The organism is Burkholderia cepacia (genome assembly GCF_001718835.1).
In the GTDB taxonomy this organism is placed as follows: domain Bacteria; phylum Pseudomonadota; class Gammaproteobacteria; order Burkholderiales; family Burkholderiaceae; genus Burkholderia; species Burkholderia cepacia_F.
This window is the reverse complement of sequence record NZ_CP013444.1, coordinates 1324461-1439384: the sequence shown is the minus strand read 5'-3', so window position 1 is coordinate 1439384 and position 114924 is coordinate 1324461. Positions and strand designations below refer to the sequence as shown.

At 66.7% G+C, this 114924-nt stretch carries 100 protein-coding genes, 1 tRNA gene and 3 pseudogenes (2 of these 104 running past the window's edge); 59 read left to right on the top strand and 45 right to left on the bottom strand.

What is annotated here, in order from left to right; translation table 11 throughout:
* Positions 1–244, bottom strand: the 5' portion of a protein-coding gene (locus tag WT26_RS26650) for a methyl-accepting chemotaxis protein (protein WP_069274316.1). 1619 nt of this gene lie to the left of the window's left edge; 244 of the gene's 1863 nt are visible here — the first part of the coding sequence; it begins with the start codon at positions 242–244; its stop codon lies off the left edge, out of view.
* Between the two features lie 191 nt (positions 245–435).
* On the opposite strand from WT26_RS26650, the gene WT26_RS26645 reads away from it, so the two are divergent.
* Entirely contained in the window at positions 436–1086 is a 651-nt protein-coding gene (locus WT26_RS26645) for a DUF2625 domain-containing protein (RefSeq protein WP_069274315.1), read from the top strand.
* A gap of 107 nt (positions 1087–1193) precedes the next feature.
* Here WT26_RS26645 and WT26_RS26640 read toward each other — a convergent pair whose 3' ends face one another.
* On the bottom strand, positions 1194–2864 hold the full coding sequence (locus tag WT26_RS26640) for a hypothetical protein (protein ID WP_069271179.1): 1671 nt from the start codon (positions 2862–2864) through the stop codon (positions 1194–1196).
* Between the two features lie 386 nt (positions 2865–3250).
* Positions 3251–4159 (bottom strand): glutamate/aspartate ABC transporter substrate-binding protein, encoded by a 909-nt coding sequence (locus WT26_RS26635; RefSeq protein WP_069274314.1) that lies wholly within the window; start codon positions 4157–4159, stop codon positions 3251–3253.
* 506 nt (positions 4160–4665) lie between these two features.
* Between WT26_RS26635 and WT26_RS26630 the strand changes: the two genes are divergently transcribed.
* The 4 genes from WT26_RS26630 to WT26_RS26615 all read left to right on the top strand — a co-directional run bounded on the left by WT26_RS26630 (position 4666) and on the right by WT26_RS26615 (position 11076).
* A complete protein-coding gene (locus WT26_RS26630) occupies positions 4666–6303 on the top strand; it encodes a S8 family peptidase (RefSeq protein ID WP_069274313.1) in 1638 nt (545 codons plus the stop codon).
* Positions 6304–6460: 157 nt separating this feature from the next.
* On the top strand, positions 6461–6877 hold the full coding sequence (locus WT26_RS26625; protein WP_042588025.1) for a cupin domain-containing protein: 417 nt from the start codon (positions 6461–6463) through the stop codon (positions 6875–6877).
* A 613-nt stretch (positions 6878–7490) separates the two neighbouring features.
* Positions 7491–10256 carry a magnesium-translocating P-type ATPase gene (gene mgtA, locus WT26_RS26620; protein WP_081062267.1) on the top strand — a complete coding sequence of 922 codons (2766 nt, stop codon included), beginning with the start codon at positions 7491–7493 and terminating at the stop codon, positions 10254–10256.
* Positions 10257–10332: 76 nt separating this feature from the next.
* Complete coding sequence (locus WT26_RS26615; protein ID WP_069274312.1) at positions 10333–11076, top strand: transporter; 744 nt, start codon at positions 10333–10335, stop codon at positions 11074–11076.
* A gap of 54 nt (positions 11077–11130) precedes the next feature.
* On the opposite strand, the gene WT26_RS26610 is transcribed toward WT26_RS26615, so the two are convergent.
* A complete protein-coding gene (locus tag WT26_RS26610; RefSeq protein ID WP_069274311.1) occupies positions 11131–11406 on the bottom strand; it encodes a transcriptional regulator in 276 nt (91 codons plus the stop codon).
* Between the two features lie 166 nt (positions 11407–11572).
* Entirely contained in the window at positions 11573–11836 is a 264-nt protein-coding gene (locus WT26_RS26605) for a hypothetical protein (protein ID WP_045565080.1), read from the bottom strand.
* A gap of 69 nt (positions 11837–11905) precedes the next feature.
* Here WT26_RS26605 and WT26_RS26600 point away from each other — a divergent pair, with 69 nt between their 5' ends.
* The 5 genes from WT26_RS26600 to WT26_RS37635 all read left to right on the top strand — a co-directional run bounded on the left by WT26_RS26600 (position 11906) and on the right by WT26_RS37635 (position 15343).
* On the top strand, positions 11906–12781 hold the full coding sequence (locus WT26_RS26600) for a LysR family transcriptional regulator (protein WP_069274310.1): 876 nt from the start codon (positions 11906–11908) through the stop codon (positions 12779–12781).
* A 129-nt stretch (positions 12782–12910) separates the two neighbouring features.
* A complete protein-coding gene (locus WT26_RS26595; protein ID WP_069274309.1) occupies positions 12911–13981 on the top strand; it encodes a serine hydrolase in 1071 nt (356 codons plus the stop codon).
* A 106-nt stretch (positions 13982–14087) separates the two neighbouring features.
* Complete coding sequence (locus WT26_RS26590; protein ID WP_081333767.1) at positions 14088–14543, top strand: MarR family transcriptional regulator; 456 nt, start codon at positions 14088–14090, stop codon at positions 14541–14543.
* 70 nt (positions 14544–14613) lie between these two features.
* The gene (locus WT26_RS26585) at positions 14614–15177 is read left to right on the top strand and encodes an isochorismatase family protein (RefSeq protein WP_069274308.1); all 564 of its coding nucleotides are present in this window, start codon (positions 14614–14616) and stop codon (positions 15175–15177) included.
* Positions 15170–15343, top strand: a complete 174-nt coding sequence (locus tag WT26_RS37635; protein WP_196222203.1) for a hypothetical protein — start codon at positions 15170–15172, stop codon at positions 15341–15343. Before WT26_RS26585 ends, WT26_RS37635 begins: the two co-directional genes overlap by 8 nt.
* A gap of 45 nt (positions 15344–15388) precedes the next feature.
* On the opposite strand, the gene WT26_RS26580 is transcribed toward WT26_RS37635, so the two are convergent.
* Together WT26_RS26580 and WT26_RS26575 are read right to left on the bottom strand one after the other, a co-directional pair.
* Positions 15389–15694 carry a panthothenate synthetase gene (locus WT26_RS26580; RefSeq protein ID WP_069274307.1) on the bottom strand — a complete coding sequence of 102 codons (306 nt, stop codon included), beginning with the start codon at positions 15692–15694 and terminating at the stop codon, positions 15389–15391.
* A gap of 81 nt (positions 15695–15775) precedes the next feature.
* Positions 15776–17146 carry an MFS transporter gene (locus tag WT26_RS26575; RefSeq protein WP_069271176.1) on the bottom strand — a complete coding sequence of 457 codons (1371 nt, stop codon included), beginning with the start codon at positions 17144–17146 and terminating at the stop codon, positions 15776–15778.
* 640 nt (positions 17147–17786) lie between these two features.
* On the opposite strand from WT26_RS26575, the gene WT26_RS26565 reads away from it, so the two are divergent.
* Positions 17787–18110 carry a hypothetical protein gene (locus WT26_RS26565; protein WP_059610380.1) on the top strand — a complete coding sequence of 108 codons (324 nt, stop codon included), beginning with the start codon at positions 17787–17789 and terminating at the stop codon, positions 18108–18110.
* A gap of 15 nt (positions 18111–18125) precedes the next feature.
* On the opposite strand, the gene WT26_RS26560 is transcribed toward WT26_RS26565, so the two are convergent.
* Complete coding sequence (locus tag WT26_RS26560) at positions 18126–19844, bottom strand: SulP family inorganic anion transporter (protein ID WP_069274306.1); 1719 nt, start codon at positions 19842–19844, stop codon at positions 18126–18128.
* Positions 19845–20046: 202 nt separating this feature from the next.
* Between WT26_RS26560 and WT26_RS26555 the strand changes: the two genes are divergently transcribed.
* A complete protein-coding gene (locus WT26_RS26555) occupies positions 20047–21306 on the top strand; it encodes a mechanosensitive ion channel family protein (RefSeq protein WP_069274305.1) in 1260 nt (419 codons plus the stop codon).
* A 38-nt stretch (positions 21307–21344) separates the two neighbouring features.
* On the opposite strand, the gene WT26_RS26550 is transcribed toward WT26_RS26555, so the two are convergent.
* Positions 21345–22766 carry a PLP-dependent aminotransferase family protein gene (locus WT26_RS26550; protein WP_069274304.1) on the bottom strand — a complete coding sequence of 474 codons (1422 nt, stop codon included), beginning with the start codon at positions 22764–22766 and terminating at the stop codon, positions 21345–21347.
* Positions 22767–22924: 158 nt separating this feature from the next.
* On the opposite strand from WT26_RS26550, the gene WT26_RS26545 reads away from it, so the two are divergent.
* The 5 genes from WT26_RS26545 (at position 22925) to WT26_RS26525 (ending at position 28906) form a co-directional block, all read left to right on the top strand.
* Entirely contained in the window at positions 22925–25249 is a 2325-nt protein-coding gene (locus WT26_RS26545; RefSeq protein WP_069274303.1) for an FdhF/YdeP family oxidoreductase, read from the top strand.
* Positions 25250–25262: 13 nt separating this feature from the next.
* Complete coding sequence (locus tag WT26_RS26540) at positions 25263–26180, top strand: bestrophin family protein (RefSeq protein WP_069274302.1); 918 nt, start codon at positions 25263–25265, stop codon at positions 26178–26180.
* Positions 26181–26297: 117 nt separating this feature from the next.
* Positions 26298–26627: a hypothetical protein gene (locus WT26_RS26535; protein ID WP_069274301.1), complete on the top strand. Its 330-nt coding sequence runs from the start codon at positions 26298–26300 to the stop codon at positions 26625–26627.
* A 235-nt stretch (positions 26628–26862) separates the two neighbouring features.
* On the top strand, positions 26863–27198 hold the full coding sequence (locus tag WT26_RS26530) for a sugar ABC transporter ATPase (protein WP_069274300.1): 336 nt from the start codon (positions 26863–26865) through the stop codon (positions 27196–27198).
* Between the two features lie 109 nt (positions 27199–27307).
* Positions 27308–28906 carry an ABC transporter substrate-binding protein gene (locus WT26_RS26525; protein WP_069274299.1) on the top strand — a complete coding sequence of 533 codons (1599 nt, stop codon included), beginning with the start codon at positions 27308–27310 and terminating at the stop codon, positions 28904–28906.
* Between the two features lie 42 nt (positions 28907–28948).
* On the opposite strand, the gene WT26_RS26520 is transcribed toward WT26_RS26525, so the two are convergent.
* The 3 genes from WT26_RS26520 to WT26_RS37630 all read right to left on the bottom strand — a co-directional run bounded on the left by WT26_RS26520 (position 28949) and on the right by WT26_RS37630 (position 31963).
* Positions 28949–30256: an Nramp family divalent metal transporter gene (locus WT26_RS26520; protein WP_069274298.1), complete on the bottom strand. Its 1308-nt coding sequence runs from the start codon at positions 30254–30256 to the stop codon at positions 28949–28951.
* 75 nt (positions 30257–30331) lie between these two features.
* Positions 30332–31588 carry an oxalate decarboxylase family bicupin gene (locus WT26_RS26515; RefSeq protein ID WP_069274297.1) on the bottom strand — a complete coding sequence of 419 codons (1257 nt, stop codon included), beginning with the start codon at positions 31586–31588 and terminating at the stop codon, positions 30332–30334.
* Positions 31589–31816: 228 nt separating this feature from the next.
* The gene (locus WT26_RS37630) at positions 31817–31963 is read right to left on the bottom strand and encodes a hypothetical protein (RefSeq protein ID WP_155123222.1); all 147 of its coding nucleotides are present in this window, start codon (positions 31961–31963) and stop codon (positions 31817–31819) included.
* A 27-nt stretch (positions 31964–31990) separates the two neighbouring features.
* Between WT26_RS37630 and WT26_RS26510 the strand changes: the two genes are divergently transcribed.
* The 11 genes from WT26_RS26510 to WT26_RS26460 all read left to right on the top strand — a co-directional run bounded on the left by WT26_RS26510 (position 31991) and on the right by WT26_RS26460 (position 44476).
* Positions 31991–33601: an ABC transporter substrate-binding protein gene (locus tag WT26_RS26510; protein WP_069274296.1), complete on the top strand. Its 1611-nt coding sequence runs from the start codon at positions 31991–31993 to the stop codon at positions 33599–33601.
* 10 nt (positions 33602–33611) lie between these two features.
* The gene (locus tag WT26_RS26505) at positions 33612–34682 is read left to right on the top strand and encodes an ABC transporter permease (protein ID WP_059522502.1); all 1071 of its coding nucleotides are present in this window, start codon (positions 33612–33614) and stop codon (positions 34680–34682) included.
* Between the two features lie 66 nt (positions 34683–34748).
* Positions 34749–35663 (top strand): nickel transporter permease, encoded by a 915-nt coding sequence (nikC, locus tag WT26_RS26500; RefSeq protein WP_059729888.1) that lies wholly within the window; start codon positions 34749–34751, stop codon positions 35661–35663.
* Between the two features lies 1 nt (position 35664).
* Positions 35665–36543, top strand: a complete 879-nt coding sequence (locus tag WT26_RS26495) for an ABC transporter ATP-binding protein (protein ID WP_069274295.1) — start codon at positions 35665–35667, stop codon at positions 36541–36543.
* The gene (locus tag WT26_RS26490; protein ID WP_069274294.1) at positions 36540–37316 is read left to right on the top strand and encodes an ABC transporter ATP-binding protein; all 777 of its coding nucleotides are present in this window, start codon (positions 36540–36542) and stop codon (positions 37314–37316) included. Before WT26_RS26495 ends, WT26_RS26490 begins: the two co-directional genes overlap by 4 nt.
* 86 nt (positions 37317–37402) lie before the next feature.
* Positions 37403–37657, top strand: coding sequence for a GlsB/YeaQ/YmgE family stress response membrane protein (locus WT26_RS26485; protein WP_069274293.1), 255 nt, complete (start codon positions 37403–37405; stop codon positions 37655–37657).
* Between the two features lie 471 nt (positions 37658–38128).
* Entirely contained in the window at positions 38129–38671 is a 543-nt protein-coding gene (locus WT26_RS26480) for a fimbrial protein (protein ID WP_059532964.1), read from the top strand.
* 134 nt (positions 38672–38805) lie between these two features.
* Entirely contained in the window at positions 38806–39561 is a 756-nt protein-coding gene (locus WT26_RS26475; RefSeq protein ID WP_069274292.1) for a molecular chaperone, read from the top strand.
* 217 nt (positions 39562–39778) lie between these two features.
* Entirely contained in the window at positions 39779–42421 is a 2643-nt protein-coding gene (locus WT26_RS26470) for a fimbria/pilus outer membrane usher protein (RefSeq protein ID WP_069274291.1), read from the top strand.
* Between the two features lie 292 nt (positions 42422–42713).
* Positions 42714–43607, top strand: a complete 894-nt coding sequence (locus tag WT26_RS26465) for a fimbrial protein (protein ID WP_230461745.1) — start codon at positions 42714–42716, stop codon at positions 43605–43607.
* A 533-nt stretch (positions 43608–44140) separates the two neighbouring features.
* On the top strand, positions 44141–44476 hold the full coding sequence (locus WT26_RS26460) for a hypothetical protein (protein WP_069274290.1): 336 nt from the start codon (positions 44141–44143) through the stop codon (positions 44474–44476).
* A gap of 63 nt (positions 44477–44539) precedes the next feature.
* Here the strand turns inward: WT26_RS26460 and WT26_RS26455 are convergent, their stop codons facing one another.
* The 3 genes from WT26_RS26455 to WT26_RS26445 all read right to left on the bottom strand — a co-directional run bounded on the left by WT26_RS26455 (position 44540) and on the right by WT26_RS26445 (position 47434).
* Positions 44540–45412, bottom strand: coding sequence for a LysR substrate-binding domain-containing protein (locus WT26_RS26455; RefSeq protein WP_069274289.1), 873 nt, complete (start codon positions 45410–45412; stop codon positions 44540–44542).
* A 133-nt stretch (positions 45413–45545) separates the two neighbouring features.
* Positions 45546–46442, bottom strand: coding sequence for a class A beta-lactamase (gene bla / locus WT26_RS26450; protein WP_069274288.1), 897 nt, complete (start codon positions 46440–46442; stop codon positions 45546–45548).
* A gap of 146 nt (positions 46443–46588) precedes the next feature.
* Entirely contained in the window at positions 46589–47434 is an 846-nt protein-coding gene (locus tag WT26_RS26445) for a peptidoglycan DD-metalloendopeptidase family protein (RefSeq protein ID WP_069275148.1), read from the bottom strand.
* A gap of 454 nt (positions 47435–47888) precedes the next feature.
* Between WT26_RS26445 and WT26_RS26440 the strand changes: the two genes are divergently transcribed.
* Positions 47889–48782, top strand: coding sequence for a LysR substrate-binding domain-containing protein (locus tag WT26_RS26440; protein WP_069274287.1), 894 nt, complete (start codon positions 47889–47891; stop codon positions 48780–48782).
* 114 nt (positions 48783–48896) lie between these two features.
* Here WT26_RS26440 and WT26_RS26435 read toward each other — a convergent pair whose 3' ends face one another.
* Complete coding sequence (locus WT26_RS26435) at positions 48897–49637, bottom strand: sulfite exporter TauE/SafE family protein (RefSeq protein WP_069274286.1); 741 nt, start codon at positions 49635–49637, stop codon at positions 48897–48899.
* Between the two features lie 127 nt (positions 49638–49764).
* Complete coding sequence (locus WT26_RS26430) at positions 49765–50781, bottom strand: aldo/keto reductase (RefSeq protein WP_069274285.1); 1017 nt, start codon at positions 50779–50781, stop codon at positions 49765–49767.
* A gap of 138 nt (positions 50782–50919) precedes the next feature.
* Here WT26_RS26430 and WT26_RS26425 point away from each other — a divergent pair, with 138 nt between their 5' ends.
* Positions 50920–51831 carry a LysR family transcriptional regulator gene (locus WT26_RS26425; RefSeq protein WP_059666014.1) on the top strand — a complete coding sequence of 304 codons (912 nt, stop codon included), beginning with the start codon at positions 50920–50922 and terminating at the stop codon, positions 51829–51831.
* A gap of 38 nt (positions 51832–51869) precedes the next feature.
* Here the strand turns inward: WT26_RS26425 and WT26_RS26420 are convergent, their stop codons facing one another.
* Positions 51870–53042, bottom strand: coding sequence for a porin (locus WT26_RS26420; protein WP_069274284.1), 1173 nt, complete (start codon positions 53040–53042; stop codon positions 51870–51872).
* Positions 53043–53422: 380 nt separating this feature from the next.
* Here WT26_RS26420 and WT26_RS26415 point away from each other — a divergent pair, with 380 nt between their 5' ends.
* Both WT26_RS26415 and WT26_RS26410 read left to right on the top strand, forming a co-directional pair.
* Complete coding sequence (locus WT26_RS26415) at positions 53423–54520, top strand: OpgC domain-containing protein (protein WP_069275147.1); 1098 nt, start codon at positions 53423–53425, stop codon at positions 54518–54520.
* Positions 54521–54579: 59 nt separating this feature from the next.
* Positions 54580–55461 carry an alpha/beta hydrolase gene (locus WT26_RS26410; RefSeq protein ID WP_069274283.1) on the top strand — a complete coding sequence of 294 codons (882 nt, stop codon included), beginning with the start codon at positions 54580–54582 and terminating at the stop codon, positions 55459–55461.
* A gap of 117 nt (positions 55462–55578) precedes the next feature.
* Here the strand turns inward: WT26_RS26410 and WT26_RS26405 are convergent, their stop codons facing one another.
* Together WT26_RS26405 and WT26_RS26400 are read right to left on the bottom strand one after the other, a co-directional pair.
* Positions 55579–56112 carry a gamma carbonic anhydrase family protein gene (locus WT26_RS26405; protein ID WP_059948669.1) on the bottom strand — a complete coding sequence of 178 codons (534 nt, stop codon included), beginning with the start codon at positions 56110–56112 and terminating at the stop codon, positions 55579–55581.
* A 15-nt stretch (positions 56113–56127) separates the two neighbouring features.
* Positions 56128–58029, bottom strand: coding sequence for a 3-keto-5-aminohexanoate cleavage protein (locus WT26_RS26400; protein ID WP_231130523.1), 1902 nt, complete (start codon positions 58027–58029; stop codon positions 56128–56130).
* A 124-nt stretch (positions 58030–58153) separates the two neighbouring features.
* Between WT26_RS26400 and WT26_RS26395 the strand changes: the two genes are divergently transcribed.
* Together WT26_RS26395 and rpoD are read left to right on the top strand one after the other, a co-directional pair.
* Positions 58154–59632: an aminotransferase class V-fold PLP-dependent enzyme gene (locus WT26_RS26395; protein ID WP_069274282.1), complete on the top strand. Its 1479-nt coding sequence runs from the start codon at positions 58154–58156 to the stop codon at positions 59630–59632.
* Positions 59633–59962: 330 nt separating this feature from the next.
* The gene (gene rpoD / locus WT26_RS26390) at positions 59963–61951 is read left to right on the top strand and encodes an RNA polymerase sigma factor RpoD (protein ID WP_196222202.1); all 1989 of its coding nucleotides are present in this window, start codon (positions 59963–59965) and stop codon (positions 61949–61951) included.
* A gap of 105 nt (positions 61952–62056) precedes the next feature.
* Here the strand turns inward: rpoD and WT26_RS26385 are convergent, their stop codons facing one another.
* From WT26_RS26385 to WT26_RS26375, 3 genes and pseudogenes are all read right to left on the bottom strand, one after another.
* Positions 62057–62260 carry a cold-shock protein gene (locus WT26_RS26385; RefSeq protein WP_042588119.1) on the bottom strand — a complete coding sequence of 68 codons (204 nt, stop codon included), beginning with the start codon at positions 62258–62260 and terminating at the stop codon, positions 62057–62059.
* Positions 62261–62431: 171 nt separating this feature from the next.
* Complete coding sequence (locus WT26_RS26380; RefSeq protein ID WP_069274281.1) at positions 62432–63526, bottom strand: potassium channel family protein; 1095 nt, start codon at positions 63524–63526, stop codon at positions 62432–62434.
* Positions 63527–63608: 82 nt separating this feature from the next.
* Positions 63609–64941 (bottom strand): annotated as a pseudogene (locus tag WT26_RS26375) (NAD(P)/FAD-dependent oxidoreductase).
* 104 nt (positions 64942–65045) lie between these two features.
* Between WT26_RS26375 and WT26_RS37625 the strand changes: the two are divergent.
* Positions 65046–65807 (top strand): hypothetical protein, encoded by a 762-nt coding sequence (locus WT26_RS37625; RefSeq protein WP_155123216.1) that lies wholly within the window; start codon positions 65046–65048, stop codon positions 65805–65807.
* A gap of 72 nt (positions 65808–65879) precedes the next feature.
* Here WT26_RS37625 and WT26_RS38615 read toward each other — a convergent pair whose 3' ends face one another.
* Positions 65880–66386: a hypothetical protein gene (locus WT26_RS38615; RefSeq protein ID WP_230461743.1), complete on the bottom strand. Its 507-nt coding sequence runs from the start codon at positions 66384–66386 to the stop codon at positions 65880–65882.
* A gap of 241 nt (positions 66387–66627) precedes the next feature.
* Between WT26_RS38615 and WT26_RS26360 the strand changes: the two genes are divergently transcribed.
* The gene (locus tag WT26_RS26360; RefSeq protein ID WP_069274279.1) at positions 66628–67482 is read left to right on the top strand and encodes a helix-turn-helix domain-containing protein; all 855 of its coding nucleotides are present in this window, start codon (positions 66628–66630) and stop codon (positions 67480–67482) included.
* 123 nt (positions 67483–67605) lie between these two features.
* Entirely contained in the window at positions 67606–69273 is a 1668-nt protein-coding gene (locus WT26_RS26355) for an ATP-binding domain-containing protein (RefSeq protein WP_069274278.1), read from the top strand.
* Between the two features lie 40 nt (positions 69274–69313).
* Here the strand turns inward: WT26_RS26355 and WT26_RS26350 are convergent, their stop codons facing one another.
* Positions 69314–70873, bottom strand: coding sequence for a methyl-accepting chemotaxis protein (locus WT26_RS26350; RefSeq protein WP_069274277.1), 1560 nt, complete (start codon positions 70871–70873; stop codon positions 69314–69316).
* A gap of 219 nt (positions 70874–71092) precedes the next feature.
* On the opposite strand from WT26_RS26350, the pseudogene WT26_RS26345 reads away from it, so the two are divergent.
* Positions 71093–72624: pseudogene (locus WT26_RS26345) on the top strand (MDR family MFS transporter).
* A gap of 36 nt (positions 72625–72660) precedes the next feature.
* Here the strand turns inward: WT26_RS26345 and WT26_RS26340 are convergent.
* On the bottom strand, positions 72661–73662 hold the full coding sequence (locus WT26_RS26340) for a quinone oxidoreductase family protein (RefSeq protein WP_069274276.1): 1002 nt from the start codon (positions 73660–73662) through the stop codon (positions 72661–72663).
* A gap of 125 nt (positions 73663–73787) precedes the next feature.
* Between WT26_RS26340 and WT26_RS26335 the strand changes: the two genes are divergently transcribed.
* The 4 genes from WT26_RS26335 to WT26_RS26320 all read left to right on the top strand — a co-directional run bounded on the left by WT26_RS26335 (position 73788) and on the right by WT26_RS26320 (position 77293).
* Positions 73788–74669, top strand: a complete 882-nt coding sequence (locus WT26_RS26335) for a LysR family transcriptional regulator (RefSeq protein WP_069274275.1) — start codon at positions 73788–73790, stop codon at positions 74667–74669.
* Positions 74670–74739: 70 nt separating this feature from the next.
* Entirely contained in the window at positions 74740–75294 is a 555-nt protein-coding gene (locus WT26_RS26330; protein WP_069274274.1) for a GNAT family N-acetyltransferase, read from the top strand.
* A 58-nt stretch (positions 75295–75352) separates the two neighbouring features.
* The gene (locus WT26_RS26325; protein ID WP_059522460.1) at positions 75353–76189 is read left to right on the top strand and encodes a MerR family transcriptional regulator; all 837 of its coding nucleotides are present in this window, start codon (positions 75353–75355) and stop codon (positions 76187–76189) included.
* Positions 76190–76312: 123 nt separating this feature from the next.
* Positions 76313–77293 carry a sulfonate ABC transporter substrate-binding protein gene (locus WT26_RS26320; RefSeq protein ID WP_069274273.1) on the top strand — a complete coding sequence of 327 codons (981 nt, stop codon included), beginning with the start codon at positions 76313–76315 and terminating at the stop codon, positions 77291–77293.
* A gap of 209 nt (positions 77294–77502) precedes the next feature.
* Here WT26_RS26320 and WT26_RS26315 read toward each other — a convergent pair whose 3' ends face one another.
* Positions 77503–78348: a GNAT family N-acetyltransferase gene (locus WT26_RS26315; RefSeq protein ID WP_069274272.1), complete on the bottom strand. Its 846-nt coding sequence runs from the start codon at positions 78346–78348 to the stop codon at positions 77503–77505.
* 283 nt (positions 78349–78631) lie between these two features.
* Here WT26_RS26315 and WT26_RS26310 point away from each other — a divergent pair, with 283 nt between their 5' ends.
* The 5 genes from WT26_RS26310 (at position 78632) to WT26_RS26290 (ending at position 83883) form a co-directional block, all read left to right on the top strand.
* On the top strand, positions 78632–79303 hold the full coding sequence (locus tag WT26_RS26310; protein ID WP_069274271.1) for a lysoplasmalogenase: 672 nt from the start codon (positions 78632–78634) through the stop codon (positions 79301–79303).
* Positions 79304–79549: 246 nt separating this feature from the next.
* Positions 79550–81127 (top strand): flavin-containing monooxygenase, encoded by a 1578-nt coding sequence (locus WT26_RS26305; protein ID WP_069274270.1) that lies wholly within the window; start codon positions 79550–79552, stop codon positions 81125–81127.
* A gap of 23 nt (positions 81128–81150) precedes the next feature.
* Positions 81151–82077, top strand: a complete 927-nt coding sequence (locus WT26_RS26300) for an SDR family NAD(P)-dependent oxidoreductase (RefSeq protein ID WP_069274269.1) — start codon at positions 81151–81153, stop codon at positions 82075–82077.
* A complete protein-coding gene (locus WT26_RS26295; protein WP_069274268.1) occupies positions 82074–82979 on the top strand; it encodes a metal-dependent hydrolase in 906 nt (301 codons plus the stop codon). Before WT26_RS26300 ends, WT26_RS26295 begins: the two co-directional genes overlap by 4 nt.
* Before the next feature lie 4 nt (positions 82980–82983).
* Positions 82984–83883: an alpha/beta fold hydrolase gene (locus tag WT26_RS26290; protein ID WP_069274267.1), complete on the top strand. Its 900-nt coding sequence runs from the start codon at positions 82984–82986 to the stop codon at positions 83881–83883.
* Here WT26_RS26290 and WT26_RS26285 read toward each other — a convergent pair.
* Positions 83844–84398, bottom strand: coding sequence for a putative glycolipid-binding domain-containing protein (locus WT26_RS26285; protein ID WP_069274266.1), 555 nt, complete (start codon positions 84396–84398; stop codon positions 83844–83846). The genes WT26_RS26290 and WT26_RS26285 overlap by 40 nt on opposite strands.
* 127 nt (positions 84399–84525) lie before the next feature.
* Here WT26_RS26285 and WT26_RS26280 point away from each other — a divergent pair, with 127 nt between their 5' ends.
* The 5 genes from WT26_RS26280 to WT26_RS26260 all read left to right on the top strand — a co-directional run bounded on the left by WT26_RS26280 (position 84526) and on the right by WT26_RS26260 (position 92920).
* On the top strand, positions 84526–85419 hold the full coding sequence (locus WT26_RS26280; RefSeq protein ID WP_069274265.1) for an urea transporter: 894 nt from the start codon (positions 84526–84528) through the stop codon (positions 85417–85419).
* On the top strand, positions 85394–86170 hold the full coding sequence (locus WT26_RS26275) for a class II aldolase/adducin family protein (RefSeq protein WP_059903598.1): 777 nt from the start codon (positions 85394–85396) through the stop codon (positions 86168–86170). The genes WT26_RS26280 and WT26_RS26275 overlap by 26 nt, the downstream gene beginning before the upstream one ends.
* Before the next feature lie 46 nt (positions 86171–86216).
* Positions 86217–86405 (top strand): 4-oxalocrotonate tautomerase, encoded by a 189-nt coding sequence (locus WT26_RS26270; RefSeq protein ID WP_059522448.1) that lies wholly within the window; start codon positions 86217–86219, stop codon positions 86403–86405.
* 180 nt (positions 86406–86585) lie between these two features.
* On the top strand, positions 86586–91427 hold the full coding sequence (locus WT26_RS26265) for an NAD-glutamate dehydrogenase (RefSeq protein ID WP_069274264.1): 4842 nt from the start codon (positions 86586–86588) through the stop codon (positions 91425–91427).
* 230 nt (positions 91428–91657) lie between these two features.
* On the top strand, positions 91658–92920 hold the full coding sequence (locus WT26_RS26260) for a multidrug effflux MFS transporter (protein ID WP_069274263.1): 1263 nt from the start codon (positions 91658–91660) through the stop codon (positions 92918–92920).
* Between the two features lie 93 nt (positions 92921–93013).
* Here the strand turns inward: WT26_RS26260 and WT26_RS26255 are convergent, their stop codons facing one another.
* From WT26_RS26255 to WT26_RS26215, 9 genes are all read right to left on the bottom strand, one after another.
* On the bottom strand, positions 93014–94060 hold the full coding sequence (locus WT26_RS26255) for a GlxA family transcriptional regulator (protein ID WP_069271148.1): 1047 nt from the start codon (positions 94058–94060) through the stop codon (positions 93014–93016).
* A 37-nt stretch (positions 94061–94097) separates the two neighbouring features.
* Positions 94098–95111 (bottom strand): LysR substrate-binding domain-containing protein, encoded by a 1014-nt coding sequence (locus WT26_RS26250; RefSeq protein WP_060106780.1) that lies wholly within the window; start codon positions 95109–95111, stop codon positions 94098–94100.
* Positions 95112–95239: 128 nt separating this feature from the next.
* Positions 95240–96733 carry an aldehyde dehydrogenase gene (locus WT26_RS26245; protein ID WP_069274262.1) on the bottom strand — a complete coding sequence of 498 codons (1494 nt, stop codon included), beginning with the start codon at positions 96731–96733 and terminating at the stop codon, positions 95240–95242.
* A gap of 16 nt (positions 96734–96749) precedes the next feature.
* Positions 96750–98081, bottom strand: a complete 1332-nt coding sequence (locus WT26_RS26240) for an NAD(P)/FAD-dependent oxidoreductase (RefSeq protein WP_060167545.1) — start codon at positions 98079–98081, stop codon at positions 96750–96752.
* 14 nt (positions 98082–98095) lie between these two features.
* Complete coding sequence (locus WT26_RS26235; RefSeq protein ID WP_059865441.1) at positions 98096–98983, bottom strand: dihydrodipicolinate synthase family protein; 888 nt, start codon at positions 98981–98983, stop codon at positions 98096–98098.
* A gap of 135 nt (positions 98984–99118) precedes the next feature.
* Positions 99119–100414, bottom strand: a complete 1296-nt coding sequence (glyA, locus tag WT26_RS26230; RefSeq protein WP_069271146.1) for a serine hydroxymethyltransferase — start codon at positions 100412–100414, stop codon at positions 99119–99121.
* A 62-nt stretch (positions 100415–100476) separates the two neighbouring features.
* The gene (locus tag WT26_RS26225; RefSeq protein WP_060146698.1) at positions 100477–101358 is read right to left on the bottom strand and encodes a glycine betaine ABC transporter substrate-binding protein; all 882 of its coding nucleotides are present in this window, start codon (positions 101356–101358) and stop codon (positions 100477–100479) included.
* 63 nt (positions 101359–101421) lie between these two features.
* Positions 101422–102303, bottom strand: a complete 882-nt coding sequence (locus tag WT26_RS26220; RefSeq protein ID WP_069271145.1) for an ABC transporter permease — start codon at positions 102301–102303, stop codon at positions 101422–101424.
* Positions 102300–103589, bottom strand: a complete 1290-nt coding sequence (locus WT26_RS26215) for a quaternary amine ABC transporter ATP-binding protein (RefSeq protein WP_069271144.1) — start codon at positions 103587–103589, stop codon at positions 102300–102302. The genes WT26_RS26220 and WT26_RS26215 overlap by 4 nt, the downstream gene beginning before the upstream one ends.
* A 65-nt stretch (positions 103590–103654) precedes the next feature.
* On the opposite strand from WT26_RS26215, the gene WT26_RS37620 reads away from it, so the two are divergent.
* Both WT26_RS37620 and glyA (WT26_RS26210) read left to right on the top strand, forming a co-directional pair.
* Positions 103655–103972 (top strand): hypothetical protein, encoded by a 318-nt coding sequence (locus WT26_RS37620; RefSeq protein ID WP_155123215.1) that lies wholly within the window; start codon positions 103655–103657, stop codon positions 103970–103972.
* 172 nt (positions 103973–104144) lie between these two features.
* Positions 104145–105383, top strand: coding sequence for a serine hydroxymethyltransferase (gene glyA / locus WT26_RS26210; RefSeq protein ID WP_069275146.1), 1239 nt, complete (start codon positions 104145–104147; stop codon positions 105381–105383).
* Positions 105384–105395: 12 nt separating this feature from the next.
* Here the strand turns inward: glyA (WT26_RS26210) and WT26_RS26205 are convergent, their stop codons facing one another.
* Complete coding sequence (locus tag WT26_RS26205; RefSeq protein ID WP_069274261.1) at positions 105396–106277, bottom strand: arylamine N-acetyltransferase family protein; 882 nt, start codon at positions 106275–106277, stop codon at positions 105396–105398.
* A 106-nt stretch (positions 106278–106383) separates the two neighbouring features.
* Positions 106384–107070 carry a hypothetical protein gene (locus WT26_RS26200; protein WP_069274260.1) on the bottom strand — a complete coding sequence of 229 codons (687 nt, stop codon included), beginning with the start codon at positions 107068–107070 and terminating at the stop codon, positions 106384–106386.
* A gap of 21 nt (positions 107071–107091) precedes the next feature.
* Between WT26_RS26200 and WT26_RS26195 the strand changes: the two genes are divergently transcribed.
* A complete protein-coding gene (locus tag WT26_RS26195; RefSeq protein WP_069274259.1) occupies positions 107092–107349 on the top strand; it encodes a hypothetical protein in 258 nt (85 codons plus the stop codon).
* On the opposite strand, the gene WT26_RS26190 is transcribed toward WT26_RS26195, so the two are convergent.
* A complete protein-coding gene (locus WT26_RS26190; protein ID WP_069274258.1) occupies positions 107292–108776 on the bottom strand; it encodes an amidase in 1485 nt (494 codons plus the stop codon). The two genes, WT26_RS26195 and WT26_RS26190, sit on opposite strands and share 58 nt — an antisense overlap.
* A gap of 360 nt (positions 108777–109136) precedes the next feature.
* On the opposite strand from WT26_RS26190, the gene WT26_RS26185 reads away from it, so the two are divergent.
* Complete coding sequence (locus tag WT26_RS26185; RefSeq protein WP_069274257.1) at positions 109137–109571, top strand: universal stress protein; 435 nt, start codon at positions 109137–109139, stop codon at positions 109569–109571.
* Positions 109572–109588: 17 nt separating this feature from the next.
* Here the strand turns inward: WT26_RS26185 and WT26_RS26180 are convergent, their stop codons facing one another.
* Positions 109589–109891, bottom strand: a complete 303-nt coding sequence (locus WT26_RS26180; protein WP_010089635.1) for an acylphosphatase — start codon at positions 109889–109891, stop codon at positions 109589–109591.
* Between the two features lie 119 nt (positions 109892–110010).
* On the opposite strand from WT26_RS26180, the gene WT26_RS36470 reads away from it, so the two are divergent.
* The 3 genes from WT26_RS36470 to WT26_RS26170 all read left to right on the top strand — a co-directional run bounded on the left by WT26_RS36470 (position 110011) and on the right by WT26_RS26170 (position 110713).
* Positions 110011–110175, top strand: a complete 165-nt coding sequence (locus tag WT26_RS36470) for an FmdB family zinc ribbon protein (protein WP_042588151.1) — start codon at positions 110011–110013, stop codon at positions 110173–110175.
* A gap of 66 nt (positions 110176–110241) precedes the next feature.
* On the top strand, positions 110242–110529 hold the full coding sequence (locus tag WT26_RS26175) for a hypothetical protein (RefSeq protein WP_059590513.1): 288 nt from the start codon (positions 110242–110244) through the stop codon (positions 110527–110529).
* A gap of 99 nt (positions 110530–110628) precedes the next feature.
* Positions 110629–110713 (top strand) — tRNA-Leu (locus WT26_RS26170).
* Between the two features lie 87 nt (positions 110714–110800).
* On the opposite strand, the gene WT26_RS26165 is transcribed toward WT26_RS26170, so the two are convergent.
* The 4 genes and pseudogenes from WT26_RS26165 to WT26_RS26155 form a co-directional block, all read right to left on the bottom strand.
* On the bottom strand, positions 110801–111226 hold the full coding sequence (locus WT26_RS26165; RefSeq protein WP_069274256.1) for a lysozyme inhibitor LprI family protein: 426 nt from the start codon (positions 111224–111226) through the stop codon (positions 110801–110803).
* Positions 111223–111372 (bottom strand): annotated as a pseudogene (locus WT26_RS38950) (lysozyme); the annotation flags it as partial. The gene WT26_RS26165 and the pseudogene WT26_RS38950, both read right to left, overlap by 4 nt.
* A gap of 197 nt (positions 111373–111569) precedes the next feature.
* Positions 111570–113195, bottom strand: coding sequence for a tannase/feruloyl esterase family alpha/beta hydrolase (locus WT26_RS26160; protein WP_230461742.1), 1626 nt, complete (start codon positions 113193–113195; stop codon positions 111570–111572).
* Positions 113196–113571: 376 nt separating this feature from the next.
* Positions 113572–114924 carry the 3' portion of a carbamoyltransferase gene (locus WT26_RS26155; protein WP_069271138.1) on the bottom strand. It continues 468 nt past the right edge of the window, so only the last 1353 of its 1821 coding nucleotides appear in the window; the start codon falls outside the window, past its right edge — the gene reads right to left on this strand; its stop codon occupies positions 113572–113574.

The following is a 114924-nucleotide window of genomic DNA, read 5'->3' as shown; positions in this document are numbered from 1 at the left end:
GCAGCAGGAACGCGTCGCCGGCCAGCAGCCGCGATGCCGCGACCGGTCCGGCGAGTTGGCGCTGCACGTCGGCGCGGATGCCGTTCACGGCCGTCGGCAACTCGTCGTGCACGACGCGATCGCGCACCGCGTTGCCGATCAGGCGAACGCTCAGCACGCTCGAGATCGCGACGAACACGAGCAGGCAACTCGTCATGCTGAGAATCAGCTTGTTCTGAATGGAAAGCTTGCGCCAGAAATGCATGGGGGAATTCATCGATATTTGCCCGTTTGTTGCCAGCACGGGTTATCGGCACGGCGGAGCGGAACATCATGGCTGGCGGCAAATAGCCGGTATCAGGGATTGAAGATGCTGCGGAGGGTGCCGGCCGGCACTTGCCGAACTGCTATAGTCCGGCTCGATGCGAACTTTGAACAACGCAGAAGGAGGCGGATGTGCGGCCGCTAAACGAACTGGTGAACGAACGGGAGTCGGCTCTTCCGTCAATCATGGAATGGGCGGCAGCCGCGACGCATCCTTGCGAAATCTTGCCGCCAGCCAATCGGAGCAGCGAAGTGCTTTTGGCGCTGCAGATAACCACACGATCCCCGTTGGGCGCCATTGCTTATTCGACCGGCGGCCTGCTCGTGGACGGCGGCTACCTTCGCCTGCTCGGCTCCGGACATCCGAGGCTCACCAGGAACATCGTCGACTGGAACGAAGGGCGATCCGCCGGATTCCTATTGGTCGCGGATGACGTGGTTGGCGGATTCTTCGCTTTGAACGGGGGAGCGCTCGGAGAAGACGTCGGCTCGATGTATTACTTTGCGCCTGACAACCTGCAGTGGGAGCCGCTCGAGATCGGATACGGCGACTTTCTGCGATGGTCCTTCACCGACAGGCTGCATGATTTCTATTCGACTATGCGTTGGCCCGGCTGGCAATCCGATGTTCAGAACCTGGGACCGGACGAATGCTTCAATTTCTATCCGTTCCTGTGGACGAAAGAAGGATCGGTCGAACGCAGCAGCCGTAAAGCGGTGAATGTTTCCGAGCTGTACTCCCTCCATATCGATTCCGAATCCGTGCGTTCAAGGCGGGCGTGATCGGGCGCTTACGGAAAGCCTGCCGGGCACGGACTGGAAAATGTCGAACCGGCACAATCCGCACGCGAATCCATGCCGCCGAAATTGCGGATCAGCACAGCACTTGCCTACAGATGTTGGGCCGTCCTGTACTTGGCGAGAGCGTCTTCGTTGAATTTGAATGAAGGACGTTCAAACGTTAGGGAGCCGATCGTCCTCTCAGTCGGTTTCCAATGACCTTCGGCGCTGATGACGATCTCGTCGATCAGCACATGGGTATCGTTCACCAGCCGATCAAGTTCGCGGGTCAAATCTCGGCGCACCAGTTCCGCCAGCAACGCGATGTTCAGGGGCGCGATATCCGTGAACTGCTCCCACACCTCCTCGGTGCCGAAACTTGCCCAGGCCAACACGGCTTTCACGCAACGAACATCGCGCACCTGACGCCCGAGTGCACGACCCAAGATTCCGTCGCGCTCATCCGGGCTCAACGCATCGAACTTTCGAAGCTGATTGATCCCATCCTTGATACGGGACTGCACGTGATAGACCATGCGCGCGCCGTCTGGAGCGACAGCGCCTTTCGCCTCCACCACGAGTGCCACGTTCTCCGATTTCCGATAAACCAGGATGTCGATCTCACCCTGTTCCCATTGCACGTTGCGGCGAATCTCCACGTCACGCAACCGGCACAGGTGATTGACCGCCTGCTCGACGAGTTGAGGTTCGAGATGCGCGGATATCACGTCGTCGAAGCGTTCCTTATTGTCCTTGGCGAGGCTGTACAGGACATTGCGCGATGACAGCATGTGCCGGATCGTCAGAGGGCTAAACGTACATGTATTACCGCTTTGGACGAATGGAGGGAAAAAGCCTTCACCACGCTTCTCCTGGCTTCCGCCCGAGGTGCTGTACACCTGCATCAATCTATCGACGTCGGCACGCTCCAGGCGCGCCAGCCAAGCGATCTGATTTCGTACGAATTCGCCGGCGTAGCAAGGAGATATCCATTCGAGCTGCTCGGCAAAAGCTTCTTCGCTTGCACCGTAAGCGGGATCTTGATCGATACGCCTGGAAATCGCGTCTGCCATCGACATGTGGTACTGCCCAAGCGCCATGCACGCGGCCGCAAACTTGCGGAATGTGCGAGAGCCTACTTCAACCGACGCTCGCATGGCGGCGTCCGACAATGGGCTCACTTCGTAGGTATGGTCGATAAACCATTCCGTCAATTTTTGTTGAATGACGTAGTTTCCGGCCAAATCAACTGTTGGCAGCCGAGGAGCTTGCACGTCGAACCAGTCACGAGCGAAATCACCATCATGCACGGTGATTGGCTGGAAAAGCGTGCTCATCAGGATGTCTTTTACTTCGGCATCGGCGAAGCTGGCGGAGCGAAAGGCAAACTTCATCGTATCGCTGTCACCCTCGACCCGATACGCCCCCCGGTGAGCGAAAGGCGCCACTTGGCAAAACTCCGCATAGCCGTAAAGCAGGTTTAATGCGCGGATCTGCTCATCTTTTTCGCCGAAGGCAAAAAGCGAATCGAACGACGACGCCCCCTTGAATTCCGTGTCTGCGTATTTCACGAGGGGAAGCAGATAACCCAGGCGCTCGACGCCCCCTCCCCCCCGAACGCGTTCAGCCGGTTCAATCACATCACCCCAGCACTGGCTAAGCGCATAGCTTCCCAAGTGCAACAGCGTCATTACGCTGCGCAGCGGCTTGCCCTGCACAAGCTCGCGCGCCGCCGCGTCCGCCGCCTGCTCGAATTTGATAAACGTGTCAACAGGTCCCATCCGCTTCCCTCGTCTTATGTCTTGATTCCAGCGGCGGCCGCCGGCACACGACTCTACCGTTGGAGGTCGATTGCAGGGGGTCCTCTGCAATGTCTCGAATCCACGCCATCTCCGGATCGCGGCTCGCGCAAGAACTCGGTCCCGGTCCAACCGCGCCGGGCTTTGCGACGGCCCGCAGCCTCAACCAGTTTGTCACATACCACGCGTACACGATGGCGGACGCGTTCCTCACGCAGCTGCTGCTGATCGTGGCCGGCAACACAGCGGGCAGCAAGCAGATGACCGACGACCTGCACTGGCGCGCGACAAGCAAGGACAAGCGCTTGCACGACTTCCAGCGCCCACTCCAGGTTGCGCACACAACTATCCAGCCCGCCCCGCTCAGGTCAATACTGCGCCTGGTCCGTCGGATTCCTGAACAGCTGCTTCATCTCCGGCGACAGCGGATAGTTGAGGCTCACGCCCTTCGGCGGGATCGGCTGCGTGAACCACTGGTCGTAGAGCTTCTCGGCCGCGCCCGACGTCTGCATCTTCGCGATCACGCCGTCGACCACGCGCTTGAACGCCGGATCGTCCCTGCGCATCATGCACGCGTAATTCTCGTGAACCAGCGGCGTGCCCGTCACCGTGTACGCGCCCGGGTTGCGGTCCTTCGCGATCTCGCCGTACAGCAGCGGCTCGTCCATCACGAACGCCACCGCGCGCCCGGTCGTGACGTTCATGAACGCTTCGGCGTGATCCTTGGCGCTGATGATCGTCATGTTCATCGCCTTCTCTTCGTTGAGCTTGCGCAGCAGCCGCTCGTCCGACGTGCCGGCCGTCGTCGCGACCGTCTTGCCGGCCAGGTCCGCGAAATCCTTCACGCCCGAATCCTTGCGCGTGCTGAAACGGATGCCGTAGAGAAAGATGCTGTTCGAGAACGCGGCCTGCTTCTGCCGCTCGAGCGTGTTCGTCGTCGATCCGCATTCGAAATCGATCGTCCCGTTCTGCAGCAGCGGAATCCGGTTCTGCGACGTGATCGGGATCTCCTTCACCGAGAGGTTGGGCAGGTTCAGTTCCGCCTTCAGCTGGTCGACGATGCGCGATGCGATGTCGCGCGAATAGCCGATGTTCTTCTGCTGGTTGTCCGAATACGAGAACGGCACCGACGATTCGCGAATGCCGAGCGACACGACGCCCGTGTCCTTGATCTTCTTCAGCGTGCCGGTGAGGGCCTGCGCGTGCGCGGTACCCGCCAGCGCACAGGTCAGCGCGAACGACAGCGCGACAGCCAACCAGCGATAGCGACGGTCCATGCCTATTCTCCTGACGAAACGTTGATCGAATCGCGATCCTACGCCCGACAAAATTCGCGTCGTATCAGGGAAAGCGTAAGGTGGCCGGCCATCGCGCACACCGCCGCCCGGCCCTCTTTCCGGATCGCCGCTGCGGTCGTGCCCCCGGCTTGCTGCGGCGCCGCACCACCGCGCCGGCATGCCGGGTGCCGACCCCGCTGCGCGCAGCCTGACGCCGCCGCCGGCCGCCGCGCACGATCACCCGTTCCAAACGCCCGTTCGTGCGGGTGCGCAGCAACGCTATCGTTTGCGCGACCGCCATGTTTTCTTTTGAAACCGCTCAAGAAGCCGCCGCGCCGGCCGTTACCCAGTGCATGGCGCGTCGCAGCAACCCTCGCTGGCCGCCCGAGAACAACGAGAAAGGCCGGCTGTTTGCCGAGCGCCGCCGCGAAAACGCGGCGGCGACCGGGCAACCACCGGCCGACCGCCACTGTCGGCACACCGGCTACCAAAGAGGAACAACCAACATGAGAGCCAAACGTTTCACTCCCGCCGTGGCCCGATTCACGCACGCGCGCGCCTTCGCCGGCATGCTGTCCGCCGCCGCCCTCCTGCCCCTCGCCGGTTGCGGCGGCGGCGGCGACAGCAGCCCGGCGCCTTCCGCGGCCGCGCCGGCGCCCGCGCCTTCGCCCGCCCCGGCGCCCGCGCCCTCGACGCCCAACAACACCGCATGCGCGTCGCAGCAGGCAGCCACGCAGATGGTGCAACAGGCAATCGCGGCAAACGCGCCGCCGATCGATCACCTGATCGTCAAGCTGAAGACGCTGACCGCCACGCGTGCGATGGCGGCCACCAACACTGCGTCGCGCTTCGACGCCGTGATCCAGCGGGCGATGACCCAATGGGTCGCGCCGACCGGCAGCGCACGCGCCTATGCGAGCACGACGGGCCGCTCGCAGCTCAACGTGCAGGTCGAACGGACGATCTCGAACGGCGCGGCCGTGCTGTCGCTCGGCCAGTCCGTCAGCGCCGCCGACGCCGCCGCGCTCGCGCAGGCATTCGCGGCCGATTCGGACGTCGACTACGCGGAACCGGACAGCCGGATGGGCGTGCGCGATATTCCGACCGATCCGCTCTACAGCCAGCAGTGGTATGCCACCGATCCGACGGCCGGCATCAACCTGCCCGCCGCGTGGACCCGCACCAAGGGCGCGCCGACCGTCGTCACGGCCGTGCTCGACACGGGCTACCGGCCGCACCCCGATCTCCTCCCCAACCTGCTGCAGTCGCAGGGTTACAGCTTCATCAGCAACGCCAACACCAGCAACAACGGCCTGACGCGCGGCCCGGACGCAACCGATCCGGGCGACTGGGTGACTCAGCAGGAGCTCGACGACGCAAGCGGCCCGTTCTATCAGTGCGCGAGCCAGCCGAGCGACAGCAGCTGGCACGGCACGCGCGTGATGGGCGTGATCGGCGCGACCGCCAACAACGGCACCGGCATCGCCGGCGTGTCGTGGCTCGGCCAGATCCTGCCGGTGCGCGTGCTCGGCAAGTGCGGCGGCGTGACGAGCGACATCGCCGACGGGATGCGCTGGGCAGCCGGCATCCCGGTGAACGGCGTGCCGACGAACCCGCGCCCCGCGAAGGTCATCAACCTGAGCCTCGGCGGTGTCGGCGCGTGCAGCACGACGTTCCAGCAAGCCATCGACGACGTGACCGCGAAGGGCGTGACCGTCGTCGTCGCGGCCGGCAACGACGGCCTGTCGACCGGGCTCGACCAGCCTGCGAACTGCCGCGGCGTGATCAGCGTCGGCGCCACCGACGCGACCGGCCGCCGTGCGTCGTTCAGCAACTTCGGCGCCGATGTCGCGCTGAGCGCGCCGGGCGTCAATATCCTGTCGACGTCGAATACCGGCACCACGACGCCGGGCTCGGACGCCTACGGCCTCGCGAACGGCACGAGCCTCGCTACGCCGCAGGTGTCGGGCATCGCCGCGCTGATGCTGTCGGTGAACGGCAACCTCACGCCCGCGCAGATCCAGCAGAAGCTGCAAGGCGGCGCGCGCACGACCAAGCTCGCGGCCGGCACGTCGTGCACCGCGATGCCGGCCGGTTCGGGCATCCTCGATGCGGGCGCCGCGGTAACGGCGGCGGCGCAGTAACGTTTCGTCGGTGACGCGGCTGTGAACGGGCCTTCGGCGGCATGCCGAAGGCCCGTTTCGCTTCCGGCGCGCGCCGCGTGACCTAGAATCGATCTGACGCGCCGTGCGTCGCAATTTCGTCGCAGGCGAAGCGTTCGGGCCATTCGAAGGAGCGCCCATGTCCCCAGCCAGCCATCACGCGGATGCGCCGCTCGTCGCGGTCCGCCCCGACCGGAAGATCGACACGGCCCAGCGCCTGCCCTATTTCGTCGGCATTTCCGCGCAAACCGCGGGCGCGACCGGGCTGTCGATGCACATCGTCGTGATCCCGCCCGGCGGACATGCGACCGCGCATGTTCACGTCGGCTTCGAGACCGCCGTCTACGTCCTCGAAGGACGCGTCGAAACGCGCTATGGCCCGGGGTTGCGCAAGTCGATCGCCACCGCGGCCGGCGAGTTCCTGTTCATTCCGCCCGGCGTCCCGCATCAGGCGTTCAACCTGAGCGACACGACCGCCGTGCGCGCGGTCATCGCGCGCAACGCGCCCGGCGAGCAGGAAACGGTGCAGCCTTACGATCCGGCCGACGACGCATGACAAGCGGCCGACGCAGGCGGAAAAAAAGTCCGACGAAAGGGTTGACGCTTCGCACAGCGACCCATTACCATCGCTCCCGTCTAATTACATGGAGTGTTCTGTGAACACCGATGCGAGTTGTAGTTGGTGCTTGACCAACTTGACTGCTGCCTGAGGAAAACGCGCAGAGCCTCGTCTTCTGCCGCATCCCGGGAAGCAGGATGCGGCGCCCTTCCGGCCTGACCGGCCAGATCTCCCGCCGAATTTTTTCGAACGATACGTGACCGCTCGCGTGGTCGCGCACGCTCGTCCCGCGCGCAGCGCTGCTGCGTGCGCCTTCCGTTCGCGTGCCGTCCGGCGTGCGTGCCGTCTCGCACGCACCGCCATCGACCGCCCGCGCCGCCGACCGCCAACCAGCAGGAGTGCAGATGAACCCGGACGACAGTAGTCGATTACCGCTCGCCGGCGCGGCCATGTGCGCGGCACGTCCGATCGCGCATCGCGCGCCGGCGAGCGTTCCCGCCCTCACCGATCCACAGCCGATCGCGCCTGACGCGACGCGGCGGGGAGCGCTCGTGCGTCGATAACGTGACGGTCGCTCCCCGCCCGCCGCCTCGTGCGCAAGGAGCGACTCATGACAACACGACACAACACCTCGCACAAGAAACAACGCGGCTTCATCAAGGCCGGCGCCGGCCCGCAGAACGAACCGCGCATCATGCGCGCCGCGCAGGAAGCAGCGCGTCCGCTCGAAGACACGCTGAAGTCGCTGAACACCAGCACGCGCGGCCTCACCTACGACCAGGCCGCCGGCCGCCTGCAGCACGACGGCCCGAACGAAATCGCGCACGACAAGCCGCCGCACTGGACCCGCCAGCTGCTGCTCTCGTTCCACAACCCGTTCGTCTACGTGCTGCTGGTGCTGGCCGCCATCAGCTTCTTCACCGACGTCTGGTTCGCCGCACCCGACGATCGCGACTACGTCGGCATGACGATCCTGCTGACGATGGTCACGATCAGCGCGCTGCTGCGCTTCGTGCAGGAATTCCGCTCGCTGCGCGCGGCCGAGAAGCTGAAGGCGATGGTCCGCACGACCGCGACCGTGCAGCGCGCGGTGACCGACACGTCCGAGCCGTCCCGCCGCGAGGTGCCGATGCGCGAAGTCGTGGCCGGCGACATCGTGCACCTGTCGGCCGGCGACATGATTCCGGCGGACGTGCGCCTGCTCGCGTCGCGCGACCTGTTCATCAGCCAGGCCGTGCTGACCGGCGAAGCGCTGCCGGTCGAGAAGTACGACACGCTCGGCGCGGTGGCCGGCAAATCCGCGAGCTCGCCCGCAGACGGTACGGCGAACGATGCATCCGCATCGCTGCTCGATCTCGAGAATGTCTGCTTCATGGGCACCAACGTGGTCAGCGGCACGGCGACGGCCGTCGTCGTCGCGACCGGCGAGGACACCTACTTCGGCTCGCTCGCGCGCAACGTCGTGAGCCACAAGCGCATCGAGACGAGCTTCGACCGCGGCGTCGCGAGCGTGAGCTGGCTGCTGATCAAGTTCATGTTCGTGATGGTGCCGATCGTGTTCATGATCAACGGGCTGACCAAGGGCGACTGGCTGAGCGCGCTCACGTTCGCGCTCGCGGTGGCCGTGGGCCTCACGCCCGAGATGCTGCCGATGATCGTCAGCGCGAACCTCGCGCGCGGCGCGGTCGCGATGGCGCGCCGCAAGGTCGTCGTGAAACGCCTGAACTCGGTACAGAACTTCGGCGCGATGGACGTGCTGTGCACCGACAAGACCGGCACGCTCACGCAGGACAAGATCATCCTCGAGCATCATCTCGACCTGTCGGGCCACAAGAACGAGGAGATCCTGCGGCTCGGCTGGCTGAACAGCTTCCACCAGAGCGGCCAGAAGAACCTGATCGACATCGCGGTGGTCGCACGTGCCGACGAGATCGGCGAGCGCGTGAAGCCGCAGGGCTACAAGAAGATCGACGAACTGCCGTTCGACTTCGTACGGCGCCGCCTGTCGGTCGTCGTCGAGGATACGCGCGGCGCGCACCTGCTGGTCTGCAAGGGCGCGGTCGAGGAGATGCTGGCCGTCTCCACGCACGTGCAGGATGAAGACGGCGTGCGTCCGCTCGACTTCGTCGCGCGCAAGCGGCTGCTCGAACAGGCCAGCGCGTACAACGAAGACGGCTTCCGCGTGCTCGTGCTCGCGACGCGCACGATCCCGCGCGGCGACGAGCGCCAGCAGTACCGCACCGCCGACGAACACGACCTCGTCGTGCGCGGCTTCCTGACCTTCCTCGACCCGCCGAAGGAATCGGCCGCGCCGGCGCTCGCCGCGCTGCGCGAAAACGGTGTCGCGGTGAAGGTGCTGACAGGCGACAACCCGATCGTCACGATGAAGGTGTGCCGCCAGGTCGGGCTCGAACCCGGCAAGCCGATCCTCGGCACGGAGATCGAAGCGCTCGACGACGCGACGCTCGCGCAGGTCGTCGAACGCACGACCGTGTTCGCGAAGCTGACGCCGCTGCAGAAGGCACGCATCGTCAAGGCGCTGCAGGCGAACGGCCACACGGTCGGCTTCCTCGGCGACGGCATCAACGACGCCCCCGCGCTGCGCGACGCCGACGTCGGCATCTCGGTCGACAGCGGCGCCGACATCGCGAAGGAAACCGCCGACATCATCCTGCTCGAAAAGAGCCTGATGGTGCTCGAGGAAGGCGTGATCAAGGGCCGCGAGACGTTCGGCAACATCCTGAAGTACCTGAACATGACCGCGAGCTCGAACTTCGGCAACGTGTTCTCGGTGCTCGTCGCCAGCGCGTTCCTGCCGTGGGAGCCGATGCTCGCGACGCAGCTGCTCGTGCTGAACCTGATCTACGACACGTCGCAGATGCTGCTGCCGTGGGACAGGATGGATCCCGAGTTCCTGAAGAAGCCGCGCAAGTGGGAAGCCGGCAACATCAGCCGCTTCATGCTGTGGGTCGGGCCGACGTCGTCGGTGTTCGACATCACGACGTACATCCTGATGTGGACGGTATTCGGCGCGGGGGCGATGTATCACCTGAACGGCGGTGCGGGCGGCCAGATCGTGATGAACTCGGGCTGGTTCATCGAGAGCCTCGTGTCGCAGACGCTCGTCGTGCACCTGCTGCGCACGCAGAAGATCCCGTTCCTGCAGAGCACGGCCGCGCTGCCGGTGCTGCTGTCGACGTTCACCGCGATCGCGATCGGCTGCTGGCTGCCGTTCTCGCCGTTCGCGGAGTCGCTCGGCTTCATGCACCTGCCGGGCACCTTCTGGCCGTGGCTCGCCGCGACGATGGTCGGCTACATCCTGCTCGCGCAGATCGTCAAGACGATCTACGTGCGCCGCTACAAGCAGTGGTTCTGATTCCTTGCGCCTGAACATCGGCGGACCCGCACGCAATGCGCGGGTCCGCCGCGCGCAACGCTTTTCGGGAGATGTGATGAAACGAATGCTACCGCTCGCCGTCGCCGGCGCCCTCTTCGCGCCGTCGGGCACATACGCGGCCCATCCGCTCGTCAGCGACGACACGGGCACGCAGGGCAATGCGAACTGGCAACTGGAACTGAACGCCGAGGAAACCTCGAAACAGGCAGAGACCGGGCGGCACGGATTGTGGAACGCGACGCTCACGCGCGGATTCGGCGAACGCGTCGATCTCTACGTGAACGTGCCTTACACGCATCTGCAGACGCGGTCGGACGAGAACGGGGCGGGGTTCGGCGATGTCGAGGTCGGCATGAAATGGCGGTTCGTCGAGCACGGGCCGTTCAGTGTCGCGCTCAAGCCCAGGGTGACGACGCCGACCGGCAACGACCGGCGCGGGCTCGGCACCGGCCGCGCGGGTGCCGGCGCAACGCTGCTCGCACAGCTCGACGTCGCGCGGTTTTCGTTCCTCGCGAATGCGGGCATCACGTACCAGCCGAATCGCCAGGGCGACCTGACGTCGATCTGGCAGGTTTCCGGCGCGGCGATCTATCGCGCGACGGACAAGCTGCAGCTGGTCGTCGACGTCGGGATGTCACGGAATGCCGAGCCCGGCGCCGGCGCGAATCCAGCATTCGCGATCGCGGGTGCGATCTATTCGCCGAAGCCGTGGCTCGATCTCGACATCGGCTATCGGCGCGGGCTGAACGACCAGACCTACGATCATTCGGTGATGGGCGGCGTCACGGTGCGGTGGTAAGACGCCGCGGACTCGCGACAATCGAAGGTGGGCTGCTTCGGCGGCCCGCCTTTTTTACGTCGCATCGAAGAGCTGCGCGCACACGGCGCGCCCTTCGTCGGTCAGCGCGGCGCTGCCGGTGCCGTCTTCACGCAAGGTGGTCATGGTCAGGCCACCGGCATCGAGCTGCGTCAGCACGCGGCGCAGCGTGCTCATCGGCAGTTGCGTGCGTTTCGCGATCTTCGGCAACGACCAGGTCTTGCCGGCCGGATCGCTCGCGGCGTCGTTCAGCGTTGCGAGCGTCGCGACGAGTGCGGGATCGAGGTCGTCTTCGTGTGATGCGGTGGTCATCGGTTTCGTGCGGCAGAGTTCATGAACTAAGCGTGCGTCAGGAGCACAGTGCCGCCTCCTGCCGGCCATCACAATGCGCTTGCCACCGGGCAAGCGCATTGTGATGGCCGGCACACTATACCGCTTCCGTCACGACAGGATGCGACGGGAAACGACGCGCCGGCGCTCAGCGGGGCCAATGCTTGCGCGACACGACGGCGAAGCTGATCGCGATCGCGCCTGTCGCTGCGCGTGCGGGCGCGTCGGGTATCGCGTCGCCGAAGCGGACGCGGCGGCCACGCCCGCCGCGCGGATCGGGACCGCGAACCGGCGACGCGTCGCGCTCGTCGCCGGCGGCGCAGGCGTTCACGGCGGCGGGCTCACCGGCCTCGGCAATCGGGTGCTGCATCGAAGGGCCAACAGACATGGAGGACGATTTCGGAAAAGACATGTGCGTATTGAACGCGCTGCCGATCGATCAGTAAAATGAATGTTTTGACCGATACGATTCTTTTCCGGAATGGAACTGAAACTCCTCAGGACGTTCCTGACCGTCACCGAGCTGTGCCATTTCAGCCGCGCGGCCGATGCGCTGCACATGAGCCAGCCGGCACTGAGCAAGCAGATCGGCGCGCTGGAGACAAGCCTCGGCGGCAGGCTGTTCGAGCGCGGGCGGCACGGCGCGGAGCTGACGCCGTTCGGTGAGCGTTTCCTGCCCGATGCGCAGGCGCTCGTGCGCGATGCCGACGAGATCCTCGCGCGCGCACGGGAGGCGACCAGCGGGCAGCGCGGGCATCTGCGGCTCGGCATCTGCCTGTCGGTGCTGACGATCGTGCCGAAGCGGGTCGCGGAGTTTCGTCGCCGCCATCCGGGCATTGCGGTCACGCTGAGCGACCTGTCGTCCGCCGAGCAGGCGCGCCGCATACTGGCCGGCAAGCTGGATGCGGGCTTCATGCGCCTGCCGCCCGGGGACGAGCTGTCGTCGTTCAAGGTGATCGATGAAGGGCTCGCGCTGGCGGTGCCGCCGCAGCTTCGCCATACGCGCGTGCCGGCCGATCTCGACGTGCTCAACGAGATCGGCTTCATCGCGCTGCAGCGTGCGCGGGGCCCGGGGCTCGCCGCGCAGATCGACCGTTGGTGCGTCGAGCGCCGTTTCGTGCCGCACGTGACGCAGCAGGCCGAGGACGTGCAGTCGGTGCTGACGTCGGTCGCGGCCGGTGTCGGCGTCGCGTTCATTCCGTCGCGCGCGCAGTACCTGCTGCGCGATGCGACAGTGCTGCCGCTGCCCGGCAAGCACGCGAAGTGGCGCGTCGGGCTGGCGTGGCCGTCGGATCGCGACGATCCCGTGACGGCGCGCTTTGTCTCGTTCATGCGTGCCGCGATCAAGGGCGCGTGACGCGTTGCATACGCCGCCAAGGCGGGTTCCCGGCTCGTCGCGCGCCGTGATCGCCCTTATAATCTCCCGCACCTCTTCGCCGCTCGCGCATTGCGCCTGCCCATCCCGCGTGAAAAAGGAGATTGCCGCTTGACTGGCATCATCGTGCGCGTCCCCCGCGCCCGGACCTTTCTGTTGATCATCGCGTCGCTTCTGTTGTGCGCGTTCATGTCAAACGCGTCCGCCCATCGCGCGACGCACCGTCCCGCGCAGGGGCATGCGACACCCGCCAAGCTCAAGAAACCGCCAACGCACCGCAAGCTTGGCCGACACCACCGCCCCCGCGCGCGACATCACGCGGTCAAGCACCACGCCGCGCCGGCCCCGCAACACCGTCGCGCGAAACGCGCCGCCTCGGCGCGCCCTCGCCCCACGACCAAACCCCGCCTGCTGGCGAGCTGCGGCTACACCCCTCGCGCGGTCAATGCCCTGCATTCCCGTGCGGCCTACGTGCTCGACGTCGACTCCGGCACGCCGCTGCTGGCGCGCAACGCACGCACGGTGCGGCCGATCGCGTCGATCTCGAAGCTGATGACGGCCGTCGTCGCGCGCGACGCCGACCGGCCGCTGAACGGCGTGCTGCGCGTGAGCTCGCACGATCGCGACGCGATCAAGTTCACGCATTCGCGGCTGTCGGTCGGCTCGACGCTGTCGCGCCGCGACATGTATCGCATCGCGCTGATGTCGTCGGAAAATCGCGCGGCCGCCGCGCTGAGCCGCGACTATCCGGGCGGGCGCGCCGCGTTCGTCAACGCGATGAATCGCGAAGCGCGCCGGCTCGGCATGCGCCATACGCACTTCCGCGAGCCGACCGGCCTGTCGCCGCACAACGTGTCGACGGCCGAGGATCTCGCGAAGCTCGTCGACGCGGCGGCGCAGGACCCGCTGATCCGCCGCTTCTCGACCGCGAAGTCGGCCACCGTCCATCCCGGCGACGGCAAGCTGCTCTACGTGAATTCCGATCCGCTGGTGCGCCACGGCCAGTGGCCGATCCGGCTGCAGAAAACCGGCTTCATCAACGAGTCGGGGCACGGCGTCGTGATGCGCGCGCTCGTGCGTGACCGGCCGCAAACCATCGTGCTGCTCGGTTCGCCGACGCGCGACGGCGTGACGAGCGACGCGCTGAAAATCCGCCGCTGGCTGGCCTGCTCGTTGATGTGATCGCACCGCGCTTTCCCGGCCGGCGCGGGCTCACGCCGCCGCTCACTCCGGCATTTCGCCCGATTCAATTCGACAGTTAAACTTGCAAGTTTAACTGTCGTGTTCTATGATCCGCCCCATGACAAGCTCACGCAAACCCGGCGCCGCCGCCGAAACCGTCGTCGCCGACCTGACGCTGGCCGTCGGCCAGCTCATCCGCCGGCTGCGCTCGGAAGTCGATTCGAGCGGGCTCAACCTGTCGCAGATCAGCGCGCTCGCGCGGCTCGATCAGAACGGGCCGATGACGACCGCCGATCTCGCGCGCGCCGAAGCGATGAAGCCGCAATCGATGAAGGCCGTCCTCGCGGGCCTCGAAGAAGAAGGGCTCGTGTCGCGCAAGCCGCATCCGACCGACGGCCGCCAGATCCTGTTCCGGCTGACCCGCGCCGGCCTCGATACGCGACGGCAGCGCGCCGTCGCCAAACGCGCGTGGCTCCAGGCCGCGCTCGCGAAACTCGATCCTGAAGAAATGCAGACGCTCGTCGACGCGATCCCGCTCATCAGGCGGCTCGGCGACGCTTGAATCCGGCATCCGGCACGCCCGTCGCCTGCGCGCGTTCCGCGATGCTTCCTTCGAACCAATGGGAGTCCTCATGAGCGCCACCGTCCTCGATCCGAAATCCGCATTGATCGTCATCGACCTGCAGAAAGGCATCGTCGCCCTCCCCACCGCGCATCCGAGCGCCGACGTGATCCGGCGCGCCGCCGAACTGGCCGACGCGTTTCGCCGGCGCGGCCTGCCGGTCGTGCTCGTCAACGTCGCCGGCGGTGCGCCGGGCCGCACCGCGCAGCCCGGCCCCAAGGGGCCGCTGCCGCCGGACTGGACCGAGCTCGTGCCCGAGCTGCAACCGCAGCCGCACGATCACGTCGTGACGAAGCGGACCTGGGGCGCGTTTACCGGCACCGGCCTCGACGCGCACCTGAAGGCGGCCGGCGTCACGCAGATCGTGCTGGCCGGCGTCGCGACGAGCATCGGCGTCGAGTCGACCGCCCGGCAGGCGCACGAACTCGGCTACAACGTCACGCTCGCCATCGACGCGATGACCGACCTCAACGCGGACGCGCATGCGAACAGCATCACGCGGATTTTTCCGCGGCTCGGCGAGACGGCGTCCACGCAGGAAGTCATCGCACTGCTCGGCGCGCTCGATGCGTGAGCGCGGTACGGGGATGAACGACGCCGGCGCGCTTGCGTATGCATTGGCGTTCGCGCTGTTGTGCGCGCTGCACGCGCTGACCTTCGTGATGTCGCTCCGATTGCCGCTATGGTCCGACGCTGCCGGCCGGCAAGCGGCCGGAAGCGCGCCGGCCGAATCGCGCTGAACGTTCGGCCGCGATCGTGCGGGCCGGCGCGACCCGCACCGTTCGTTACTTCCACTTCGAGCCGAGGCTCGCGAGCCCTGCCCTGTCGAGATCGTCCGGCAACATCACCACGCGGAACTCGCAGTCCGCATTCAACATCAGGAACCACGGCTCCGCGAGTGCCGGAATCCGTGACGGGTCGTCGAGATCGACGATCAGCACGGCGCCGCGCGTGCCGTCCTGTTCGGTGAAGTAAACCGCCTCCGGTTTGCTCTCCTCGAGTATTCGCGCAATCACTTCGCCGACGCTGCCGTTTCGTACCAGACCATTGAACGGCTCGTGAGGGATTCGTATGTTGAGAAGCATGCGCATGGTCACCTCCGTGATTGAAACCCCGCATGGGGTGTTCAAAGCATAGGAGCTTTCCTGCGGCGCGCCGGGCGACAAGCAGCGTCACGTCACCGGCGGCGCATGCCCATGGTCGCCGATGCCGCCCGCGTCGTCATATTCCCGCGAGATGTCCTTGTTCGTGTAATCCCCGAGCCGCGACGCCGCGATCAAGCTGATCACCGCGCACGCCAACACATACGCCGCGATCGCATAGCCCGAGTGGTAGTACGCGAACAGCGCGGTCGCGATCAAGGGCGCCGGCCCGCCGGCAATGACCGACGCGAGCTGGTAGCCCATCGACGCGCCGCTGTAGCGCAGCCGCCCGGTAAACGATTCGGCGATCAGCGCGGCCTGCGGACCGTACATCATCGAATGCGGCACCAGCGACAGCACGATGGCCGCGAAGATCAGCACGGGATTCTTCGTGTCGACCATCGCGAAGTAGACGAAGCCGAACACGCCGGCGGCGGCGGCTCCGATCATGTACATCCTGCGCCGGCCGATCAGGTCGGACACGTGCCCGAACAGCGGGATCGTGACGAACTCCAGCACGGACGCCGCCAGCACCGCGATCAGCAGCAGGTCGCGCGACGCGCCGAGCGTCGACACGCCATACGTGAACACGAACGCCGTGAAGATGTAGAACGGCGCCTGTTCGGCCATGCGGGCGAACGCCGACAGCAGGATGTCCTTCGGCTGGCGGCGCAGCACCTCGAGCATCGGCGCCTTCTCGATGCGGTTCTCGGACAGGAGCCGCGCGAAGATCGGCGTCTCGAGAATGTTCAGGCGGATGTAGAGACCGATCGCGACCAGCACGATGCTGAGGAGGAACGGCACGCGCCAGCCCCACGTGAGGAACGCGCTGCCGGAAATCCAGCTCATCGCCAGCACCGCGAGATTCGCGAGGAACAACCCCGCCGGCACGCCGAACTGCGGCCACGCGGCGACGAAGCCGCGATGCGCGTTGGTGCGCGCCCATTCCATCGACATCAGCACCGAGCCGCCCCACTCGCCGCCGACGCCCACGCCTTGAATGAAACGCAGCACCGTGAGCGCGATGGCGCCCCAGATGCCGATCGCCGCATAGGTCGGCACGAAGGCCACGGCGAAGGTGGCGAGCCCCATCAGCAGCAGCGTGACGATCAGCGTGGCCTTGCGCCCGATGCGATCGCCGTAGTGGCCGAAGATCGCCGCGCCGACCGGCCGTGCGACGAAGCCGACCGCATAGATCAGGAACGCCTGCAGCGTGCCGACGAGCGGGTGCGATTGGGGGAAGTACAGCTTCGCGAAGACCAGGCCGGTCACCGTGCTGTAGAGGAAGAAGTCATACCATTCGATCGTGGTGCCGACCGTGCTGGCGATGACCGCGCGGCGCAATTGGCGCCGGGACTCCTCGTCGGAGAGGGGCGTTGCCCCGGATTGCATGGCAGCCATTTTGCATCCCCTTGAATCAAGGGCAATAAAATTAATAGACAGTTTTTGCCGTGCGTCGTTCCGGACATTGCGGTGCCACGGTCGCCGGCATGGCGCTGGAAAAGCGTTCAGGACTGAAACCTTTTGCTCGCCCGGTCGCGGCTCGGCGTTTCCGGCCGCCCCGTTTTTCCCGCACTGCCCCGACAGGCGCGAACACCTTGCTTCCGACGCGCGCGCAGCCGGAACACGCCGCCCGTATTCGGTCCGGGCCTGAGGAGAGAAGAGACGGGGCGCGGCGAATGGTCCGGCAAAGAGGCGTGCGCAACCTCACCTCACCGCAAGCCGCGCGCGGTGTTCCCGCCGTTACGTTACATCCATGAACGATTTCGTCGTCGGCCCGGCATGCCGACCACGGCGGCACGATGCCGGCGCGCGCCGGACCGCGCGCCGCATCGCCGCCCGATCCACCGGCCCGCAAGCTTCGGCGGCCGTTGCCGATGCGCGGCCGCGACGCTTCGCACGCACGCTTGTCGGCGCTGGTACGGATTCTGCATCCCGTCCGACACGAGAACGAGCACCGCGCCGCCGATCGGCGCGGACAAGTGAAAACCGCCGGGCCTGTCCACGGACACGCTCGCTGAACCGCAGAACGGGGGCAATCATGGATGCGCTGCCGAACCAGTCAGACGCCCAATTCCAGGCGTTCCTGAACCGGTTGCTCGAGCAACCGAAACCTGCCTGGACCGAAAAGCAGTGGATGGAGCTCGACATGGCGCTCGCGCTGTCGACCCAGATGCTGCAGATCGCCGAGCGCATGCGCGACGGCCAGGCCAATCTCGAGAACAGCCTCGTGCTGCTCAGGTACGCGAAGGTGCTGGACTTCATCCTGTCGTCGCTCGCGGCGCGCCGCGACATCCATCCGCAGACGCTGCGCACGATCTTCCGGCTCGCGAACATCAGGATCGTCGACGAATATCCGGAGTGAGCCGGCGCCGCGCGGCTACACGCTCCCCGGCTCGTGCGCTTCCGGCTGCACGCCGGCGGCCTCGAGCGCCTGGTGCAGCGTCGGGAAGATGCACGATGCGCCGACGATCTCCGTGATCCGGTGACGATCCATGTCCGCGCGCAGGTAGCGGTTGACACGCCCGAACAGCACGCCGATCCCGCGCGCGTGCAGCATCCTGACGAGATCGGTCAGCGTGCGCGCGGCCGAATAATCGATGTCGGTGACCGCCCCCGCATCGACGACGAACCAGCGCGCCGGCACCGGCGCCGCATCGACGAGCTCGGTCACTTCGGCGGCGAACAGGTGATCGTTCGCGAAGAACAGGTCGGAGCCGAACCGGTAGACGATCAGCCCCGGCGCCGTCATCGCACCGCGCCGCGCGGGCACCGGCAGCCACCGCCCGTCGCCGGCCGCCGGCTCCAGCACCATCGTGTGCGGCTGGTAGCTGTGGCGCACGTGCCGCATCAGCGACAGCGCGACGGCCAGCAGGATGCCGTGCTCGACGCCGACCGTCACGACGGCCACGGCCGTCACCAGCGCAAGCGTGAACTCGCCGGGGCTTTCCTTGCGGATCGCGGCGAGGCTGCGCACGTTGATCAACCCGAGCGCGATCGTGAACACGATGCCGGCCAGCACCGCATGCGGCAGATACTGCAGCAGCGGGCTCAGGAACAGCAGCACCACGACCACCACCACGGCGAACGCGAGATGCCCGATCTGGCTGCGCACGCCCGCGCCGTCGGCCATCGCCGTCTGCGTCGGGCTGCCGTTGACGACGAACGTCCCGCTGAACGCGGCGGCCGCATTCGCCGCGGCGAGCCCGAGGATATCGGCGTCGGTGTCGACCGCCTCGCGATACTGCTGCGCGAACACGCGCGCGGCGGCCGCGCTTTGCGCAATGATCATCACGAAGCACGACGCGGCGACCGGCACGAGATCGAGGAACTGCTGCCACGTGACGGACGGCCAGCGCAACGGCGGCAGCCCGCCCGCGACCGGCCCGAGCACCGCGATGCCGTGCGCGGCGAACCCGAACATGGCGCTGGCCGCGATGCTGCCCGCGACCGCGATCATCGGCATCGGCACGCGCGGCAGGAACCGCTTGCCGGCGAGAATCGCGACGACGACGAGCGCCGCGAGCGCGAACGTCGGCCGGTTCGTGTGGACGAGATGCGTGACGACGTAGTCGAGCTGCGCCAGGCTGCGCGAGGCCGGGTACGGCACCGCCAGCCCGAGCATGTCGCCGAGCATCGCGATCGACACCTGCACGCCGACGCCGGCGAGAAAGCCGACCAGCACCGTGCGCGACAGGAAATCGGCGAGAAAACCGAGCTTGAAGATGCGCGCGAGCAGCAGCATCGCGGCGGTCAGCAGCGCGACCATGCCGGCCAGCGCCACGTATTCGGCACTGCCGAGGGGCGCCATCGCCGACACGCGACTCGCGAAAATCGTCGCGGTCGCGGAATCGGCGGCCACCACCAGATGCCGCGACGCGCCGAAGATCGCGAACGCGACGAGCGGCAGGAACACCGTGTAGAGGCCCGTGACGGCCGGCATGCCGGCGATGCGCGCATAGCCGAGCACCTGCGGGATGTCCATGAATGCCAGCGAGATGCCGGCGAGCACGTCACGGATCGCCGCGCCGCGCCTGATCGGGAGAATGCCTTTGAGCAGGCTCACGCCTGACGACGAACTGCCGTTTGAATTGCTCATGCGTTGAATCGTGTCCGTGCCGGGTCTTGATCGCATCGTGCCCCGCGCGGGCGGCCGCTGGCAAGTGCGCGCGCAACCAATCGCGCGCCCCCGTTCAGGAACCCCGCCGCACGAAAGCTGTCCCTTTCAGGTGCCCTACAATTCGGGCGCCCGCCGCGACGCGGCGTCGAATCAACGCTTGAAAAGGAACCTGCCCCACCCCATGACCGTGAATGACCTCTGGTTTGCGCCGCTCGTCGGCTCCCTCGTCCTGCTGACCGTATCGTGCGCGGCTGCGGCCGCCGTCCGCTTCCTGCTGTTCCGCGTGGTCGCGCGGCTCGCGCGGCTGTCCGCCACGCGCGTCGACGACGCGCTGTTCGAGTTCGGCGCATTCAAGTGGCTGAACCGCATCGTCCCGTTCGTCGTGATCAAGCTCGGGCTCGGCGCGGTGCCCGGCATTCCCGATACGGCCGCGCAGGTCGCCGACAAGGTGCTGTTCGCGCTGATCGTGTTCCTCGTGACGATGACCGTCAGCGCGACGCTTTCGGCGCTCGAACACGCGCATCGCACGTACCAGCGCGACCAGCCGCGCCTGTCGCTGAAAGGCGCGATGCAGCTCGTCAAGCTCGTGATGTTCATCACGGCCGCGCTCGTCGTGATCGGCGACGCAACCGGCAAGCAGATCGGCCTGCTGCTGTCCGGTATCGGTGCGATGTCGGCGGTGCTGATGCTGATCTTCAAGGACACGCTGCTCGGCCTCGTCGCGGGCGTGCAGCTGTCGTCGAACGACATGCTGCGGATCGGCGACTGGATCACGATGCCGTCGGCCGGCGCGGACGGTACCGTCGTCGACATCACGCTGAACACCGTCAAGGTCGCGAACTTCGACCACACGATCATCACGGTGCCCACGTGGAAACTGATCACCGAGAGCTACCAGAACTGGCGCGGGATGACCGAAGCGGGCGGGCGCCGCATCAAGCGCGCGCTGTTCGTCGACGCGACGAGCGTGCGTTTTCTGTCGAACGACGAGATCGAACGGCTCGAACGCCTGACGCTGCTGAAGGACTATCTCGAGGACAAGGTCGACGCGATCGAGCAATGGAACGGCACGCTCGGCGCGGCCGGCGACTGCCCGGCGAACCGCCGCCAGCTGACGAATCTCGGCACGTTCCGCGCGTATGTCGCGAACTACCTGAAGGGCCATCCGCGCATCCGCCGCGACATGACCTGCATGGCGCGGCAACTGCCGCTCACGGCCGAAGGCATTCCGCTCGAACTGTACTGCTTCACCGACACGACGACCTGGGTCGACTATGAAACCATCCAGTCCGACCTGTTCGATCACCTGATCGCGGTGCTGCCGGAGTTCGGGCTGCGCGTGTACCAGCACCCGTCGGGCTTCGACATGCGGCAGATGGCGGCGGCCTCGCCGCGCGCGCCTGCCGCGCAGATGGAGCGGGACGCCACGCCGGCCGCCTGACGCCCGCGCCGCGCCGGCCGGACCCGGCCGGCGCGCGCTCACGCTTTCGCGCACTCCCCGGCCAGCCGCCCGAGCACCTTCAGCGCATCCTCGATCTGCCGCGACCACGGATAGCTGTAGTTGAGCCGGATGAAATGCCGGTAATCGGTACCGGCCGAAAACATGTGCCCGGGCCCGACCGTGATCCGCTCCGCGAGGGCCAGCGCATACAGCTTCATCGCGTCGACCTGCTTCGGCAGCTCGACCCACAGCACATACCCGCCCTGCGGCTGCGACAGCCGCGTGCCTTCCGGAAAGAAGCGCCGCACCATCGCGCTCATCAGGCTCGCCTGCTGCGCGTACAGCTTGCGCATGCGCCGCAGGTGAAAGTCGTAGCCGTCGTATTTCAGGTACTCGGCGATCGCGAGCTGCTCGATCGCGGGCGTCGCGAGCGTGTTCAGGAATTTCAGCTTCTCGACCTGGTCGCGGTAGCGGCCCGGCATCGCCCAGCCGATCCGGTAGCGCGGCGACAGGCTCTTCGTGAACGACGCGCAATGCAGCACGAGCCCGTCGCGGTCGAACGACTTCAGCGCGCTCGGTGTCGTGTCGCCGAAGTGCAGCTCGTGATAGACATCGCTCTCGATCGCCGGCACGTCGTGCTTCGCCAACAGTTCGACGAGCGCGCGCTTGCGCGCGTCGGGCATCTGGAAGCCGAGCGGATTCTGGAAATTCGGCATCACCATGCACGCGGCGATGCGCTCGCGTTCGAGGATCCGTTCGAGCGCGTCGAGATCGATGCCGTCGCCCGGGTGCGTCGCGACTTCCAGCGCACGCATGCCCATCCGCTCGATCGCGTGCAGCATCGCGTAGAACGTCGGCGACTCCACCGCGATCGTGTCGCCCGGCCGCGCGACGGCCTGCAGGCACAGGTTGATCGCCTCGGTCGCGCCGATCGTCACCACGATCTCGCCGGGCTCGACCGCGATCCCGCGCTCCGCGTAGCGCCGCGCGATCTGGCGGATCAGCTCCTGGTTGCCGGGCGGCAGATCGTCGATCACGCCCCAGCGGGTGCGGCGGCGGCCGATCGTCTGCGCATAGCGCGCGAGACGCTGCACCGGAAACTGCGACGCATCGGGATACGGCGAGCCGAGCGGCACCGCATCGTCGCGCGCGATCGAACGCAGCGTCGACAGCACGAGCCGGCTCACGTCCACGGCCGACGGCGCGGCCGTCGGCGTGGACGCATGCAGTTCCGCGACGGCCGCCTGCGCGATGCGCGCCTTCACGAAATAGCCGGACTGCGGCCGGCTCTCGATCAGGCCGCGGCTTTCCAGCACGAGGTACGCACGCAGCACGGTCGTGACGCTGAGCTGCTGCTGCCGGCTCGCCTGCCGCACCGACGGAATCCGCTCGCCGGGCCGGTATACGCCGCGCTCGATCTGCGCCTGGAGATCGTCGGCCAGTTGTTCGTAACGCTTCACGTGGATTTCTTTCAAATTGCCTTCAGACGTACAGTTCTGTGCCGCAATGCGTCAGATTGACGCGACTGTACTCTTTTTTGGGATGAACAGGTGTACACGCAGCGGGCGGCGGGCCGCGCGTAACCTGCGTTCATCGCTTCCCCCCCGACATCCGCATCATGAAAAAGAAGTCCGCTACCGCGCGCATCGAACCGTACACCCACCCGGCCGCCGGCTGGGGTGCGCTGAAGGCCGTCACGATCAACCTGATCAAGGAAAAGGTCGCCGGCGGCAATTACCGCACGCTGCTGCGCCAGAACCAGCCGGACGGCTTCGACTGCCCGGGCTGCGCATGGCCCGACCGCCAGCACGCCTCGACGTTCGAGTTCTGCGAAAACGGCGTGAAGGCCGTGGCCGCCGAAGCGACGAGCAAGCGCGTGACGCCCGAATTCTTCGCCGCGCACACGGTCACCGAGCTGCTCGAACAGACGGATTTCGAACTCGAGCAGCACGGCCGGCTCACCGACCCGATGGTGTACGACGCGCAGACCGACCGTTACGTGCCGATCGCGTGGGACGACGCGTTCGAGCTGATCGCGCGCCACCTGCGCGCGCTGCCCGATCCGAACCAGGCCGCGTTCTACACGTCCGGGCGCGCGAGCAACGAAGCGGCGTTCCTGTACCAGCTGCTCGTGCGGCTGTACGGCACGAACAACTTCCCCGACTGCTCGAACATGTGCCACGAGGCGACGAGCCGCGGGCTGCCGCCGTCGGTCGGCGTCGGCAAGGGCACCGTCACGCTCGACGATTTCGAGCATGCCGACACGCTGCTGATCTTCGGCCAGAACCCGGCCACCAACCACCCGCGGATGATGGGCGAGCTGCGCGAATGCGCGAAGCGCGGGGCGACGATCGTGTCGATCAACCCGCTGAAGGAGCGCGGCCTCGAACGCTTCGCCGATCCGCAAAGCCCGATCGAGATGCTGACGATGTCGGGCACGAAGATCGCATCGACGTTCATCCAGCCGACGATCGGCGGCGATTTCGCGCTGATCAAGGGGATGGCGAAGCGCGTGCTCGAACTCGACGACGCCGCGCGCGCCGCCGGTGCGCCGCGCGTGCTCGACACCGCGTTCATCGGCGAGCACACGGCCGGCTTCGACGCGTTCGCCGACGATCTCCGCCACGAAAGCTGGTCCGCGCTGACCGCCGAAAGCGGCGTGTCGTACGAGCAGATCGACAGCCTCGCGCAGCTCTATGCGCGCAGCGAACGCGTGATCGCGACGTGGGGGATGGGCATCACGCAGCACAAGCATTCGGTCGCGACCGTGCAGATGCTCACGAACCTGATGCTGATGCGCGGCAACATCGGCCGCCCCGGCGCCGGCCTGTGCCCGGTGCGCGGCCACTCGAACGTGCAGGGCAACCGCACGGTCGGGATCGAGGAAAAGCCGTCGCAGGCGTTCCTCGACCGGCTCGGCCAGGTGTTCGATTTCGAGCCGCCGCGCCACCACGGCTACGACGTCGTCGAGACGATCGAAGGCATGCTCGAAGGCCACGTGAAGGTGCTGATCGGCCTCGGCGGCAACTTCGCGATGGCGACGCCCGACACGCCGCGCACGTGGGAAGGCATGCGCCGCTGCGACCTCTCCGTGCACATCACGACGAAGCTGAACCGCAGCCACCTGATCCACGGCCGCGACGCGCTGATCCTGCCGACGCTCGGCCGCACCGAGATCGACCTGCAGGACAACGTCGCGCAAGGCGTGACGGTCGAGGATTCGATGAGCATGGTCCACGTGTCGTACGGGATGAACAAGCCGGCCTCGCCGAACCTGATGTCGGAGCCCGCGATCGTCGCGCACATCGGTCATGCGCTGTTCGGCAGCGGCAAGATCGACTGGCTCGCCTACAAGGACGATTACGCGAAGATCCGCGACGCGATCGAGGCCACCCTCGACGGCTTCCACGACTACAACACGCGCATCGCGCGGCCGGGCGGCTTCCACCTGCGCGTCGCGTCGCGCGACCGCGAATGGCTCACGCCGACGGGCAAGGCGAACTTCATCGCGCACGCGCTGCCCGCCGACACGCCGATCCAGCACGCCCGCGCGCTGCATGGCGAACGCCTGATGACGCTGATGACGACGCGCTCGCACGACCAGTACAACACGACCGTCTACGGGCTCGACGACCGCTATCGCGGCGTGTTCGGCCAGCGTCGCGTGGTGTTCGCCAACCGCGACGATCTCGCGATGCTCGGCCTGAAGGCCGGCGAATGGGTCGACATGGAAACCGTGTGGCACGACGGCATCGAGCGGCGCGCGGACGGCTTCCTGCTCGTCGAGTACGACATCCCGCGCGGCTGCATCGGCGCGTACTACCCGGAAACCAACCCGCTGGTGCCGCTCGACAGCGTCGGCGACGTGTGCAACACGCCGACGTCGAAGTCGGTGCCCGTGCTGCTGCATCGCGCGGCCGCGCCGGCCGTGCAGGCCGCCTGAAGGAGACCGCGCGATGATCGTTCGCCCGCGCGAGCACTGGCTGCGGATGCTGCTCGTCTGGAACGGGTCGGTGCTGCCGACCATCCTGCCGCAACTCGTGCTGACGCTCGCGATCAGCGTCGTCGCGGTGTGGGGCGGCGGCCGCGTGCTCGGCGAGAAGGTGCCGCTGAACCCGACGCCGTTCACGCTGATCGGCCTCACGCTCGCGATCTTCGCGGGGTTTCGCAACAATGCGAGCTACGAACGCTACCGCGAGGGCCGGCAGTTGTGGGGCGGCGTGCTGACCGCCGCACGCACGCTCGCGTCGCAGACGCTCGCCTACCGCGTATTCGACACCGATGGTGAACGCCGCGCGTTCATGCTCGCGCTGATCGCGTTCGTCTATGCGCTGAAGCATCAGCTGCGCGGCACCGATCCGGCGGCCGACCTGCGCGCGCGCCTCGACGACGCGACCTACGCGCAAGTCGAGCCGCTGAAGTTCCGCCCGGTCGCGATCCTGCATCGGCTGCGCACGACGCTTGCCGCGCGCGCCGACGCCGGGCGTCTCGCCGATACGCGGCTGTGGATGCTCGACGCACGCCTCGACGACCTCGTCGCGATGGTGAGCGGCTGCGAGCGGATCGCGTCGACGCCGATCCCGTTCTCGTACGACGTGCTGCTGCACCGGACCATCTACGCGTACTGCGTGCTGCTGCCGTTCGGCCTCGTCGATTCAATCGGCGCGGCAACGCCGTTCGTCACCGTGTTCGTCGCCTATACGCTGATCGCGCTCGACGCGATCGCGCATGCGATCGCCGAACCGTTCGGCGACGGGCCGAACCATCTCGCGCTCGATGCGATGACGCGGACGATCGAGCGCACGCTGCTCGAACTGAACCGCGAGCCGCTACCGGCGGAAGTGACGCCCGGCAAGTACTACCGGCTCCCCTGACGCGCGCGTAATAAACCCTCACAAACGATACAAACCGCCCGTCAACACGCCGGGTGCACGGCCCGTTCTTGGGTCAAGCGCCGGAAATTCCTCCGCGCAACGACCGGAGAAAACACCATGCGAGCCCTGACCCGCCATCTCGCGATTGCCGCCACCCTGCTGTCGGTACTGACCGGCACCGCGTTCGCCGATACGCCGTGGCAACAGGCGCATCCGCGCCGCGAAGCGGTGAACCAGCGCCTCGCAAACCAGAATCGCCGGATCCATCACGAAGTGAAGGAAGGCGAGATGTCGCACGCACAGGCCGCGCGCCTGCACCGTGACGACCGCAAGATCCGCCGGGAAGAGCGGGACATGGCGGCCCAGAACGGCGGTCACCTCACCAAGCCGGAACAGCGCGTGCTGAACCAGCAGGAAAATGCGGTCAGCCACCAGATCGGCCAATGAGCGCCCGGCCTCGGTGAACTTCGGACGCCCGCTGCCGCGTTGCGGCCGCGGGCGCTTGTTGTTTCGAATCGTTTCAGCGCGTCATGCGCGTCACGCCCTGCGGGTATACTTCGCCGTCAACCGCCTCCCGCATCCGCCGTGACCCACCGCGCGATGCCGGGCGGTTTCGTCGCGAAGCTTCGCGTTTCGCCTCCCCCGCGCCCCAGCCTCGATACGAGACCCACGACGACCCACCATGAAACGATTCCTGCTGCTCCTTCCCGCCGCCCTGCTCGCCGCCTGCGGTTCCGCGCCGTCGTCCGACTCGGCCGCCTCGTCCGGCGCGGCGCCGATGATGTACGTGTCGTCGCAGCGTCCGGCCTACGCGATCGCCAACTGCCTCGACAGCCGCCTGCCGGACGTGCAGCGCTCGCACCACGGCGGCGTGACCGATATCGCCGTCGGCTCGAACTCGTACTTCGTCACGCTGACGCCGTCGGGCAGCGGTTCGGTCGTCAAGGTCGTGCGCGGCTCGGGCAGCGAGCCGCCCGAGGAAACGATGCGCTTCGCGCTCGCGCGCTGCCTGATCTGATCCACCGCACCCGCGCGCGATCGCCCGATCCGCGCGCACGCCGAATATTTTCATCCGGGTGGCCGTCGATGAGAGAATCGCACCACGATTCCCTTTCAACGGAGCCCGCATGAAGCACCTGCTGTCCCGGCTGTTCGTCAGCGCCGCGCTCGCCGCATTCACCGCGCTCGCGCCGATGGCGCCGGCCCACGCGGCCACGCCGCCCGGCATCTTCGTCGTCGCCACGCAGCTCGGCGAATTCACGACCCTCGACCCGAGCGGGATCTACGAACTGGTGCCGTCGGAGTACGTCGCGAACACCTACGAACGGCTCGTGCGCGTCGACCTGAAGGATCCGACGCGTTTCGACGGGCAGATCGCGCAATCGTGGACGGTCGGCGCCGACGGCGTGACCTACACGTTCAAGCTGCGCCCCGGCCTCACGTTCCATTCCGGCAACCCGGTCACCGCCGACGACGTCGCGTGGTCGCTGCAGCGCACCATCCTGCTCGACAAGGGGCCGGCCGGCGTGCTCGCCGACCTCGGCCTCACGAAGGCGAACGTGACGCAGAAGGTGCGCGTGGTCGACCCGCAGACCGTCGTGCTCGAAACCGACCGCAAGTACGCACCGAGCTTCGTGCTCAACGTGCTGAGCGCATGCCCGGCATCGGTCTTCGACAAGAAGCTGCTGCTGTCGCACCAGCAGGGCAACGATTTCGGCAGCGGCTGGCTCCGGACCAACGACGCGGGCTCGGGCCCGTACCAGCTCGTCAAGTGGACGCCCAACGAGACCATCGTGCTGCAACGTTTCGAGAAATACCGCACGCCCTACCCGATGAAGCGCGTCGTGCTGCGCCACGTGCCCGAAGCGTCCGCGCAGCGGCTGCTGCTGGAGAACGGCGACGCCGACGCCGCGCGCAACCTGAGCCCCGACAGCCTCGCCGCGCTGACGAAGGCCGGCAAGATCAAGGTCGCGTCGTGGCCGGTGTCCGCGCTGCTGTACCTGAGCCTGAACACGAAGAACCCGAACCTCGCGAAGCCCGAAGTGCAGCAGGCGATGAAATGGCTGGTCGACTATGACGGCATCCAGCGCAACATCGTCAGCACGACCTACAAGGTGCATGAAACCTTCCTGCCCGAAGGCTTCCTCGGTGCGTCGAACGCGCGGCCGTACAGGCAGGACGTCGCGAAGGCGAAGGCGCTGCTCGCCAAGGCCGGCCTGCCGAACGGCTTCGACGTGACGATGGACATGCCGAACGACTATCCGTACCTCGAGATCGCGCAGGCGCTGCAGGCGAACTTCGCGCTGGGCGGCATCCGCGTGAAGCTGATTCCGGGCGATGCGAAGCAGGCGATCGGCAAGTATCGCGCGCGCCAGCACGACATCTTCGTCGGCGAATGGTCGCCCGACTACATGGACCCGAACAGCAACGCGCGCGGCTTCGCGTGGAATCCGGACAACTCCGACCAGTCGTCGACGAAGATGCTCGCGTGGCGCAACGGCTGGGACATTCCACAACTGACGAAGGACACCGAGGCCGCGCTCGTCGAGCCGTCGCCCGCGAAGCGCGCGCAGCGTTACGAAGCGCTGCAGAAGGCCGTGCTCGCGAACTCGCCGTTCATCATCATGTTCGAGAAGGTCGTGCAGGTCGCGACGCGCCCCGGCGTGACCGGGCCGGAAATCGGGCCGATCAACGACCTCGTGTCGTACCGGACGCTGAAGAAGTAACGACCCTCGCCCGCGCGCCGTCGTCGCCGGCGCGCGGCGCGTTCAGTTGAATGCCGCCCACACCAGGTACGCATTCAACCCGACGATCACGACCGTCGCCGCGCCCGCCGTCACCCGCAGCGGCGCACGCATCGCGTGCGCGCCCATCACGTCCGCGCGCGCCGACAGCATCAGCAGCGCGATCATCGGCATCGGCAGCACGAAACTCAGCACCACCTGGCTCGCGACCATCGCGCGCGTGACGTCGCAGCCGAGCGCGACCACCGCGAACGCGGGCACGACCGTCACCGCGCGCCGCACCCAGACCGGCATGCGGCGGCGGATGAAGCCCTGCATCACGACCTGCCCGGCCATCGTGCCGACCACCGAACTCGACACGCCCGAGGTCAGCAGCGCGACGAGAAACAGCGCGCCGGCCGCCGGCCCGAGCACCGGGATCAGCGTGTGGTACGCGTCGCCGATGTCGGTCATGCCCGGCGCGCTCGCGTGAAACGCCGACGACGCCATCATCACCATCGCGAGATTCACGAACCCGGCCAGCCCGAGCGCGACGACGACCTCGCGATTCGAGAAGCGCACGAGCCGCCGCCGCTCCGTCTCGTCGCGCGGCGCGGTGCGATCCTGCGTGAGACCCGAATGCAGATACAGCGTGTGCGGCATGATCGTCGCGCCGATGATCCCGACCGCGATCGTCAGCGCCGCACGATCCGGAATCTGCGGGACGACGAGGTGAAACGCGGCCGCTTGCCAGTCCTGCGGCGCGATCAGCAGTTCGCCGAGATAGCACGCGCCGATCACGCCGACCAGCGCCGCGATCGCGGCTTCCAGCGGCCGGAAACCGTGCTTTTCGAGCGCGAGGATCGCGCAGGTCGCGAGCGCCGTCGCGATCATCCCCGCGAACAGCGACAGGTGGCACAACAGCCCGAATGCGAGCGCGCCCCCGAGGAATTCGGCGAGATCGGTCGCCATCGCGGCGATCTCGGACGCGACCCACATGCCCCATACGACCGGCGCGGGAAACCGGTCGCGGCACAGCTCCGCGAGATTGCGGCCGGTCACGATGCCGAGCTTCGCCGACATCGCCTGGAACAGCATCGCGATCGCGTTCGCGGCCAGTACGACCCACAGCAGCCGGTAGCCGTACGCGGCGCCGGCCTGGATGTTGGTCGCGAAGTTGCCGGGGTCCATATAGCCGATCGACGCGATCACGGCCGGGCCGACGAACGGCAGCAGCGCGGCGACGCCGGTGCGGCGCCCTTCCAGCGCGGCGCGCGCCGCGTGCTCGGTCCGTTCGGTGGACAGGCCCGGCAGCGCGAAGCCGCCGGCAGGTTTGCTCGAAATGGGAAGCATGGTCGGGTTCGGTTCGAAAGAAGGAGGCGGAGGATGGCGAAGGCGACCGGCGCGCCGCTTGCCGGCCGCGCCGGCTCACACGGGCACGACGTCGGGACGGTTGCGCGGAAACTGCGCGATCACGTCCGGCGCGACGTTCAGGTGCGCTTCGACGAGCTTCGGCGGCGTATGCGCGAGCCAGTCGGACAGCGACACTTCCGCATAGCGGTCGGTCTTGAAGATCTCGAGGAACACCAGATCGGTGTTGCCGGTGTTCTGCACGTAGTGCCCGAGGCTTTTCTTCACGTAGCCGACGTCGCCCGCGCGGAAGTCGGCCGTCTGCGCCTTCGGCCCCGTGTCGAACACGGTCATCCGGGCCTCGCCCTGCAGGTAGTACTGCCATTCGTCCGCGTTCGGGTGCCAGTGCAGCTCCCGCATGCCGCCCGGATGCACGGTGACGAGCGCCGCCGCGACGGTAGTCGACACGTTGAAGTTCGTGCTGTCCGCGATCCGCACTTCGCCGCCGCGGGTCTTCTTGACGGGCTTCATGTCGCCGAGCGGAAAGATGAACGGATGCGGCGGCGCTCCCGCCGACGATGCCGACGCGCGCTGGGCTTGCGCGAGCGGGCCCGGTTCGTCGCCCTGGAAGATCCACAGGTTGTCGAGCGGGATGTTCCGGAATGCATCGGCCGGCACGCCGAAGTTGAGCGCGAGCACGTCGGGCGGCGTGTGCGCGAGCCAGTCGGTCAGCAGCAGCGTGTTGAATTCGGAGGCGCGGCCGTTATCGAACGCGAGCAGGAATTCGGCGCCGTCGGTGCCGAGGCCCTGCAGCGAATGCGGCAGGCCGGGCGGGAAATACCAGAGATCGCCGGTTTTCACGTCCTGCACCGACGGCCGCCCGAGTTCGTCCAGCACCGTGATCCGGCACCGGCCGTCGAGCATGATGGCCCACTCGGCCTGCTGGTGCCAGTGCATCTCGCGAATGCCGCCGCGCGTCAGGCGCATGTTGACGCCGGAAATGGTTTCGGAAATCGCAAAATCGTCCTGCGTGACTTCACGCGCCCACCCGCCATTTTGAATTCTTTTATGCGCGTTATTGAACGAGGCCCAGAATAACGGCATGCCGTTGATATCGGTGGCCGGCGGATCCTGAAAGGACGGAAACTGGTTGGCGATAGCCGGATTCCCGGGCCCCGGATCGGTCAGGCTCTGGCGGTTGCGTGCATTGACCGCGCCTTCCGGCGGACTGTCCGGATTGCCGAACGAAGCGGCCTTCGCCGATACGGCAATACCGGCGGCGGCAATGGCGCCGGCCGTATTCGCCAGCATCTTGCGTCGAGAAAGATTCGTCATGATTTCCTCTTCATTTCTGCAATTAATCGAATTGCCAGCACGAGGCGATCATTCGTTTTCAGATTAACGAATGAATTGAGAAGCCAGCGACACAAGTTAAATGCAAATCGAGGAAAAAATTAAATGAATAATTAAGATTGGCTCATGATTTAAACTGATCTACTTTAAGTTTGTAATAAATGAATCGGCGCGGCAATGTGCGCGCCGTCGCCCGCCTATCCTTCACGCTTATTCCATAGTTTTTCTCATCTGGCGCGATTTTTTTGGCTTCGTTAGATGAATGTCCATACCCGTTCCGGCGACAACGATCCAACCGCCGATGACCGATGCGTCACCCACAACCGTGAACTGCAGCGCCCGTTCGACCATTTCCAATCCTGAACACCAACCGATGGAGCCCGCATGAAACTGCTGACACCCCGGCGCACCTCCACGCTGGCCGCCCTGGCCGCCGCATCCGTTCTCGCCGCCGTTCCGCTGTCCGCCGCGCATGCGCAGACGCCGAAGGACATGTTCGTGATGGCCACGCTGCTCGACGAATTCACGACGCTGGACCCGGGCGAGGTCTACGAGCTGGTGCCGGAGGAATACGTCGCTAACACGTACGACCGGCTCGTGCGCGTCGACCTGCGCGATCCGTCGAAATTCAACGGCGACGTCGCGCAGTCGTGGACGGTGAGCACCGACGGGCTGACCTATACGTTCAAGCTGCGCCCCGGCCTCAAGTTCCACTCGGGCAACCCGCTGACGGCCGACGACGTCGCATGGTCGATCCAGCGCGCGGTGCTGCTCGACAAGGGGCCTGCGGCCGTGCTGACCGGCATCGGGCTCACGAAGGCGAACGTCGTCGCCAACGTGAAGAAGCTCGACGACCTGACGGTGTCGGTCACGACCGACCAGAAGTACGCGCCGACCTTCGTCCTGAACGTGCTGGGCGCCTGGCCCGCCTCGGTGCTCGACAGGAAGCTGCTGCTGTCGCACCAGCAGGGCAGCGACTTCGGCAACGCGTGGCTGAAGACCAACGAGGCCGGCTCCGGCGCGTACAAGCTGGTCAAGTGGACCGCCGGCGACAGCCTCGTGCTGCAGCGCTTCGACGGCTACCGGCTGCCGCTCGCGATGAAGCGCATCGTGCTGCGCCACGTGCCCGAAGCCGCGAGCCAGCGCCTGCTGCTGGAGAACGGCGATGTCGACGCGGCGCGCGACCTGAGCCCCGACGATCTGGCGTCGGTCGTGAAATCCGGCAAGGCGAAGGTGTCGGCATCGCCGCAGGCGACGCTGCTGTATCTCGGCCTGAACACGAAGAATGCGACGCTCGCGAAGCCCGACGTGCAGGAAGCGCTGAAGTGGCTCGTCGACTATGCGGGCATCCAGGGCAACGTGGTGAAGACGACCTACAAGATTCACCAGACCTTCCTGCCCGAAGGCTTCCTGGGCACGCTGAATGCGAACCCGTACAGGCTCGACGTCGCGAAGGCGAAGGCGCTGCTCGCGAAGGCCGGCGTACCGAACGGGTTTTCGGTAACGATGGACGTGCGCAACGATTATCCGTACACCGAAATCGCGCAGGCCGTGCAGGCGAACTTCGCGCAGGCGGGCATCAAGGTGCAGCTGATCCCCGGCGACAACAAGCAGACGCTCGCGAAATACCGCGCGCGCCAGCACGACATCTACATCGGCGAATGGTCGGCCGACTACATCGACCCGCACAGCAACGCGCAGGGTTTTGCGTGGAACCCCGACAATTCCGACAAGTCGAGCTATAAAATGCTGGCCTGGCGCAACAGCTGGGACATTCCGCAACTGACGAAGGAAACCGACGCCGCGCTCGCCGAACCGACCGCCGCGAAACGCGCGCAACGGTATCAGGCGATGCAGAAGGACATGCTCGCGCGCTCGCCGTTCGTGATCATGTTCGAGAAAGTCGCGCAGGTCGCGACACGGCCCGGCGTGAGCGGGCTCGAAGTCGGGCCGATCAACGATCTCGTGTCGTACCGCAACCTGAAGAAGCAATGAGATTCACCGCATGTCGACTCCCGCCTCCTCCCTCGAAGCCCTGCGCACGCTGCCCGCGCGGCGCCCGGCCGTGCGCTGGGCACTGCGCGTGCTGCGCTGGGCGCTCACGCTCGCCGTCACGTTCGCGGGGCTGCTCGCGCTGACGTTCGTGATCGGCCGCAAGGTGCCGATCGATCCCGTGCTCGCGATCCTCGGCGATCGCGCGTCGGCCGAGGCGTATGCGGCGGAACGCATCGCGCTCGGGCTCGACAGGCCGCTCGCCACGCAATTCCTGATCTACGCGCGCGACGTACTGCACGGCAATCTCGGCATGTCGCTCCTGACCGCGAACCCCGTGCTCGACGACATCAAGCGCGTATTCCCGGCCACGCTCGAGCTGGCGACGATCGCGACGCTGATCGGCATCGCGATCGGCGTGCCGCTCGGCGTCGCGGCCGCCGTGAAGCACAACCGGCCGATCGATCACATCGCGCGCTTCGTCGGGCTGATCGGCAATTCGGTGCCGGTGTTCTGGCTCGGGCTGATGGGGCTGCTGCTGTTCTACGCACGGCTGCACTGGGTCGGCGGGCCGGGCCGGCTCGATCCCGTGTACGACGGGATGGTCGATCCGCGCACCGGCAGCCTGCTGATCGACGCGGCGCTCGCGGGCGAGTGGGACGTGTTCCGCAACGCGGTGTCGCACATCGCGCTGCCGGCCGCGATCCTCGGCTACTACTCGGTCGCGTATCTCAGCCGGATGACGCGCTCGTTCATGCTCGACCAGCTGAGCCAGGAATACATCGTCACCGCGCGCGCGAAAGGCTTGCCGGAGCGCCGCGTGATCTGGCGGCATGCGTTCGGCAACATCGCGGTGCCGCTGCTCACCGTGATCGCGCTCACCTACAGCAACCTGCTCGAAGGCTCGGTGCTGACCGAGATCGTGTTCGCGTGGCCGGGGCTCGGCTCGTACCTGACCGGCGCGCTGCTGAACGCCGACATGAACGCGGTGCTCGGCGCGACGCTCGTGATCGGCGCGATGTTCATCACCGTCAACCTGCTGACCGACGCGCTGTATCGCGTGTTCGATCCGCGCGCGCGCTGAGGGCCGACACGACATGACCGCTTCCACCCTGCTTCTTTCATCGCCCATGCCGAAGGTCGTCCAACCATGAACGCCGAGCGTCTCACGCTGCGCGCGTGGCTGCTGTCCGACGCGCCCGCGTCGCGCTCGCAGGCCGCACTCGGCCTCGCGTATCGCCGCTGGCGCCGTTTCGCGGCCAACCCGCTCAACCTGCTCGGGCTCGCGATCCTCGTCGCGCTGATCGTCGTCGCGATCGTCAGCCCGCTGATCATGCCGCACGATCCGCTGCGCCAGGTGCTGTCCGACCGGCTGCTGGCGCCCGGCTCGCCGTCGCACTGGCTCGGTACCGACCAGCTCGGCCGCGACATCCTTTCGCGGCTGATCGCCGGTTCGCGCCTCACGCTCGGCATTGCGCTGCTCGTCGTCGTGATCGTCGTGCCGATCGGCCTCGCGATCGGCACGACGGCCGGCTATTGCGGCGGCTTCGTCGACAGCGTGCTGATGCGCATCACCGACATCGCACTCGCGTTCCCGAAGATCGTGCTCGCGCTCGCGTTCGCCGCCGCGCTCGGGCCCGGCGTGATCAACGCGGTCGTCGCGATCTCGATCACCGCATGGCCCGCGTATGCGCGGCTCGCGCGCGCGGAGACGATCCGCATCGCGCAGGCCGACTTCATCCATGCCGCCCGCCTGCAGGGCGCGTCGGGCCCGCGCATCCTGCTGCGCTACATCGTGCCGCTGTGCATGTCGTCGGTGATCGTGCGCGCGACGCTCGACATGGCCGGCATCATCCTGACCGTCGCGGGCCTCGGCTTCCTCGGCCTCGGCGCGCAGCCGCCGAGCCCCGAGTGGGGCTTCATGGTCGCGTCGGGCCGCAACGTGCTGCTCGACGCGTGGTGGGTTGCGACGCTGCCCGGCTGCGCGATCCTGCTCGTGAGCCTCGCGTTCAACCTGCTCGGCGACGGGCTGCGCGACGTCTTCGATCCCCGCCATGGAGCGTGACATGCCGATGAACCCCGCCCCCACGCCCGCGCCGCTGTGCGAAATCGACGGCCTGAAGATCGGCTTTCGCGGGCACGACGGCACCGTCACCGATGCCGTGCGCGACCTGTCGCTGACGCTCGCGCCCGGCGAACGCCTCGGCATCGTCGGCGAATCGGGCTCCGGCAAATCGCTGACGGGCCGCGCGCTGCTCGGCCTGCTGCCCGACGTCGCGCGCTGGTCGGCGCGCACGATGCGCTTCGCGGGCCACGACCTGCTCGCGATGTCGCCGGGCGAACGCCGGCGGCTGTGCGGCAGCCAGATGGGCATGATCCTGCAGGACCCGAAATATTCGCTGAACCCGGTGATGACGGTCGCGAAGCAGATGGGCGAAGCGTTCCGGCTGCACGAGCCCGGGCTGCGCGGCCGCGCGCTGCGCGAACGGATCGTCGACGCACTCGAGGCCGTGCAGATCCGCGACCCGGCGCGCGTCGCCGATGCGTATCCGCACGAGCTGTCGGGCGGCATGGGCCAGCGCGTGATGATCGCGATGATGGTGTCGACCGGCCCGCGCCTGCTGATCGCCGACGAGCCGACCTCCGCGCTCGACGTCGCCGTGTCGATGCAGGTGCTCGCGGTGCTCGACGCGATGATCGCGCGCCACGACACGGGCCTGATGTTCATCAGCCACGACCTGCCGCTCGTGATGTCGTTCTGCGATCGCGTCGCGGTGATGTACGCGGGCCGCGTGGTCGAAACCTGCGCCGCGCGCGACCTGCGCAACGCGTCTCATCCCTATACGCGCGGGCTGCTCGCGGCGAACCCGCCGCTCGCGCACCCGCCGGACGAGCTGCCCGTGCTGCGGCGCGATCCGGCGTGGCTGGCGGAGGCCACGCAATGATCGATATCAACCACGTCTCGATCCGTTTCCCGACCCGCACGGGTCACGTCGACGCCGTGCGCGACGCGAGCTTCGCGGTGCGCGACGGCGAGGTGTTCGGGCTCGTCGGCGAATCGGGTTCCGGCAAGTCGACGCTGCTGCGCGCGCTGACGGGCCTCGTGCCGCTCGCGTCCGGCAGCCTGTCGATCGACGGCCGGCCGGTCGGCGGCACGCCCGATCGTGCGTTTCGCCGCCACGTGCAGATGGTGTTCCAGGATCCGTACGCGTCGCTGCATCCGCGTTTCACGGTCGACCAGACGCTGCGCGAACCGCTGTCGATCCACGGCATCAGCGACACCGATGCGCGCATCGCCCGCGCGCTGTCGGAGGTCGGCCTCGGCCCCACGTTCCGGTTCCGCTATCCGCACCAGTTGTCGGGCGGCCAGCGGCAGCGCGTCGCGATCGCTCGCGCGCTGATCGTCGAGCCGCGCGTGCTGCTGCTCGACGAGCCGACGTCCGCGCTCGACGTGTCGGTGCAGGCCGAGATCCTGAACCTGCTGCGCCGGCTGCATCGCGAGCGCAACCTGACGATGATCCTCGTCAGCCACAACCTCGCGGTGATCGGCTTCCTGTGCCAACGCGTCGCGGTGATGCAGCGTGGCGAGATCGTCGAGCAGCTCCGGATCGAGGACGTGCGCGCCGGGCAGGTCGCGCGCGACTACACGCGCACGCTGCTGCGCGCGACCGAGGGCTATCGCCGGATCGATCCGGCAATCGACGCGAGCGCCGCGTAACATCGGCGCAGCATGTCCGCGCGGGAACCCCTGTGCGTCGCGCGGGTCCATTCCGCATTCGTCAATGCAAAGAACCGGAGGTACGCATGCTGCAATTCATCGAAACCCTGGTCGTCGGGCTCATCGTCGGCCTCCTCGCCCGCGCGCTCAAGCCCGGCGACGACAAGATGGGCATCCTGATGACGACCGTGCTCGGCATCGTCGGCTCGCTGGTCGCCGGCTACGTCGGCCGCGCCGCCGGCTGGTACGCACCGGGCCAGGGCGCGGGCTGGATCGCGTCGATCGTCGGCGCGATCGTGCTGCTCGTGATCGTCGGCGCGGTACGCAAGCGCGCGGGCTGAACGACGCATCGCCCGACTCCAATGCAAAACGGCCGCTCATCTTCATGAGCGGCCGTTTTCTTTTGGTGAACGACGACGCGCGGGATGGCCGACCCGTTGACGCCGCAACCGTGCAACGAGCATGTGCCGACGATTGCCGTCGTGACCTGCCAGTCGGACAGCTACATCTCGAACTGATCCGCACTCGGCAACACTCCGCAGAAATCGCTCAAACCCTTGTTTGGCAAGGATCTCATCCTTCACACAATCCCCCCGAACTCCGAAATACGTATTCCTTTTAGTACTTGTACTAGAACAAATCGATTCAAGTTCGAATTCGTCATATTCCTCAAAATACTGGCTTATTCGAAAATTCACCTCGAATTCAGTCTCGTGAAGACCTCACCTCCCACCCGGGCGGAATAAAGAGAATCGATGCGGACGATTTCAACCTCCATATATCTTCAGGATATTTAATAGTTAGGTATTCAAATGAACAAAACCGTCATTTCCTCCGCACTCGCAGCAGCAAGCATCGTTGCATTCGCACCGGCAGCACACGCGTTCGACGGCACGATCGACTTCACCGGTTCGCTCGTTGCGACCACCTGCACGATCAACGGCGGCGGTAGCGCCAACAACTTCACGGTGGCCTTGCCGCCGGTATCGACCGACGCACTGAAAGCAGCAGGTTCGTCGGCCGGCCGCACGCCGTTCCAGCTGAAACTGACGAACTGCCAGCCGGATACCGGCAAGGTCGCGACCTTCTTCGAAGCGGGTCCGACGATCAATACGGCCACGGGTCGCCTCATGGTCGATGCCGGTGGCGCCGAGGGTGTGGAAATCGGGCTGCTGAACGATTCGTTCCAGCACATCGCGGCAGGCGCGGCATACAACGCCCAGAACTCCCAGGTCGTGGACATCACGGGCGGCAATGCCACGCTGAACTACTACGCGCAGTACGAGTCGCTCGGCACCACGCTGAAGGCCGGCCCCGCGAATTCGCGCGTGCAGTACACGATGAGCTATCAGTAAAGCGTGACGTTCGGCGGTCGCTACGTGAGGGCCGCCGTTCGAACGATGCTGGCTTGTCAAGCCGTCTCCGTGGTTCGCGAGTCGGCTTCGCAAGACAACGCATCGAGATACATGAAACTGGATAAGGGATTCATATGAAATACCTCTGCCGAAAACTGCTCACGGCCGCCGCCATCGCGGCCAGCCTGTTTGCCGCGCATGCGCACGCAAGCATCGTGATCGGCGGCACGCGCGTAATCTTTCCCGCCAACGAGCGCGAAGTGACGATCAAGCTCACCAACGACGGACAGACGCCGGCCCTGGTTCAGACCTGGATCGACAAAGGTGACGCGAACACGTCGCCGGAAAAGATCGACGTGCCCTTTACGGTAACACCGTCCATGTTCCGCCTCGACCCCGGCAACGGCCAGACACTGCGGTTGATTTACACGAAGGAGCCGCTCGCGCAGGACAAGGAGACGATGTTCTGGCTGAACGTGCTGGAAGTGCCGCCCAAGGCGGAGAACGGGGAAGACGCGGGGCGGTTGCAATTGGCGTTTCGCACGCGCATCAAAGTATTTTTTCGTCCGCAGAACTTGCCGGGCAAGGCGGACGAAGCACCCATGAAGACGAAATGGCAGGTGATCCGCGACGGCAAGGGCTATGCGCTGAAGGCTGTCAATCCGACGCCGTACTTCGTCAACCTGGGCAGCGTCACGCTTCGGACGGGCGACAAGGAATTCGACGCCGGCGCCGGTTACGTCAAACCCGGCGACTCCGCGCTGTTTCCTGTCCAGGGCCTGACGGTGGGCGCGGAATCCGGCGCCGAGGTTGGCTACACGAGCATCAACGACTGGGGCGGCGGTATCAAGGCCACGCAGCCCGTGTCGTCCGGCAAGGGTGCCCCCTGACAACTCCGCGATCGCATCGCGTTCCCCGGCACCCGGCCCGCTGAAGTAATCGGAGGCGCGTTCGCGCCTGCCGCCGGTCGACTGCCCATCCCAAGGTTTGCCCGAATTCGTGCCTCCGACGAGGCCGCAATCAGAAGCCCATCGCGCCTCTGGCGGCATCCCTTTGCCCAGATTTTCGCCCGCGACACGCGTCGTCGGGTACCTCGGAGTGTCATGCATGATTTCGAAACGGTCGAACCACGCCGCCTGCGGTGTAGCGCCTCGCATCAAGCCACTGTGCGCGCTCCTGCTGTCGACGTTCGCCGCGTACCAGCCGGACGCACAGGCCAACGAGGCGCCCGCTCGACCGACGAAGTTGGCTCAGGTCGAATTCGACCAGCATTTCTTCCCGCAAGGCGGCAGTCAAAGCGTGGATGTGTCCCGCTTCGAAAAAGGCAACACCGTCTTGCCCGGCACGTACAGCGTCGACATCTACGTCAACCAGAACCGCATCGCCCGCGCCGACGTGCCGTTCAAGGCCGTCGAGACGAACGTCGACGCGCAAGCCTGTTTCGACGTGAAGCTGCTTGAACGTGTCGGCGTCGCGCTGAACAAGCTGACGCCCGAACTGCTCGCCAGGATCTCGGGCGAAGGCGCATGCCTGCCGATCGACGAACTGGTCGATGGAGCGACCAGCCACCTCGATTTCGGCGATCAACGCCTCGACCTGAGCATTCCACAGGTGTCGCTCGCCCGCAGCGCACGCGGCTACGTGAGCCCCGAACTCTGGGATTCGGGCATCAACGCGGCAATGCTGGGCTACAACTTCAACCTTTACGGCACCCACAACAGCGGCGGCGGCACGCAGACACAGGGCTATCTCGGCGTGAACGGCGGCGTGAACCTGGGGAACTGGCACTTCCGCCACGACGGGTCGTTCACGTTCGACTCACGCGGCAACCGCCAGTATCAGGACATCAATACCTACGTGCAGCGCGACCTGCCGTCGCTGACCTCGCAGTTGACGCTCGGCGAGGCCTACACGACAGGTGAGCTGTTCGATTCCACCGCGTTTCGCGGCGTGCGCGTGGCGACCGACGACCGCATGCTGCCCGAGTCGCAGCGCGGCTATGCGCCGGTCGTGCGCGGCGTCGCGAACACCCATGCGAAGGTCACGATTCGCCAGAACGGCATGGTCATCTACGAAACCAGCGTCGCGCCCGGCGCCTTCGAGATCAACGATCTGTACGCGACAGGCTATGGCGGCGACCTGGACGTTTCCGTCCAGGAGGCGGACGGCAGCACGCATTCGTTCTCAGTCGCGTATGCGGCCGTGCCGTTGTCGCTGCGTCCGGGCGTCAGCCGCTACAGTTTCGTCGCCGGCGTGCTGCGCGACACGCAGCTTTCGTCTCACCCGCTGTTCGCGCAAGGCACGTGGCAGCGCGGATTCACGAATCTGCTGACCGGCTATGCCGGCGTCACGGTTTCGGCAGGCTATGTATCGGCGATGGTCGGCGGCGCGTTCAATACGCCGCTCGGCGCGATCGGCGCCGACGTCACGCAGGCGAGTACCGCGCTGCACGGGCAAGGCCGCCTCAGCGGCGCCAGCTTCCGGCTGAGCTATATGAAGGATGTCGCGCAGACCGGGACCAACGTCGCGATCGCCGCCTATCGTTACTCGACCGGCGGCTTCCTCGGGCTGAACGACGCAATGCGGGCACGCGACCTCGCCGCGCAAAACTTGTCGATCGAAAACGTCTGGCGTCAGCGCAGCCGTGCCTCGGTCACGATGAGCCAGCGGCTCGGCGAGCGCTGGGGGCAATTGAACCTGACGGCGTCCACCGTCAATTACTGGAACCGCAGCGGATCGGACGTCAACTACACCATCGGCTACAACAACACGTTCCGGAACATCGGTTACAGCATTTCGGCCAATCGCCAGCGCAACGCGATCGGCAAGACGGACACCCTGTACTACGCAAGCGTGACGATTCCGCTGGGCAAGGCGAACCCGATGACGATGACCGGCAATGTCTCGCACGAGAGCAGCGGCCGCACGCAGGCGCAGACCATGCTATCGGGCTCGCTCGGCACCGACAACAACCTGTCCTATGGCGTGACCGTGAACCATGCGTCGGGCGGGATGGGCAGTTCCACCACCGGCGGCAGCGTGAATGCGCTGTATCGCAGTCCGTATGCCGAATTCAGCGGCGCCGTCGGCACAGGCACGGGCTATTCGCAAGGGTCGATCGGCATTCGCGGCGCGGTGGTGGCGCATCCGGGCGGCGTGACGCTGTCGCAGCCGCTGTCGGACACGATCGGCATCATCGAGGCGCCGGATGCCGAAGGTGCGCGCGTGATCAATGCGTCGGGCGTGCGCGTGAACAGCCGCGGGTATGCAGTGGTGCCTTATCTCACGCCGTACAGCATGAACACGGTCGAAATCGATCCGAAGGGCTTGTCGACCGACGTCGAGCTGCAGGTGAGCAGCCAGCAGATCGCGCCGCGTGCCGGGTCCGTCGCGCTGCTGAAGTTTGCAACGGTATCGGGCCGCTCGGCGCTGATTCGCGCGGCGCAGTCCGACGGTACGCCGTTGCCGTTCGGCGCGCAGGTACTGGACGAGCATGGCGCGGAGATCGGTTCGGTCGGCCAAGCCAGCAAGATCTTTGCGCGCGGATTGCGGGACAAGGGTGAACTGACCGTCAAATGGGGGGAAGACGCTTCGGCGATTTGCCATATCGCCTACACCCTGCCTTTGCGCGAGACGGGTCGCAAGTCAACGGAGCTGCTGCAGGTTGAAGAGACTTGCGCGTCTGCGGCGTTGCACGTTTCCCGTGCGCCGAACTTCGCTCCGTCCCGGCATGCCGGCGTGGCGCAATGACGGTATGCCTGCGAATCGCGCAGCGCACCCGGTTCGTGAATTGACTTCATGTGATTGCGTTGGCGATCCCATATTCGAATAACCTGATTCCATGACGCGCATGACAACCTGCCAGTTACAACGGCGTCGACCGCGCACGCATGGAGTGGCACTGCCAGCCTTATCGACAATGCCGCTGTCATTATCGGAGAACACTTTGTTGAAATCCTTAACCCTTGCGGGTCTGCTCCTAGCGTCCATCATCCCTACGGCAAGCTGGGCGAGGTGCTATACCTCCCAACCGGGAGGCGGCATGTTTATCTACGAAATCAACACTACTGCCGCGCCTTTTGACCCGAGCGTGCCAGTCGGCACAATTCTCTTCACGAAAACGCTCAGCATGGGCGGTGTCTCAGGCAATGGAACCATAACCTGCGACAGCCCCGGTCTACAAATAACTCGTCACGGGAAATACACTCCGACCGGGAGTTACAACACCTGGCCGAGCCCGGTTGCGGGCGTCGGGTATCGGATGCGCTATTCCACTAACAACTTATGGTTTCCGTGGTCTACCAACTTCGGAAGCACTAACCAACTCCCGATCGGAACGCCAAATATTGTTCTCGAACTCGTCAAGACGGGCCCCATCACCGCAGGCGGCGCTCTGACAGGTGAAATTGCGGGCTCATGGGTGCAGAACGGCGCGTTCCAGTTCCAGTCATTCGTTATAGTGGGATCCATTCCCATCCAGCCGCTAGTTCCCACCTGCCGGGTAACGACGCCTTCGATCGCGGTATCGCTGGGTAACGTGGTACAAAAATCGCTGACCGGCGTCGGAACGACGACCAGCGCCAGACCGTTCAACATCCAACTGCGGTGCTCGGGCGGCACTTCAGGTTCGACCACCCGTATGTACACCACGTTGACCGATGCGAGCCATCCGGCCAATGTCTCCAGCGTGTTGTCGCTCGGTGCCGACTCCACTGCGTCGGGAGTGGGGATTCAGGTATTGCGCGGAGACAACGACACGCTGATCAGCTACGGCCCGGATTCGTCGCAAGCCGGCAATCCGAATCAATGGTTCGTCGGCGAATTCGGCAACGTCGACGTGACGATTCCGTTGAAGGCGCGCTATGTCCAGACGGCACCGGATGTCAAAGCGGGAACGGCGAATGGCAGGGCGACCTTTACCATGAGTTACCAATAAAGACTTGTGGCTGGCCAGTCATCCTGAAGACTGCACGTGACAAGGCTCGGCGTTCCGCCGCAGACTTGACCACACGATCGATGACGCATGCCACGATAGCTTGGCCCGACCGTCGCGGCGGCGCGCCTGCCTCGAGACCGTCCTCTGTCGCCGCCATCCGTGCGCGAAACGCGGCGCCCACCTCCTCCGCATCGACAAACAGCCGCCCGAAACGAGCGGCTGTTTTCTTTTGACGAACGACGGCTCGCATAGCTGTCGATTCGTTGGCGCTGCAATGGTTCACCTGCAAAACAGCGCATCCGCCGACGGCCTTCCATCGAGCCTACACCACCGGCAATACCCTGACTTGCGGCCGCTCAAATTTGAGATAAATTGATTGAAGGAATAGGCGTTATTTGCTTATTCCCGTTATTTACGATTTTTACACTCAAGAGGTTCGATGAATTTGCCGTTTACGCATACAGCATCGCAGCGTTGACGGACTGCCACCCGAGCGGCCCCCGCTGCGACGCGCTTCCTCTCTGGAGCCTGTCATGAAGCCCCGCTTGATTGCCGCCTCGTTGCTGTTGGCTGCCTCGCTTCTGGCCACTTCCTCGTCCTTCGCCGCCGGCGCGTCCGGCATCATCCACTTCTCCGGCATGATCGTCGAGCCGCCCTGCTCGTTCGCGCTCGATACACCCGACGCCGCACCCGCGCGTGTGCGTCCCGACTGCCCGCGCCCCGCGGCCGGGCAAATCGCATTCGTCGACGCGGCGAGCCAGCAGGCGCTCAAGACCACGACCTTTACTCAGGCCTCGCGCGCAATCGTTTTACCGAACCGTCCCGGCAACAATCACGCACCGATGATCGCGGTCGTGACGTACGAGTAACGCCTGCCGCCGGCCCGCCTCGCGGCGGGTTCCGTACGCCTGCCCGGCGTGTGCGGTCGCACGTCAGTCGCGATGGCGCGCGATCCAGTCGCTGAACGCGCGGATCTTCTGCTGGTTGCCGATGTTCTCGGGATAGACGAAGAAGTAGCGCGCGCCCGTCTCGAGCACGAGGCCGAACGGCCGTTCGAGCCGGCGTGCGCTGACGTCGTCGTCGACGAGCGTCACGTCGCCGATCGCGACGCCCAGGCCCTGCATCGCCGCGTTCGTCGCGAGATCGAGCGTGTCGAACGTCGGCCCGCGCGCGGGATCGACGCTGCGCTCGCCCGCGTGATCGAGCCACGCGCGCCAGTCGCGATGGTCGCGGGTCGGATGCAGCAACGTGTGGCGCGCGAGATCGCCGATCTCGGCGAGCGGCGACGTCTGCCGCAATTCAGGCGCGCATACGGGCGTCAGCCGCTCGTCGAACAGCGGCAGCGCGAACACGCCCGCGCCCGGCGACGTGCCGTAGACGATCGCCGCGTCGAACGGCTCGGTCGAGAAATCGACGACGTGTTGCCACGCGGTCGTGATCTGCACATGGAGATCGGGATGCTCGTCCTGGAAGCGCATGATGCGCGGCAGCATCCAGCGCATCACGCAGGTCGGCACTTTCAGCGCGAGATCGGTGCGCTGCCGCGTGAGCTTCATCGAGATGTCCTCGATCCGCGCAAAGCTCTCGTTGACGACCGGCAGCAACTGCTCGCCTTCCGCCGTCAGCGTGAGGCCCTTCGCATGCCGCTTGAACAGCGGAAAGCCGTAATGCGCTTCGAGCGTCTGGATCTGCCGGCTCACCGCGCCTTGCGTGACGCACAGCTGCTCGGCCGCGCGGGTGAAGCTGCGGTGGCGGGCCACCGTCGAGAAGATCTGCAGTGCGTGCAGGGGCGGAAGTCGGCGCATGGCGAGGCGAAGTGAGCGGACGGAGCGCGCGCCGCCTTCGGCGCGCGCTGTCCGACACGATAAGCCAAACGCCGGTTTTGCGCGAGGCGGCGCCCCGGGCTGTCGGATAGCGGTGAATCGGGCAGCGGTGCAATCAGCCGGCGGCAAGCGCGCCCGCCACGATGCGCGCCGCCGACGCGACGACGTCCGCGCGCGGCGCCGCATCGGCGCCCGGCTGCGTGAACGACACGGCCATCACGATCGGCGCGCGCGACGGCGGCCACAGCATCGCGACGTCGGTCGTCGTGCCGTAACCGCCCGTGCCGGCCTTGTCCGCGATGCGCCAGCCGGGCGGCACGCCCGCGCGAATGCCCTTGACGCCGTTCGCAGTGCCGAGCAGCCACTTCGTCAGTTGCGCGCGCTCCGGTGCGCCGAGCGTATCGCCGAGCAGCAGCCGGCGCATCGTTTCGGCCATCGCCAGCGGCGTCGACGTGTCGCGCTCGTCGTCGGGCCGCGCCGTGTTCAGCTCGGGCTCCCAGCGGTCGAGGCGGAACAGCGTGTCGCCGCTGGCGTGCGCGAACTCCGTGACCGTCTGCGGGCCGCCCAGCACGCCCATCAGCAGGTTCGCCGCGGACTTGTCGCCCGACTGCAGCATCGCCACGCACAGCTGCGCGATGGTCATGCCGGTATCCGCATGTCGCTCCGTGACGGGCGAGCCGGGCACGAGCTCGTAACGCCGATACAGGATGCGACGCGGCAGCAGCGACGCGTCGAGCGAGCCGCGCGCGAGCATCGCGGCGGCCGCGACGACCGCGAAGGTGCCGCAGAGCGGGAAGCGTTCGCGCGACCGGTGCGCGATCCGCGCGCCGGTCGCGGTGTCCAGCGCGGCGACACCGAGCCGGCCATTCGACGCTTGTTCGAGCGCGTCGAGCTGCGACTGCGCGGCACGCAGGTGTTCATGATCGCCGACGGGGGCCGGCGCGCACGCGGCGACGAACGGCGCGGCCACGGCGGCAAGCAACAGCGAGCGGCGTGTCGGAGAGTGTTCCATGGATGGCGGGTCGACTGCTTATCGGTGGCGGCCTGTCGGGACGAGCATTCACGCCTGCGCGAACGGCCGCGCGCGTGTGCTCGTGCGCTGGCGACAAGCGTAGCAGCGACCGCGCGCGTATTCCAGCGGCAGCCGTGCCGCCGTGCTCAGCCTTGCGACGAGGGCAGGTACGGCATCGGGTTGACCGGCTTGCCGTCGCGCCGCACTTCGAACAGCAGCGCGACACGCGAGTTGTCGAGGTCGCCCATCTCGGCGATCTCGTCGCCCTGGCGCACGATGTCGCCTGTCTTCACGAGCAGCTTGCGGTTGTGCGCATACGCGGTCAGGAAATCCGCGTTGTGCTGGACGATGATCAGGCTGCCGTAATCGTTCAGGCCGGTGCCGGCGTACATCACGCGGCCGTCGGCCGCGGCGCGAACCGGGTCGCCCGGCCGGCCGGCGATCTGGATGCCGCGATTCTGGCCGGGCCTGAACGATTCGATGACGCTGCCGCGCGCGGGCCACGACAGCGCGACGCCGCTCGCATGCCGTTTCATGTCCTTGACGACCTGGCGATCATTCGCCGACAGCGCGGCCGGCGGGCTCGAGGCCGCCCCGCTCGCGGCGCCGGGCGCGGCCGCCTGCGGCGCCGCCGCGGCCGGCGCCTGCGGCGCTTGCTGCTTCACGATGCGCAGCGCCTGCCCTGCCCGCAGCCGGCTGTGCGCGCCCAGCTTGTTCCAGGTGCGCAGGTCGGCAACGCTGCAGCCGTTCGCGGACGCGATGCCCGTCAGCGTGTCGCCACGTTTGACGGTATAGCGATGCGCGACCAGAATCGGGGCTGGCGGCGGCGCGGACGCGGCGGCGGCCTCCGCCGGGGCCGCATTCTGCGCCGACGCGCCCGCGAGCGTATCGCTCGGCGGCACCGGCGGCGTGCTGGCGCAGCCGGCCATGACGAAGACGGCGCCCAGGGCCGACAGCCATGCCGTCCTGACGTTGATCTCGCGCTGTTTCATGGTCGACACGACTCCGGTTTGACAATCTTTCAAGCATCTCAAAAACGGAACGGCCGACGTGTAACCGGATGAAAACAATGATGACAAACGATCACGGAGCGAGCGGCGGCGCAGACTCGATACCGGTAATACGGTCAGATCCGGAAAAACTTGACGCCTGGCGACAGGATTCGCGCAAAAAATTCCGGCGTCACCTCAGCCATTCGGCCAGGTCGGAACAGGCGAGCGCGACGCCGACACACAGAAAGAACAGGTGCAGCGCGATCTTGAACGACACGCCCCACGACGGATCGACGTGCATGACTGGTCTCCTCGGGTTGGTGTGCGGCCATGATCCGTCATCGATCGCGCCCCGAAAATGCGGAACCGGCGAAGCCTGCCTCAGGCAATGCCTGAGCCCACGCCCGCCGTTCCTGCTACCTTATCGGCAAACCCAACGACATCCGTCCCCATCATGCGCTTCGACCTGACCGACCTGCGGCTCTTCCTGAACATCTGCGAGGCCGGCACGATCACGAGCGGCGCCGAGCGGACCCACATCACGCTGCAGGCCGCGAGCGAGCGCATCCGCGGCATGGAGGACGAGCTCGGCGTACCGCTGCTGCACCGGACCAAGTCGGGCGCGCAGGCCACCGACGCAGGCCGCGCGCTCGAACACCATGCGCGCACCGTGCTGCAGCAGATCGACCACATGCGCGGCGAACTGCAGCAATACGGCCAGGGGCTGCGCGGGCATATCCGGCTGCTGTGCAACACGGCGTCGCTGAGCGAATACCTGCCCGATGCGCTGGCCGACTACCTGCCGCATCATCCGAAGCTGTCGATCAGCGTCGAGGAGCGCTCGAGCCAGGAGATCGTGCATGCGATCCGCAACAAGACGGCCGAGGTCGGCATCGTCGCCGATTCGGTCGGGCTCGGCGGGCTCGAACAGAAGCCGTTCCGCGAGGACTGGCTGATCGTCGTCGTGCCGGCCGCGCATCCGCTCGCGTCACACGACAAGGTCGCGTTCGACACGATCGCCGATGCCGACTTCATCGGCCTCACCGACGGCAGCGCGCTGCAGGTGCATCTCGCCGACCAGGCACGCGCGCTCGGCAGGCGGATCCGCTACCGCGTGCAGTTGAAGAGTTTCGACGCGATCTGCCGCGTGATCGCCAGCGGCGTGGGCATCGGCATCGTGTCGCGCCATGCGGCCGAGCGTGCGATGCAGACGATGGACGTGCGGCTCGTCGAGCTGTCCGATCCGTGGAGCCATCGGAAGCTCACGCTGTGCGCGCGGTCGTTCGACGCGCTGCCGAAGTACACGCGCGAGTTCGTCGCGTATCTGTCGGGCGCGGCGCGCAGGTAGGACCGCCGCTCGCTCGCCATACTGGCGCCTGAAAGGACACGTTCCGTTCTGCATCGAAGGCGAGCTGGAAACGACGCTCGAAGACGGACGAAAGTTCGTCCTGACGCCCGGCGCTCAGCGCAACCCCGAAGCCGCCATATATCCGCCAAGCGCAACCAAGCCGACGAAGAAACACCGCCGGAACGCCTGCTCGCTCATCACGCGCCGCGCATACTGCCCGCCGGCCATCCCCGCCAGCGCCGGCACGAGCGCGAGCGCCGACACGCCGAGATCGACCGTCTCCAGCGCACCCGTCACGCGCAACTGCAGGCCGAGCACGATCGTCGATGCGGTGAACGACAGCCCGAGCGCCTGGATCAGGTCGTCCTTCGACAGCCGCAGCGCCTGCAGGTACGGCACGGCCGGTACGACGAACACGCCGGTCGCGGCCGTCACGACACCCGTCAGGTAGCCGACCACGGCCGACAGCCATTTTTCGTGGCGCCCCGGCGCGGGCAGCCGCGCGGCGGCGAGCCCCCACAGCCCGTAAAGGATCAGCACCACGCCGAGCGCCGCATGCGTCCAAGTGCTGCCGGCCGCGAGCGCGGGCAACCCGCCCGTCAGCGTGCCGATCGTCAGACCGGCGAGCAGCGGCCACAGCCGGCGCAGCAGCGGCCCGAACGACGGGCCGAGCCACAGCTGCCACACGTTGGTGATGAACGACGGCACGAGCAGCAGGCTCGCGGCGGCCGACGGCGGCATCGCGAGCGTCAGCAAGCCCATCGCGATGGTCGGCAGGCCGAGCCCGATCATGCCCTTGACCGCGCCCGCGAGCAGGAAGACCAGCACGATGATCGTCGTCGTTTCGGGTTGCATGAGCGCGCTCCGTCCGAATGGAGAAGGCGCGATGGTGAACCGGCAGCCCGCCGCGCACCATCTGGCTTTGCCTGAGGCTGGCTCGGGCGCGCGCGGCGGGCGGTTCGGCGGTTCGGCCGCAGCCGCGTCAACCCTTGCGGGAAGCCCCCCGCCCCTGCTCGCTGTCGAGGTGCGCCATCTGTGCTGCCGGATAGCGCTCACCGGCAGCCGCCCCGGCGGGAACCGCCGCTTCGATGCGCGCGAGATCATCGGCCGTTAGTTGCATCTCAAGCGCCGTCAGCGCGTCCTGAAGCTGCGTGCGCTTGCGCGCGCCGATCAGCGGCACGATATCGACGCCGCGCGACAGCACCCATGCGATCGCGACCTGCGCCGGATTGCTGCCCTTCTCGTCGGCGATGGTGCGCAGCGCGTCGACCAGCGCGAGGTTGTGCGCGAGGTTCTCGCCCTGGAAGCGCGGGCTCGCCGCGCGGAAATCGCGCCCCACTTCCCGCGCCGCCGACCAGCGCCCGCCGAGCAGCCCGCGCGACAGCACGCCGTAGGCCGTCACGCCGATCCCGAGTGCGCGGCACGCGGGCAGGATCCCGGCCTCGATACCGCGCGACAGCAGCGAATATTCGATCTGCAGGTCGGAGATCGGTGCGACGGCCGCCGCGCGGCGGATCGTGTCGACGCCGGCTTCCGACAGGCCGATATGGCGCACGTACCCGGCCTTCACGAGATCGGCGATCGCGCCGATCGTCTCCTCGATCGGCACCGCCGGATCGACGCGCGCCGGCCGGTAGATGTCGATGTAGTCGGTGCCGAGCCGTTTCAGCGAGTATGCGACGAAGTTGCGGATCGCCGCCGGCCGCGCGTCGTAGCCGGCGAACCCGCCGGCCGGATCGCGCAGCGCGCCGAATTTCACGCTGATCAGCACCTGGTCGCGCGCGCGGCCGCGCAGCGCATCGCGAACCAGCATCTCGTTGTCGCCCATTCCGTAGAAATCGCCGGTGTCGAGCATCGTGATGCCGTGGTCGAGCGCCGCGTGCAGCGTCGCGATGCTCTCGGCGCGATCGGCCGGCCCGTAGAAGTCCGACATCCCCATGCAGCCGAGCGCGAGCGCCGATACCTGCGGGCCCGACCGGCCCAGTTCACGCATCTCCATGTCCCGTTCCTCGCAATGTTGAGTGGATGGAGCTGATTCTGGCGGGATCCCGGCGCACGATAAACACGAAAGAATCCACCAATCCATTCGACGCTGATTAACAATGGAGCCTGCCCCATTCGCCAACGCCCGCCCCGCATGGACCATCTGCAAGCAATGCGCATCTTTGCGCGCGTCGCCCATCTCGGCAGCTTCACGAAAGCGGCCGAGCAGTTGCAACTGCCGCGCCCGACGGTCAGCAACGCCGTCCAGTATCTGGAAAAGCACCTGAAGGTCCGCCTGCTGCAGCGCACGACGCGGCGCGTCGCGCTGACGGCCGAGGGCGCGACCTACTACGAGCGCTGCATGCGGTTGCTGGCCGATCTCGACGATGCGGAAACGCTGTTCGAGGACGCCGGCGCGACGCCGCGCGGCGCGATCCGCGTCGACCTGCCCGAGCGCTTCGCGCTGAACCAGGTGATTCCGGCGCTGCCGGATTTCCACGCACGCTACCCCGACCTGCGCGTCGTGATCGGCACGACCGACCGCTTCGTCGACCTCGTCGCCGACGGCATCGACTGCGCGGTGCGGGTCGGCGCGATGTCCGACACGTCGCTCGTCGCGCGGCGCATCGGCGAGCTGGCGCAGATCAACTGCGCGGCGCCCGCGTATCTCGAGCGGCACGGCACGCCGCGCTCGCCGGACGAGTTGCCGGATCACGTCGCGGTCGGCTATTTCTCGAGCCGCACGGGCCGCGAGCTGGACTGGGAATATGCGGACATGGATACGGGCGAGCTGCACGCGGTCAGGATGCGCAGCGTCGTGTCGGTCAACAGCTCGCAGGCGTATCTCGCGTGCTGTCTCGCAGGCCTCGGGCTGATCCAGGCACCGCGCGAAGGGCTCGGGCCGCTGCTCGCCGACGGCTCGCTGGTCGAGGTTCTGCCGGAATGGAATGCCGGGCCGCTGCCCGTGTCGGTGGTGTTTCCGACCGGGCGGCATCTCGCGCCGCGCGTGCGGATCTTCGTCGACTGGCTCGCGGAAACGCTCGGCGCCACACCCCGGGCGGACTGACGGCAGGCGCCGGCGCACTTGGCCCCGGCGCCGCCCGATTAGAACTTGTGGCGGATCGCGGCGCGCACCGCGAACTGGTTCGACGACGCCGACGGGCCGTCCGTCCCGACCACGTAGCCGCCGTCGGCCGCGGTGCCGGTCTTGTCGCCGGCAACCTTCTGCCATGCGCCCTGCAGGTAGACGTCGGTGCGCTTCGACAGGCTGTAGTCGGCCATCAGGCCAACGGTGTGGTATTTCGGCTTGAACGACCCGGCCGCGGCATCGAACTTGCCGTCCGTGTACACGTACTGCGCGCCGAGATAGAAATCCGGCGTGAGCTGGTACTTGCCGTTCACCTCGAAGTTCTGGAACTTCGTCGCGGTCAGCCCGAGGCCGGCGAACGTCGAAGCCGGCAGGTAGACGGTCGACACCGGGTTCTTCACGTCCGTCTTCGTGTAGACGAAGCCGACCGTGGCCGGGCCGAACGTGTAGTTGACGCCGCCGCCGAAGATCCGCAGGCGGTCGGCGACGAAGTTCGCGTCATCCGCGGCGATCGCGCCGGCGCTGCCGACACCCGGGTTGTTCGCCTGCAGGTACGCAGCCGCGACCTGCAGCCCGGCCAGCGAATACTGCGCGCCGAGGCTGTACTGCCGGTTGTTCGAGAAGCCGGTGCTGTTGCTGAAGCTGTACGTGCCGCCGAACGTCAGGCCGTTCCAGTCGGCGCTCGCATACTTGACCGTGTTGTTGACGCGGAACGAGTTGTCCGTGTTGTCGTTGTCGAACGGGTGCGAGAACAGCGTGCCGCCCCAGTTGCCGTTGGCCGTGAGCGGCGCGAGATAGTCGACGACGGAGTCGTACTGGCGGCCGAAGGTCAGCGTGCCGAAGCGCGACGCGGAGAGCCCGACGAACGCCTGACGGCCGAACATGCGGCCGCCCTGCCCGAGCCGGCCGTTGTTGACGTCGAAACCGTTTTCCAGCGTGAAGATCGCCTTCAGCCCGCCGCCCAGGTCCTCCGAGCCGCGCAGCCCCCAGCGGCTGCCCTGCGCATAGCCGCTCGCGAGCTGGTAATTCGACTTTCCGACCCCATTCACATTCACGTTGTTCGTATAGTTGAAGCCTTCGTCGATCACACCGTACAGCGTCACGCTGTTCTGGGCGAACGCCGGCGCAGTGAAGGCGGCAGAGGCGGCAAAGGTGGCGAGCGCGGCGGCGGAAATGACGTGCTTCTTCATGGCGAATCTCCAGAACCGGATGGCCGGGCACACCCTCGAGGCGCTCCGGCGTGAGTCTTGTATGGCCCGCTCGGCGGGCGGCGCGGGGTGGCACGCCGCGCAATGTCCAAAATGGTGTCACGTCGCAAACCAATCGTCTACCGGGGAGCGGCTCCGCTTCGGCAAGCGTTGCGCCCTTCCAACTGGCCCCATTGTGCCGATTGCCGGGCAAGCCTTGCGGGCTGCGGGCGGCGACTATGCCATTCGCGTAAACCCGAAAAATGTCGCATCGGTGGCACAATGCGCATCCGTTCGTCATTTCTTCACGAAGTCATGCTTCACCCCGATTCATGCGCGGCGCGTGCGGGCCGCGCTCGCGGCGGGCGCCGGGAGCCGGGCCGATGAGCGCCGCCGCCAAGCCCGGCCGCTACGCCGAGCTCGATTTCTTTCGCGGCCTCGTGCTGCTCGTCATCGTCGTCGACCACATCGGCGGCAGCATCCTGTCGCGCGTGACGCTGCATGCGTACGCGCTGTGCGACGCCGCCGAGGTGTTCGTGTTCCTCGGCGGCTTCGCGACCGCGATCGCGTACAACTCGCTCGCCGAGCGGCACGACGAAGCCGCCGCACGCCAGCGCTTCATCCGGCGCGCGTTCGAGATCTACCGCGCGTTCCTCGTGACGGCCGGCCTGATGCTGCTGATCACGGCCGCGCTGAACGCGCTCGCGATCGACGGCCCGAACATGCCGACCAACGACCTCGACGGCCTGCTCCACAAGCCGCTCGCCGCGCTGCGCGACATCCTGCTGTTCCGCCGCCAGCCGTACCTCGCGTCGGTGCTGCCGATGTACGCGTTCTTCGCGCTGCTCGTCCCGCTCACGCTGCCGCTCGCACGCACGCAGCCGTGGCTGCTGCTCGCGTTCAGCGGGTCGCTGTGGTTCGCGGCGCCGCACGTCGCGCGCTTCTTGCCGACCGTCGAGGGCGCGCCGTGGGACTTCAACCCGTTCGCATGGCAGTTCCTGTTCGTGCTCGGCGTGATCGCGCGCTGCCAGCCCGTCTACCAGACGCTCGCGCCCAAGCCGCAGGGCTGGCTGCTGACGGCCGCTTCGCTCGCGGTCGTCGCGGCCGGCGCGTACTACCGGCTGCGCATCGAACCGTTCCCGACCGATCCGTCGATCAAGCAGAACCTCGGCGCGCTGCGGCTCGCGAACTTCCTCGCGATCGCGTGGCTCGCGGCCAAGCTCGTCCACCTCGGCTGGATGAAGAAGGTCGCGCACGCGATGCCGTGGATCGGCACGATCGGCCGGCAGGGGCTGCTGTGCTTCGTCGCGGGCACCGGCATCTCGCTCGCGGTCGATTCGCTGCTTTACCAGGCGACCGAGGGCTATCTCGACGTGAAGCTCGGGCTGACCGCCGACGTCGTCGCAATGGGCCTGCTGTATCTCGTCGCCAAACTCTACGGGCCGCTCGTCGCGCGGCTGCCGTTCCGCGCGCGGCGCTAAAGCACGGCCGTCATGCGCCGCTGCTACGATAGCCGGCGCCTCTCCTGAACCCGCTCGACATGCGCCGATTTCTCCTCCTGCTTGCCACCGCGCTGACCATCGGCTTCGCCGACTCCGCCGAAGCCACCCCTTCCGCCCAGGCGGCCCAGGCCGCCCCGATCAACGACGACAGCAGCGTCGTGCTGCGCACGTTCCGGTCGGCGTCGCTGAAGCGCGACTGGTCGTACACGGTCTACCTGCCGCCCGGCTACAACCCGGAAGGCGCGCGCTACCCGGTGATGTACCTGCTGCACGGCAATGCCGGCAACGCGAACGACTGGGTCACGCAGGGCCGGCTGCAGGCCACCGCCGACACGCTGATCGAGCGCCGCGAGATTCCGCCCGTCGTGATCGTGATGCCGCAGGGCGGCACCGACTGGTACGTCGACCGCAAGGAGAAGATGCAGAGCGCGTTCCTCAACGACCTGCTGCCCGAAGTCGAAGCGCACTTCGCGGTGTCGAACCAGCGCGCGGGCCGCGCGATCGGCGGCGTCTCGATGGGCGGCTTCGGCGCGCTGCGCTTCTCGCTGCTCGAACCGGGGCTGTTCTGCGGCGCGATGCTGCTGAGCCCCGCGATCTACGCGAACGAGCCGCCGCTCAATTCCGCCGCGCGCTATGTCGGCGTGTTCGGCGACCGGCAGTTCGACCCGCGCGTGTGGCACGAACTCAACTACCCGGCGCTGATGCGCGGCTATTTCGCGCGCAGCTGGCGAATCCCGATGTTCATCGCGGCCGGCGACGACGACCTGACCATCCAGGCCGAATCGAGCGTGCTGTACACGCACCTGCGCCGCGCGCAGAACCCGGCCGAACTGCGCATCGTCGACGGCGGGCATACGTGGGACGTTTGGCGCGGCCTGATCGCGCCGGCGCTCAGGTACACGCTCGAATGCGTCAAGTAGGAACGGCGGCAGGCGCGGACGGCGCAAGCTTGCGCGCCTGAGCGGGTTGCGCCGGCCGGCCTGACGACGAGCCGGCCGGCGCTTCCGCTGCGTGACGGAACCGCTTCCCGGATCAGGTCACGCCTGATCCATGCGGTGCAACGCCGCCTTGTACATCGGCCTGCGCACCTCGGCGTAGAAGCCGATATTGGTCCGCAGCCTGGCCACGTCCTCATCCGTCAGGGTTCGCACGACCTTGGCGGGTGCGCCGAGGATCAGCGAGCGCTCGGGAAACACCTTGCCCGCCGTGACGACGGCGCCGGCGCCGACCAGGCACTGACGACCGATCACCGCGCCGTCGAGCACCACCGCCTGGATGCCGATCAGCGAGCCCTCGTCGATCGTGCAGCCGTGCAACATGGCCTGATGGCCGACCGTCACATGCGCGGCGATCGTCAAAGGGCACCCTGCATCGGTGTGCAGCACGGCCCCGTCCTGGATGTTGGTGCCGGCCCCGACGACGATCGGCTCGGTATCGCCACGCAATATCGCACCGAACCAGACGCTCGAATCCGCGCCCAGCCGGACGTCACCGACAATCGTCGCCGTGTCCGCCACGAACGCGCTCGCATGGACGGTGGGCACTCGGTCGCCCAATCGATAGAGTGTCATCGAACGTTCGCTCCGTCATGCGCGCTTCAGTTGCGGTTGGCGCGACTTGCCGGCCGGCAGGCCGAGCATGTCCCGCACCTCGGCCGCGGTTTGCACGGCGACGCCCCTGGCGAGCAGGTCCTCGCGCAGCATGCGCACCTGCTCCCATGTGCCGCGCGCCTTGCGAACGCCCCCGGGAACCCGGCTGTCCAGCACGTTCAGGCCGTCCTCCAGGCCGACGCGCACCCCGTCCAGTTGCAACGCGTGCGCGAGATCCGCCAATAGCGCCTGCAACGGCCCCGGCAGCAGCAACGACACGAGCGATGACGGAAAGCTGTCGCGCAGCCGTGCGACAACCGGCTTCAGCTGTTCGACCGCGAGATCGATCGCACGCTGCCTGTCGGTTGCGTCGCCGGTCGCCACGCAACGGGCGATTTCCTGCCTGACGGCAGGCGCGATCAACGAATCGTCCTCCACTTCCCCGCTGACCGGATCGCGACGATATTGATCGACGGCCGCCACCAGCATGAACAGCACGGGCTGGCCGGTCGCTTCGAGGAACGCCCGGTACAGGGTCGTCGCGTTGTCGATGATCGTGTGATTGAATACCTCCACCTCCGGGCGCGTGCCGACGCGCTGAAAATGCGCGAACTGCTCGGCCAGGAAATCCGGCGCGTTGTCGTAGCCGCCGCCCCCCTGGAAAATCACCGCGCCCGGGCTCAGCGACGCGACTTCGGGCACCGCCGCCTCGCCGTAGGATTTCAGATGGGCGCGCCGCAGCGTGCTGCGCGAGCCTTGACGGTCGCCCCGCACGCTCGTCGACAGGTTCAGGATCGCCGTCGTATCGGCACGCCTCACGGCCGGTACGATCGCGTCGTAATGATCGACGACGATCTGGTTGCGCTGCGTCCCGACCGTGACGGCGCCCAGTCCGGGGATCTCGAGTTGCGCACGGTCGCCGAGTTCACGCGTATGCAAATGCACGACCGCCGCCCCTTCCCGGATCGAGCGCACGGTTTCGTCCACGATCGCATCCGGCGTGATCGGCAGAACCGGGGAGCGCCCCTTGCCCGCTTGCCAGTAACCGGCGCCGCACGCTTTCCAGCCGGATTTTTCCAGCTTCGCCAGCAGCGCCGGCGCGTCTTCGCGAATCGAATCGATCAGCGCAGGCGGGAAATAGCTGTGCAGCTTCGCGTGATCCCAGACGAGGTCGCCGCGGTCGTTGGCCACCCATCCGTAGGTCGTCAATTGCAGCACGATCCGCCTGGCCAGCTCGACCGACGACAGGCCCGCCAGCCATTCACGCGGGATTGCGGCGCTGCCGGAAGCCTGCGCGGGCGGCGCATGCCAGGCTCCATCCCGATGCGTCCATCCCATTTCCTCCAATGCCAGACGAGCGGCAGGCTGGTTGAATAGTTGTGCCAAAAAATCATCGGAAATAGAAATACCATGTCCCGATTCGATTAACCATCCGCCGGCCGGAACGGTTTCCCAGCCGTCGGATTTCAACCGTTCGACGATTTTCTCGGCTTGCGCGGAATTGAATAACTGGTGAACGAGGCAGGACGGAATGAAAGTCGGCTCCAGCGGATCGAGCCACTTCGGCACGGCCCCAGTGGGTGCGGCAGTGATGTACATACGCGTCATGGGAAATCTTCCTGTTGGTTGAGAAGAAATACATGAAGCAACGTTTCTTACGAACAGCTTATATAAACCACCCGGAAATACAAGGCTTCTGAAGTAAAAATGATTGGAAAATGAAAGAAATACTTGAGAAACGCTGAAATGATTTGATTGATTATTTGAGAAGGGCCGAAATTGTTTAAACCAACTAAAAACTCCGGCAATTTGCAGACACCCGTGAGTCGCGATCGTGACAAGAAAAAACGCGTGCCCGGCCGAGCCTGCCGACGTCACCGGCACAACCGCAAACGGCACTTGGGGCAGCGTTGAACGGTAGAAAAATATTCCCCTAAAGGTGCAATTCCCAACGAAATTTGGATCCTTTTTCCCGGTTGCACCCCGTATCATTTCCTGCATTCCAGCGCGGCAACCGAAAGAAATGAGCGAAAACAACACATTGCATTACCTCGACTACGCGGCCACGACGCCCGCCGATCCCCGCGTGATCGAAGCGATGACGGCCTGCCTCGGCTTCGACGGCATATTCGGCAACCCGGCGTCGAGTTCGCATCGGGCGGGCAGGCTGGCGCGGGTAAAGGTGGAACGGGCACGCGAGCAGGTTGCCGCGCTGATCGGCGCGGATGCCGACGAGATCGTCTGGACGTCGGGGGCCACCGAATCGAACAACCTCGCGCTGAAGGGCTACGCGGAAAACGCGACCGACAAGCGCCACCTGATCACGAGCCGCATCGAGCACAAGGCCATCCTCGACACGATGGCCAGCCTTTCAAGGCACGGCTTGCCGGTCTCCTACCTCACGCCGACCCGCGACGGCGAAATCACGGCCGACGCCGTGGCCGCGGCGATCGGCCCCGATACGGGCCTCGTGTCGCTGATGCTGGTGAACAACGAGCTCGGCACGCTCACGAACATCGGCGAGATCGCGCGAGTCGTGCACGCCGCCGGCGCGCTGCTCCACGTCGACGCCGCGCAGGCGCTCGGCAAGACGCCGATCGACGTGCGCGCGCTCGGCATCGACATGCTGTCGATGTCCGCGCACAAGGTGTACGGCCCCAAGGGTATCGGCGCGCTGTTCGTGCGCCGCGACATCGCCAACCGGATCGCCCCGCAAATCCACGGCGGCGGGCACGAGCGCGGCCTGCGCTCGGGCACGCTCGCGACGCACCAGATCGTCGGCATGGGGACCGCGTGCGAGCTGGCGGCCGATGAACTCGGGACCGACAGCGCACGGATTTCCGCGCTCAGCACGCGCTTAAGGGATGCGGTGCTCGCGATCGGGGACGTCGAGCAGAACGCGGCCGCGGCGCCACGCATCCCGCACACGCTGAGCCTGACGGTGAATGCGCCCGGCTTCTTCCCGTTCATGCTCGACGAAGCGCTCGCCGTGTCGTCGACCTCCGCGTGCAACTCGGCCGCCGGCACGCCGTCCCACGTCCTGATGGCCATCGGCCTGGACGCGGATGCGGCGGGCCGCACCGTGCGCGTGAGCTTCGGCCGCTTTACGACGGAGCAGGACGTCGATTTCGCGATCGCCTGTTTCCGGCAAGCCATCGAGCAATGCCGGTCCACCGCGGCAAACGGGTTCGCCGCGTCGCGCCAGATCATGCCGGATGACCTGAAAGCCATTCGCGACGCGGGCTTCCGCTCGGTGATCTGCAACCGGCCCGACGGCGAAGGCGCCGACCAGCCGGCCTTCGACGAGATCGCCGCGGCAGCCCGCGAACTGGGCCTCGACGCGCGATACCTCCCCGTCAGGTCCGATCACATCGGCGAGGCGGAAGTCGATGCATTCGGCGCGATGGTCGACGCACTGCCGAAGCCCGTTCTCGCCTATTGCCGAAGCGGAAATCGCGCCGGGTTGCTCTGGAATCGGCTGGCGACCCGGCGGACGGCCTGACTCGCCGGTTCGCAGCTTCAAGCCACCTCTTGTTTCAGGAGGTGGCCTGTGACCCGAGATTTACGGCCTGGTCCAATCAGCTTCCCAAAGCACTCTTCTGCGCTCGTCCGCAAGCGGGCGCGCCGCGGCCGCCTACCCACCACGTGTTGCGTCGCACAACATCATTCGGTATAATTTAGGGTTCCCCATTTAGCGCGCACCAGAATCCGCGAAGAGGCATACCGGCCTCGACTGTCCGCGCGCCATCCCACGATTTCGTTCGCACGTCGACGGGCTTGACAGCCTGTCGTATCCGCAACGATCGTCGGCCAACCTGCGGAGGAGAATGTATTGGCAAATCCAGTTCGCGACGATTCAGCATCCCACGTGATCCCGGTCACGTCGAAGACCAGCCGCCGCGCCCCTAAGGGAAAAACCCAGGGCGTCGCCACACCGGTGGACATCGCGTCGACCGCGCGCCAGGACGAGGAGCGCCAACGCCAGATGCGTGCGCTGATCGCGCTTGGCCGCGAGCGCGGCTATCTCACCCACGCGGACATCAACGATCACCTGCCCGACAATTTTGCGCAAACTGCTGCGATGGAAACGATCGTCAGCACGTTCAGCGATATGGGCGTGGCCGTGTACGAGCAGGCCCCGGACGCGGAAACGCTCCTGCTGAACGACGCCACGGCTGCCGTTGCATCCGATGATCAGGCGGACGAGGAAGCGGAGGCCGCACTGTCGACCGTCGATTCCGAATTCGGCCGCACGACCGATCCGGTCCGGATGTACATGCGTGAAATGGGCGCCAGCGAACTGCTGACCCGCGCCGGCGAAATCGAGATCGCAAAGCGCATCGAAAGCGGCCTGCAGGACATGATTCAGGCGATCGCCGCATGCCCGACGGTCGTGTCCACGATTCTTGCCGACGCGGACCGCATCGCGGCCGGCGAACTGCGCATCGACGAACTGGTCGATGGCATCAGTGACGCCACGGATGAAAGCGAAATGACGCTTGAAGCCGACGAAGTCGAAGTGGAAGCCGACGCCTCCGACGATGATCCGGACGGCGACGACGACGAAGCGAACGCCGGCGATTCGGAGAAAGCGAACACCGCCCGCCTCGAGGAGCTCACGAGCGACAGCCTCGCGATTTTCGCGCGCGTGCGTGCGCTGTTCGAACGGTTGCCGGATGTGCCGGCTGCCGACAAGGCGCGCTCCGCGACCGCCGTGCAAGTGCGCTCGGAGATCCAGCGCGAACTCGCGCCGATCCGCTTCACCGCCAAGACGATCGATCGCCTGTGCGCCAGCGTGCATGACCAGGTCACCGAGGTTCGTGCGATCGAGCGCAGCATCCTGGAGATCGCGGTCGACCGTTGCGGCATGCCGCGTGACGCGTTCGTCGAGTCGTTCCCGGGCCACGAGACCGACCTTGAATGGACCAGCCGCACGGCGGCGACGTCGAAACAATTTGGCGCCGCGCTCGAGCGGCACCTGCCGGCCATCCAGGCCGGGCAGCAGAAACTCATCGACATCGAGTCGCGGGTCTCGCTGCCGCTCCAGCAGCTCAAGCAGATCAACCGCCAGATGAGCGCCGCGGAGTCGAAAATGCGGCAGGCCAAGCGACAGATGATCGAGGCGAACCTTCGCCTCGTCATTTCGATCGCGAAGAAGTACGTGAACCGCGGGATGCAGTTCCTGGATCTGATCCAGGAAGGCAATATCGGCCTGATGAAGGCGGTGGACAAGTTCGAATACCGGCGCGGCTGGAAGTTCTCGACGTACGCCACCTGGTGGGTCCGGCAGGCTGTCACGCGTGCGCTGGCCGATCAGGCGCGGACCATTCGCGTGCCGGTCCACATGATCGAGACGATCAACAAGCTGAACCGGATTTCACGCGAAATCCTGCAGCAGACCGGACAGGAAGCGCATCCCGCCGTCCTCGCGAAGCGCATGGAGATGTCCGAGGAGAAGGTGCGCAGCATCCTCAAGATCGCCAAGCAGCCGGTTTCGCTCGAGACCCCGGTGGGCGACGATGCGGACGCGACGCTCGGCGACATGATCGAGGATGTCTCCGCGAGTTCGCCGGCCGAGGCCGCGATTCACGCGAACATGCGCGCCGCGATCGACGAGGCGCTCGACGGGCTGTCGCCGCGTGAGGCCAAGGTCCTGCGGATGCGATTCGGGCTCGACACGACCTCCGATCACACGCTCGAAGAGGTCGGCAAGCAGTTCGACGTGACCCGCGAGCGGATCCGTCAGATCGAGAGCAAGGCGATGCGCAAGCTGATGCACCCCAGTCGCGCGGACAAGCTGAGGCCCTTCCTCGAGCGATGAGCAAGGGCGGCGCGTCCGCCCTTGCGACGCGCCGCGCCAATCGCGCAGCGATCATGCTTCGGCCTGATCGCTGCGCCGCCGCGCCGTGGTCGCGGCGTGGAAGACTTACAGCGGCTTGATGTTCGCTGCCTGCTTCCCTTTCGGGCCCTGCTTGACGTCAAAACTGACCTTCTGGCCCTCTTGAAGGGACTTGAAGCCGCTTCCCTGAACCTCGGAGAAGTGCGCGAACAGGTCTTCGCCGCCGTCGTCCGGCGTGATGAAGCCAAAACCCTTCGTATCGTTAAACCACTTGACGGTACCGGTTGCCATGTTCTGAATGTTCCACGGAAAGCTGTTTAGATAGCGCCGCCAGCGTGCGCCAGACGTGCGGCTACCTTGTATCACAGGTGAGCCGGCGCCGACAATCGAGGTTTTTCGACCGACGATTTCATTCGGGCAGCGGATGTCGTCGATTGATCAAACACGCATGATGCGCAAATCTCAAACATCCGGATCCGGAATCCGCGCCGACTGGATGACAACCAGCGTATCCCCTGCCTCGATCCTGCACGGCGGATCCTCGTAAAACGAAAAGATCTTCCCGCACCGGTCGAGCCCGACGACGATCGCACCCGGCACGACGTTCGTCATGCAGCCGATCTCGTGCTTCATCGCCGGCCGTTCGACCAGCGTCGCGCGTCCGCGCGTCGACAGCATGTCGTTCACGAACGGCACGATATAGCGGCTATGCACGGCGTCCGCGAGCAGCAGCGCGCCGATCTTCGTCGACGACACGATCACGTCGGCGCCCGCCTGCCGCAGTTGCCGCTGGTACAGGTTCTCCTGGATCCGCACGACGATCTTCGTATCGGGCGCGATGCTGCGCACCGACAGCGTCAGCAGGATCGCGGTCGGATCGTCGGTCACCGAAATGATCACCGCCTTCGCCGAGCGCACCTGCGCCTGCTGCAGCAGATCCTCGTGCGCGGGATCGCCGAGCAGCCCCGTCACGCCGAGCGACGTCGCGGCCTCGAGCGCCTGCTGCTGCGAATCGATCACGATGACCGTCGCCGGATCGACACCGCTCTCGAGCAGTTCTCGCACCGCGATCGAGCCCGACAGGCCGTAACCGCATACGACGATGTGATCGGACAGTTGCTTCTGCAGGCGTTTCATGCGGAATTCCTCGATGACGCGCTGGATCACGAACTGATAAGCCGTGCCCAGGAAAATGAACCAGATGACGATGCGGATCGGCACGATGAAGAACGCATCGATGAGACGCGCCCGTGCGGTGACGGGCACGATGTCGCCGTAGCCGACCGTCGCGACCGTGACCATCGTGAAGTACACGAGATCGGCGACGGTCATCGGCGTGCTCTTGGTCGAATCGCGCAACCCGTCGCGATCGAGATACAGCACGAGGAACGCCAGCGTGCACAGCAGCACGACCGCGCCGAGACGGAACAGCAGCGTGCGGCGCGGCGACGTCGCGGGACGCGTGAACAGCGTGCGCGCACGTGGCGCCTGCCACGGGTTGCGCGCGCGACGCAGGCGTGAGCGCAACGAACGGCGCTGGGCGGAGGGCGATGCCAACGGGGAATCTCCTGAAGGATGCGGGCTCGATTCTACGATGGGACGGCCGCGACCGGCCGCCCTCGTCGCATCGAATCGACCGCTACAACATGCTGCGCGGCCGCACCATCGTCCCGTCGACGAAGCGCTGCGCGCGAAACGCCGACAGGTCGAGCGACGGCGCGCCGGTGTCGATCCATTCGGCAAGCAGCCGCCCGACGATCGGCCCCATCGCGAAACCGTGGCCGCAGAACCCCGTCGCAATCGCGAGCCCGGACGGCGTGCCCGGCGCATCGATCACCGGAATGCCGTCGGGTAGCACGTCGATCAGGCCGGCCCAGGCCTCGACGATCTGCACGTCCTTCAGCGCGGGAAAGATCGTCTTGAGTTTCGCGAGTGCGCGCGGCGCATGCGCGCGATTCGGCTGCGGCTGCGGATCGCGCGGCTCGATCGGCCCGGCCGTACCGTTGACGCGCGCAAGCGCATCGCGCCACGCAGCGCCGTTCACGTGCAGCCGGAATTTGTCGCGCTGCGACCAGAACGCCGGCCAGAACAGGCTCAACCCGCGCAGGTGGCCGAGCGTCAGGTCGACGTCGACCTGCATGTCGTCGGCGAGATTGATCGCGCCGTTCTTGCGCTGCCGGATGCCGAGTCCGTGCCCCCACACCGTCGATGCCGACACCGGCGGCACCACATTGGTGCGCATGCAGGTGCCGCGGACGGCCTGCTGGGGCAGCCGGATGCCGACACCGTCGAGCAGCCGGAAGCTGGTCGCGCCTGCCGCGCAGATCGCGCGCCGCGTGCGGATCGTGCCGCGTTCGGTCGCGACGCCGACCACCGCGCCGCCGGCCGTCTCGATCGCAGTCACGCCGCAGCCTTCGAAGAAGCGCGCGCCGGCCTCGACCGCACGCGCGGCGAACGCGGCAGCCACACGGCGCGGCTCGGCCTGCCCGTCGGTCGCGGTATACAGCCCGCCGAGCGTGCGTGCCTGCGGCGAGGCCGCTGACGCGCTCGTCGATCTGCGCGCGCGTCAGCGTGCGCGTGTCGAGTCCGTGCTCGCGCGCGACCGCGAGCCATGCGTTGAACGACGCCCAGTCCGTTTCGTTGTCCGCAATATAAAGACAGCCGCCCTGCCGCCATTCGAGATCGAAACCGAGGGTTTCCTCTAACCCCTCCCAGATCCGCATGCCGGCCATCATCAGCGGCACCTCGGCAGCTTCGCGGCCCTGCTGCCGCACGAAGCCCCACGCCCGTGTCGACTGCTGCCCGGCGATACGCGACTTGTCGAGCACGACGGCTTTCAGGCCCCGCAGGCCCAGGTAATACGCGGCCGCGCAGCCCATGATGCCCGCGCCGGCGATCACGACGTCGGCGTCGGTCGGAAATGCCGCGTCGGCGCGGGTCAGGTTGGCGTGAAGCGGGTAGGTCGTCGTCATAAGTTCGCAGCCTTGGCCATCGCTTCGCGGTTCCACGCGCGAGGCGATCGATTGAGTCGACCATGCGTGCTCGGACCCACGAATACGTATTTGGAGAACATGCAATGGACGCGACTCGTATTGGCGGCACGCCCGGCGCCGCACACATTCAGGAGCACAGCGAAGGCGGCACGACCGCTCAGCAACCGGCCAGGCCCGTTTCTCCCCGCCGTGTCCCAACCAACGAATTGCTGCAGAACAATTTGCAACGTTTCGTGCGGAAAGAAAAGGAAACCCCATCGCCAAGCCATGATCCCGAGAATCTTCCACACATCTCGAGCGCTGTGAATAATCGCAACAGGGAAAAAGACCGGCTGGCGATACATCAAAAAAACTTTGCGAAACAGATCGAACAGGGAAATATACCCGCAGCCGTGCGAACATCCGAGAAAAAGATCAAGCAATTCGAAGCCTCACTTCACAAAGCCGAAAATGCGGGAACGCTCAGCAACGAAGAATTCAAGAAGTTGGCAATGCAGCACGCAAAATCCAGCAACAACAGCCCATTCCTCTCCGGCACACCCGCGTATACGGTGGGAGAAAACAGCCAGGAGACTTATGCGAAAGCCTCCCTCGCGCGAGACCAACCGGCAGTCTTCTCGATTCTTCACACAAATCGTGCGCTGCCTAACCCGGCGAACGGCAGGGAGCACGAATTGCTGTTGCCGGTTGCGGAGCAACGGCGAGAAGTCGCTGGAACGTTCACCATGGAGCCCAAAGGGGGAAAAACCTATGTCGATACCAGCGGCGATCAGCCGGTCACGTATCACGGCGACGAGGCTCAACAGAAGTTTGAAAGTGCAGCAGGCAGATTGAACACGCAATAACGCCGATATTGCAATCCGACCCGACAGCACGGGTTGCTCCGGGCAGCGACGCCAAATCCTGCTTTCTACAGGCTACAGGCCTGTCTCGTCTTGAGACGCCTTGTACCTGGCATACGCTTTCGCAGCGCCCATCGCTTCATGATGAGTCGCGAACGTCTCGTCGATTTTGTGCGTCATGCCGGGGATGTGCGCCTGCATCGCGGCGTGGTCACGCTTTCGTTCGAATCGCACCAGTGCACGCCACACGCCCGGAGGCTCCTCGTAAGCCTCACAGAAACACCGATAGCCGTTTTCGTCGACAACCGCATGCTCCGACATCTCAACCTCCGCATCGAATGACAAGCAACCCGCGCATGGCGCGTGGTTCGCACATCCGGCATGCCGATCGGCCCCGCCGGTGCCGGCTGCGTCGCAGACGCCGAGTTCGGCGTTTGCCCCCTTGCGGTTGAGACTAGGCCGCCGCAGCCGATCAAGCAACGAATCGATGTGGCCGGCACGCAAGCACGTCCTGTGCGCGACGGCTGCCAGATTATGTTCCAATCCGAGCGCAATCGAGCCGATACGAGTCAGGATCGGCACCTGACGTTTTTAATGGATTTAAACCGCCGTTGCCCGGCAAGGGCCAGGCGCACATCCTGTGTAACGTTGGGAAACACCTTTCACACAATCGCGTGTTTTACTACGGGGAACCGATGCCATTTTGCGGTAAAGTTATCTTTTCCGCGCGTGGCCGGTCGGCTCGCTACTGAACGTCTCCGAGATTGTCCGACGAGTTCCGCCGCAAGGCGTCGTTCTGAACGTCACGATCCGTTCCCGTAGCATGACCACTGAAGCAATCACCACGGATTCCCTCGCGGTTGCCGAGCGCGTGCGCGAGCTGATGACCCGCAACGGCATCGGCAAGCGCCAGCAGACCACCGAGCTGTGCCGCATCCTCGACCTGAGTTTCTCGCAAGGCCATCGTAAGCTGCGCGGCAGCAGCCCCTGGACGCTCGCGCAGATCAAGAAAGTCGCCGAAGCGTACGGCGAACCCGCCGCCCAGCTGTTCGGCGCGCAAACGCTCGACCCCGGCATGGTCGGCGCCTATTCGCAGGAAGCCGTGCTTTATGCAGGCGTTGCCGAGATTCCGTGCACCGCATGGATCGGCGCGCCCCTCGAAGCCGGCGCGCGCCCCGAATTCGTCGCGTACGAGCAGAACGGCCGCTGGCGCGTGCTGCGCCACACCGGCGTGCTGTACCAGAACGCGTACGACGTGCACAAGATCGAGATCTATCCGCGCCGCGCGGAGAGCGACAAGCTCGTCGTCGCGGTGATCGACCCCGATCGCGTCAGCGCGACCGAGCTGTGCCGCTATCTCGAACGCCAGGGTTTCGCGACGGCCGCATTCGACGGCCTCGCGCCGTTCGTCGACGCGCTGCAGGGCCAGGCGTTCGACGCGGTCCTGACCGAATGGCTGTTCGACGACAGCACGGCCGCCACCGCGATCAAGGCCGTGCGCACGTCCGACAACCCGGGCGCGCCGATCTTCGTGCTGACGGGCGACCTGCTCACCGGCCGCGCGAGCGAGGCCGACATCAGCGAAGTGATCCGCGCGTTCGACGTCGTCTGTTACGAAAAACCCGCGCGCATGGCGATCCTCAGCGCCGATCTCGCGAAACGGCTCGTGCGGAGCTGAGCACCCCGCCCGCCACCATCGGCCGGATGGCCAGCGCATGCGCCGCATCGCGGCCGCGAGCGGGTTCCTCAGTACAATAGCCGCACCTGTTCACGCCCACACCGGCATCCGCCGCCCGACGCCATGGCCCGCCTCATCCCCGACGACTGGAAAAGCCTCGCCGCGACCGGCGCGGCCGAGCGCGAGCGCGAGACGCTCGCCGCCCTCGAACACGCGCTGCCCGACGGCTACACCGTCTATCACGGCGTGCACTGGACACGCGCCGACCAGGCGTTCTCGGTGTTCGGCGAGGCCGCGTTCGTCGTCGTGAGCCCGGCCGGCCGCGTGCTGCTGGTCGAGCAGAAAGCCGGCTTCCTGCGCGAAACGCCGAAGGGGCTCGTGAAGGTCTATCTGCAGAAGGAGCGCAACGTTCCGATCCAGCTCGCGCGCACGCAGGAAACGCTGCACCGGCGCCTGACGGCCGCGCTCGGCGCGGGTGTCTATGGCGTCGAGGCGCTGCTGTACTGCCCCGACTACTCGATCAGGCAGGCCGCGATCGCCGGCGTCGCGGCCGACCGCATCGTCGATGCGTCGCGCAAGGCGCAGCTCGCGCAGGTCATCCTGCAGATCCTGCCCGCGGACGAGCCGCGCGTCGCGAACGCACCGAAGATCCATCACTTCCTCGCGGACGAGCTCGCGCTCACGCCCGATACGAGCGCGCTCGTCGGGCAGGCCGGCACGCTGGTCACGCGGCTGTCGGGCGGGCTCGCCGCCTGGGCACGCCAGCTCGAATTCGCGCCGTTCCGGCTGCGCGTCACCGGCACGGCCGGCTCGGGCAAGACGCAGCTCGCGGTGCAGGCGATGCGCGATGCCGTCGCGGCCGGCAAGCGTGTGCTCTACGTGTGCTTCAACCGGCCGCTCGCCGACTACATCGAGCGGATCGCGCCGCCCGGCGCAAAGATCGCGAACTACCACCAGCTGTGCGACTGGGTCGCGCGCGACGGCGGTTACACTCCGGATTTCGACGCGCCCGACGCGTTCGGGCGGCTCGAGGCGCGTTTCGCGCAAACGCCGATTCCCGAGCACTGGCACTTCGACGTGCTGATCGTCGACGAAGGGCAGGATTTCCATGCGCCGTGGGCGGCCGCGCTGGAGCGCCTGCTGGTGCCGGACGGCGCATGGTGGTGGCTGGAGGATCCGCTGCAGAACCTGTACATGCGCGAGCCCGTCGCCCTGCCGGGCTGGGTCACGCTGAAGGCGCTGACGAACTACCGGAGCCCGCGCGACCTGCTCGAATTCGTGCGCGACATCGTCGGCCGGGTCGAGCCGCTCGCGGCGGAGCTGCGCTCGGGCAGCCCGTTCGACGGCTCCGATCTCGTCGTGTCCGCCTACGGCGATGCGAACGCGTCGCCCGCCGCGCTGGCCGAAGCCTGCGTCGACGCGACCAAGCGGGCGATCACGCACGCGCTGTCGCTCGGCTTTCGGAAGCAGGACATCGCGGTGCTGTCGTATCGCGGCCGCGAAGGCTCGGTGCTCGCGCCGCTCGACCAGCTCGGCCCGCACCGGCTCAAGAGCTTTACCGGCAAGTACGACCTGTTCGGCAACCCTGAATATCGCGAAGGCGACGTGCTGCTCGATTCGATCTACCGCTTCAAGGGCCAGTCGGCGCCGTGCGTGATCCTCACCGAGGTCGACTTCGACACGCTCGACGCGCGGGCCGCGCGCAAGCTGTTCGTCGGTGCGACGCGCGCGACGATGAAACTGCTGATCGTCGCGTCGTCGCGTGCGGCCGCGCAGCTCACGGGGGTGTAAGAGGGTCGGGTGGTTGCCCGGACCGGGCTGGCAAACCTGCTTACGCGACCCGGAACGCGCCGACCGCGCGGCGCAGGCCATCGGCCTGCTCTTCAAGCGACGCGGCCGCCGCCGCCGCCTCTTCGACGAGCGCCGCGTTCTGCTGCGACACCTGGTCCATCTGCGACACCGCGCGGTTCACCTGCTCGATCCCGTCGCGCTGCTCGTTCGACGCGGCCGCGATCTCCGTCATGATGCCCGTCACGCGGCCGATCGCCTGCTGGATGTCCTGCATCGTCGTGCCGGCCACGCCGACGAGCCGCGAGCCGTTCGCGACGCGCTCGACCGATTCGCCGATCAGCGTACGGATTTCCTTCGCCGCCGACGCCGAGCGCTGCGCGAGCGTGCGCACCTCGCCCGCGACCACCGCGAAGCCACGGCCCTGCTCGCCGGCGCGTGCGGCTTCGACCGCCGCATTCAGCGCGAGAATGTTGGTCTGGAACGCGATCCCCTCGATCGTGCCGATGATGTCGGCGACCTTCTGCGAGCTCTGGTCGATCTCGTTCATCGTGCCGATCACCTCGCCGACGACCGTCGCCCCCTTCGACGCGATCTCGGACGCGCTGTCCGCGCAGGCTTGCGCCTCCACCGCATTGTCCGCGTTCTGCTTCACGGTCGCGGTGAGCTGCTCCATGCTCGCGGCCGTCTCCTGCAATGCGGATGCCTGTTCCTCGGTGCGCTGCGACAGGTCGGTGTTGCCGGCCGCGATCTGGTGCGTCGCCGTCGAAATCGCCTCGGAACCCTGGCTGACCTGGCGCACGGTGTCCGCGAGGCTGCGCTGCATGCCGGTCACGCCCTTGACCAGTTCGGCCATCTCGTCGCGCGACGACCAGCGCACTTCCGACGTCAGGTCGCCCTCCGACAGGCGGCGGAAATGCGACAGCAGGCGGTTCACCGGCTGCGTGATCGCGTAATGCAGGCCGATCGCACAGCCGAGGCACGCGGCCAGGCCGAACGCGATCCCCGCGATCGCGCCCATGCGCAGCCATTCGTAATACGTCTGCGCGGTGTCGTACACCTCCTTGCCGCGTGCAACCTGGTATGCATCGAGCGCATCGGTCGCCTGCGTGAGCGCAACCGACAGCGGCGGCGCGACCGACATCAGCAGCCGGTCGGCCTCGTCGCGGCGGCCCTCGCGAACCGCGTCGATCATCGGCTTCAGCGCCTGGCCGATCAGCGCCTGGCGCGCGGCGTCGAGGCGGCTCGCGAGCGGGCCTTCGTCGCCGTCGTGCGGCATCGACGCGTAACTGCGCCACGCGGCATCCGCCTTCGCCAGGTAGTTGTCCGCCTTCGTCAGCAGATCCGGCACTTCGGGCGCCTCGGGGTGCAGCAGCGCGCGGTCGAGCGTCGTGCGCACGATCGTCAGGTTGAGGCTGGCCGCCGACAGCGCGGTCTTCGCCGCCAGCTGCTGCGTATAGGCCTCGTCGAGCGCGCGGTTCGAGCTCTGCATGCCGGCGAGGCCGATCAGCCCCGACACGACGAGCAGCGCGGCGACAAGGCCGAGCGTGGAGAAGATCCGCGTGCGGATCGAGAAACGGGAAAACAGGGCGTTCAGGTTCATGACGGGACGTGAGCGGTGAAAAGTGCCGCGGCAATCGGTCCGCAGCACGCTGTATTACGGTTTGCCTGCAAAAAACTTGAGTCCGGCCCCTTTCGTTCCGTGATTTACGTCAAATTCGGCGCCCCGCATCGTCTTCCTGTTACGCCTGAAACAATTAAAGGATGAGCAGAAATTGACCCGGCAACCTTTAGCCCCTATATTCCCGAACAATTCACTGCCATGGCAGATATCGCCCATGCAAACCGAAACCATCCCGCACTCGCCGGCCGCCGACGCAGCCCGCCGCGACACGCCCGTCGGGCTGATCGTCGCCGCGCTGCTGCTCGTCATGCTGCTGTCCGCGCTCGACCAGACGATCGTGTCGACCGCGCTGCCGACGATCGTCGGCGAACTCGGCGGGCTCGACCAGTTGTCGTGGGTCGTCACCGCGTACCTGCTGTCGTCCACCGTCGTGCTGCCGTTGTACGGCAAGCTCGGCGACCTGTATGGCCGCAAGATCGTGCTGCAGGCCGCGATCGTGCTGTTCCTCGCCGGCTCCGCGCTGTGCGGCGTCGCGCAGGACATGACGCAGCTGATCGTGCTGCGCGCGCTGCAGGGGCTCGGCGGCGGCGGCCTGATGGTCGTGACGATGGCCGCGATCGGCGATCTGGTGCCGCCCGATTCGCCGCGCGCGCTATCAGGGGATGTTCGGCGGCGTGTACGGCCTCGCGACGATCGTCGGCCCGCTGCTCGGCGGCTTTCTGGTCGAGCACCTGTCGTGGCGCTGGATCTTCACGATCAACCTGTCGCTCGGCTTTCTCGCGCTCGCGGTGATCGGCGTCGCGTTCCGGCCGCACACCGCGCACGTGAAGCACCGGATCGACTACATGGGCGCTGCGTTCCTCGCCACCGCCCTCACCTGCGTGATCCTGTTCACGAGCGAAGGCGGCTCGCTGCTGCCGTGGACGTCGCCGCAACTGTGGATGACGCTCGTGCTCGGCGTCGTCGCGATCGGCGGCTTCGTCTATGAAGAGCGGCTCGCGGCCGAACCGATCATGCCGCTCGAACTGTTCCGCCATCGCACCTTCGTGCTGGTCAGCCTGATCGGCTTCGTCGTCGGCATCGCGCTGTTCGGCTCGGTCACGTTCATCCCGCTTTACCTGCAGGTCGTGAAGGGTTCGACGCCGTCGCAGGCCGGGCTGCAGCTGTTGCCGATGATGGGCGGGATGCTGGTGACGTCGGTCGTCAGCGGCCGGCTGATCTCCCGGCTCGGCTCGTACCGGATGTTTCCGATCCTGGGCACGCTGACCGGCGGCATCGCGATGGCGCTGCTGTCGACGCTGACGCTCGATACGCCGCTGCACACGATGTATGCGTACATGGCGCTGCTCGGGATCGGGCTCGGCATGGTGATGCCCGTGCTCACGCTCGCCGTGCAGAACACGGTCGAATTCCGGCACATGGGCGTTGCGACATCGGGGGCGACGCTGTTCCGCTCGATCGGCGGCTCGCTCGGCGTCGCGGCGTTCGGCGCGCTGTTCTCGCACGGGCTGCAGTCGCGGGTGATGGATGCGCTGCCGGCCGGCACGGAGCTGCCGCCCGCGCTCGGCCCGGCCGCCGTGCACCAGTTGCCGGATGCCGTGCGCGACGCGTACCTGCATGCGTTCGCCGGTTCGCTGCATGTCGTGTATCTGGCGGCGGCGACGGTCATCGCGATCGCGTTCGCGCTCGCGTGGTTCGTCGAGGATGCGCCGTTGCGCAAGCGCGCGTGAACGGGCGGAGCAGACCGGCGGCCGGCCCATGCCCCGTCACGGCACCAGCACGACCCCACCCGTCGTCGCGCGCGATTCCAGCAGCCGGTGCGCATCGGCCGCCTGTTCGAGCGGCAGCCGCGCGCCGATCTCCACGTGCATCCCGCCCGCCAGCCGTTCGAGCGTCGCGCGCGCCGCCTCCCGATATCCGTCGACGTCGCGTGCGATGAAGCCGAGCACGCTCGGCCGCGCAAGCGCGATCGAGCGCGCCGGCCCCAGTTCGTCGAGATCGAACGTGTGGCGCGCACCGATCGCCGCCACCTGCCCGATGCTCGCGACCATGCCGAACGGACGGATCGCCCCGAGCGTGCGCGTCAGCACGTCGCCGCCGATCCCGTCGATCGCGTAATCGACCCCCGCGCCGCCGCCGAACGCGCGTGCCGCCGCGACGAAATCGTCGTCGCGATACGCCACCACCGCTTCCGCGCCACATGCACGCACGAGCGCGGCCTTCGCGGCCGACCCGACCGTGCCGATCACCCGCGCGCCAAGCGCGCGCGCCCATTGCGTCGCCAGCAGTCCGACACCGCCGGCGGCCGCATGCACGAGCACGCTGTCGCCGGCGCCTACCGTCCGCACCTTGTGGAGCAGCATGTAGACGGTGATCCCTTTCAGCAGCCCGGCGGCGGCCGCGTCATCGCTCAAGCCGTCGGGGATCGGCACCACGCGCTCGGCCGGCAGCGTCCGCGCCGTCGCGTAGCTGCCGGTCGGCATGCCCGCATACGCGACGCGCTGGCCGGGGACGAGATCCGTCACGCCCGGCCCGACCGCATCGATCACACCGGCCGCCTCGACACCCAGCACGCCCGGCAACGCCGGCAGCGGATGCGCGCCGCTGCGGAAATAGATGTCGACGAAATTCACGCCGATCGCGGTCTGGCGAATCCGCACCTCGCCGGCAGCGGGCGGCGCGACAGGCGCATCGACGCGGCGCAGCACGCCGGCGTCGCCGTAGCGGTCGATTCCGATCTGACAAGCGGTGATGACATTCACGTTCATGGTGTTCCTCGCAATCGAATGAAGTGACACGATCATCCCATCGTGCATAATCGATCGGAATTCACGAATCGCAACCAGCTACTGTGCAAAATTCGACAGATGATGCGGCGGCTTCGCCGCCCGGGATGAGCTGGGACGACATCCGCTACTTCCTCGCGGTGATGCGCGGCGGCAGCCTGTCGGCGGCCGCGCGGACGCTGCAGGTTCAGCATTCGACGGTCGCGCGCCGCATCGACGCGCTGGAATCCGCGCTCGGCATCCGGCTGTTCGACCGGCTGCCGCGCGGCTGGCCGCCCACCGACGAAGGGCTGCACCTTGCCGAGCACGCCGCCCGCCTCGAAGCGGACGCGCATGCGTTCGCGCGCGCCGCCCAGGGTACGGCGGCGCTTGACGGCGTGGTACGCGTATCGGCTTCGCCGGTGTTCGCCAGCCATTTCCTCGCGCCGCGCCTGGCGCGCGCGCAGCGCGCATGGCCGGCGCTGCGGATCGACCTGATGGGCGAGATGCATGCGGCGAACCTGTACGCGCGCGAAGCCGATCTCGCGGTGCGGCTGTCGCGGCCGACCGAACCGGGGCTCGCCGCGCGCCGGCTCGGCACGATGCGCTTCGCGCTGTGCGCGTCGCCGGAATGGGCAGACGCCCCGCCCGACACCTGGCCGTTCGTCGGCTACGACGACGCGCTCGCGCAAACGCCGCAGCAGCAGTGGCTCGAGCGTTTCGCGGCCGGGCGCCGTTTCGCGTTCGTGTCGAACGATCTGGCGACGCTGCACCGCGCGTGCGCGGCGGGCGCCGGCGTCGCGCTGCTGCCGCGCTTTCTAATAGGCTCGCTCGAGTCAACTGCCTCGCCCCCGCCCGCGTCGCTCGTCGAACTGACGGCCGCGCCGCGTTGCGACATCGAGCGCGAGATCTGGCTTGTCGTCCACCCGGACGTGCGCCGCTCGCCGCGCGTACAGCGCGTCGCGGATGCGATCGCCGATGCGGTTCGCGCGGCGGACGGCGCGCTGTAGCGCCCGGGCCCGCTTTACCCGGTTGGCCGACCGGCCGCATAGTAGAAACCTCACGCCCCACCACACCGCCATGCCCGCCACTCCCGACACCGCTTCATCCATCGTCCGCGACGCGACCGACGCCGATCTCGACGCGATCCACGCGATCTATGCGCATCACGTGCATCACAGCGTCGCCTCCTTCGAGGAAACGCCGCCCGACGTCGCCGAACTGCGTGCGCGCCGCGACGCGGTACTGGGCCACGGGCTGCCGTACCTCGTCGCCGAATGCGACGGCCGCGTGGCCGGTTACGCGTACGCGACGCCGTACCGTGCGCGCAGCGCTTACCGCTTCACGATCGAGGATTCGATCTACATCGACGATGCGCAGCGCGGGCGAGGGATCGGCCGCGCGCTGCTCGCGGCGCTGATCGAGCGCTGCGAGGCCGGCCCGTGGCGGCAGATGATCGCGGTGATCGCCGATGGCGGCACCGGCGGCTCGACGTCGCTGCATCGCGCGTTCGGCTTCGAGCCGGCCGGCATGCTGAAGGCGGCCGGTTTCAAGCACGGCCGCTGGATCGATACGGCGCTGCTGCAGCGCCCGCTCGGCGACGGCGCGCACGACGCGCCCCGCCCCCGCCCGTGAGCGGCCCCGCGCCGGCCCGTCATCGCCGGAGCACACCCCGTCGCGCTAGAATGGCCGCATGTCAAAACAGACTCATTCCACACCCGACGAGGCGGCACCGGACTCCCGCAACGAGTACACGGTCGACGAGCTTGCGCGCGTGTCCGACACGACCGTGCGCAATGTCCGCGCGTACCAGGATCGCGGCTTGCTCGCGCCGCCGGAAAAGCGCGGCCGCGTCGGCATCTACGACGACACGCACGTCGCGCGCCTGAAGCTGATCAACCACCTGCTCGCGCGCGGTTATACGCTGTCGAACATCCAGGACCTGATCAAGGCGATCGACGAAGGCCACGACCTGCGCTCGATCCTCGGCCTCGAAAACGCGATCGGCGGCCGCTGGTCGCACGAACTGCCGAAAACCTATTCGCTCGCCGCGCTCGCGCAGATGTTCGGCCCGCAGGCGACCACCCAGCTGTCGCGCGTCACCGAGCTCGGCCTGCTCGAACGGCGCGGCCTGTCGTTCGTCGCGAAGAGCCCCGCGCTGCTCGAAGCGGCGGCCGCCATGACGAAGGAAGGCATCCCGCCGCGCGAACTGCTCGACGTGATCAGCCTCGCGCGGCCGCATTTCGACGCGATCGCGCGGCTGCTCGTCGATCTCGTCGTAAAGCGGCTCGACCGCTACGACGCCGGCACGCTGCCGCCCGCCACCGACGTGCCCGAACTGGTCGACGCGATCTGGCGCCTGCGCCCGCTCGCGGCCGTGTTCGTCGAAGGCGAGACGAACCGCGCGCTGGAAACCGCGGCGAGCGCCTACCTCGGCGGCCGCGTCGCGACGATCCTCGACAAGACGCTCAGCGACGAGGCCGCGCGGCAGTCCGGCACGCCGCCATCGGAACACGACGACGAAGCATAGGCGCGCCGCCGTCATATTCATATCGGCAATGCTTCGTTTGCGGGCACGATCGCCCATGCGACGATTCTTCCAACCGAGCGGCACCGTCGCTCGCCCGAAGACGTTTTGCATGGAGTCCGTCCGATGATTCGTTTCACCCGCTGGATCGCCCGCACCGCCGCCGTCACGCTCGTCACGCTGTCTGCGGCGTCGGCCTTCGCGCAAGGCAGCGCCGACAAGGTCGTGCGCATCGGCTACCAGAAGGCCGGCCTGCTGTCGGTCGTCAAGGCACAAGGTTCGCTCGAAGCGCGGCTCAAGCCGCTCGGTTATGGCGTCCAGTGGTTCGAATTCCCGGCCGGGCCGCAACTGCTCGAAGCACTGAACGCAAACAGCATCGACTTCGGCTATACGGGCGCGCCGCCGCCCGTGTTCGCGCAGGCGGCCGGCGTGCACTTCGTCTACGTCGGCGCGGAGCCGCCGGCGCCGCACAACGAAGCCGTGCTCGTGAAGGCCGATTCGCCGATCCGTTCGGTTGCGGGCCTGCGCGGCAAGAAGATCGCACTGCAGAAGGGCTCGAGCGCGAACTACCTGCTGCTCGAAGCCCTGCAGAAGGCCGGCGTGCGCTACGACGAAATCCGCCCCGTGTACCTTGCGCCGGCCGACGCGCGCGCCGCGTTCGAAAGCGGCAACGTCGATGCGTGGGTCGTCTGGGATCCGTACTATGCGGCCGCGCAAAACACGCTGAAGGTACGCACGCTGTCCGACTACACGGGCCTCGCGGCGACCAACAACTTCTACGAAGCGACGCGCGACTTCGCGCAGCGCAATCCGGAGATCGTCGCCGCGATCCTGAAGCAGGCGCGCGAGACGGGCCTGTGGGTCAACACGCATCCGGCCGACACCGCCGCGCTGATCGCGCCGAAGGTCGGCCTGCCGCAACCGCTCGTCGAGACGTGGATCAAGCGTGTCCCGTTTGGCGCGGTACCGCTCGACGACCGGATCGTCGCGGCCCAGCAAGGTGTCGCCGATGCGTTTCATGACGCGAAGCTGATTCCGCAGAAGCTCGTCGTCGGCGACAACGCGTGGACGGACAAGCGCGTGGCGACCGCGCTGGCGGCGAAGTAACGCGCGGCGCAGCGCGCCCGCATTTCAAAAAAGGCCGACGGGCGCCCTGCCCGTCGGCCTTTTTTTCTTCAAACGGCTTTCACTGATACCGATAAGTGCGTTGCTGGCGGGCTGCCCACCCATGACCGCGCCCAATTGAGTGATTCACGGGATATGTTCAGCAACCTGGGCTTTGGCAACCGAGCGGTAACGCTCAGCCACGCCCCCCATCACCCCAGCTCGAACGACGTCACCCCGAACACGCGATCGATCGCGATCGCAGGCGCGTCTTGCGTGAACATCCGCGCGGTTTCGAAGACGCTCGTCATGCCGTGCCTTTCCGCCAGCGCGACGGCGGCGGGGTTCGTTTCCGGCACGTCGAGCACGATGACCTCGCCGGGCATGCGCGCGGCCAGCGCGCGAAACAGCCCGGTGGCAACGCCTGCGTCGTCGGCGAACAGCGGGCCGATCTTGCAGCCCGCCTTGCAGCGGCGCACGACACCGTATCCGGCGACACGGCCGGCGTCGAGCGTCGCGAGCGCCACGGCATCCGGCTGCGCGATCCACGCGGAGACGAAACGCCCGCGTGCCGCTGGAAAGCACTGGCGGTCGTAGGCGAGCAACTGCGCGAACGGCACGTCGGCCGCGGCTGTCACGTGCGCGCACCCGATGCCGTCCACGCGCCCCTGATAGCGGATGTTGCGGTACGCGAGCGCGAAGCCGGACTTCCGGTAGTTGGCCTGCTGGGCCACGACACCATCGAGCCCGATGTTGCGTTCGGCGAGGTAACGCATGCCGTGCTGCCAGGTTCGGATGCCGAAGCCCTTGCCGCGAAACCCGGGTTTCACGATGTAGAGACCGATGAAACCGAAGCGTTCGTCGTAGGCGACGGCGGCGATGCACGCGACGGGCTCGCCGCGCCAGACGCCGACGAAGAATCCGGCCGGGTCGGCTTCCCTGAAACAGGCCGGATCATGCAGGCCGGGATTCCAGCCTTCCGCAGCCGCCCATTCGACCGACATGGCTACCTCGTCGGCCGACATGGTGCGCACGATGAAGTCTTCGTGTTGATCCATGGCTCGTCCCAGTCGCGGCTCTCGGGATTGCCGCCTCGTACTACGGTAAGTGCATCGGGAAGCGCCGGCAAGCGGGCACCGGTCGACTGACGGAACAGACCGTGCAATCGTGCCCTGAGCCAGGGCTGCCGCGCACGGCGAACCGGATGCGCGGCGGACGGCCCGCACCGCGACTAGAGGGGTTCGCCGGTTTTCGCGCGGCCTTTCTTCTCCATAATGACCGGCGGCCGCCCCCGCGCGCCCGACCATGACAACGACAACAAGACTCCCGGAGACACCCGCCTTGATCGCCACGCTTCCCGCCACCTACCGCCGGCTCTGGCCGCTCGCGGTCGTCGCCGCGCTGCTGTACGGGCTGTCGCTCGCCGCCGCGCCCTATCCCGGCCAGGCCGCCGCGAAAGCCGCGATGGGCATCCTGCTGCTCGCGGCGGGCAGCACCTGCGGCGCGGCGCGCGAACGCGCGTGGCTGTGCGCGGCGCTCGTGACCGCCGTACTCGGCGACGTGCTGCTCGCGCTGCCCGACTGGCCGCTGTCGTTCGTCCTCGGCCTCGGCGCGTTCCTGCTCACGCACCTGTGCTATTGCGCGATCTTCATGCGCTGGCGCGCTCGGCCGCACGGCTGGCGCGTCGTCGCCCTCGTCGGGCTGTGGATCGCCGCCCCGGCGTTCTACATAGCGTTCTTCCCGCACCTCGGCGAGCTGCTCGCCCCCGTCGCCGTCTACATGCTCGTGCTGTGCGCGATGGCGAGCTTCGCGCTCGCGGCCCGCACGCGCGGCCCGCTGGTGGCCGTCGGCAGCCTGATCTTCGTCGGCTCCGATACGCTGATCGGCGTCGGCCGCTTCCTCGGCGGCTTTCCGGGCATCGATTACCTGATCTGGAGCCTCTACGCGCTCGCGCAGGTCACGATCGTGGCCGGGGTTTTCCATGAGACGGTCGGCCGTTCGATCCGCCCGTGATTCGATTTCAAACAGACCGCCGCACGCCGGCGGTCTGAGCCGCCGCCGCCAACCCGCGTTCCGCGGGCCTCGCCGCCCCGCCAACGGCCTCTCCGCCGTACCGTTCCAAACCCCGCTCAGCCTTTTCCCGCCTGGCTTCCGGCCCTTAGAGCGCCGCTTCTAGCCTCTTGCGGTTTCCGGGCTCACCCACTATCGTTACATCAAACAATGTAACATTCAAAAATGAGCCAAATCGGAGACACCCGGATGAATGCTCGCACGTTGCCTTTCGGTCCGCCCGGCCACGACGGCCTGGACGAAACCATCGACATCGCCATCATCGGCACCGGCTTCGCCGGCCTCGGCATGGCGATCCGCCTGCTGCAAACAGGCGTGACCGACTTCGTCGTCCTCGAGAAGGCCGCGTCGGTCGGCGGCACGTGGCGCGACAATCATTACCCCGGGTGTGCATGCGACGTGCAATCGCACGTCTATTCGTTCTCGTTCGCGCCGAACCCGCGCTGGACGCGCATGTTCGCACCGCAGCCGGAGATCCGCGCGTACCTGGAAGACTGCGTGCAGCGCTTCGGCGTCGGCCCGCACCTGCGCCTGAACCACGAGCTGCAGCGCGCCGAGTACGATGAAGCCGCGCAACGCTGGCGCCTCACGTTCGCGAACGGCAAGCGGCTGTCGGCACGCGTGCTGGTGTCCGGGATGGGCGGCCTGTCGCGCGCCGCGCTGCCGTCGATTCCCGGCGTCGAGCACTTCAAGGGCCGCGCATTCCATTCGCAGCACTGGGATCACGACTATGCGCTCGAAGGCAAGCGCGTCGCGGTGATCGGCACCGGCGCGAGCGCCATCCAGTTCGTGCCGCAGATCGCGCCGCGCGTGAAGGCTCTCGCGCTGTTCCAGCGCACGCCGCCGTGGATCATGCCGAAGCCCGACCGCAACCTGACCGGGTTCGAGAAGTGGCTGTTCCGCACGCTGCCGTTCACGCAGAAGGCCGTGCGCAGCAGCATCTACTGGATGCTCGAATCGCGCGTGCTCGGCTTCGCGATCCATCCGTCGCTGATGAAGAACGTGCAGAAGCTCGCACTGCGCCACATCCGCAAGCAGATTCCCGATCCGGAGCTGCGCAGGACCGTCACGCCGAACTACACGCTCGGCTGCAAGCGCGTGCTGATCTCGAACGACTACTACCCGGCGCTGTCGCGCAAGAACGTCGACGTGATCACGACCGGCATCGACCACATCGAAGCCGACGCGGTCGTGACGACCGATGGCAAGCGCCATGAAGTCGACTGCCTGATCTACGGCACCGGCTTCCAGGTGGCCGATCCGTTTCCGCGCGGCGCGATCATCGGCCGCGGCGGGCTCGACATCGTCGACGCATGGCGCGACGGCGCGCACGCGTATCTCGGCTCGACGCTGCCCGGTTACCCGAACTTCTTCATGATCGTCGGTCCGAACACGGGCCTCGGCCACAACTCGATGGTGTTCATGATCGAGTCGCAGATCGAGTACATCCTCGGCGCGTTGCAGGCGATGCGTCGCGAACGCGCGGATGCGATCGAGGTGCGCCCGCTCGTCGAGGCGCAATTCAACAGCGACCTGCAGGGCAAGCTGAAAAAGGCGATCTGGTCGACGGGCGGCTGCAAGAGCTGGTACCTCGATCCGCGCACCGGCAAGAACACCACGCTGTGGCCAGGCTTCACCTGGCGCTTCCGCCAGGCGACCGCGCATTTCTCGATCGCCGATTACCACGCGTACGGCGTCCCGCGACACGACACGGCCGCGCGGCCGATCGCCGCGCCCGCCGCTTCCGCTTCCGCCGAAGCCGCCTGAGCCTCGTACAGGAGCCAACAGACATGAGAGATTTCGCCAACAAGGTCGCCGCGATCACGGGTGCCGGCTCGGGCATGGGCCGCTCGCTCGCGATCCAGCTCGCCCAGGCAGGCTGCCACGTGTCGCTCGCCGACAAGAACGGCGTGGGCCTCGCCGAAACCGAGCGAATCGTCCGTGCGATCGCGCCGAACGTGCGCGTATCGACGCGCGTGCTCGACGTCGGCGAGCGCGACGCGATGTTCGCGTGGGCCGACGACACCGCGAAGGAACACGGCAAGGTCAACCTGATCTTCAACAACGCGGGCGTCGCGTTGTCGAGCACGATCGAAGGGATGGACTACAACGATCTCGAGTGGATCGTGAACATCAATTTCTGGGGCGTCGTGCACGGCACGAAGGCATTCCTGCCGCACCTGAAGGCATCGGGCGACGGCCACGTGATCAATACGTCGAGCCTGTTCGGGATCTTCGCGCAACCGGGCATGAGCGGCTACAACGCGACCAAGTTCGCGGTGCGCGGCTTCACCGAATCGCTGCGCCAGGAACTCGACATGATGAAGTGCGGTGTGTCGGCGACCTGCGTGCATCCGGGCGGCATCCGCACGAACATCGCTCAGGCGAGCCGCGTGTCGAAGAACATGGTCGGCTTCATGGTCGCGAGCGAGCAGCAAGGCCGCGACACGTTCGAGAAGTTCTTCATCACGACCGCCGACGATGCCGCGCGCACGATCCTCTCGGGCGTGCGCAGGAACAAGCGCCGCGTCCTGATCGGCCGCGACGCGCGCGGCGCCGACTGGCTCGCGCGCATCCTGCCGGCCGCATATCAGGCACTGGTTGTGTTCGCAACCAGGCACGAGGCCGCGAAAGCGCGCCGCCGCGCCGCGCGCGCGCCCGCACCGGCCCACGCAACGTACAACAATGCAGGCAATCAGGGAGGAGAACAATCATGATGACCCCGAACATGATGCCGGTGCGGCGCGACATCCGTTTCGCGCTGCCCCCCGAACGCGCGCGCGACTGGCACGTGCAGGGCGTGCCGGTCACGCACTTCATGAACGCGCTGTCGCTGCTGTTTCCGGCCGGCGAACGCTTCTTCATGGATTCGGTGCGCAACTATCGCGACCGGATCGAGGATCCCGAGCTGAAGAAGCAGGTACTCGGCTTCATCGGCCAGGAAGCGATGCACACGCGCGAGCACATCGAATACAACGACCTGCTGCAGGCGTCGGGCCTCCCCGCGCACAAGCTCGACAAGCGCCTGTGGACGATCCTCGGCTGGTTCAAGAAGGTGCTGCCGCATTCGATGCAGCTCGCGATCACGATCGCGCTCGAGCACTACACGGCAATCCTCGCGAACCAGTTGCTGTCGGGCCACGAGCACCGGATCGACGGCTCGGTCGAAGGCTACCAGCAGATGTGGATGTGGCATGCGATGGAGGAAACCGAGCACAAGGCCGTGTCGTACGACGTATGGACCACCGTGATGAAGCCGGGCCTCGGCAGCTACCTGCTGCGCACGGGCACGATGCTGACGACGACCGTGTTCTTCTGGGCGATCGTGTTCGACTTCCACGTGCGCCTGATGCGCGCGCACCGTCGCGAACACGGCAAGTTCGGCGGCATGTGGCGGCTCGTGAAGTACCTGTACAGCCCGAAACACGGGGTGTTCCCGAGCATCGCGCGCGAATGGCTCGACTACTTCCGCCCCGGCTTCCACCCGTGGGACCACGACAACCACCAGTACCTGCAGGGGCTCGACACGCTGCTCGAGAACATCGACGCGACCAACGCGCGCTACGCCGCGCAAGCCGCCCCGCGCCGCGTGCCGCTGCACCCGGTTGCGCAGGCATGACGCCATGGCGCGCGCCCACGAGATGCTGACCGTCCAGTCCGGCGACGTGAAACTCGCCGTCTACGTGAGCGGGTCGCGTCGCGCCCCGCCGCTGATCCTCGTGCACGGCTACCCCGATTCGGCGGCCGTGTGGGCGCCGATCCGCGCGCGGCTCGCGAAGCGCTACCGCGTGATCGCGTACGACGTGCGCGGCGCCGGCGCGTCCGATGCACCGCGCCGACGCGCCGACTACACGCTCGAACGGCTCGCCGGCGACCTGAAGGCGGTGGCCGACGCGACCTGCGGCGGCCGGCCGTTCCATCTCGTCGGCCACGACTGGGGCTCGATCCAGTGCTGGGAGGCCGTGACCGACCCCGCGTTCCGCGGCCGGATCGCGTCGTACACGTCGATCTCGGGCCCCTGCCTCGATCACGTGTTCCGCGCGAAGATGCGGCTCAAGCAGAGCCTGAAGTCGTGGTACATCGCGTTCTTCCACTTGCCGGTCGTGCCGTCGCTGGTGTGGCGCCTCGGCGGCGCGGCGCTGTGGCCGCGCTGGCTGCAGATCACCGAACGCGTGCGTGCCGAGCGCGATCCCGTGCAACTGAAGAATGCGCTGAACGGCATGCAGCTTTACCGCGCGAACTTCCTTGCGCGGGCCCGGCGGCCGCGCGAGCGTCACGCACAGGCGCCGGTGCAGATCCTCGTGCCGGTGCGCGACCGCTACGTGACGCCCGAGATGTCGGTCGACCTCGACCGCTGGCTCGGCGACCACGTGCGCGAGGAAATCGACGGCAGCCACTGGGTCGTGCTGCGCCACCCCGACATCATCGCGTCGCGGATCGACCGCTTCGCGTCCGCGCACGAGACGAAGACGGCCGCGCCCGTTCAGCGGATTGCCGGCAGGCGTCTGAACAGCGTCTCGTAGTCGATCACGAGCCCGTCTTCGTCGATGTCCATCTCGGCCGTGAAATTCCGGAAGATGCCTTCGTAGCGGTAGCGCCGGCCCGGCTCGATGCACGCGTAAGCCTGCTTGACCGGCTCGACCTTCAGGTCCGGCGTCGAGATGTACGCGACGTCGAGCGGCCGCCGCTCGCCGCGCGCGAGCCCCAGGCGGCCGATCGGCAGCGCATTCGTGAACGGCGTCGCCGCGATGTCGATGTCGATGCAGCCGTCGAGTTCGGGCAGCGCACGGCCCGCACCGTCGCGCCAGTGGCCTTCGCCGTCGCCGCGCAGTTCGAGCGTGCCGCCGCCCATCACCTTGAGCACCGCGTAGGTCGCCCGCCATCGCGCGTCGCAGACCACCCGGTACGCGAGCCCGTAGGACTTGCCGTACCGCTGGCCGACCACCGCGCTTTCGACGACGATCCCGCCGCCGTTCCGGTCGAACGCCAGATGTTCGACCCCGTCGCCTTCGAGCGACGCCCATCGCACTTCACGCATCGTCCTGCCTCCTTGCTCGCTGTCGAATGCCCGGCATCGTCGCACAAATTCCCGGTATCCACGATTCCCTATTCCGGTGCATGCCGATCTGCCCTATCCTCGCGGCTCATCCTGCACTGCCGCCGTCATGTCTACTGCCCAGCCCGCCTCGCCGTCGATCGACCTGCGCATCCTGCTGCGCGGCATCGGGCAGATCGTCCTGCAGGCCAACGCGCTCACCGGCGCGCTGCTGCTCGCCGCGCTGGCGCTGACCGACCTGCGGCTCGCATGCGCGGCGCTGCTCGGCTCGGCCGCCGCCAGCATGACCGCCGTGCTGACGGGCGCCGCGCGCCACGACGTCGAACAGGGGCTGCACGGCTTCAACGGCGCGCTCGCCGCGCTGGCCGCCGTCACGTTCGCGCCGCAGCCGCTCGCGGCCGTCGCGCTGGCGCCGCTGGCCGCGATCGGCGCGGCGCTCGTGCAGCGCGCGCTGCGCACGCCGCTCGCCCGCTGGCGCCAGTGCCCGTATTCGAGCCCGTGCCTCGCCGTCACCGCGCTGTGGCTGCCGTTTGTCGCGACGCAGCATGCGGGCGCGAGCGCAGCCGGCGTATCGTTGACGCTGCCGGCGTTCGCACCGGCGCTGCTCGCCGGCGTCGCGCAGGCCACCTTCGCGCAAGGCACGTGGGCCGGCGCGCTGATCGTCGCGGGCCTCGCCGTCGCGTCGCGCCGCGCGGCCGCGTTCGCGCTCGGCGGCGCGATCGTTTCGACCGTGCTGCTGATCGCGCTCGGCGCCGGCGCCGCGACGCTCGCGGACGGTCTGCCAGGCTTCGATGGCGCGCTCGCCGCACTGGCGCTGATGTCGCGCGGCCCGCGCGCCGCGTTGGCGGCCGCGGTGCTCGCCGCGCTGCTGCAGGCGCTCGCGATGCGCGCGGGCGTCACCGCCCTCACCGCGCCGTTCGTGCTGGCGTCGTGGCTCACCGTATGGGTCATGCGCCGCTTCACCCTGGGAGACGCCGATGTCGTCATTCGCACACCGTCCTGACGCCGTGAAACCCGGCGGCCCGACCTCGGACGCCGAACGCCGGCTGCGCGTCGACCTCGCCGCCGCCTACCGGCTCGTCGCGCTGAACGGCTGGGACGACCTGATCTACACGCATCTTTCCGCCACCGTGCCCGGCGAGCCCGGCCACTTCCTGATCAACCCGTTCGGCCTGACGTTCGACGAGGTCCGCGCATCGAACCTCGTGAAGATCGACCTGGCCGGCAACCGGATCGGCGCCGGCGAGCACGCGGTCAACGTGACGGGCTTCGCGCTGCACGCGGCGGTGCATGCCGCGCGCGCCGACGCCGTCTGCGTGATGCATCTTCACAATACGGCCGGCATCGCCGTATCGATCCAGCGCGACGGGCTGCTGCCCGCGTCGCAGCACGCGCTGCGCTTTCACGGCGACCTCGCGTACCACGACTACGAGGCGCTCGCGTTCTCGCCGGCCGAAGGCGCGCGGCTGACCGCGAGCCTCGGCGCGAAATCCGCGATGCTGCTGCGCAACCACGGCACGCTGACGGTCGGCCGCACCGTCGCCGAAGCCTATGTGCTGATGGATACGCTGATCAAGGCGTGCGACATCCAGGTGCGCGCGCAGGCCGGCGGCGGGCCGCTCGTGCTGCCCGACCCGGCGGTGGCCGATCGCACCGCCGAACAACTGCGCGACGGCGGCGCGATCGAGGGCGAACTGGAATGGCCGGCGCTGCTGCGCCGGCTCGACCGGATCGATCCGTCGTATCGCGATTGAATTGTTCCGATCTTTCCGACCATTCCGATCGTTCATATAGAAACCCATGCCGACTTTCAATATCCAGCTCTTCGAAGGCCGCACCGTCGAACAGAAGCGCAAATTCGTCGAAGCAATCACGCGCGTCACGTGCGAGACGCTCGGCTGCGAGCCGGGCTCGGTCGACATCATCCTCACCGACGTGAAGAAGGAGAACTGGGCGACGGCCGGGAAGCTGTGGAGCGACGAGCGCTGAGCGCTTCGCGGCGGCCGCGCGCCGCGGCCTTTCCGCTGACGTAAGCATGGCTTACCGTTTCTCCGGCGCCGCCTTCCGTGTCTTCCCGACGATGTGCACCCGCACATGGCGTTGTCACGCATTCGGCGCATAATGGCCCACTGACGAAGCAGCCGATGGCCACCCGACGAGGAGACCGCCATGGAAGCGAAGAACGAGGAAGTCGTCGCACACCTGCTCTCGGACGTCGTCGAATTCGCGCGCGGGCGCCTGCCCGAAGCCACGTTCCGGATCGTCGAACCCTTCCTGCGTCATTACTACGATTTCGTCGATGCCGACGATCTGCAGAGCCGCAGCATCGCCGATCTCTACGGCGCCGCGATGGCGCACTGGCAGACCGCCCAGAAATTCGTGCCCGGCAGCGAACGGCTGCGCGTGTACAACCCGATCCTCGAACAGCACGGCTGGCATTCCGACCACACGGTCATCGAGATCGTCAACGACGACATGCCGTTCCTCGTCGATTCGGTGACGATGGCCGTCAACCGCCTCGGGCTCGCGCTGCATTCGGCACTGCACCCCGTGTTCCGCATCTGGCGCGGCGCCGATGGCGGCATCGAGCGCGTCGATGCGGGCGGCGCGACGCCCGGCGACGGCCAGTCGCAGCTCGCGTCGTTCATCCATTTCGAAGTCGATCGCTGCGGCGATGCCGCGCTGCTCAACACCTTGCGCAACGACATCGCGCGCGTGCTCGGCGACGTACGCGCATCGGTGGAAGACTGGCCGAAGATCGTCGACATCGCCCGCGCGACGATCAAGGAGATGAAGGCACGCGAATCGACCGCGGAAGACATCGAGGCGCGCGCGTTCCTCGAATGGATGGCCGCCGATCACTTCACGTTCCTCGGCCAGCGCGACTATGCGCTCGTGTCCGACGGCACGGGCTTCGGGCTGCGCGGCATCGAGGGCACCGGCTTCGGCATCCTGCGCGAATCGCTGCGCACGTCCGGCGCTCCCGACGTCACGCCGCTGCCGCAGGCCGCCGCCGACATCATCACCGGCTCCTGGCCGATCTTCCTGACCAAAGCGAATTCGCGCGCGACCGTGCACCGGCCCGGCTATCTCGACTACGTCGGCGTGAAACTCGTCGGCCCCGACGGCAAGGTCGCCGGCGAGCGCCGCTTCATCGGGCTCTATACGTCGACCGCCTACATGGTGTCGAGCGCCGAGATCCCGATCGTGCGCCGCAAGTGCGCGAACATCGTGCGGCGCGCGGGCTTTTTGCCGAAGGGGCATCTCGGCAAGTCGCTCGTGACGGTGCTCGAAACCTATCCGCGCGACGAACTGTTCCAGGCCGACGAAGACCAGCTCTACGACATCGCGCTCGGCATCCTGCGGCTGCAGGAACACCAGCGCACGCGCCTGTTCGTGCGGCGCGACCGCTTCGACCGCTTCGTGTCGTGCCTCGTGTTCGTGCCGCGCGACAAGTACAACACCGACCTGCGCCGGCGCATCGCGAAGCTGCTCGTCGATGCGTACAACGGCGTGAACGTCGAATTCACGCCGCTGCTGTCGGAATCGGCGATCGCGCGCATTCATTTCGTCGTGCATGCGGAACCGGGCACGATGCCCGACGTCGACACGCGCGAGCTCGAAACGCGGCTCGTGCAGGTCACGCGCCGCTGGCAGGACGATCTCGCCGACGCGCTGCTCGACGCCTTCGGCGAAGAGCAAGGCAACCGGCTGCTGCAGCGCTATGCCGATTCGTTCCCGGCCGGCTATCGCGACGACTATCCGGCGCGTACGGCCGTACGCGACATCGAGCTGATCGAGCGCGTGAAGGATTCGGGGCAGCTCGCGATGAACCTGTACCGGCCGATCGAGGCCGAGGCGCGCGCGTTCCGCTTCAAGGTCTATCGCGCGGGCGACCCGATCGCGCTTTCGCGCAGCCTGCCGATGCTCGAGCATCTCGGCGTGCGCGTCGATGAAGAGCGGCCGTACCGGATCCAGACGCAGGACGCCGCGCACGCGTGGGTACACGACTTCGGCCTCGAGCTCGCGGACGACACCGAGTTCGACATCGAGCGCGTGAAAGGCCTGTTCGAGGATGCGTTCGACCAGATCTGGAGCGGCCGGATCGAGAACGACGACTTCAACCGCCTCGTGCTGCGCGCCCACCTGAGCGCACGCGAAGTGACGATCCTGCGCGCGTATGCGAAGTACCTGCGGCAAGTCGGCTCGACCTTCAGCGATGCGTATATCGAGCGCGCGCTGACCGGCAACCCGGCGATCGCACGGCAGCTCGTCGAGCTGTTCCTGCTGCGCTTCGACCCGGCCACCGGCGACACGCGCGACGTGCAGGCCGAGCGGCTGCTGAAAGCGATCGAAGGCGCGCTCGACCAGGTGCCGAACCTCGACGAAGACCGCATCCTGCGGCAGTTCCTCGGCGTGATCAATGCGACCGAGCGCACGAACTACTTCCTCGTCGACGCGAACGGCGAATCGAAACCGTACCTGTCGTTCAAGTTCAATCCGGCGAAAGTGCCGGGCCTGCCCGAACCGAAGCCGATGTTCGAGATCTGGGTGTATTCGCCGCGTGTCGAGGGCGTGCACCTGCGCGGCGGGCGGGTCGCGCGCGGCGGCCTGCGCTGGTCCGATCGGCGCGAGGACTTCCGCACCGAAGTGCTCGGGCTGATGAAGGCGCAGATGGTGAAGAACGTCGTGATCGTGCCGGTCGGCTCGAAAGGCGGCTTCGTCGTGAAGAACCCGCCGCCGCCGAGCGATCGCGAAGCGTGGATGCGCGAAGGCATCGCGTGCTACCAGACCTTCCTGCGCGGCCTGCTCGACCTGACCGACAACCTGGCCGGCAACACGATCGTGCCGCCGCCCGACGTGGTGCGGCACGACCCCGACGATCCGTACCTCGTGGTCGCCGCCGACAAGGGCACGGCCACCTTCTCCGACTACGCGAACGCGATCTCGCACGAATACGGCTTCTGGCTCGACGACGCGTTCGCGTCCGGCGGCTCGGTCGGCTACGACCACAAGAAGATGGCGATCACCGCGCGCGGCGCGTGGGAATCGGTGAAGCGCCACTTCCGCGAGATGGGCATCGATACGCAGACGACCGACTTCACGGTGGTCGGCGTCGGCGACATGTCGGGCGACGTGTTCGGCAACGGGATGCTGCTGTCGCCGCATATCCGGCTCGTCGCCGCGTTCGATCACCGGCACGTGTTCCTCGACCCGAACCCCGATCCCGCGACGAGCTTCGCGGAACGCGCGCGCATGTTCGCGCTCGAACGCTCGAGCTGGGCCGACTACGATCCGGCCGCGATCTCGTCGGGCGGCGGCGTCTATCCGCGCACCGCGAAGACGATCCCGCTGTCGCCCGCCGTGCAGGCCGCGCTCGGCATCGACGCGCACGCGCTGCCGCCGGCCGAGCTGATCCGCGCGATCCTGCAGGCGCCGGTCGACCTGCTGTACAACGGCGGCATCGGCACCTACGTGAAGGCGGCGCGCGAAACCCACCTGCAGGTGGGCGACCGCGCGAACGACGCGGTGCGCGTGAACGGCGCGGACCTGCGCTGCAAGGTCGTCGGCGAAGGCGGCAACCTCGGCTGCACGCAGTTCGGCCGGATCGAGTTCGCGCAGCGCGGCGGCCGCATCAACACCGACGCGATCGACAACTCGGCCGGCGTCGATTGTTCGGATCACGAAGTCAACATCAAGATCCTGCTCGGGCTCGTCGTGTCCGACGGCGAGATGACCGAGAAGCAGCGCAACGCCCTGCTCGCGGAGATGACCGACGAAGTCGGGCTGCTCGTGCTGCGCGACAACTACTACCAGACGCAGGCGCTGTCGATCGCCGGTCGTTATGCGGTCGAGCTGCTCGATGCCGAGGCGCGCCTGATGCGCTGGCTCGAACGCGCGGGCCGCCTGAACCGCGTGATCGAGTTCCTGCCGACCGACGACGAAGTCGCCGAACGGCAAGCCGCGAAGCTCGGCCTCACGTCGCCGGAACGCGCGGTGCTGCTCGCGTACAGCAAGATGTGGCTGTACGACGCGCTGCTCGAATCCGACGTGCCCGAGGATCCGCTGGTTGCCGCGATGCTCGTCGACTACTTCCCGAAGCCGCTGCAGCAGCGCTTCAGCGAACCGATGCGCCGCCATCCGCTGCGCCGCGAGATTCTCGCGACGCATCTGACCAACGCGCTCGTGAACCGCGTCGGCTGCGCGTTCGTGCACCGGCTGATGGAGGAAACCGACGCGAAGCCCGGCGACATCGTGCGGGCGTGCATCATGGCGCGCGACGTGTTCGACCTCGATGCGGTGTGGCGCGACATCGATGCGCTCGACAACCGCGTCGCCGACGACGTGCAGGCGCGCATGTTCGTCGACGTCGCACGGCTGCTGGAGCGCGCGGCACTGTGGTTCCTGCGGCATCTGCAATCCGGCGCGGTGGCCGACGGCGGCGTCGCCGAGCTGATCGCGCGCTGCCGCGACGCGGCCGAGCGGCTTGCGCCGCAACTGCCGTCGCTGTTGCCCGCCGACGATCTCGACGCGCTGTCCGGGCGGCAGCGCGTGCTGGTGGAAGCCGGCGTCGACAGCGCGCTCGCGGTGCGCGTCGCGAGCGGCGACATCTCGGCCGCGCTGCTCGACATCGCCGAAGTGGCCGCGACCAGCAACCGCAGCCTCGAACTCGTCGCGGGCGTGTATTTCTCGCTCGGCACGCTGCTCAATTACAGCTGGATCGGCGAGCGCGCGGCGACGCTGCCGACCCCGACGCACTGGGACATGCTGGCGCGCGCGGCCGCGCTCGCGGAAGTCGCGCGCCTGAAGCGCACGCTCGCGACGAGCGCGCTCGGCGAAGCCGCCGAAACGGCAACGCCGGAGACGATCGTCGGCGCGTGGCGCGCGCGCCGCGAAGCCGCGCTCGCGCGCTACGAGCACCTGCTCGCCGACCTGCGCGCAACGGGCGGCGCAAGCCTCGCGGTGCTGCTCGTGGTCGTGCGGGAAATGGCCGTGCTCGAGCGGGCGTGAACGAAGCGGGCAGGCCCGGACTTTGTGCCGCGCGGTCCACGCTCGGAGGCTTGTCGTCGAGGCGAACCGGCACAATGCCGGCGGCGCTCAACCTTGCCCGCGCCATGGGAATCCCGTCGATCTGCGCGGCAGCAGGCACAATACGGGGCATTAGTGCCGCCGACGCACCAGCGTTCGACATCCGAACCGCGTGACGGCGCGCTGCCGGAATCCGCTCCTTCCCTGCCGTCATGCCCCACTCAAGCCTCGACCGCGCCGCCGCGCCCGCGCGCGCAACGAATTCACCGCGTTTCCTGTTGTTCCTGATCTGCCTGTTCGCGTCCGCCGGCCAGCTCGCGATCGACATCTACGTACCCGCGCTGCCCGACATGGCCCGTTCGTTCGCGACCACGCCGCAGGCGATCCAGTCGAGCGTGTCCGGCTACATGGCCGCCTACGCGCTCGGCCAGCTCATCTTCGGGCCGGTCGCCGACGCATACGGGCGCAAGCGCGTGCTGGCATTCGGGCTCGTGATCTACACGATCGGCTGCCTGCTGTCGCTCGGCGCGCAGAACCTGGAGACGTTCGTGCTGGCGCGCTGCCTGCAGGGCCTCGGGATCGCGACCACCAACCTGCTCGCGAAGGCGATCATCACCGATTCGTTCTCCGGCCAGGCGCTGATGCACGCGTTCACGTACATGTCGATTGCGTGGGGGCTCGCGCCGATCGTCGCGCCTGTGATCGGCGCGCACCTGCAGGAATGGTTCGGCTGGCGCGCGTGCCTCGTGTTCCTGCTGGTGTACTCGCTGGTGATGTGGGCGCTGCTGTGGCGATATCGCGAAACCTTGCCGAAGCCGGTGCATCTCGAGCCGCGCACGCTGATGACGAACGCGGGCAAGGTGCTGGCGAGCCCGGTGTTCCAGAGCTGCTTCCTCGCACAGGGGCTGTGCTACAGCATCCTGCTCGTGTTCAACATCGTCGGGCCGTTCATGGTGCAGACCACGCTGCACAAGCCGCCGACCTTCTTCGGCTATCTCGCGCTCGGCATCGGGCTGATGTATTTCCTCGGCGGGCTGTCGAACCGCATTCACGGGCGCGGGCTGCCGAGCGCCGAGCAGCGGCTGCGTATCGGCGCGCGCGTGATGGCGGGGGCGTCGGTCGCGATGCTGGTGCTGGCGCTGACCGTCGGGCTGCGCGTGTGGACGCTCGCGACGCCGGTGCTCGTGATGGGCTTCTGCGCGGGCGCGATGTACCCGACGCTGATGGCCAAGGGCAATTCGCTGTTTCCGCACATCGCCGGCCTGACCAGCGCGATCCTCGGATGCGCGCTGCTGCTCGTGTCGTCCGCGATGATGGGGCTGGCCGGTTTCGTGTCGATCCATGTGCTGACGCCGCTCGCGGTGTTCTTCGTGATCCTCGCGCTCACGGTGGTCGCGATGGTCACGAAGCTGCTGCGTCATCTCGCGCAGATGCAGCCCGCAGCGGTCGTGCGCGGCGGCGGCGAGGTGGCTTAGGCGCGCGACCCGGCACGGTCACCGACGGGATGATCCGGCGGTATCCTTTGGGCGGCGTCGACGCAGGCTTCATGTTTCAGACGAACGCAAGCTCTACGATGCGGGCTCGACGGCAAGCGCCGCTTCCGGCGCGTGCGGCGGTCGCGCCGCGCGATACGCGTTCGGCGACTCGCCGAATTCCCTCCTGAACTCGCGACCGAGATGCGACGCATCCGAAAACCCGCAGGACGTCGCGATATCGGCCACCGTGCGATCGGAACTGGTCAGCAGCCACGACGCCATCCGGATTCGAATCTGTCTCGCGTACGCACGCGGCGATTGCCCCGTTTCCGTCGCAAAAAGACGTTCGAGCTGCCGCACCGACACGTCGAGCCGTCCGGCGAGCTCGGGCTGGCTCAACGGCTGGCCGACGTGCTGTTCCATCAACAGGATGGCGCGCCTGACTTTCGGATGGGTCGCAGGCGCGAGCCCCGGAGGATGCGGCTGCGGCGCATGCCCTTTTTGCGCATCGTCCACCAGCAGGATGCGGAGCGCCTTCCGGACGATCGTGGCTTCCACGTGCCGCAGCAGGATGGCGGCCGCCACGTCGATCGACGCGCGCCCGCCGGAGCAGGTGATGCGCCGCCGGTCCACGACGAACAGCCGGTCGGCGACGAGGTTGCGCTCGTCGATGTTCGGGAAGCGCTCGACGAAATCCCAGTAATGAAACCAGCTTACGCAGATGCGATAGCCGTCCATCACGCCGGCCCGCGCGAGCGCAAAGGCGCCCGTGCAGATGCCCACGAGCGTGGCCGACGTGTTGCCCATCGCGCGAATGAACGCCAATGTCGCGTCGCTCGCCGAGGGCCCCGAGTGCAGGAGCCCGCCCACGATCACGACGTAATCGAATGCCTGCGCATCGTCGAACGTCGTCCACGGCGTGATCTGGATGCCGCAGCTGGCGCGCACCGGAACGAGGCTTTCTCCGACGATGGTCCACGCGCATCGAACCGGCCTGCTCAGGTCGCCCTCATCGCTCGCGAGCCTGAGCAGGTCGACGAAGCCGGAGAAGGCCGTCAACGTGAAATTGGGCAGCAGCACGATGCCGAAGCGGAGAGGTCGTGAAGCCGCGGCCCGGGTGGCGATCGGGTGGCTAACCATGTGATTGCCTGCGTCGATGATCCGGCTTCATTGCTCGCTATCGGGCGACTTCGGGGGCGACTTCGACGCCGGCGTCGAGCCAGTCGCGCATCATCGCGCCGACTTCCTCGTCGAGCCAGTCGCGAAACTGCTGATACTCCGCGCGCAGCCGTGCGTTCTTGTGGGTGATCAGATAGTGATGGCGGTCGCGGAACACGAGCGCATCCGGCACCGGCCGCAGCAGGCGCCCCTGCTCGACCTGCCGATGCACGAGGTGGTGCCAGCCCAGCAGCGTGCCCTCGCCAGCTTCGGCCTGTGCGACGAGCAGCCGGTAGTCGTTGCTCTCCAGATGCTTGTTCTCGACGATCGTGTCGGTGCCGTCGCCCTGCTGAAACCAGTTGCGCCACACGCGCCAGTCCACGTGCTCGCAAACCTGCGCACGCCCCAGCAACGAGAGGTTCAGCGTCGGGTGCGCCAGCAGGTCCAGCGGCTTCAGCGTCCTCCCGCGAAAATGCCGCTCGTGAAACGACGGACTGCAAACCGGGTAGACGATGTCATGGAACAGCGGCTCGACCTCGAACTCCGGTTCGCGCGGCGGATTCTTGGTGATGATGACGTCGGGCTCCACGAGCTCGTCCAGCTCCATGAAATGCTCCGTCACCATCACGTGCAGGCGGATCTCCGGAAATCGCTCGCGGAACGCCGGGAGCCGGGACGACAGCCACAGCGCGGAAAACGTATGCGACACGCAGAGCGTCAGCGCGTGCTTGTCCGTGCGACGCACGGCCTCCGCCGCCTCGGCGATGTTCATGATCGACAGATACGATGCGTTGTAGAGGATGCGCCCGGCATCGGTCAGCGCGATATGCCGGCCGGTGCGCTCGAACAGCGCGACGTCGAGGGAATCCTCGAGCTCCTTGATTTGTCTGCTGATTGCCGCCTGGGTCACGCACAGCACTTCGGCGGCCTGAGTGAAGCTCTCGTAGCGCGCCGCCGTCACGAAGCACCTCAGCGCCCGGAGCGACGGCATCTGCGCGAGGAGTCGGTCTGTAAATAGCTGCTTCTTCGACATGGCTGTCACTCTCAAAACGGATACTCGCAACGCAGGCCGGAACGCTGTCCGTCGACACGTTCCGGCGCTGCCGGGAAACATCCCGCTATCGTGCCACGAGCCGCACCTGGGCGCATGCGCTGCCGCCGTCAATCGAGCTTCAGCCAGGTGGTCTTCAACTCGCAATACTGGTCGTGCGCATAGACGGACTTGTCGCGCCCGCCAAATCCCGACTGCTTGAAACCGCCGAACGGCGTGGCAAGATCCCCCTCGCCGAAGCAGTTCACCGTCACGGTGCCGGCGCGAATGCGGGCCGCGATCTTGTGCGCGCTGTTGACGTTATCCGTCCACAGCGACGCGGCAAGCCCGTAGCACGTGTCGTTGGCGATGCGAACGGCGTCCTCGACGTCCTCGTATTCGATGAAGCAGACGACCGGCCCGAACACCTCGTCGCGCGCGATGCGCATGTCGGGCGTCACCTGGTCGAAGATCGTGGGCTCGACGAACCACCCGCCGGTCTCCGCGAGCGTCGCGCGTCCGCCGCATACGACGTGCGCGCCTTCCGCCTTTGCCTGCTCGATGTGGGCGAGCACTTTTTCGAAGTGCTTCTGCTCGATCAGCGCGCCGAGCTTCACGTCCGGGTCGAGCGGGTCGCCCGTCTTCCAGCCGGCGAGCACCGCCAGGACTTTTTCCAGCAGTTCCGCCTTCCGGTGCGAAGGAACCAGGATCCGCGATCCGGCGCTGCAGTTCTCCCCCATGTTCCAGAACGCGGCCGCCACCGCCTGTTCGGCCACCGCATCGAGATTCGCGACATCGGGAAGCATGACCTGCGGATTCTTGCCGCCGCACTCGAGCACCACGCGCTTCAGGTTCGTGTCGGCCGAATAGTGCAGGAAGCGCTTGCCGGTGGCGGTCGAACCGGTGAACGCGACAAGGTCGACGTCGGGATGGCGCCCCAGCGCCTGCCCCGCGACGTCGCCGAAGCCCGTGACGACGTTCAGCACGCCCGCGGGCACGCCGGCCTCGACGGCGAGATCGGCGATGCGCAAGGTCGACAGCGACGTCTGCTCGGCCGGCTTCACGATCACGCTGTTGCCGACGGACAGCGCCGGGCCGATCTTCCACGCCAGCATCAGCGCCGGGAAATTCCACGGCACCACCGCGCCGACGACGCCGATCGGTTCGCGGGTAATCATGCTGACGACGCCCGATCCCGACGGCGACAGCGCGTCGTAGCGCTTGTCGGTCACTTCGGCGTGCCAGCGGATGCAGGCCGCCGACTCGGGAATATCGAGCCCGAGACACTCGCTGATCGGCTTGCCCGCTTCCAGCGCTTCGAGAAGCGCCAGTTCGTCCGCGTGCGCGTCGATCAGCTGCGCCAGCCGAAGCAGCACCGCTTTCCGATGAGCGGGAGCCGCCTTCGACCAGACGCCGGATTCGAACGCGTCCCGGGCAGCCGCGACCGCGCGGTTCACGTCCTTTTCATCGCATCGGGCCACGTCGGCCAGCACCTTGCCCGATGCCGGGTTGAGGGTGCGGAAAGTCTCGTTCGATGCGGCCGCGCACCGCTGCCCGGCGATGAACGCTCTACCGTCGAGCGACAATGCTTGCGCCTTTTGCTGCCATTCCTGACGAGTCGTCATGTCCTGTCCTTACGATTCAAAGCTCGGCCCCAGCCGAGAATTCCTTCGCCCAGATCGCGGCCGAAACCGCCACGTCGACAATCGGCCGGACCGGCAGCGAACGCGGGTGCGGCTGGTTCAGCCGTTGCCGCACGAGTTCGCTCGACTGGCCCAGCGCGTACTCGGCGATGAGCTTGCCGGACGAGGATCCCCGGCTCAGGCCGAGGCCGTTGCATCCGACCGCTTCGAAGACGCCGTCGTCCCGGCGCCCGAACAGCGCGCCGTTATTCGCGGACAGGCACAGCGGTCCGCCCCACGTGTATTCGAGTTCAACCCCTTTCAGCATCGGAAATCGCCGCTCGAACGAGCGCTGATGCAGGCTCTTCGCCTTCGCCAGATCGGCCGGCGACACCTCCAGCCCCGGGCGGAACGCGAAATGGTTGCGCACGCAGATGCGGTCCGTCGCCAGACGACGCACGGTCGTGCCCATCGGGTCCGCGGGGATCAGCGACCACGATCGTGTGCCGCCCAGTCGCCTGACTTCGTCCGCGTTCATCACGCGAGTCATCGACGCGAACGTATAAACGGGCAACAGACCGTTCGGATGCATTCCGAACGTCGCCGCGTAAGCGTTCGTGCAAAGCACCACCTGCTTCGCGACGAGCTTGCCGCGCGCGAAATGCAGCACCTTTGTGTCGCCGCGATGCTCGATTTCCGTCACGGCGCTCAATTCGAACACCCGCACGTTTTCCGGCAGCGCCGCCGCGAGGCCACGCATCAGCGCGGCCGGCTGTACCGTGCTGCAGCCCGGCGTGAACAGCGCGCCGCGATAGAAATCGGTGCCGGTCACCGCGCGGATCGCCGCACCGTCGAGCCATTCGAATGCTTCGCCGATCCTGGCCAAGCCGTCCGCGAAATGTTCGAGCGCCGTCTCCCCCTTGCGGTTGACCGACGCATGAAACTTGCCGTCGTCCCGCCAATCGCAATCGATGCCGTGCCGGCGCACGATCTCGCGCACGTAGTCGATCCCGTGGCGCTGGAACCGCACGTCGGCCTGGTCCTCCTCGACGCTGCGCGAATAGCTTTCGCTGCTGATGTCGTGCGGCAAATCGACGAAGAATCCGGAATTCCGTCCGGCCGTCGTGCGTCCGATGCGATCCGCGTCGACGAGTGCAATCGACGCGTCGGGCGCAAGCTCGGCCAGCCGCCGGGCGGCGCACAGTCCGGTAATGCCGCCGCCTACGACGACCCAGTCGTAGCGGCGCTCGGACGACACCGTTTCGGCGGGCATGGGCGGCGGCAGGCTTTCCCACCAGCCGTTGACGCCGTCAGGCGCGGGAAACCGCGCGAATTCCAGGTTCGAGGCCATGGTGCGTGACTGAGTTACTGAGCGTGGCGAAACAGCGGCTTCACGAGCTCGGCAAACGCGCGGCGCTCGTCGTCCGACAGCGTGCCGAGCGGCGCGCGCGCCGCGCCGACCGGCATCCCCGCCAGCTCACAGCCGCATCGCACGTATTGAATGAACTTGCCGCTGCGCTCGAGCAGCTCGAGCACCGGTAGAAGCTGCGCCATCAGTTTTCGCCCCGTTTCGAAATCGCCGTGCTTCACGCATGCGTCGTAAAGCGCGGTATGCGCTTCGGGCAGGAAATTCGACGCGCCCGCCACCCAGCTTTTCGCGCCCCATACGAAGAACTCGAGCGCCTGGTCGTCCATCCCGCAACTGAGCACCAGCTTGTCGCGGAAATGCGTGGCGAGATGGTGCAGATGGCCGATGTCCCCCGTGCTTTCCTTCATCGCGACGAAGTTGGGCCGCTCGAGCACCGCGGCGAGCACGCCGTCGCCGATTGCCGTTCCCGTGCGAGCCGGGAAGTTGTACAGCATGATCGGCATGTCGAGTGCGTCGTCGACCTTCAGAAGATGGGCCAGCAGTTCGTCCTGGGTCGGCTGCGCGTAATACGGCGCGGCGACCAGCAATGCCGACAGCCCCGCACGCTTGGCCTCCTGGCCCAGGCGGATCACTTCGTTCGTGGTGGTCGCGTTGATGCCGGCTGTCAGGAACGTCCTGCCCCCTGCCGCTTCTGCAACGGTATTGAACGTCCGGACCCGCTCGTCGAAACTCAGCGCATAGTATTCGCCCGTGGTGCCGCCGATGCCGAGACCGGACACGCGGCCCGCGAGGTCGGCCGCGTGGCGGCCGAGCAATTCGTGATCGATCTCGCCGTCCGCCTGAAAAGGTGTGACCAGCGGGGTATGCACGCCCTCGAAGCTCATTTCGATTCCTCTCTTCAATAAGTGCGTCAGCGCCTCTGTTCGCCCGCCATGCCATGTGCGGCGTGGGACGGGACGAGAAGGACCGACAGTTCGACTGACAAATTGGACACCTAAAAATCTTCTCGGCACTCTGACTTAAGCATATGCCTCCCCGTGCGCATGGATCGGAAACTGGCCGCACAGGTCGCGCACGCGGCTTCGCACCGCCCGCTCGACTTTCTCGTCGCCGTTCGGCTCGCGCTCGACTGACGAAAGGACTTCGAGAATCATCTCGCCGATCTGCTCGAACTGCGCGGTGCCGAACCCGCGCGTCGTGCCGGCCGGCGTCCCGAGCCGGATGCCGGACGTGACGGCCGTGTTTTCCGTGTCGAACGGATTGCCGTTCTTGCTGCACGTGATGCCCGCGCGCTCCAGCGCCTTTTCCGCCAGCGTGCCGGTGACGTGCGTCGCGCGCAGATCGACCTGCAGCAGGTGGTTGTCGGTGCCGCCCGTCACCAGGCTGAGCCCGCCGTCCTTCAGCACGTTGGCGAGCGTCTGCGCGTTGCGCAGCACCTGATCGATATAGGCGGTGAATTCCGGGCGAAGCGCTTCGCCGAAGGCAACGGCCTTGCCCGCGATCACGTGCATCAGCGGCCCGCCCTGCAGGCCGGGAAACACCGCCGCGTCGACTTTCTTCGCCATGTCGCCGCGGTTCGTGAGAATGAAGCCGCCTCGAGGCCCGCGCAGCGTCTTGTGCGTGGTGGACGTCACGACGTCCGCCACCCCGACCGGATTCGGATGCCTGCCGGCCGCGACGATTCCCGCGATGTGCGCCATGTCGACCATCAGCAGCGCACCGACGCTGTCGGCGATGTCGCGGAACGCCGCAAAATCGAGCGCGCGCGGATACGCGGAACAGCCCGCGATGATGAGCTTCGGGCGATGCCGCCCGGCCAGCCGGCGCACCTGGTCGTAATCGATGCGCCGCGTCTCCTCGCTCACGCCGTACTGCACGGCGTTGAACCATTTCCCCGAAAGCGCCGCATGCTCGCCGTGCGTCGGATGCCCGCCCGCGTCGACGGACATCTCCATCACGGTGTCGCCTGGATTGACCAGCGCGAACATGACGGCGCCGTTCGCCTGCGCCCCCGAATGCGGCTGCACATTCACGTATTCCGCTTCGAACAGCGCCCGCGCGCGATCGATCGCAAGCGCCTCGATCCGGTCGACGTGATCGCAGCCGCCGTCATGGCGCCTCGACGGATATCCCTCCGCGTACTTGTTGGCCAGCACGGTGCCTTGTGCTTCCATGACCGCGGCCGACGCGATGTTTTCGGACGCGATCAGTTCGATCTGGGTTTGCTGGCGACGCAATTCCAGTGCGATCTCCGATGCGATGACGGGGTCGCGGCTCTGCAGCGTTTCGGAAAAAAAGCGTGCGTTCTCGTTCACGGGGTCACTCCGCCGGGCGGGTCGTCATGTCGGGCATGTCCTGCAACACTGCCGATGCCGTGTTACTGCTGCAGCCAGGCGTTCACCTTGTCCGGATGCGCATCGACGAACTTCTTCGCCGCGGTTGCATAGTCGTTCGTGCTGTTTCCTTCGAACTCGATCGCCTCGACGTCGGCGAGCGTCAGCTTGAAGTGCTTGAAGAACACGTCGGCACGCGGAAACTTGCCGGCGAACTGTTTCGACGCGAACGCGTGTACCTGCTCTTCACCGCCGAGTGCGCCCTTCGGGTCCTTGAGGTAGCGCATCTGCCACTTCTGGAACAGCCAGTGCGGGCTCCAGACCGTCGCCACGATCCACTGCTTCGACTGATAGGCGCGCGACACCCCTGCCAGCATGCCGGCCTCGCTCGAAGCCTGGAGGTTGTATCCGTCCAGGTTGTAGGCCTTGATGGTCTTTTCGGACGCCTGCATCAGGCCGCCGCCCGGCTCGATGCCCTGCACGGTTCCATTCAGCTTGCTCTTGACTTCCGGCTTGCCGAGGTCGGAAATCGATGCAAGCTCGGATTCGGGAACATACTTCGGCACCGCCCAGCCGTTCTTGCCTCCCGTATAGATGACGCCGACGTCATCCATGTCGCTCTTGTACTTCGCGTAGTAGGTCGCGTGGGTCACCGGCAGCCAGCCGCCCACCATGATGTCCAGGTCGCCGCGCGCCACGCCCTGATACTGGATGCCGATATCGGCCTGCACGAACTGGACGGGCTGCTTGAGCTTCGTCTCCAGCACGTACTTGGCCACGTTGGCGACTGCCAGCACATCCGCCCAATTCGTCACCGCCACCTTGATCGGCTCGGCCGCCGCGGCCGGCCCGCTGCCGACGCCGAACGCAACGACCGCCGACACCATCAGTTTCGCAACAAGCGACTGGAATGCATTGCTTTTCATCTAGTACTCCTTCGTAATCAACCGATTCACCGAGAATGCTCGCGACCTCACCAGCAGGATCGATCAGGTTCGCACCGCGCCGCCTGCGCTCGACTTCTTCGCCCGCGCGGCCAGCCTGGACTTTTTCGCCTTCACGCCGAAGCTCTCCGTCAGACGGTCCAGCACGATGGCGAGCAACACGACGCCGAGGCCGCCTTCGAACCCGATCCCGATATCGAGGCGCTGGATGCCGCTCAGCACATACTCGCCCAGGCCGCCGGCGCCGATCATCGATGCGACCACCACCATCGACAGCGCCATCATGATCGTCTGGTTCACGCCCGCCATGATCGACGGCAACGCGTTCGGTAACTGGATCTTCCACAGCAGTTGCCAATCGGTGCTGCCGAACGAGCGCCCGGCTTCCATCAGTTCCTCGCGCACCTGCCGGATCCCCAGCGTCGTCAGGCGCACGACGGGCGGCATCGCGAACACGATCGTGGCAATCACGGCCGGCACCCGGCCCAGCCCGAACAGAATGACGGCCGGAATCAGGTAGACGAACGCGGGCATCGTCTGCATGAAGTCGAGCAGCGACCGCAGCACCACGCCGACCCGGTTGTTCCGCGCGCCCCAGATGCCCAGCGGCACGCCGATCACCAGGCTGAAGACCGTCGCGGCCGTGACGAGCGCCAGCGTGGAGACGGTCTGCGTCCACAATCCCATGTAATGGATGACGAGCAGCGCCAGACCGACGAAGACCGAAAACACGACGCCGCGACGCCACAATGCGAGCCCAACCAGGATGACGACCATCGCGGTGAACGGAATCGCCGCGAGCCCGTCTTCGAGCTGCTTCACCACCGTGCCCAGCCCCGCCGAGAACGCATCGAACCCGCCGCGAAAATGTTGAAACAGGAAGTTGACGACGCTCTCCGCGAACTTCCCGATGACCGACGCGTTCATGCCGCCCTCCGTTCCATCATCTGTTTGAGTATTGCCCGGCACGACACCACGCCGGCGAACCGGTCGGCCGCATCGGTGACGGGCACATCGTGCTGCTGGTTCAGCGCGATGGCCGCCAGCTCATGCAGGTCCGTTTCCATCGACACCCTGTCGACGTTATGAAGGAAGGCCTCCCGGATCGGACGGCTCCCGCATTTGTGCAGCGTCGCCGCCGTGACGCAGCCCAGATACCGGCCGGCTTCGTCGCACACGTAGCCGCATTCCGCGCCGCTATCGATGAGCTGGTTGAGATAGCGCTCGGACGGCGCGCCGGCATCGCACGAAATCAGCCCGCGCTCGACCCTGGTCAGCAGGCTCGACGCCTTGAGGAAGCGCGAAACGTCGACGTTGCGGAAGAAGTCCCGCACGTACTCGTCCGCGGGCGACTGGATGAGTTCGGCTGGCGTGCCGACCTGAATCAGGCAACCGTCTTTCATGATGCCGATCCGGCCGCCGATCTTGACGGCCTCTTCGATGTCGTGGGAGATGAAGACGATCGTCCGCTGCTCTTCCTTTTGCAGGCGCAGCAGTTCGTTCTGCATCTCGAAGCGAATCAGCGGGTCCAGCGCCGAAAAGGCTTCGTCCATCAGCAGCACCGACGGGTTCACGGCCAGCGCGCGGGCCAGGCCCACCCGCTGCTGCATGCCGCCGGACAGCTCGCTCGGCAGCAGCTTCTCGTACGACCCCAGGCCGACCCGCGTCAACGCGGCGCGCGCGATGTCGTAGCGCTGCGCCCTCTTCACGCCGGCCACCTCGAGACCGTACGCGATGTTGTCCAGCACGGTTCGGTTCGGCAGCAGTGCGAACGACTGGAACACCATCGCCATCTTCTGCCGGCGAACGTCGCGCAGCTCCGGCGTCGACATCGGCGCGATGTCGCGGCCTTCGAGGATGACCTGCCCGGACGACGGTTCGATCAGCCGATTGAGCAGACGAACCAGCGTCGATTTCCCCGAGCCCGACAACCCCATGATGACGAAGATTTCGCCCGCCCTGACGCTCAGGCTCACGTCGTTGACCGCGACCATGTTGCCGGTCTCGGCAAAGATCTCGTTGCGCCCGAGCCCCTGCTTCATCAGCTCGATCGCGCGCTCGGGTTTCGGGCCGAAGATCTTCGACAGGTTCCGGACCGTCAGAATGTCGGTTCCGGACACGGCAACGGGCCGGGCCGACGACGGCGCGGCGTCCGTGTCGATTGCGCGTTGCGGCAATACGTTGCCCGGCGCATAGGTCAGATTCGGGGTCATTCGGTCATCCCAACTGGCTGTTCAGGAAATTGAAGCGCGCGGCTTCCGCGGTATCGGAGGTTTTCGTGGAAGCTTGCGTCGAAATCAGGCCATGCCGGCCGCAAGATCGCACGAATCACCGGCTATCGCTCGATGATTGGAATATTCGAGCTGATATTCGTCTCCGTCAGGTGGTTAATGCATTGATTGCAGCGTATCAAGCCAAATTGCGGCATCCAGCTACATTTTCTGCGTCCTTTCCCATACCTTTGGTAATGCATGCGATGCGCGCGGCGATTGCCCCGGCATCAACCGTCATGGCGGCCGACGCGCAAAGCCAATGCCGGCGCGGCGCTGCGGCGAAAGACGCGCCGACGCGCGGCCGCCTGCGACGCGAGCGGTGATATCGGCCGGAAGGCGCGCTTTAGGGGAAAGTCCCGAGGAAGCCGCGCATTTCAATGCGGCCGGACGCGCAACGTCCCACTGATTTGTCGCAATCGTTCTAGCGGAAGCGTCGCCGGTCTTTTCAAATAATGGCGTCTCGCGATCTCTCTTCACTCGTCATTGGAAAACGACATGTTCAATCGAGCCGCCAGTACCGTCGAAAACATCGATCCCGAAGTCTTTGCAGCGATCGAGCAGGAAAACCGCCGCCAGGAAGATCACATCGAGCTGATCGCGTCGGAAAACTACACGAGCCCGGCCGTGATGGCCGCACAGGGCTCGCAGCTCACGAACAAGTACGCCGAAGGGTATCCGGGCAAGCGCTACTACGGCGGCTGCGAATACGTCGACATCGTCGAGCAGCTCGCGATAGACCGCGTGAAGGAACTGTTCGGCGCCGAAGCCGCGAACGTCCAGCCGAACTCGGGCTCGCAGGCGAACCAGGGCGTGTTCTTCGCGATGCTCAAGCCGGGCGACACGATCATGGGCATGAGCCTCGCGCACGGCGGCCACCTGACGCACGGCTCGCCCGTGAACATGTCGGGCAAGTGGTTCAACGTCGTCAGCTACGGCCTGAACGAAAGCGAAGACATCGACTACGAAGCAGCGGAGAAGCTGGCGCAGGAACACAAGCCGAAGCTGATCGTCGCGGGCGCGTCGGCGTTCTCGCTGAAGATCGATTTCGAGCGTCTGGCGAAGATCGCGAAGTCGGTCGGTGCGTACCTGATGGTCGACATGGCGCACTACGCCGGCCTGATCGCGGCAGGCGTGTACCCGAACCCGGTGCCGCACGCGGATTTCGTCACGACCACGACCCACAAGAGCCTGCGCGGCGGCGTGATCCTGATGAAGGCCGAGTACGAGAAGCAGATCAACTCGGCGATCTTCCCGGGCATCCAGGGTGGCCCGCTGATGCACGTGATCGCGGGCAAGGCGGTGGCGTTCAAGGAAGCACTGTCGCCGGAGTTCAAGGAATATCAGCAGAAGGTCGTCGAGAACGCACGCGTGCTGGCTGAAACGCTGGTCAAGCGCGGCTTGCGGATCGTGTCGGGTCGCACGGAAAGCCACGTGATGCTGGTGGATCTGCGCGCGAAGCACATCACGGGCAAGGCAGCGGAAGCGGCGCTGGGCGCGGCGCACATCACGGTCAACAAGAACGCGATCCCGAACGATCCGGAAAAGCCGTTCGTGACGAGCGGCATCCGTCTCGGCTCGCCGGCGATGACGACGCGCGGCTTCGGCACGGCCGAAGCGGAGCTGGTCGGCAACCTGATCGCCGACGTGCTGGACAACCCGGAAGATGCAGCGACGATCGAACGCGTGCGCGCGCAGGTCGCCGAGCTGACCCGGCGCTTCCCGGTCTATCGCTGATGCGGGATTGAATCAGCGCTCGACAGCCCGCCCGTTCGTCACCGGACCGCGCGCGCCCGGCGACGCCGCGCTGCGCGCCGCCGCGTGCGCGAACAGCGCATCGAGATCGAATCCCGTCGTATCGATACCGATCGTGTCGCGCAGGCACGCCCCCCATGCGGCCGCATCGTCGAAGGTAGCGGTCGCCGTCACCGCCCCGGTCGCGTCGCGCTGCGTGAACACCGCGTTGAGCATCGACACGCGCCCTTCGGGCAGCACGCGGCACGCGATCAGGTTGTGCAGGAAGATCGATTCGGGATACGTCGACGTGAACCAGTTCGCTGCGTCGTAATCGATCCACTCGACCCGCTTCGGCTGGAAACGGTAGGTCGTCTGCCAGCCATCGGGCGTCTCGATCTGCATGTCGAATTCCCCGTCGACCGGCGCGGCGACGACGCGGAACGCGCCGTGCGGCGTCAATTGCCGCTCGTCCGGCACGAACCGGAGCGGCGCGGTCAGCGTGGCGCTGCCGAAGCCGACGTCCGCGAACCAAGCGGTATCGTCGAGATCGATGCGCAGCAGCATGTGCGTATGCGCGGTGGCGACTTCCGGCGGCTGCATCCAGCGCACGCGCGCGATCATCGGCGTCACGCGAAAGCCGATCGTCGTGAGCGCGGTGTAGAACAGCTTGTTGAGTTCGAAGCAGTAGCCGCCGCGGCGATGCCCGAGCACCTTGTCGACGATCGCAGGCAGGTCGAGCGCGACGCGCGCGCCGGTCAGCGGATTGAGGTTTTCGAACGGAATCGCCTGCGGGTGCAGCAGGTGCAGCCGGCGCAGCACGTCGAGCGTCGGCTCGACCGGGCCGTCGTAGCCGATGCGGGAGAAATAGCGCGAGAGGTCGAACGAGTCAGTCATGAGCCGGCACCGTGAGCGAGGACGCCACACGATAGCACCGGCTGAAATCCCCATGCAGCGCAAGGTCATCGTAAGCGACGACCCTGCACCCGGGCGGGCGACGGCGTTACGGCAGCAGCTTCAGCGCGGACGACGCGACCGACGGTACCGAAATGCCCTGGCTCGTCGCGAACTGCACGGCCTGGCTGAGCGTCGCCGCGAGCGACTGCAGCTGGCCCGGCGCACTTTGCGCGATATACGACGCAGCCTGCATGTTCTGCGGATTCAGGCCCGACTGCAACAGCGACGCCGCGCTCGTCGAGCCGAGATTGCCGAGCCCCGACTGCAGCTGCGAATACTGCGTGAGCCCCTGGCCGAGCGACGCGAGGCCGTTGCTGAACGCCTGCTTGTCGATCGGCCCGTGCGTCGCGCCACCGCTCGCGAACGCCTGGCCGAGCGCCTGCGACACCGATTGCTGCGCGCCGCCCATCTGCGACAGCGCGGCCGGCGTCAGCGCATCGCCGCCGGCCAGCTGGCTCGCCGCCTGCTGTGCCTGCCCGGCCGCGCCGGTCAGGCCCATCGCCGACGCGAGCGAAGACTGGCCGGTCAGCACCTGCCGGTTCGCGCCGACGTACGCCTGCAGCAGTTGCCCGAGCGCGCCCTGCGCGGGCGCCGCCTGCTGCTGCCCGCCGCCGAGCAGCGACGCGCCGAGCGACTGCAGGTCGAGCTGCGCGTACGCGGCGCCGCTCAGCAGCGCGCCGCAAACGGCGCCTGCCCACGCCAGACGCTTGCCCGTCGCGCGAATCCTGTTCATGTCCTGTTCTCCCGTGCCGGAATGATCGAGGCCGATATTGTCGAAGCGCGCCGCGCGCCGCTGCAACGACTGAAACACATCGAAACGAAATCGCCGGTGACGAGCGTGCGCATTCGCGCGCATCCGCTGCGCGACATCACGGCTGCTGCGGCATTCGTTCCTTTTGCGCAGCAATATCCGGCCGGTCGGCGGCGGGGCCTGCCCTTGCGCCCGATCGCCGCCTACGCGGCCATCCAGCCCGGCTGCCGCCGGCCGACCCAGTCGGCCGCCTGCTCGTAGCCGCGCGCGAGTTGCAACACGGCGAGATCGGCACGGGGACGCCCGATCAGTTGCATTCCCATCGGCAGCCCCGCGTCGTTGAAGCCGACCGGCACGCTGATCACCGGGCAGCCGGCCAGCGTCCACGGCACGACCGTTTCCATCCAGCGGTGGTAGGTGTCCATCGCACGGCCCGCGATCTCCGTCGGCCAGCGCTGGTCGACGTCGAACGGGAACACCTGCGCGGTCGGCGCCGCGATGAAGTCGTAGCGGTCGAAGAAGCTCAGCACGGCCTGATGCCACGCGGTGCGCTCGACGCTCGCCTCGAAGATCACCTGCGCCGGCAGCGCGAGCAAGCCCTCGACCTCGTAGATCGCCTCCGGCTTCAGCAGCGCGCGCCGCGCCGGGTCGCGATAGTGCGCCAGCAGCCCGCCGCCGGACAACCAGTGCCGGTGCGCAAGCCAAAGGCGCCAGATCCGGTCGGGCGCGAACGCCGGCAGTGCCGCATCGACGTCGCAGCCGATCTCGCGCAGCGTCGCCAGCCCCTGTTCGCACAGCGCAAGCACGCCGGCCTCGGTCGCGAGATAACCGTTCCAGTCGCCGACCCACGCGATGCGTTTGCCGCGCAGGTCGGCGTCGAGCGGCTGCGCGAACACGGCCGGATCCTCCGCGAGCGACAGCGGATCGTTGCGGTCGTAGCCGGCCTGGATCGCGAGCAGCTGCGCGACGTCGCCGACCGTTCGGCCCATCGGCCCCTCGATGCCGAGCTGCTGCACGAACACGTCGACGCCCGGCCAGCGCGGCACGCGGCCCTGCGACGGACGGAAGCCGTAGATGTTGCAGAACGCGGCCGGATTGCGCAGCGAGCCGCCGAAATCGCTGCCGTCCGCCACCGGCAGCATCCGCGACGCGAGCGCCGCCGCCGTGCCGCCGCTGCTGCCGCCCGCGCTCTTCGTCAGGTCGTACGGATTGCGCGTCGCGCCGTAGATTTCGTTGAACGTGTGCGAGCCGAGCCCGAATTCTGGCGTGTTGGTCTTGCCGATGAAGATCGCGCCGGCCGCACGCATCCGCGCGACGCCCACGGAATCGGCCTGCGGCACGTTTTCGCGGAAGATCGGCGAGCCGTAGGTCGTCCGCAGCCCCTTCGTCATCGCCAGGTCCTTCGGCGCCTGCGGCATCCCGTGCATCCAGCCGTGGTACTCGCCGCGCGCCAGTGCGGCATCCTTTTCCGCGGCTTCGGCGAGCAGCGTGTCGCGATCGCGCAGCGCGACGATCGCGTTGACCGCGCCGTTCACGCGCTCGACGTGATCGAGATACGCGCGCATCGTCTCGACGCACGACACGGCCTTGCCGCGGATCGCCGACGCGAGTTCGCCCGCCGACAGGCGCACGATCGGGTCGACGGGGATGGAAGCGGGAGCGAGAAGCTGCGGGGCGCCGTGCGGCATGCGGAGTCTCCTGGAAAACGGACACGGATGGCGGGCGGCGCGGACGGCCGCCGCGCGAAGCCCGCGCGGGGCCGGATGCGTCGCGCCGCCGCCGACGCTCTACTCTACGCAACGCCGCGCCGGCGAGTTCCGATATTTTCCGTGCGGATTCATTGCGATTTCGACTGAATCGCCGCGGCACGGGCGCCGGGGCCGGTGAAATCGTTTATGCGCATAAACTTAAATTTCTTATATTTCTAATTAGCAGAACACGGTCGCCGGGCGTGTTAACGACATTTTTACGCGGCCGCCCGTTCTCTTTAGATCGCTCCGGCCGGCCGCGCGCTACGCTGCAAGCATCTCATTCGTCGGACGTCACTCATGCTCAAGCTGCTGGTTCCGGTCGGCCACTCTCCCCGCTCGCTTCAGGCGGTTCGCCACGCGACCTTCCTGTATCGCGAACGGTGCGCGTCGGAAATCGTACTGATCAACGTTCAGGCGCCGCTCGAGTCGACGCGGCTCGAGGCCTACCATCCGCTGTCGCGGCTGCGCGAGATCGAACAGCATTTCTCGGAAGGCGAGCTGGCGAAGGCCGAGCGGATCCTGAAGGATGCCGGCGTCGCATATCGGGTCGTGATGAAGGTCGGGCCGGTGGCCGATACGATCGCGGCCGTGGCCGCCGAGCACGGCTGCGATGAAATCGTGGTCGTCGCGCCGCGGCACGATCCGTTGCATGCGCTGATGTCGGTGTTCCGCCGCAGCGTGCTCGACCGGCTCGTGCGGATTTCGAATATTCCGGTGACGGCGGTTCAGTAGGCGGGGGATTCGTCCCCTCACAGCGTAGGCAGCCGGTCGAAGCCTTCGAGGCGCGCAACCGGCGGTCTCACCTCGGTTACGTCGATTCCGTCGACGAGCGCGGCGGGCATCCCCTCGCTCATCCATGCGCACATCTCGTCGAGCTGCTTCGGCGAGCCTTGCAGCATCGCCTCCACCGATCCGTCCATGCGATTCCTCACCCAGCCGGTCACGCCGATCCCCGTCGCATGCCGCACGCACGCTTCGCGGTAGCCGATCCCCTGCACCACGCCGCGCACGCGCACCAGCCGGGTTTCGAGCCCAAGGTCGTCAGGTTCCATGCGTGGTCCTCCCGGTCGAGCCCCGCACTCGAATCCATGCGGGTTCATTGCAATATCGAGTTGGCATTTCTACGAACCATACTAGTGGTTGCACGCCGTTCCGCTACCGGAGGATTGCCATGCCGACGTACCAATATCGTTGCGAAAAGTGCGGCAAAACGTTCGAGAGCGTCGAGCATCTCGCCGACCATCAAACGGCTCATCCGCGCTGCCCCGATTGTGGAAGCGAACAGATTCAGCATGTGCCTACGACATTCGTTCCGAAGACGTCGAGAAAGAGCTGATCGCGCGATGAACGTCGATCTGCCACCGACGGAAGCGCTGGCCGTCGCATCAACCCGAGGCTGGACATGGGCCAAACGAAACTGACTGCTCACCTGCCGTCCGTCGACGTCGAGATCACGCGGCACGAATTCCCGGAACGGAACGCGGAAGCCATGACCATCCACATCACCGCGACGCCGTCGTTCGACGCCGCGGCGCAATGGCTGCTGCAGACGGGCCTGTTTCCGCTCGCACCGTCGTTTGCGCTGTGGGCCGACTTCATGCAGCGCTGGCAGCATGCGTGGTATCCCGCGTGGCAGCCGTGGCTGTCGATCGATTCCCCGCCGGCGCGATCGCTCGAGGAGCCGGAATGACTTTCCGCGCCACGACGCAACCGCCGTTGGCGCTCAGTCAGCTTCCCGACACAAAGTATTCACAAAAGATCATTTACCCGTTACAATCCGTCCCCTCTTGCTCAGGTGGCGGAATTGGTAGACGCACTATCTTGAGGGGGTAGCGCCGAGAGGCGTGCGGGTTCGAGTCCCGCCCTGAGCACCAGATACGATTCCGGCAAGTTCCGGAAACATGCAAAAACCCGCGACAGCTCAAGGCTTCGCGGGTTTTTTCATTCCGTGAGGTTCCGGGTTAGTCGATAGCCTTGCGATCCGGCGAAGAGAGCCGCTTGGTCATCTTCTTCGTCGACGCCGTCGCGCAGATCGCCTGCGCCGCCGGCCGCATCGAGCCGTCGCCCCACTCCCTGCGGGACGACTTCTCGCAGGACGCGTCGCGCGCCTTCTTCCATTTCGCGATCTTCGCCTCGAGCGCGGCCTTGCGCTCCGGGTGCTCGCTGACCTGCTGATCGACCACCTGCTGCAGTTCGCGCTCGGCGACGATCTGATCGCGCCAAGCGCAGAAATTCATGCTCGTCTGGTTCGAGTCGCAGTCGGCAAGCAGCGCGCTGACCTCGCTCGCCGGCAACCCGCTGCGTGCCGAAATCTCATCGGCCGGCGTCTGCTCGGCGAATGCGGTGGCGGATGCCAGCAAGAGCAGCAAAAAAGCGAGCTTTGTCATTGTGCACCCGGCTGACGGCGGAACGGAGCGGTTTCAAGGCGCCGCCGATTCACGAGTCCGTTCGAACGAACGGGCGCCAGACGCCGGCCGTTCGCATCGCGCGGATGGGCGTAGACACGCTGGTTCATGTGGGACACGACGGCTGCGCGTGCCGGTGCACTTTATCATCAGATGGTTCAGGCGCCCCGTATTGTCCGCATTTGCGTTCACGATCCATTTGACCAATACGCCGTCACGAGCTTCGATGCAGATCGAGGAGGCGGTCACCCCGGCATCCGCCACGCCTGCCGGCCGCGCGCCGCGGCGCCTCTTCGCTCTGGTGTTCTCCATCGAGCGAACGCACTCAGCGGTTGGCCACGCCCGCCGATTCGGCATCGGCTTCGACGCAACTGAAACTGCTGGCGAGCTGACGGCTGCCCGAGCCCTTGTAGCGCGCCTGCAGCGGATAGGCACACACCGCGCGCTCGAACTTCACGCCGTCGTTCGGATTGTCGTTCGCGTACTTTGTCGAGATGAAACGATCCGGCGCCTTGCCGCGCTCGACCCAATCCTGCAACGCGCTGACGACGTCGCGATCGGGGCTGTATTCCGTGGGCGGCGATGATCCGCCCAACGTCGTCGGCCCCGGTCCGTGACCGCAATGCCCCATGCCCGGCACCATGAGCAATCGAAACGATCGCCGCGCGCCCTCCACGCCGCCCGCCCTTTCGGCGACCTTGTTGAAATACTCGATCGGCCGGGTCGGCGCATTGATCGCATCCGCCCATCCCTGAGTCATGATCAGCTTGCCGCCGCGCGCCGCGAAACGTGAAATGTCCGGATTGGTGGCATTGACGATCGGCGAAAGGTGCCGATCGACGCGCGTGGCGTCCGCACCGAAATCGAATGTGGTCCAATCCCAGCGCGCATCGCCAAAGACCGAACTGGCGAGCAGCGGCTGCGCATAATAGGCGGCAAGCTGATGCTGGATGGCGGCCCACCCCCGCTCGCTGCCTCGCGCGAAACCCGGGTAAATCAGCTCGCCCGTCAGCGCGTTATGGACCGGCGAATACAAGCGCTTCGCCTGCTGCACCTGCGCGGCGCTCAGGCAATTCGCCTGGCTGTCGCCGCCCTTGCATTGCAGCTCGGCGGGATCGAAGCGGCATTGCGCCGGATCGTCGAGAAATCCGTCCGCGAGCGCATGCGCGCCGCCGCAGTGCTGCAACACCGCGCGATTGAGCAACGCGAGCGCGTCCGTCGTCAACAGCGCGTCGGGCTGCCGCGCGGGAAGCATCGCGCCCCAAAGAAAGCTCTGCATCAACTGGCTGTAGTACACGCCGGGCGATCTGGCATCCACGCCGTCATAATCATCCGGGAAATCTTCAACCTCCCGCATCGCCTCGACGCCGCCGCAGCCGCTGAAGTACGAATACTTCGCGCTCCGGCCGTAGTACGCCTGAATGATTTCCTTCGCGGCAACGGTCATCGGATGGACCGACAGATGGGCCCAGTCGCGCAGCGCTTCCGGGTCTGCCGCCCAGTCAAGGAGTTTGCCGGGTTCGCCCGAGCCGCTCCCTTTGTAGCCGGTATCGCCATTGACCGCGGCGAACCCGCGCGTGGCGGCCGACGTCAGTTCGCTGTAGTCGATGAAACCGCCGAACCCGCTCTTGCCGGTACCGAGCAGACGATCGTTCCAGTCCAGCGGCAACCAGACCTCGATGCCAAGCTTGCGCTTGGGCGCCGTGCTGACCGTCGCCACGACGCGGCAAACCGGCGCACTGGTCACCGCGACGGTGCCGTCGACATTCTCGAAACGGCTCTGGGCCGGCACGATCTGCGCAAGTTCGACTCGCGTGTCCTTGATATGCGCCTGCTGAAGCCGGCTGCATTGCTCGATTTGCTGCGCATCGTCGTCGGTGCCGGCACGCGCCGAAGCGCCATACCCTGCCAGGCCGGTGACGATCCCCGTCCATAGCAGTGCGGCCCGCATCAAATGGCGACCCGCGTTACTTTTTCCGCAACTTCCGCGCATATCGTCTACCCTCGTTTTTTCTACGGACACCCACATGGGCTATCGCCGGCCTCGTCGCATCGCGACTCCGCCGGATTGGATGCGACCGGATTCCCGGACCGTTCCCTACCGATCCGAGTCAACGATCGACAATTGATTCGACATCCTGTTTTTTATACGGACGCCTATCGGGTTCGGGAAGACGCCTGCACATCCCACGTGGAATTCCGGGCATGGAACCGGCGGCCGAAACGCGAACCGCCGGTCAGTCTCCGCCAAGCCCAAACAGGAATGAAGACAAGCGAATAGAGAAGAAACGTCATCACTCTGAGCATATCTGTGTCGTCCCGATCGTTCAGTCGAGCGGTATCTCGGCGCGCCAGTCGGATGTTTCGACCAGCGCCGCCTGCTCCGATTTGAATAGAACACATGACCCGAGCACCAGAAGGTCGATCTCGGTTCGCATGAAACAGCGGAAGGCCTCCTGCGGCGTACACACGATCGGCTCGCCGCGCACATTGAACGACGTGTTCACCAGCACCGGGCAGCCGGTCCTGGCCTTGAAGGTCTTCAACAGCCGGGCATAGCGGCCGTTGCGGGCGTCCGTCACGGTTTGCACGCGCGCGGAGAAGTCGACATGGGTGATGGCGGGAAGATCGGACCTGACGTCATTGATGCAACCGAGCGAGCGCCGGGGCGTGTCGCGCTCGCGAATCGCCGCCGACACGGGCGCGACCACCAGCATGTACGGACTCTCGTTCTCGAGCTCGAAACAGGTATGGGAATCCTCCTCGAGAACAGACGGCGCGAACGGGCGAAACGATTCCCTGAACTTGATCTTCAGGTTCATCGTGCGCTGCATCCCGGAATTGCGCGGATCGCCCAGAATGGAGCGCGCGCCAAGCGCGCGCGGGCCGAATTCCATGCGCCCCTGAAACCACCCGACGACCTTCCCCTCTTCGAGCGCGGCGGCAACGGTATCGAGCAGTTCGCCTTCGTCGAGCCGCTCGTACCGATGCCCTTCGGACTTCAGAAAGTCGACGATCTCGTCATCGGAAAATTGCGGTCCGAGGTAAGCGCCGCTCATCGCGTCATTGGCCGATACGGGCGGCCGACCATCCTGCTTGATGGCGGTATCCAGCGCCGCGCCCAATGCGCACCCCGCATCGCCCGCGGCCGGCTGCACCCACAAGCGTTCAAACAGGCCCGACCGATCGATTTCACCGTTGGCCACGCAGTTCAACGCTACCCCGCCCGCCAGGCAGAGATGGGGCGCGCCGGTGAGGTTCCTGGCTTCGCGCACCAGGCCCAGCACCGCACGATCGGTAACGGCCTGTATCGACGCCGCGATGTCGCATTCCCGTTGAGTGAGCGGCGCCTCCGGCGCACGGGCGGGACCGTCGAACAGCCGCTCGAACGCCAGCCCGGTCATGCGGTGCCCGCGCAGAAACTCGAAACAATCGAGATTCAACGAGAACGAGCCATCCGCCTTCAGGCTCACGACATGGTCGAGAATACGGTCCACGTAACGCGGCTCCCCATAGGGCGCCAGCCCCATCAGCTTGTATTCTCCGGAATCGACCTTGAAGCCGCAGAACTCCGTAAAGGCGGAGTACAGCAACCCGAGCGAATGCGGATAGGAAATCGAAGCGACCAGGTCCAGCCGGTCGTTCGCACCGCGCCAGATGCTCGTGGTATGCCACTCGCC

Bases quoted from the DNA above. Each gene is read 5' to 3' on its own strand.
- WT26_RS26640 (WP_069271179.1), bottom strand. From the start codon at position 2,864: ATGGGACCTGTTGACACGTTTATCAAATTCGAGCAGGCGGCGGACGCG.
- WT26_RS26635 (WP_069274314.1), bottom strand. From the start codon at position 4,159: ATGGACCGTCGCTATCGCTGGTTGGCTGTCGCGCTGTCGTTCGCGCTG.
- WT26_RS26630 (WP_069274313.1), top strand. From the start codon at position 4,666: ATGAGAGCCAAACGTTTCACTCCCGCCGTGGCCCGATTCACGCACGCG.
- WT26_RS26625 (WP_042588025.1), top strand. From the start codon at position 6,461: ATGTCCCCAGCCAGCCATCACGCGGATGCGCCGCTCGTCGCGGTCCGC.
- mgtA (WP_081062267.1), top strand. From the start codon at position 7,491: ATGACAACACGACACAACACCTCGCACAAGAAACAACGCGGCTTCATC.
- WT26_RS26615 (WP_069274312.1), top strand. From the start codon at position 10,333: ATGAAACGAATGCTACCGCTCGCCGTCGCCGGCGCCCTCTTCGCGCCG.
- WT26_RS26610 (WP_069274311.1), bottom strand. From the start codon at position 11,406: ATGACCACCGCATCACACGAAGACGACCTCGATCCCGCACTCGTCGCG.
- WT26_RS26605 (WP_045565080.1), bottom strand. From the start codon at position 11,836: ATGTCTTTTCCGAAATCGTCCTCCATGTCTGTTGGCCCTTCGATGCAG.
- WT26_RS26600 (WP_069274310.1), top strand. From the start codon at position 11,906: ATGGAACTGAAACTCCTCAGGACGTTCCTGACCGTCACCGAGCTGTGC.
- WT26_RS26590 (WP_081333767.1), top strand. From the start codon at position 14,088: ATGATCCGCCCCATGACAAGCTCACGCAAACCCGGCGCCGCCGCCGAA.
- WT26_RS26585 (WP_069274308.1), top strand. From the start codon at position 14,614: ATGAGCGCCACCGTCCTCGATCCGAAATCCGCATTGATCGTCATCGAC.
- WT26_RS37635 (WP_196222203.1), top strand. From the start codon at position 15,170: ATGCGTGAGCGCGGTACGGGGATGAACGACGCCGGCGCGCTTGCGTAT.
- WT26_RS26580 (WP_069274307.1), bottom strand. From the start codon at position 15,694: ATGCGCATGCTTCTCAACATACGAATCCCTCACGAGCCGTTCAATGGT.
- WT26_RS26575 (WP_069271176.1), bottom strand. From the start codon at position 17,146: ATGGCTGCCATGCAATCCGGGGCAACGCCCCTCTCCGACGAGGAGTCC.
- WT26_RS26565 (WP_059610380.1), top strand. From the start codon at position 17,787: ATGGATGCGCTGCCGAACCAGTCAGACGCCCAATTCCAGGCGTTCCTG.
- WT26_RS26560 (WP_069274306.1), bottom strand. From the start codon at position 19,844: ATGAGCAATTCAAACGGCAGTTCGTCGTCAGGCGTGAGCCTGCTCAAA.
- WT26_RS26555 (WP_069274305.1), top strand. From the start codon at position 20,047: ATGACCGTGAATGACCTCTGGTTTGCGCCGCTCGTCGGCTCCCTCGTC.
- WT26_RS26545 (WP_069274303.1), top strand. From the start codon at position 22,925: ATGAAAAAGAAGTCCGCTACCGCGCGCATCGAACCGTACACCCACCCG.
- WT26_RS26540 (WP_069274302.1), top strand. From the start codon at position 25,263: ATGATCGTTCGCCCGCGCGAGCACTGGCTGCGGATGCTGCTCGTCTGG.
- WT26_RS26535 (WP_069274301.1), top strand. From the start codon at position 26,298: ATGCGAGCCCTGACCCGCCATCTCGCGATTGCCGCCACCCTGCTGTCG.
- WT26_RS26530 (WP_069274300.1), top strand. From the start codon at position 26,863: ATGAAACGATTCCTGCTGCTCCTTCCCGCCGCCCTGCTCGCCGCCTGC.
- WT26_RS26525 (WP_069274299.1), top strand. From the start codon at position 27,308: ATGAAGCACCTGCTGTCCCGGCTGTTCGTCAGCGCCGCGCTCGCCGCA.
- WT26_RS26520 (WP_069274298.1), bottom strand. From the start codon at position 30,256: ATGCTTCCCATTTCGAGCAAACCTGCCGGCGGCTTCGCGCTGCCGGGC.
- WT26_RS26515 (WP_069274297.1), bottom strand. From the start codon at position 31,588: ATGACGAATCTTTCTCGACGCAAGATGCTGGCGAATACGGCCGGCGCC.
- WT26_RS26510 (WP_069274296.1), top strand. From the start codon at position 31,991: ATGAAACTGCTGACACCCCGGCGCACCTCCACGCTGGCCGCCCTGGCC.
- WT26_RS26505 (WP_059522502.1), top strand. From the start codon at position 33,612: ATGTCGACTCCCGCCTCCTCCCTCGAAGCCCTGCGCACGCTGCCCGCG.
- nikC (WP_059729888.1), top strand. From the start codon at position 34,749: ATGAACGCCGAGCGTCTCACGCTGCGCGCGTGGCTGCTGTCCGACGCG.
- WT26_RS26495 (WP_069274295.1), top strand. From the start codon at position 35,665: ATGCCGATGAACCCCGCCCCCACGCCCGCGCCGCTGTGCGAAATCGAC.
- WT26_RS26490 (WP_069274294.1), top strand. From the start codon at position 36,540: ATGATCGATATCAACCACGTCTCGATCCGTTTCCCGACCCGCACGGGT.
- WT26_RS26485 (WP_069274293.1), top strand. From the start codon at position 37,403: ATGCTGCAATTCATCGAAACCCTGGTCGTCGGGCTCATCGTCGGCCTC.
- WT26_RS26480 (WP_059532964.1), top strand. From the start codon at position 38,129: ATGAACAAAACCGTCATTTCCTCCGCACTCGCAGCAGCAAGCATCGTT.
- WT26_RS26475 (WP_069274292.1), top strand. From the start codon at position 38,806: ATGAAATACCTCTGCCGAAAACTGCTCACGGCCGCCGCCATCGCGGCC.
- WT26_RS26470 (WP_069274291.1), top strand. From the start codon at position 39,779: ATGATTTCGAAACGGTCGAACCACGCCGCCTGCGGTGTAGCGCCTCGC.
- WT26_RS26465 (WP_230461745.1), top strand. From the start codon at position 42,714: ATGTTTATCTACGAAATCAACACTACTGCCGCGCCTTTTGACCCGAGC.
- WT26_RS26460 (WP_069274290.1), top strand. From the start codon at position 44,141: ATGAAGCCCCGCTTGATTGCCGCCTCGTTGCTGTTGGCTGCCTCGCTT.
- WT26_RS26455 (WP_069274289.1), bottom strand. From the start codon at position 45,412: ATGCGCCGACTTCCGCCCCTGCACGCACTGCAGATCTTCTCGACGGTG.
- bla (WP_069274288.1), bottom strand. From the start codon at position 46,442: ATGGAACACTCTCCGACACGCCGCTCGCTGTTGCTTGCCGCCGTGGCC.
- WT26_RS26445 (WP_069275148.1), bottom strand. From the start codon at position 47,434: ATGAAACAGCGCGAGATCAACGTCAGGACGGCATGGCTGTCGGCCCTG.
- WT26_RS26440 (WP_069274287.1), top strand. From the start codon at position 47,889: ATGCGCTTCGACCTGACCGACCTGCGGCTCTTCCTGAACATCTGCGAG.
- WT26_RS26435 (WP_069274286.1), bottom strand. From the start codon at position 49,637: ATGCAACCCGAAACGACGACGATCATCGTGCTGGTCTTCCTGCTCGCG.
- WT26_RS26430 (WP_069274285.1), bottom strand. From the start codon at position 50,781: ATGGAGATGCGTGAACTGGGCCGGTCGGGCCCGCAGGTATCGGCGCTC.
- WT26_RS26425 (WP_059666014.1), top strand. From the start codon at position 50,920: ATGGACCATCTGCAAGCAATGCGCATCTTTGCGCGCGTCGCCCATCTC.
- WT26_RS26420 (WP_069274284.1), bottom strand. From the start codon at position 53,042: ATGAAGAAGCACGTCATTTCCGCCGCCGCGCTCGCCACCTTTGCCGCC.
- WT26_RS26415 (WP_069275147.1), top strand. From the start codon at position 53,423: ATGAGCGCCGCCGCCAAGCCCGGCCGCTACGCCGAGCTCGATTTCTTT.
- WT26_RS26410 (WP_069274283.1), top strand. From the start codon at position 54,580: ATGCGCCGATTTCTCCTCCTGCTTGCCACCGCGCTGACCATCGGCTTC.
- WT26_RS26405 (WP_059948669.1), bottom strand. From the start codon at position 56,112: ATGACACTCTATCGATTGGGCGACCGAGTGCCCACCGTCCATGCGAGC.
- WT26_RS26395 (WP_069274282.1), top strand. From the start codon at position 58,154: ATGAGCGAAAACAACACATTGCATTACCTCGACTACGCGGCCACGACG.
- WT26_RS26385 (WP_042588119.1), bottom strand. From the start codon at position 62,260: ATGGCAACCGGTACCGTCAAGTGGTTTAACGATACGAAGGGTTTTGGC.
- WT26_RS37625 (WP_155123216.1), top strand. From the start codon at position 65,046: ATGGACGCGACTCGTATTGGCGGCACGCCCGGCGCCGCACACATTCAG.
- WT26_RS26360 (WP_069274279.1), top strand. From the start codon at position 66,628: ATGACCACTGAAGCAATCACCACGGATTCCCTCGCGGTTGCCGAGCGC.
- WT26_RS26355 (WP_069274278.1), top strand. From the start codon at position 67,606: ATGGCCCGCCTCATCCCCGACGACTGGAAAAGCCTCGCCGCGACCGGC.
- WT26_RS26350 (WP_069274277.1), bottom strand. From the start codon at position 70,873: ATGAACCTGAACGCCCTGTTTTCCCGTTTCTCGATCCGCACGCGGATC.
- WT26_RS26340 (WP_069274276.1), bottom strand. From the start codon at position 73,662: ATGAACGTGAATGTCATCACCGCTTGTCAGATCGGAATCGACCGCTAC.
- WT26_RS26335 (WP_069274275.1), top strand. From the start codon at position 73,788: ATGAGCTGGGACGACATCCGCTACTTCCTCGCGGTGATGCGCGGCGGC.
- WT26_RS26330 (WP_069274274.1), top strand. From the start codon at position 74,740: ATGCCCGCCACTCCCGACACCGCTTCATCCATCGTCCGCGACGCGACC.
- WT26_RS26325 (WP_059522460.1), top strand. From the start codon at position 75,353: ATGTCAAAACAGACTCATTCCACACCCGACGAGGCGGCACCGGACTCC.
- WT26_RS26320 (WP_069274273.1), top strand. From the start codon at position 76,313: ATGATTCGTTTCACCCGCTGGATCGCCCGCACCGCCGCCGTCACGCTC.
- WT26_RS26315 (WP_069274272.1), bottom strand. From the start codon at position 78,348: ATGGATCAACACGAAGACTTCATCGTGCGCACCATGTCGGCCGACGAG.
- WT26_RS26305 (WP_069274270.1), top strand. From the start codon at position 79,550: ATGAATGCTCGCACGTTGCCTTTCGGTCCGCCCGGCCACGACGGCCTG.
- WT26_RS26300 (WP_069274269.1), top strand. From the start codon at position 81,151: ATGAGAGATTTCGCCAACAAGGTCGCCGCGATCACGGGTGCCGGCTCG.
- WT26_RS26295 (WP_069274268.1), top strand. From the start codon at position 82,074: ATGATGACCCCGAACATGATGCCGGTGCGGCGCGACATCCGTTTCGCG.
- WT26_RS26290 (WP_069274267.1), top strand. From the start codon at position 82,984: ATGGCGCGCGCCCACGAGATGCTGACCGTCCAGTCCGGCGACGTGAAA.
- WT26_RS26285 (WP_069274266.1), bottom strand. From the start codon at position 84,398: ATGCGTGAAGTGCGATGGGCGTCGCTCGAAGGCGACGGGGTCGAACAT.
- WT26_RS26280 (WP_069274265.1), top strand. From the start codon at position 84,526: ATGTCTACTGCCCAGCCCGCCTCGCCGTCGATCGACCTGCGCATCCTG.
- WT26_RS26275 (WP_059903598.1), top strand. From the start codon at position 85,394: ATGTCGTCATTCGCACACCGTCCTGACGCCGTGAAACCCGGCGGCCCG.
- WT26_RS26270 (WP_059522448.1), top strand. From the start codon at position 86,217: ATGCCGACTTTCAATATCCAGCTCTTCGAAGGCCGCACCGTCGAACAG.
- WT26_RS26265 (WP_069274264.1), top strand. From the start codon at position 86,586: ATGGAAGCGAAGAACGAGGAAGTCGTCGCACACCTGCTCTCGGACGTC.
- WT26_RS26260 (WP_069274263.1), top strand. From the start codon at position 91,658: ATGCCCCACTCAAGCCTCGACCGCGCCGCCGCGCCCGCGCGCGCAACG.
- WT26_RS26255 (WP_069271148.1), bottom strand. From the start codon at position 94,060: ATGGTTAGCCACCCGATCGCCACCCGGGCCGCGGCTTCACGACCTCTC.
- WT26_RS26250 (WP_060106780.1), bottom strand. From the start codon at position 95,111: ATGTCGAAGAAGCAGCTATTTACAGACCGACTCCTCGCGCAGATGCCG.
- WT26_RS26245 (WP_069274262.1), bottom strand. From the start codon at position 96,733: ATGACGACTCGTCAGGAATGGCAGCAAAAGGCGCAAGCATTGTCGCTC.
- WT26_RS26240 (WP_060167545.1), bottom strand. From the start codon at position 98,081: ATGGCCTCGAACCTGGAATTCGCGCGGTTTCCCGCGCCTGACGGCGTC.
- WT26_RS26235 (WP_059865441.1), bottom strand. From the start codon at position 98,983: ATGAGCTTCGAGGGCGTGCATACCCCGCTGGTCACACCTTTTCAGGCG.
- WT26_RS26225 (WP_060146698.1), bottom strand. From the start codon at position 101,358: ATGAAAAGCAATGCATTCCAGTCGCTTGTTGCGAAACTGATGGTGTCG.
- WT26_RS26220 (WP_069271145.1), bottom strand. From the start codon at position 102,303: ATGAACGCGTCGGTCATCGGGAAGTTCGCGGAGAGCGTCGTCAACTTC.
- WT26_RS26215 (WP_069271144.1), bottom strand. From the start codon at position 103,589: ATGACCCCGAATCTGACCTATGCGCCGGGCAACGTATTGCCGCAACGC.
- glyA (WP_069275146.1), top strand. From the start codon at position 104,145: ATGTTCAATCGAGCCGCCAGTACCGTCGAAAACATCGATCCCGAAGTC.
- WT26_RS26205 (WP_069274261.1), bottom strand. From the start codon at position 106,277: ATGACTGACTCGTTCGACCTCTCGCGCTATTTCTCCCGCATCGGCTAC.
- WT26_RS26200 (WP_069274260.1), bottom strand. From the start codon at position 107,070: ATGAACAGGATTCGCGCGACGGGCAAGCGTCTGGCGTGGGCAGGCGCC.
- WT26_RS26195 (WP_069274259.1), top strand. From the start codon at position 107,092: ATGATCGAGGCCGATATTGTCGAAGCGCGCCGCGCGCCGCTGCAACGA.
- WT26_RS26190 (WP_069274258.1), bottom strand. From the start codon at position 108,776: ATGCCGCACGGCGCCCCGCAGCTTCTCGCTCCCGCTTCCATCCCCGTC.
- WT26_RS26185 (WP_069274257.1), top strand. From the start codon at position 109,137: ATGCTCAAGCTGCTGGTTCCGGTCGGCCACTCTCCCCGCTCGCTTCAG.
- WT26_RS26180 (WP_010089635.1), bottom strand. From the start codon at position 109,891: ATGGAACCTGACGACCTTGGGCTCGAAACCCGGCTGGTGCGCGTGCGC.
- WT26_RS36470 (WP_042588151.1), top strand. From the start codon at position 110,011: ATGCCGACGTACCAATATCGTTGCGAAAAGTGCGGCAAAACGTTCGAG.
- WT26_RS26175 (WP_059590513.1), top strand. From the start codon at position 110,242: ATGGGCCAAACGAAACTGACTGCTCACCTGCCGTCCGTCGACGTCGAG.
- WT26_RS26165 (WP_069274256.1), bottom strand. From the start codon at position 111,226: ATGACAAAGCTCGCTTTTTTGCTGCTCTTGCTGGCATCCGCCACCGCA.
- WT26_RS26160 (WP_230461742.1), bottom strand. From the start codon at position 113,195: ATGCGGGCCGCACTGCTATGGACGGGGATCGTCACCGGCCTGGCAGGG.